This window comes from Snodgrassella sp. B3088 (assembly GCF_026535815.1).
Taxonomy (GTDB): Bacteria; Pseudomonadota; Gammaproteobacteria; order Burkholderiales; family Neisseriaceae; genus Snodgrassella; species Snodgrassella alvi_E.
This window is the reverse complement of record NZ_JAFNPG010000009.1, coordinates 161788-277130: the sequence shown is the minus strand read 5'-3', so window position 1 is coordinate 277130 and position 115343 is coordinate 161788. Positions and strand designations below refer to the sequence as shown.

The window sequence follows — 115343 nt, the reverse complement described above, 5'->3', positions numbered from 1 at the left end:
TGCCGGCCTGATGCAGACACGCCTGTGTAAGCGGTGTTAGGCGGCGAATATGGTCGCGGCTGGCCAGCTCGGGCACGACGCCGCCATATTCGGCGTGCATGGCAATTTGTGTATGCAGCTGATGAGCCAGTAGTCCGTGTTCGGTGTCGTATAGGGCAACGCCGGTTTCGTCACAGGATGATTCGATTCCCAGTACCAACATGTTTGAATATTTGAATTTAAAGCAGTAAAGCGGTTTATTTTACCTGTTTTGGTGGCTTTCGTGGACTGGCTGTCGGTAGGGGAAGAGCAAATGTTTTATAATAAGTACTTGCGTGGTTCGCAAACTTCCCACGTCAGACGGCGGTAAAAGCGGTTTTTACGGCTGTTTCTGAAATCAAAACTAAGGAAACGAAATAATGAAACAACATACTCGAGCGCTGGTAATTTTTTCCGGCGGTCAGGATTCGACGACTTGTCTATTACAGGCTATTGCGACTTATGGGCGTGAAAATGTGCAGACGATTACTTTTCAGTATGGTCAGCGCCATGCGATTGAGCTGGAAAAAGCACGCTGGATTGCGCAGGACTTAGGCGTAGCCCAGACGGTAATGGATTTGTCATTGCTGCAAAGCATTACGCATAATGCGCTGATGGATAAGCAGGAGTCTATTGAAACTCCGGCAAATGGGCTGCCGAATACGTTTGTAGATGGCCGTAATGCGTTGTTTCTGTTGTATGCCGCTATTTTTGCTAAAGGACAGGGTATTCATGATGTGATTGCTGGCGTATGTGAAACCGACTTTTCCGGCTATCCGGATTGCCGCAATGTGTTTGTACAGTCGATGAATGTGACGTTGAATCTGGCTATGGATTATGAGTTTCGTCTGATTACGCCGCTAATGTATCTGGACAAGGCACAGACATGGGCGCTGGCAGATGAGCTTGGCTATCTGGATTATGTGCGCGAGCATACGCACACTTGCTACAACGGCGTGGAAGGCGGCTGCGGTGAGTGTCCAAGCTGTGTATTGCGTGAACGGGGTCTGCAAACCTATCTGGCACAGAAAAGAGCTGTTTAATATGGGTTTAAGGCTGCTGTTTGCCTGTGATTAAATTTTTTTACGTGATTAAGCCTGTTTTGCATGTGATTTACATGGTAAAAACGTGACCAAACAGGAAAGGTATGAAGATGAGTGATGATCTGAAAACCAGTATTATTGAATTTCCGCTGGATTTCCCGATTAAGGTAATGGGTGAACAGCATCCGGAATTTGCGGCTCGGGTGCTGGACGTGGTGCAGCAGCATGCGCCAGAAACCGCAGCTTCAGATATTAATACCCGCCCGAGTAGTAAGGGTAATTATATTAGTGCTACAGTGGTGGTTCGTGCCGAAAGTCAGCAGCAGTTGGATGATATTTATCGTTCTTTAAGCAGCCATCCGATGGTGAAAGTTGTACTATGAAAGTGGTGCAGCTGGGTTTACGCGCTTATCAGCCGGTATTTGCTGCAATGCAAGATTTTACGGCTGCTCGCACAGCCCAAACCGAAGATGAGTTGTGGGTTGTTGAACATCCGCCCGTATTTACACAGGGCATGGCCGGTAAACCGGAACATATTCTGGTGCATGATGATATTGAGGTAGTACAGATAGACCGCGGTGGGCAGGTGACTTATCACGGCCCGGGTCAGTTGGTGGTGTATACGCTGATTGATTTTAAGCGTCGCCATATTACCGTGCGTGAGCTAGTAAGCCGGTTGGAAAACAGTATTATTGCTACGCTGTCCGATTATGGCATTGCAGCGGAGAATGACCCGAAACGGCCCGGTGTCTACGTTAGCGGCCGGAAAATCGCGTCGCTGGGGCTGCGCATTAAACAGGGTGCGGTGTATCACGGGCTGGCGCTGAATGTGAATATGGACCTGACTCCGTTTACACACATTAATCCTTGCGGCTATGCCGGCTTGCATATGACGCAGATTGCTGAGCTGATAAAGCCGTGTCCAACACTGGCTGAAGTGGCAGAACGCTTAACCGGCTACCTGAGTTTGCAATTGAATGCTCCGCCTCCTGAGCGGCCATCTACACAGAAAGTTGTACTATGAATCAAGATAACAGCCAAGGGGTAAAACACAAGGGTGCAGAAAAAACGGCACGTATTCCGATTAAAGTGGTTCCTCTGGAACAAAAGCTGAAAAAACCGGAATGGATTCGGGCACGTTTACCGAGCAGTCAGAAGTTTTTTGAAATTAAAAGTATCGTGCGCGAACAGAAGTTGCATACGGTATGTGAGGAAGCCAGTTGTCCAAATATCGGTGAATGTTTTAGCAAGGGTACGGCTACTTTCATGATTATGGGTGATATCTGTACTCGTCGTTGTCCGTTTTGCGATGTTGGCCATGGCCGTCCTAATCCGCTGGATGAGCAGGAACCAAGCCATCTGGCTGCTTCGGTAAAAGCGATGAATTTGCGCTATGTGGTGATTACGTCTGTTGACCGTGATGATCTGCGTGATGGTGGTGCGCAGCATTTTGCTGACTGCATTACTGCTATCCGTAAAGCCAGCCCGCATACTCAGATTGAGGTGCTGGTGCCGGATTTCCGTGGACGCCTAGATATTGCACTGGAAATTCTGGCGCAGACTCCGCCGGATGTGCTGAATCATAATCTGGAAACGGCACCGCGGCTGTATAAACAGGCGCGTCCTGGTGCAGATTATCTGCATTCACTGAAATTGCTGAAGCAATATAAGGTGCTACGTCCTGAAGTAGCCACCAAGTCTGGATTGATGGTTGGTCTGGGTGAAAGTGATGAAGAAATTCTGCAAGTGATGCAGGATTTACGCGACCATGATGTAGAAATGATTACCATAGGCCAGTATTTGCAACCCAGCAACAGCCATTTGCCAGTGTTGCGCTATGTGACACCGCAGCAGTTTAAGGCTTTTGAAAAACGTGCTTATGAGATGGGATTTAAGCATGGTGCTATTGGGGCGATGGTTCGCTCGAGTTATCATGCAGATGTGCAGGCTGAGCACGCAGGTGTGGTAAACGAATAAAACTTCAAGGGAGATGCGGGCATCTCCCTTATTTATTGATGGCAAAATACAGCATGCAAACTAGAAGATGCGTATTTTGGCTGTTATTTACGATACGCGTGAATTTTAGCCGCTAAAATTTCAATGCGTCTTTTCGTTTTTTCAGCGGCATTTACGTGGACTTAGACTTTTTATTTCTTCGTTTGTATGTAAATCGTATATGCGAATAATAGCTCCTGGAGAACCTGCACACAGGCTAATTTTAGTGCTGGTAATACCTGTGCCATTTTGTGCAACAAATTTAATATTCGGAGCTAAATCTCTTCCAAATTCATCTTCCGCGACAATATGATAATCGCCTTTCGGAGTCATACAACCACAGAGAAAGGCAATGATGATCAGGCAAAAAATATTTTTCATTTATTTAAATTTATTTTAATTTTGTAATGATATTTTATTTTATCGATAAATACTTTAAATGTCATTTGTTTGTTAATTTTCATTTTCTATCAGTTGTGTTTATTTAGGCAGATAGCTTTACCAGTGGGAGATTAAATGAATATTTTGGCAAAAAATTGATATTGGTTGGAATGGAAATGAATATATTGCCGGTGATCATCGGCATGGTGCTGCTCAGAGAATTTACTTTTCTGGTTCTGGATAGGGATTATTGAATACTATTTTTGGCGCAAGATCTGCGCTGTTGTCGCAAACATAAATTAGAAAATGTTTTAGGCTGGTGAGAGGATTTCAAATAAAGTCTGCACATTCATTCAAGTTAAAGATACGCAGGATAAGGACAATTTTTTTCTTTAGGGTCAGGTGTAGGCTGCCAGTTGTTATATATAATTGAATTACAATAATAATTGATTATTATTTTCATTTAGAATAATTTGCTGATGACATTATTCGTGTTTTCAGCAAATTTTTTTGCTTTCTGAAGACTGATTAACACGTTTATGTAAATTGGTGAAATATAGTGATTTTTTGATTAAATGCCGGTTTAATCTGCATATATATGTCTCTGGGTAGTGATTTATGCTGTAATTGATTCAAATTATAGCGTTTTTTTTATCGTTTCTATGAAAAAAGGTTTTGACGTTAAAGGGTAAATTTTTGTATGTTTGTTACCTTGTCTAACTAAATTGTGCTTTGCAATCAGTGCAGCAAACGAGGTTTCCTGATGTCCGGCTTATACGACCATACTCTGGTAAAAGAAAACTGCGGTTTTGGATTAATCGCCAATATTGAGGGTGAACCCAGCCATAAGGTGGTGCGTACCGCAATATTGGGGCTGTCGCGCATGCAGCATCGCGGCGCGATTTTGTCAGATGGTAAAACTGGTGATGGTTGTGGCCTGCTGCTGCAAATGCCGAAAAAATTCTTTCAGGCTGTGGCTGAGGAAAGCGGCATCACTCTGGCTAAAAATTTCGCCGTCGGCATGATTTTCTTTCCGCGCGATGAGGCGCTGGCACAGGAGTACAAAGCCATTATTGAAGAAGAGCTGACGCAGGAAACGCTGAATATTTCTCTGTGGCGCACGGTGCCCACCAACCCTAAAATGCTTGGCGCCATTGCGTTAGCCGATATGCCACATATTGAGCAGGTGTTTGTGAATGCACCTGCCGGCTGGCTGCCGCGCGATTTGGAGCGGCGGCTGTTTATGACGCGCCGGCGGATTGAGAAACGCATTAGTCACCGAGATTTTTATATTTGCAGCTTGTCTAATCAGGTGATGATATATAAAGGGCTATGCATGCCCAAGGATTTGCCGCGCTTTTATCCTGATCTGGCTGATTTGCGTATGCAAAGTGCAATTTGTCTGTTTCATCAGCGCTTTTCTACCAATACGCTGCCGCGGTGGCAATTGGCGCAGCCTTTTCGCTATTTGGCGCACAATGGGGAAATCAATACCATTTCCGGCAACCGTGCTTGGGCACGAGCACGCTCCTACAAATACCATACGCCTTTGATTCCGGATTTACAGACCGCTGCGCCGTTTGTGAATGAAACTGGCTCGGATTCCAGTTCTCTGGATAATATGCTGGAGCTGTTTGTGAATGGTGGTATGGATTTGTTTCGTGCTATGCGTTTGCTGGTACCACCGGCATGGCAGCACAATCCAGATATGGATGACGATTTACGCGCATTTTACGATTTCAATTCTATGCATATGGAGCCATGGGACGGGCCGGCAGGAATTGTGCTCAGTGATGGGCGCTATGCAGCCTGTACGCTCGACCGCAATGGTCTGCGGCCAGCGCGCTATGTGATTACGCAAGATAAGCTGATTACTATTGCCTCCGAAGTAGGTATCTGGGATTACGCTCCCGATGAGGTGGTTGAAAAAGGCCGTGTCGGCCCCGGTGAGCTGCTGGTGATTGATACGCGTGAAGGACGGTTGATGCAGTCGGCAGACATTAATATCGAGCTGAAAACGCGCCATCCGTATAAAGAATGGCTAGACAGAAATGTTTTATCGCTAATTCCATTTGAAAAACTGCCGGAAAATGAAACCGGAGAAGCCATTTTTTCAGCAGACCAGCTGTTGGTTTACCAAAAACTATTTGGCTATGACATGGAAGAGCTGGAAAGTGTGATTCGTGTGTTGGGCGAGAATGGACAGGAAGCAGTAGGTTCGATGGGAGACGATACGCCGTTTGCAGTACTTTCGCAGCGACCACGCCTGCTGTTTGATTATTTCCGCCAATACTTTGCTCAGGTAACCAATCCGCCAATAGACCCTTTACGCGAAAAGCATGTGATGAGCCTGAATACTTGTATCGGGCGTGAGATGAGCGTGTTCTTTGAGGCTGAAGGCATGTCGCATCGGGTGAATTTTAAATCACCAGTATTGCTTTACTCCGATATGCAGCAGTTGCTTCAGCTTTCTGCCGAACACTATCAGCATCATCACCTGCAGGCGGTGTACAACCCAAATGAAACCAGCTTGCAGGAAGCTTTGCTGCATTTGTGTGATGAGGCAGTTGCTGCGGTCAGAAATGGGGCAGTTCTGCTGGTGGTATCTGATCGCAATGTCAGCCGTAATGCTATGCCGATTCCGGCTGTGCTCAGTGTGGGCGCGATTCAGCAGCGGCTGGTAGAAACCAATTTGCGATGCGATGCCAATATTGTGGTTGAAACCGCATCTGCACGAAATCCGCACCATTTTGCCGTACTGATTGGTCTAGGTGCTACAGCGGTGTATCCGTATCTGGCGTATGAAAGTCTGGCCAGAATGGTAAGTATTGGTGCGATTACTAAACCTTTACGGCAGGTGATGCTCAATTTCCGTAATGGTATCAATAAGGGTCTGTATAAAATCATTTCCAAAATGGGTATCTCTACCATTTCGTCTTATCGCTGTGCCTGTCTTTTCGAAGCCATTGGTTTTCATCATGAAGTCATGCAGTTGTGTTTCAAAAATATGGTAAACCGTATTGAAGGGGCTACATTTGCACAGCTAGAAGATGATCTGCGCTGGTTCCACAAACGTGCATGGCAGAAAAGCCGTGGTCTGGAAATTGGCGGTTTTCTGAAATACAAGCCGCAGGGTGAATTCCATGCCTACAATCCAGAAGTGGTGAATACCTTACAGGCTGCCATCAACAGCGGTGACTATGCCCGTTACCGCCACTATGCGGATGCTGTGAATAAACGCCCTCCCTCCATGCTGAGGGATTTGCTACGGCTTAAAACGGAAGCAGCCACACCAGTGGCACTTGAACAGGTAGAAGCAGCAGAAAATTTATATAAACGATTCGATAGCGCGGCTATGTCGATTGGTGCATTAAGTCCAGAGGCACATGAGGCACTGGCCACGGCGATGAATCGTCTGGGCGGCTATTCCAACTCTGGCGAGGGTGGCGAAGACCCACGTCGCTACGGCACCGAACGTGTTTCACGGATTAAGCAAGTGGCTTCGGGGCGTTTTGGCGTCACACCGGCCTACCTGATGAGTGCCGATGTGATTCAGATAAAAGTAGCGCAAGGTGCCAAACCGGGTGAGGGCGGACAGCTTCCCGGAGATAAGGTCACCCCATACATCGCGCAATTGCGCTTCGCTGTGCCCGGTTCCACCTTGATTTCACCACCCCCGCACCATGATATTTATTCCATCGAAGATTTAGCACAGCTGATTTTCGATTTAAAACAGATTAATCCGCGTGCGCTGATTTCGGTAAAACTAGTGTCTTTACCGGGCGTGGGTACCATCGCTACCGGCGTAGCCAAAGCTTATGCAGATTTGATTACTATATCCGGCTATGACGGCGGCACTGGCGCCAGCCCGATAACCAGTGTGAAATACGCTGGTAGTCCGTGGGAGCTGGGACTGGCAGAAGCCCAGCAGGCACTGGTAGAAAACAATTTGCGCCACAAAGTGCGGTTACAGGTTGATGGTGGCTTGAAAACCGGTCTAGACATCGTTAAAGCGGCTATTCTGGGAGCGGAAAGCTTTGGCTTCGGCACTGGCCCGATGATTGCGCTGGGCTGCCGCTATCTGCGTATCTGTCACCTGAATAACTGTGCCACTGGCGTGGCTACGCAGGATGACACTCTGCGCCACGAACATTTCCACGGTCTGCCTGAAAAAGCGATGAATTATTTTAAATTCATTGCACAGGATGTGCGTGAAATCATGGCACAGCTCGGCATCACCCGCCTGACTGATTTAATCGGCCGCACGGAGCTATTGGAAATCGTTGCTGGCATCACTCCGAAACAGGGTACGCTGGATTTAAGCAAGTTACTGTATTCACCCAAGGTACCGGATGGCAGTGCTCGCTACTGTACGCAAACCAATCCGCCATTCGATACTGGTCGCCTCAATCACACTATCATGCAGGACGTTGGCGATGCCGTACAGAGCGGTGCCGATGTGGATCTGACCTATGATATCAATAATACCGACCGCTCCGTAGGCGCTGCCTTAGCCGGACAGATTGCTGCTACTCATGGAAATCGTGGCCGTACTTCACAACGCTTTGACATCTATCTAAATGGTACTGCCGGACAGAGTTTTGGTGTTTGGCTGGCTGGTAGCATGAATCTGTATCTAACTGGCGATGCCAACGATTATGTCGGTAAAGGTATGGCCGGCGGCAAAATCGTGATTAGGCCGCATGGCGGCACTGCTTTCCGGCCAGAAGACACCACCATTATTGGCAATACCTGCCTTTATGGTGCTACTGGTGGCAAATTGTTTGCTTCTGGCAAGGCAGGTGAGCGCTTTGCGGTGCGTAATTCTGGTGCCACAGTCGTGGTGGAAGGTATTGGCGACAACGGCTGTGAATACATGACCGGCGGAGTAGTGTGTGTATTAGGCAAAACCGGTATCAATTTCGGTGCCGGTATGACTGGTGGCTTTGCCTATGTGCTGGATGTGGATGGCGGCTTCAGACAGCGTATTAATTCTGAGCTGGTTGAAGGTTTAGACATCGCCGCACTCACCATGCATCAGGAAAATCTACGCGGCCTCATCGCCGAGCATGTGGAAAATACTCACAGCCCGCTGGGGGAACGCATTCTGGCTGAGTGGGACAACTATGTGAACCGCTTTGTGCTGGTGAAACCAAAAGCCAATGATGTCGATGCGCTGCTGGGGCACAAACCGCGTACCGTCACTGAATTGCGCGCTGTTACCCAGTAAGAGCAGACATTAAGACAGCAATAATCAAAAATCGTGCAAGGAACACCACATGAGTCAACGCGAAAATGTTTATCAGTTTATTGATGTACCGCGTGTCGATCCACCGAAAGAACCGCTAAGCGTACGCCAGCAGGAATTTGCGGAAATTTATCAGCCCTTTACCACAGCACAGGCAATTGCTCAGGCAGACCGCTGTCTGGCCTGTGGTAATCCGTACTGCCAGAATAAATGTCCGTTGCACAACAACATTCCCAATTGGCTGCGACTGGCGAATGAAGGGCGGATTATCGAAGCAGCTGAGTTAGCACACACCACCAACAGCCTTCCTGAAGTCTGCGGCCGCGTGTGCCCGCAGGATCGTCTGTGTGAAGGCGATTGTACCTTGAATGCGGAATTCGGCGCCGTTACCATCGGAGCCATCGAAAAATACATTACCGAACAGGCATTTGCGCAAGGTTGGCATCCAGATATTGCCACCGTGGAAAAAGTGGGTAAAAAAGTAGCGGTGGTTGGAGCCGGACCCGCCGGCCTCGGCTGTGCCGATGTTCTCATCCGCAATGGTGTGGACGTGACCGTATACGAACGGGCATCCGAAATCGGCGGCCTGCTCACCTTTGGTATACCGGCGTTCAAATTGGAAAAAGAAGTCATGATGCGGCGGCGGCACGTACTCACTGATATGGGCATACAATTCAAACTGGGTGTCAATGTCGGCACCGACATTAGCTTGCAAGAGCTTGAGCAGCAATATGATGCAGTGTTTTTAGGCGTGGGTACCTATCAGGGACTACGTGCCGGCATCGAAAATGAAGAGGCCAGCGGTGTTTATCTGGCTTTGCCCTATCTGATTGGCAATACGGAACATCTGCTAAACATCGATAGCAAAGATTATGTATGCATGGAAGGTAAGCGTGTCGTGGTGCTTGGTGGCGGCGATACTGCCATGGATTGTGTACGCACCGCGCTGCGGCAGCAGGCCAAAGAAGTAATCTGTGCTTATCGCCGCGATGCTGCCAATATGCCCGGCTCCAGAAAAGAATTCAACAATGCGCGGGAAGAAGGCGTGCAGTTTAAATTCAATGTGCAGCCTCAGGCTGTGGTGACAAACGAAGCAGGCACAGTAACCGGCATTCAGGTTGTCCGCACCAGCATGGGCGTACCAGACGAACGCGGCCGGCGCCGTGCCGAAATCATAGCCGGTAGTGAAGAAATCATTACCTGTGATGCCATAATTATAGCCTTTGGTTTTGCACCGCACAGCATGCCGTGGTTAGGTGAAGTTGGTGTCACCGTGGACGAGCGCGGCCGTATTCAGACTAGTGGTGAATACAAACAGCAGACCGCCAATCCAAAAATCTTTGCTGGCGGCGACATCACCCGTGGTTCGGATTTGGTGGTTACCGCCATAGCAGAAGGACGTGATGCCGCACAAAGTATTATGGATTACTTCGAAATCTAGTATATCAGTAGCAGATTAAGCAGCCTGTGGACAAGTTCGTACACAGGCTGTTGTTTTTCAAATCAGACCGGTAATCAATATTATTGTTGTGCCAGAATCTGCTCAGCGGCACGTTTACCCCAATAGCAGGCTTCCTCGAAAATCGAATAGCCGGATAAATCACTATGGGCAAACTGTAAACGACCCTGATACGAGCGCAACGCCATTAAGCCCGCATTGGTGAGATAACCGGGCTGTGGTACGGCCATGGCATGGCCGCGTAGACTGATACGCGCCTGTACCATACGCTTTCGCAACACAATGCCATAAATCTCTTCCAATTCTTTAGCCGCGCATTGGTATATTTCTTCAGGTGAGGCCGATAGCATCCAGTGACGTATGTTGGTCGGCGAATCATGATTCAATGCTGTATAGGCAGTGAAAGATGTAAAGGGTGGCGGCCCTTGCCGAATTTGCTGGTGCGTGGCCACCACATAGCCTAGCCCATCACCTTGATACAAAATGTTGTCCCATGCCAGCGCGCTGCCTCTTTTTTCTGGAGGCATGCCGCGCAGCAAAAAATTAGCCACAATCCAAGGGGCATACTGAGGCATATGGGTCTGCGGCTGAAAACCATATCGCTGAATATTCTGCACCACGTGAGCTGCGATATACAGTGGCATGGCACAGATTGCATGCCGTGCCTGTAGCCAGAAATATTGCTGTTGTGCAGTACAGATTAACAGACGTACTCCCTGAGCCTCTTCTTCAATCGAAACTGCATAAGCACGGAGACTGTGCGGCTGAGTAAATGGCTGATCGGTTTCAGGAATGTTTTCGATAGCTTGCAGACGGCAAAATGCGCGTATCCGCTGCGACAGCTCATGTAAACCGTGCGGCCAGGTCAGCACTGTACCGTGTTCATTCTGCTCTGTGCCACGGGCGCAGAAATAGTGCAGGCCGGCCCACGCACAGATTTGGCCGATGCCTTGCCCATAATCATCTCGACAGCAATAGTCCAGATACCACAGCAGAGTAGGCGAGTGATAACCTTGCTGTTCCAGCCAATTGGCAAAAGTTATCCGTTCCAGACGGCGCCATTCGTTGTCGTTACTGGCCAAATCCAGCGGAATGGTAAATACACGCTTGCCATCCACACCACGCTGGCTGCTGATCTGATGAATAAAACGGAAAAAACGCTGACTATCGGCATCACGCTGAGGCAGCAATTCATTCTGCCAGTGTTGCTGATAGAATAAACGCTCATTGGGCACCTGTAGCAGTGAGCGCTCATCATACACACCATGCTGATACAGTTGTAAATCGCCGAGTAATTCTCGGATGTGTTCCGATTCCGGTGAGGGTAGGGGCAGATAATGCGCACCGGTGGGGTAATCCACACCAAACTGGTGTTCACCGCGATTATTGCCATTGCGTTCAGCACCATCAAGTAAAATATAATCGTGCATGCCCTGTCTGGATAACTGCCAGGCAGCAGACAGCCCCGCCGCACCACTGCCGACAATCACCGTATTCACATGGCGTGTTGGAATATTAGCTGGAGGTTGTCGTTGCGCATCACGAATAGCATGCCCCACAGCTTTACCGGGGAAATCCACACTGATTGGTGGCTGCCCTGGTACAAAATAGCGCCACGCCTCATAGCTGCTCAAACCCACCATACTGGCGCCCAACACATTGCTGAGAAACCGGCGGCGACTGATTTTCATCTGTTTACCCCTATCAGCGCATCACCGCGCGCCAGTCAGCCTCAAAATATTCCACTAACTTCTGCGTGTTCAGATGATTGGGTTCTACTGCTCGCCGCTGCATATCTTTTGGAAACACAAACATTTCGCGCGTCGTTTCTGCATCTAGATAGCGTGTCGGCACCCGATAATGGTCTGGAATCAGAAACTCACCAGTCTGATTGGCCATCACATAGCCCCACTCACCAAAAGAAGGGACATACACATGAAAAGGTAGCGTTTTCAGTCCGGCAGCTTCCAGTGTATTGACAATGCACCAGAACGCATTGGGTGCAAAGTAAGGTGAAGTAGACTGCACCACCAGATTACCATGCGGATTTAAATGTCGCGCCACCATACGGTACATTGGTACCGAATACAGTTTGCCGAGGGAAAAATTGGAAGGGTCAGGAAAATCGATAATCACCACATCGAATTTTTCCTGATTGTGTTGCAGCCATTGTGCCGCATCCGCATTAATAATGCGCAGTTTCGGGTGATTAAGCGAATTCTGATTCAACTCACGCAAAGCTGCCGAAGTACGGAAAACACGCGTCATACTTGCATCCAGATCCACCAGCGTAATCTGGCTTACCTGTGGATATTTCAGCACCTCCCGTGCTGCCAGCCCATCTCCGCCACCTAGTATCAAAATGCGGGAGGCCTGCGGATTCTGCTCCATCACCGGCAGTACCAGTGCTTCGTGATAGCGTGCCTCATCCACTGAAGAAAACTGTAAATTACCATTAAGAAACAATCTTGTATCATTATGCCATTTCGTAATCACCAGCCGCTGATAAGGAGAAGCGGTGCTAAACACCACTGGGTCACCAAAATAATGTTGTTCTGCTTTATTCGTAATGTGATTGGCGTAACAGAAAAACAGCAATAAAACCAACAGCACTATATTGCCGCGCATACGTAGACGCTGGTAACGAGGTAGCTCGTGCTTAAACAGCCGCGCTGTCAGCAGTGCCACTGCCGTATTTAAAATCCCGAACAACAGCGCACTTCTTGCCATGCCCAGCTTTGGAGCCAGAATCAGAGGAAACAACAACGAAACAGCCAGCGCTCCTAGATAGTCAAAAGTCAGTACACGGCTGACCACTTCTTTAAACTCCACCTCACGCAGATTCAGCACCCGCATCACCAGCGGCAGCTCCATTCCCGTAATAATACCGATAATCAGCACCAGCCCGTATAGCACCGAACGAAAAGGTGCCGCAGAAAAACCAAATAAAACAAACAAAAGCAGCGCCGAAACACCGCCGACAATTCCCACCAGAATTTCAATATCAATAAAGCGGCTCAGCGCATCACGGTCGGATATATAACGAGTCAGATGCGCACCAATGCCCATCGCAAACATATACACACCGATAATCGACGAAAACTGGAGTATCGAGTCACCAAGCAAATAGCTGGCCAGTGCCGCCATAATCAATTCATAAGCCAGCCCACAACTGGCCACAACAAACACAGAAACAATCAAAGCAGGATTCACAAATTATCCTTTTAATATTTTTTCAGCATCACAGCAGCCACCTGCCGTCCGTTGAAACCAGCTCTGTAATAAAAATAAAGCATCCCGATTAAAAAATACTTAATAAATATTTCTGCTCTAGCAACAAACCTGATACCACATTTCAAGCTAAAGCTAACAAATTGCAAAAAAAAGTAAATAATAAACTATACAAAAACATTATTATACGGTATGTTAAAAAACTAAACAGTCAGGATAATAAACTATGGTAATTACTCTCTGGCAGTACATACAATATTTAAAATATTTTGGCGTTGCCCTGTTGCTACTTATCGTATTTATTATTTTTTATATACGAATAACTCCGGTAGCCGAACTAAAATTGATTAAGCAGGGCAACCTTGCCTGTGCCGTCTCAATGAGCGGCGCCATGATCGGATTCTGCATCACCCTCATTTCCAGCATGTTGCAATCTGTCAATCTCATCAGTTTCATCATCTGGGGCGCGGCAGCCATGATTGTGCAGATTCTGGTGTACTTTATTGCCACATTGCTTATCCCCAAGGCCAATTTCGAACTGGCGAACAACAATATCGCCGTCGGCGCCTTGTTTTTCGGGCTGTCAGTGTCGATCGGCATCCTTAATGCAGCTGCACTAAGTTAACAATCAAACATCTGAACGGGATACAAAAATGGTTCTGAACTCAATTTTTGGCATTAACAAACTCGGTGGCTTCATCAAGAAACAATTCATTGATGTAATCCAGTGGGAAAACCCCGACCCTGAAGTCCTGATGTGGCGTTTTCCGATTAAGGATCAGGAAATTCAAAACGGAGCCGCACTCATTGTCCGCGAATCACAAAATGCCTTGTTTGTAGACGAAGGCGCCATCGCCGACCTGTTTGGTACCGGTACATTCACACTCAATACCCAGAATCTGCCCTTACTAACCGATCTCAAACATTGGGGTAAATTATTTCAATCACCATTCAAATCCGACGTGTACTTCTTCAATATGCGTCAGCAGCTTTCCAGACGCTGGGGCACCGCACAGCCGGTTACTATCCGCGACAATGATTTCGGTGCTGTTTCTGTGCGTTCATTTGGTATGTATTCATTCCGTATTGCCCAGCCAGAATTGTTTTTTAGCCAAGTAAGCGGTGTATGCGAAGAATACCGCACCGAAACACTGGAAGAACAGCTGCGCAATCTGGCTGTTACTCAGCTTGCCTCCGCTTTTGGCAACGCAAATATTCCTTTTCTGGATATGGCCGCTAATCAGATGCTGCTGTCGGAACAAATGACTACTCTATTACAACCGGCATTCACCGCCATGGGACTTGCGCTGGAAAATTTCACCGTAGAAAGCATTACCCTACCAGAGAGCCTGCAAGAGCGGCTGGATGAACGCATGGGCATGGGTATCGTTGGCGACATGGGACGCTACACCCAATACCAGACGGCTCAGGCTATTCCACTGGCTGCACAGAATGAAGGCGGAGTAGCCGGCATCGGAGCTGGATTAGCTGCCGGTATGAATATTGCTAATGTCATGACTTCAGGTATCACCGGTGCTGCCACTTCCGCACCGGCCTCTAAACCAGAAACAGCAGATATAACCGCTCGATTGTCACAGCTGAAAACCCTGCTGGAGCAGAATCTTATCAGTCAGAGCGACTATGATTCAGCTAAGGCCGAGATTCTCAGAAAACTCACTGACTAAATGGCTGTATGAACAGTTTTTCCTATCTGCTGCACAGTACTTGTCCGAGCTGTGGTGCCGAAATCGGTATACGCTCAGCAACCGCCGTCACCGCAGTTTGTGGCTATTGTCATTCTGTTTTATTAATCCAACAGAATGCATTAGTACTATCCGGCCGCCATTCTGCAGTTTTAAATGATCTATCACCACTGCAAATCGGTACTACCGGGATGTGGCAGGGTAAACCGTTCACCCTCATCGGGCGTATGCAAGTCAGCTACGAAGCCGGTTCGTGGAGTGAATGGCATGCACTGATGCATGATGGCAGCAGTGCATGGCTATCTGAATCCAATGACCGCTTTGTTTTCACCCGCCTGCAGTCTACACCTCCTCAAGCGAAAGCTTTACCAGAATTCAGCAATCTCAAAGTAGGAAGCTCTTATTTCAAATACAGAGACCGGCACTATGCCGTAGCCGATATCCGTGATATCCGCCGCGGCCAGTATGCAGCCGAAGGCGAACTGCCGGTGCCTTTACCTGAATCGGAAAAGGCACAGGTAGCAGATTGCCGCAATGGTACATCCTTCATTACACTAGATTACGCCGACGGTCAGGCACAGCCACAAGTCTTTGCCGGTAAAGGCGTGGCACTCAGTGCCCTGAGACTGCAAAACACCCGTACACCCGACCAGATTCGTACCCGTTCCGGTTATGTCAAGGGCAGTACCAAAAGAGGTAAATGTCCCAATTGCGGCGGGGAAATACGCTGGGTAAGCGGTGTGGCAGACCACGTTGTCTGCCAGTATTGCCGCAGCCAGCTCAACATGAGTGAAGAAACGGCTCACCAGAATGCGACGCATGAAATGCGTGAGCATCAACAACGCGCTCTAACCATTAAAATCGGCAGCAAAGCACGCATTGATAATGAAAACTGGTGGGTGCTGGGCGCCATGGTGTTGTATTACGTACCGGTAGAAAAAGTTATGCCGGATGTACCGCTTTATATCCAGCTGGCTGAACGCAAAGAAAGTGAAGATGAGGATGACTCAGCTGGCTGGACAGAATATCTGCTCTATTCACCCAAAAAAGGGTTTCTGTGGCTGGTGGAGCAGGGAAAAAACCAATGGGCAATAGCTACCACATTGGATGACTGGCCGGTTCTGAAAAAACCGCTAGAACCAATTAATGCAAACAAAGACAGCGTCCCATTTTTATATGATTACGCAGCTCAAGTTGAGTATGCAGCTGGAGCCTTTTACTGGCAAGTCTCTCCTGGCGACAGCATGTATTACATCGATTATGGGTGCGAAGAGCGTAAATTATCTACCACCCTGACCCGAAACGAACAATCATGGTCTGTCGTCAGCAATATACCGGCGACACTGGTGTCTGCATGGTTTCAGGGAAATAAAAACATCAGCATTGATGCCAAACCCATGCCTGCTGATAAAGCAGCAGTTCTTGTTCGTGAACATCAAAACATTAAAGCAAACGATTTTACCAAAGCCAACATTAAAAGCTGGCGGGTGAAAAACGTATTGCATCTCAGTACCGATATCTACACGCCAACCTTCTGGATGCTGGTATTTATTGTTTTGAATTTGCCTATTTTTATTAAAATTTTTATTGCTGGTGTAGCAGATTTTGAATATCTGTTCACGCCTTTGTGTTGGCATCTTCTTGCCTATGGATTACTCCGTGATTTTCCTTATCGGGAACTCTTTATATTCGGTTCAGCAGAAGGTTATAAAAAATTCAATATCTTCATGGCCATCCTGATTGTGATCGGCTTCACTTGGATAAATTATGCTTCGTATTCTTCTGAGAAAGCAGAAGATTCTACTGTTGGTCACAGCTATTATGGAGGTAGCAGTGGACATTGGCACAAATAATGCAGAATAATCATATTATCGGGCAGCACTGTCTGCTGGATGTTTATCAGTTGGACAGCAAATGGTTACAAAACAGTAGTGCAATCGAGCAGCTCCTGCGTCAGCTAGCCCAAGCTGCACGGGCACATATCTTGGAAAGCTATTTTCATACTTTTGGTGGTAGTGGAGGCGTAACCGGCGTATTGCTACTGGCCGAGTCACATATCAGTATCCATACGTGGCCGGAGCATCAGTATGCCGCTATCGATATATTTATGTGTGGGAAGTTACTGGCAGAAGCAGCAGTTACTGAATTAAAACAATTGCTACCAGACGCACAGATGCACATTCGCTGGCTGGCACGGACAAATCAGCCACAAGCATAAATGCCACTTTCATTGCTTTTGAGCATAGAATTTCGCAGATTCAGCAATACTGCAAAAAATAAACAGCTGGCAAACAAATAGCCCAGTGCAACACAATTAGCAATCAGTAAAAAATTTTTAAAAACGGGATATTAACTTTTATATATGTTCATCACCATCGGCTACTATAGCCAATTAAACCTAGAATAAAAAATATCGATACAAAATCGCCCTCAACTCAAAAACATCAATATCCAAATTATTATCTTATCTGGATAAAATTTTTATAGCATACAGGATTAAAAAGAATTTCAGTCTCCAGTCCAAATAACAAAATAAAAAAATTAGACCGATACCTTGTATCGATCTAATAGCACTGTTCATCAGATTTTGAGATTTACCGTTAGGCTTTACTTCCAATAACGCCACCATGGAATGGCATTGTGATCCTGCCACGGAGATTGCAGATACGGGCTATTTGGAAAATTCTGTGCCAGAACGCGCTTAGTATCATCACTGAGCTTCTGCTCACCCAGTTTTTCATACGCAGAAACCATAATAGCCAGTGCTTCCTCCACATTAGGCGTATTCTGGTATTGAGAAATAACCGTCTGTGCACGGCCAACAGCCGCCAGCCATGCACCACGTTTCATATAATAACGTGCTACTGAAAGCTCATTCCCGCCAAGCGCATCCAGCAGTTTCTGCATCTTATCGCGAGCATCGGCAGCATATTTACTTTGAGGGAAATATTCTACTAGTTGAGCAAAAGTGGTATAAGCTTCCCGGTTAGCTTTCGGGTCGCGGTCAGACCAATCTTGTTTGGCCAGCTTATTAACAAAGGATTTGTCCTCATTCAGCTGAATCAGTGCTTTCAAATACAAAGCGTAATCCATATTGGGGTGCTGCGGGTACAAACGCTGAAACTGTTCAATTGCCGCCAATGCTTTATCATTCTCATCATCTTTATAATAAGCATATGCTGTGTCCAGCTGAGCCTGCTCCGCATACGAACCATACGGGAATCGAGACTGCAGAATTTCGTATAATTTCTCTGCATGAGTATAATTACGATGCATCAGCTCATCGTGTGCTTCATTATACAGACGCTGAACAGACCAGTCCTGAGTAATCTGGGAATCCTTATCGACCGTACTTGTGCTGGCACAGGCACTCAGTAAAAGGCCTAAGGCCACCGCCAAAAACAAATTTTTCATGAAAGACACTTCTTTGTTAGAGAATGATGACGATTATAACGATGATTTGCCCTTTGCGGCAGATGAAGCTGCACAAAGTTATAAAAATTGGACCGTACCTAATGAACTAGCCGGCCTGCGCCTGGACGCAGCATTGGCCAAACTGGCGCCTGAGTTCTCCCGCAGCCGTCTCACTGCCTGGATCAGGGAAAATCACGTTACCGTTAACGGCCACATCGTACCGCCGAAGTATAAACTGATCGGCGGTGAAACCATACAGGCAGCCATACAACAGGATGAAAGCCAGCTCGCATTCACCCCCGAAGCTATGACACTGGACATTATATATGAAGATGATAGCGTACTGGTATTGAATAAACCGGCTGGTCTTGTTGTACATCCCGCAGCAGGCAATTGGCAGGGCACACTACTGAACGGCCTGCTCGCCTATTGCCCGGCACTGGCACAAGTACCGAGAGCCGGTATCGTGCACCGTCTAGATAAAGATACCAGCGGCCTCATGGTTGTAGCCAAAACCGTGCCGGCACAAACACACTTAGTACGCCAGCTACAAGCACGGACTGTTAAACGAACCTATCGTGCAGTGGCTGACGGAATCGTACCTTATGATGGCAAAATCGAAACACTGATTGGCCGTGATCCGCATAACCGCACACGAATGGCCGTGGTACCGTTTGGAGGCAAAGAAGCCATCACCCACGTCAAAGTGCTCGAACGATATGCCGATTTCAGCTATATCGAATGTCAGCTCGAAACCGGCCGTACCCATCAGATACGCGTACACATGAAAGCCGCAGGCCATCCGCTTGCTGGAGATCCGCTCTATGGCAACCCGCGCCATCCAGCTACCACCGAAGCCAAAGCAGCAATAAAAGCAATGGCACGGCAGGCACTGCATGCTTACCGGCTCAGTTTTATTCATCCGCAGACACAAGAAAAAGTACAGTTTGAAGCTTCACTGCCCGAAGATATCTATCACTTACTTTCTGTACTGCGTCTACAGGCAGGCATGGATTCAGCCATCAAAAACGCTGATGAATGGCAGAAACGTCTGACCGATGATGAAGACGAAGACTGGGATGACGATGATTACGACGTGGATGTAATTTACATACGCGAATAATAAGGCCGCCGCATGAATACACAATGGGACATGAATCAGGCACTTGGTCTGTGTCAGGACAAAAATGCCTTTGCACAGGCAGACTGGCCAGCACCAAACAATGTACATACCCTGATCACTACACGACTGGGTGGCATCAGCAAAGCGCCATTTGCATCATTGAACGTTGGTGCACACGTAGGTGATCATCCTCAAGCCGTAGCACAAAACCGCGCCATCGTGCAGCAGCAGGCAGCACAGCCAATCGCCTATCTGAATCAGACTCACAGTGTAAATGTAATCGCAGCCACAAGGGCATTATCTGCATTGCAGTCTGGACAGCCAGCTGAAGCCGACGCCAGCTATAGCCGCCAAGGAGAAAAAGTCGCCTGCGCCATCATGACAGCCGATTGCCTACCAGTGCTGCTGTGTGACCGTGCCGGTACAACCGTAGCTGCCGCCCATGCCGGCTGGCGCGGACTGGCCGGCGGCATATTGCAAAATACCATAGAAGCCATGCGGGTCAGCCCATTGGAAATAATGGCTTATCTTGGTCCGGCAATCGGAACCGAAGCTTTCGAGGTCGGTCCCGACGTATGGGAAGCTTTCTGTCTGCATCAGCCCAAAGCACAGGCTGCTTTTACTGACATCGGTAACAACCATTATCTTGCCGATATATATGCGCTGGCACGGCTAGCTCTGGCAGATGCCGGTGTACATCAAGTCTATGGTGGCACAGAGTGTACGGTATTGCAGCGCGAACGCTATTTCTCGTACCGGCGTGATGGACAAACAGGCCGCATGGTTAGCGCCATCTGGCTTGATTAAAGCGTATCTCATCGGCTTAACTTTCCGTTTGGTTAATCACACATAAAATGTGTCACCGAACCCAACGGTAGGTTTCAAGAAGAATCAATTGTTAAGCGGCAGTAAATCAGCATTCTGCAACAAACCGTCAATTTCCTGCATTAATGCTGAGGCAGTACTTAGACCCAGACGGGTAGGGCAGGTAAACATATTTTCAGCCTGCCGATGAGAATACTGTGTACATTGATTAACCACTAAATGACTTTCCGGGGGGCCGTTTTAATTAACCACTGCCAGCCAGCCCACGAAACCCAGTTTTTCCATTCAGCAGAATGTCAGTTTTCTGCTGGCCGTATGTAAAAGCCACTGATATACATATATTTATGTTATATGGATATAAAAATATTGTGGTAAATCTGAGCCTGATGTATAAGATGACCGGCGATCCGGATATCGTGATTTCGATAGACTATCGATCCAGCATAACTAAAAAACGGCAGTGGACACTGTGAGCAACTACTATCCTGCTCAGATGCGAACCGTTTCATCCACCAAGGCTACGGCCAACAATCAAAACCTGAGTGTGCTGGCCAATATTTTGGTATAAACGGATAAAAGCCGGATTTAGCGTCAGCGGAGGCACCGAAGCATTATGGTAGCGTTTAGCCTCACGGTAAAAAATTTCTGTATAACTTAAATAATCACAACGATAATAATACCGAACAAATACAGACGGCAACTGCCAACGCGCTTGCAAATACCTAAACAAACGAAAATGAAAGCGCCGTACTAGATGATAGGTAATACGATGAGGCCACGGACTCTTCACAGGCAAATTGACATTACCCCTTAAAAAAGATTCCTTATCAGCTGTACCATCTATAAAGAGTACATAAATTAAAGGACTAGAAGAAGTATCATTTGTGAATATATGGTTTATAATTAAATGTACACAACAAATTAGTTTTGATATACACAATACTTCTCAAGATTTTGGGTTATTGCATAAAATTGAAGATAAGATGTCTAATCCATACTCTAAAAATATAATTTAATCCTAATTTAACTGATTTTTCTGTCTAGTTAATTTTATCCATCCCTCTGTATATTGCTACATGAAGCAGAAAATTTATATATTTATAGAAATAGTATGAAAACTACAAAAAACTTTAAGTTTAGCTGAGTAACGATTTTTTAATTTTATTAATACGAATACCATCACGAATATTTAAAATGATTAATATGCAGTTTATTAATCCGGCACATAGTTCTAAGGTTTGTACTGAATAAAAAGTACTATCTAACATCTTAAATGAGAGATACTCTAGATATATAGCACAAGGAATAAGGATAAAAACGCCATTCAACGCTATAAATGGCATTCTCTTTCTCTTCTTTAAAACATTAACATTTTTCGATTGCCTAGCCAGTTTGAAACCAATAGCCCCTGTGATAATTAAACATGGAATCAGAACAAACAGACCGCGCCAAACAATCAAAGATTTTACTTTTTGAATTAGAAGAATATTTCCACTTATTTCTGCATAAATGGTACTGACCATAAATAATAAAATTAATATTAAAGATATTAATCCTGTAACTTTATGCAAAATTTTCAATATTTTCATAACTTACCTTAAGAAACTAACCAATATTTAAATTTAGGTGAATATAAACTCGAATTTGAATATTTATTATCAATAATAGTTAATATATTTATTTTTATTTTAAGCAAAATCAAAGTTGATTACTCATTATAGAAATTAAGAGCTAAACAGAACCTTGAGTAAATGTTTAAATTAAGTCAATTAAACAAAATATCAGCTATGCTTCAAGAAATAGACCACTTAATTGCCTATTTTGTTAGCTTAAAATCTTTGACTAAAACTTTAGAACGGCATTATTCGCAATAGCGCATCCTCTGTCGCACTATCTATCACAGAACATTCATAATGATATGAAACTAATACCATCACTCTTACTTATAAAAGCTAAATAGAAATAAATAATGTCAGTTGTGTTAAGAGACAGCTATATCTATGGGTTATGACATTCTCTCTTTCATGATTATCAATGTCGGAAATATTTAATAATAAAATGTTAATGATGCTAATCAAATTATAGTAAATGTTTTCTGATTAACATTTTAGGAAACAGTTTAATTGTTCTTGGCAATAAATTTACATATAATGCGACATTTATAATATTTTTAAACATATTTATGAAGTTTGCGATATCTGCATGGCGCGCGGTCAGCCCTTTTCACCGTACGTTAGCAGACTGGCAACAGTGGGTTGCTGAGGGGGAGGTAATAAAGAATTTATCTGCTGGAGAGATAGATGTTTCTTTTTTACCAGTCATGAAAAGACGTCGCCTTAGTTCCGCTGCACGCTTGATGTTTGCAGCATCATGGCCTTTGTTACCTGAATATACAGCTTGTCCTGTGGTATTCGTTTCTCATGACGGTGAAATAAACCGTAGCTTTCAATTATGGCAAAGTCTGATAAAACAGGAAGAGTTATCACCAACTTCATTTGCTTTGTCAGTACACAATGCCATCGTCGGTCAGTGGTCGATGCTTCGCGCAGATATGAGTGAATGTACCGCATTGAGTGCGCAATACAATGGACTGGAGCTAGGTGTAACTGAAGCCGTCGGTTTACTGCAAGAAGGTGCACAGCAGGTACTGATTGTAGTGGTGGATGAACCAATGGCATCAGAATATGAAGTCAATGCGGTACGGGCACCATTTCCCATGGCTCTGGGATTGGTCGTTACCCATGGCGATGAAGTCAATCTGGAGTATTGTGCCGAGCATCCTGTCCTTACAGATGCAGGTAAGCTCAAATATTACAGCAGCACATTAGAATGGATTGTGCAGCGGATAAATGCTCAGTCGGAGCGCTGGCAGTCTGCACCGCAGGGCGTATGGTATTGGCGAATAAACTGATGAATTGGTGTAATTGGTTATGGCGCTGGTGTGCAACAGCAATAGGCTTTTTGTTGTTTGGTATCTTCGGAATAGTGTTTAAAATTCTCCTTTTGCCTTATACCTTACCAAATACTCGGAAAAAAAGTGCTAGTCATTTAAAGGCGCGAAGACTGGTAGGCGGTATCTGGGCCGGGTTTATCCATTACCTGAGATTTACTGGAGTCATATCTGTACGCTATCAAGGGTTTGAGCGTCTTGGCAGGCCGGGGCAGCTTATCATGGTAAACCATCCGTCTTTGCTAGATGTGGTGTTTATGCTAGCTAAGGTTCCCAAGCTAAACTGCATCGTTAAAAAGGATTTATTGTCTAATCCTATTATGAAAAGCCCAATTTTAGCCTGTGGATTTCTGCCAAATGATGAATCTTTACAGATTATTGAAGACGCTGATGCAGTATTGAAGAGCGGTCAAAGCCTGCTGATTTTTCCTGAAGGAACGCGTACCGGTTGGGATAATAAAATCTGCTTTAATCGTGGTGCTGTTTCTATCGGATTACGCAGCGCTACAGTAATCACTCCGGTAGTAATCGTGATGAATCCGCCGGCATTAAAAAAAAATCAACCATGGTATCAGATACCGAAACAAAAAATTCAATATGATTTTTATGTAGGCAACGATATTGACCCACAAGATTGGTTGCAAAGCAAACCCTTACCCATAGCGGCCAGACAGCTTAACCAGCAGTTACAGGAATATTTTCAGCAGGAATGTAAAAGAGAAAGTTTAAATGGAAGATTTAATTATACAAATTAAAGAATTGATTATTGATAGTTTGGGTCTGGAAGATATCACAATAGACGATATCAAAGATGATACTGCTTTATTTGGAGATACTGGACTAGGGCTGGATTCTGTAGATGCTTTGGAACTTGGTCTGGCTATTCAGAGAAAATTTGGCTTGCAAATGGAAAGCGACAGCAGCGAGCTGCGTGAACATTTTTACAGCGTTCATTCATTAGCCAACTATATTCAAAGTAAATGCTTATGATAAATGTTGTATTGAATAGGGGAACTAGCAAATGACTGAACATGAAATCTATGCCATTCTGGCCAAAGCTTTGGAAAATCTTTTTGAAATTGAACCCGAACGAATTAAGCCAGAGGCAGATTTATTCAATGATCTTGAAATTGACAGTATAGATGCAATCGATTTAATTGATTATATCAAGCGACAAACAGGGCATAAATTAATGGCAGAAGATTTTCGCAATGTGCGTACAGTGGCTGATGTCATTCAGGCAGTGATAAACAAGGCAAAACAGTCAGATAATGCCTAGGTTGCAATTTTTCATAAATCTGACACTGGTACTGGTGACATTTCTCTATCCGTTTATTTGGTATTTCGGACAGATATATTTCGGCGTTACAGCAGTTACCATCCTGATGGCATGTATATGGTTGTTACGGGCTTTACTGAGTAAACAAAAATTACAGAAAATTATGTCGTTTGTTCTGGCGTTTATTTTTATGCTTTTATGCTGGATACATTCAGCTAAATTCATGTACTGGTATCCGGTGATGGTCAGCATACTGCTGTTACTGATATTTGGTGCTAGTTTGTTCAGCAAACAATCAGTAATTGAACGCCTTGCTCGTTTACAGCATCCGGATCTGCCAGAAAGCGGAGTACGGTACACCAGATGTGTAACACAGATATGGTGCGGCTTTTTTATTGTGAATATTTTGATTATTTCCGCATTGATTCTGGGTGCATACTGGCGGGCATGGGCAATCTATACCGGCGTAATTTCTTATATGCTCATGGGAATGTTATTGAGCGGAGAATTCCTATACCGTCGTCTAATATTAAAAATATCCATATGATGATGGCAGAACATTTCTGGGCAGAACGTACCCAAAGTCAGCACTTATTTGCTACTGGTTCAAGCAATCTGAACTGGCAGCAAGCTATGGCACAGGTAGCTGGATTGAGCCGGTATTTATCTTGTCGATCCGTAAAATGTGCAAGTTTGTATTTCGATGACGCAGGCTATTTTGCCATTGCGTTATTGGCCTGTGTCAAGGCTGGTATTGATGTTTGCTTGCTTACTTATTTGTCCGATGAAAACTGTTGCTGGCTTAATAAGTCATCGGATATTTTATTAACCGATGTCATGCCCGATAAACTGACTATTCCCGCCTTTTTACAATCTGAGTGGTCAACCAATGCGCCTGCTGAGAGTAGCAGATTTATCGTTCATAATATTAATATCTTGCTGCAAACATCTGGCTCTTCTGGAATAGCCAAAATAATAAAAAAAACATGGGAGGAATTATGGCTTGAGGCACAAACAATAGCTTCCGTTTTACCGGCATCCGTTCTTCGACTAAAACCAGTTGTTTTAGGTAGTGTTAGTGTACAGCACATGTATGGTTTGAGTTTTCGGATAATGCTAAGCCTGTATCTGGGTCTGCCCATTTACCGGCAGCGTTTAGTCTTTCCAGAAGGACTTTTGGTCAGTAGTGCATCTTTTCAGCGCGTGATTTGGGTTAGCAGCCCTACCTTGCTGCATACCTTACGCTTATCGCATGATATTAAATTGGTTAAGGGACATGTTGCGACAATTATTTCAGCTGGCGGTGCCCTGGCCGAAAAAAGTAAATATTTTTTACAGCAACATATTTGTTCTGATGTCGTGGAAATTTATGGTAGTACAGAAACGGGCGTAATAGCTTATCGCAAGGAACAAGTGCACTGGCAATTTTTTCAGGATGTTATGCATAAAAGTACGGTAGAAGGTCTGATTATTCAGTCACCACGGTGTCTGCCGGAGCAGATTCTGGCGGATAAGATAGCTGAGTATGAGGATGGTTTTGAGCTTTTGGGTAGACTTGATCGTATCATCAAATTAGCAGATAAGCGCATATCCTTGCTGCAACTGGAAAACCAGCTGATGCAACATGAATGGATATCTGATGTTCATATTCTAAAACATCCACATGGCAGCCATCTGGCTGCATGGGTAGCTTTGAATCATTCTGGTATTCATGCATGGCGTCAGTATGGACGCAAGCATATCATCAACCAGCTTAGAGAATGTCTGGCTAAAAATCATGAAAGAATTTCAATTCCTCGTTACTGGCGTTTTAGTACGGTTTTACCGCGAAATAGTCAGAGTAAGCTGAATCCGGTTGATGCTGAGCGAGTATGGGCAGAACCGGTTATTAAACCTATAGTGTTGCATCAGCAGGAAATAACGGCTGATGAATACTTGTTTCACCTACAGATACCATTGGATTTGCTTTATTTTCGCGGTCACTTCGATAATTTTCATCTCGTACCTGGCGTTATTCAGCTTAAATGGTTCATAGAGTTGCTGCAACAATGCGGCTGGTTAAAACAGCATCCATTGCAGATAGAAAATCTGAAATTTCAAAACTTTTTACGGCCTGCTGATACGGTAGAACTGCATTTAAAACGTGATTGTGTACGCCAAAAAATCACCTTTCAGTGTATTATGAATGAAAAAAAAATTTCTTCTGGCCGTATGGTTATTCCTGCAGGTACAAGTGAAACGATATGAAATTGTTAGCATTGATTCCTCATTACAACCATTTACGCACAGTAGGAAAAGTGGCACTGGCTATGCAGGATTTCAACATAGACTGTCTGATTGTGGACGATGGTTCTGATAATGAAATCCGAAAAGAATTGCAACAATTGGTTCGTCCCAGTATCACCGTGATCTACCGTGAGAAAAATGGCGGCAAGGGTGCAGCTGTAAAAGAAGGTATCAATTATGCAGCTTTGCATGATTATACTCATGTATTACAGGTGGATGCAGATGCTCAGCATTGTTTGTCTGATACTTCAAAATTAATAAATGCAGCCATGAAGGAACCGAAATCGGTGATTTGTGGTCGACCGGTTTACGGACCCGGTACACCCAAATCTCGCCTTTATGGCCGTAAGATTACAAATTTCTGGCTAGCAGTCAATACGTTATCGACAGATATAAAAGATGGTATGTGTGGATTTCGTATTTATCCGGTTACACCAACGCTAGATGTTATTCATAGTGAATATGTAGGTAATTACATGGATTTTGATGCCGAGCTGCTTGTACATTTGCACCGGCGCGGGTGTTCCTTTGTCTGGATCGATACACCTGTGGCTTATGCTCAGGATGGCATTTCTCATTTTCGCTTCTGGCAGGACAATGTTCTTATTTCTAGAATGCATGCACGTTTGTTTTTCAATATGTTACGAAATGCATCAGTTTTGCTAAGGCGTAAATGGTCAAGGATTCTGCATGGCTAAGAACATCCGCCATTGGGCAAATCAGCAGGAAAGAGGCAGTAGCGGTGCTTTATGGCTGACCCGTTATTTGGTTAAGTACTTTCCGGCTTGGGGACTATCTCCGATAGTTTGTCTGGTGGTTACGTATTTCTATATTACGTCTTCATCTTCCAGACGTAATATTGCCCGCTATCAGCAATTGCTGGCACAAAAATGTTTTTATCTAACACCCGTATTAAGTAAGAAAAGCTCGGTTTTCCGACAGTTTTATGCATTCGCGCAAAATATTGTGGATCGCTTTGCAGTGTGGCAAGGAAAATTTTGTTATGAAAATCTAATCATTCATGACCCAGATAAGCTTGGCCAGGAGATTGACCGGCCAACGGCTGGAAAAAGAGGACAAATATTTGTTTGCTCACATTTAGGCAATACCGAAATCTGTCGTGCATTGGTGAAAAAGCATAAGCATCTGAAGCTAAATGTGCTGATTCATAGCGGCCATGCAGTGAAATTTCATCGAGCATTGCAAGAAGCCGGAGCTTATCGTATCCGCCTGATTCAGGTCACATCGCTGGATGCAAAAATGATGATGGAACTGAATGATCGGGTACAGCGTGGAGAATGGCTGGCTATTGCAGCTGACCGAGTACCGGTTCACGGTGAAAAAATTATCAATGTCCCTTTTCTAAATCAAATGGCCTGTTGGCCTCAGGGGCCGTGGTTATTGGCCGGATTGCTCAAAGTACCGGTAAATACCCTTTTCTGTTTTAAAGAAAATGGAAGCTACCATTTGTATTTACAGCGGTTTGCCGACAGTATTAATTGGCATCGGCATCAACGGGAACGCACTATAGAGCAGTATGTACAGCAGTATGCTGAGTTACTCACTGCATACTGTATCAAAGCGCCTAGGCAGTGGTTTAATTTTTTTGATTTTTGGAATCAAGATGACAAAGCAGTATAGTCAGTTGCGGTACAGTATGGTAATGGAAGTACCTTTTTTTGATGTTGATTCAATGGATATTGTCTGGCATGGACACTATGTTAAATATCTGGAAATAGCACGTTGTGCTTTTTTAAGTGCCATTGGTTATGATTATAATGTCATGAAGGCCAATGGTTATGGCTGGCCAATTGTGCAATTGCAGTTGAAATATGTGCGTCCAGCAGTTTTCGGGCAGAAAATTCTCATCGATGTCTTATTAAAGGAATATGAAAGCTGTCTAAAATTTGATTATGTTATTAGTGACTGTGCAACAGGTGAAAAACTGACCAAAGCATCTACTATGCAGGTTGCAGTGTGTATGAAAACTCGGGAAACACAGTATCAAACCCCAGAAAGCTGGGTTAAGGCGGTCAAGTTAGCAATGCAGAATGGTTTTGCACAGGAAAAAAAATCATGTTAAGAAATTTTTTATTAGTAAGCTGGTTGTGCTTATTAAGTGGACTGGTAAGTGCTTTTGGTTTAACAGATTTACAAGCGCAGCTGCAACAGCCACAAAATATCAAAGGTGATTTTGTTCAGCAGCGATTTTTACGTGGTACCAGTAAGCCGATTGTGACACAGGGCCAGTTTATACTGGTGCCAAAAGCGGGTTTGTTGTGGCAAATGAAAAAACCTTTTACAAATACCATGCGGGTGCGTCAGACGGGAATTGAGCAGCTTAATGCCAATAATCAGTGGATAGACAGTAGCCAGTCAGCCGCGGCGCAAAAAAATCAAGTGAAACTTTTTTTGGATTTACTTGGCGGTCAAACTAACGGAATTCAGAATCAGTTCAGTACGCGATTAACAGGAACAGCGCAAAACTGGCAATTGCATCTGCAACCTAAAAGCGTATTGATGAAACAGATTTTTACTAGCATTGATATTCAGGGTGACCAAGCAGTTAAGAAAATCATTCTGTCAGAAGTGCAGGGCGATCGCACTGAGATTGCATTTACAGCGCTAAAATTCAATTCAGCTCTAAACAGGTTTGAACAACATGCCATTTTACCGTAAACGTATTTGGACATGGCTGTACCTGCTACTAATATTGTGTGTGGCTATTTCTTTGCTGTGTAGCTGGCTGCAAAAAAATCGTCTGGATACGGACTTAATCAGCCTGCTTCCGTCTAACGGGCAAAACACACAGACTCAGCAGCTAGCTGCAAAGCGCATGAATCAGCGCATGAATCGCGATATCGTGATTTTACTGAGCAGTGATTCAGCGGATAAAACCATCTCTGCAGCACAGATGTTGCAAAAAAAATGGCAGGCCAGCGGTATTTTTCAAACCGTTACCGGTAAAATTGAACCGGATGTTGAAGCTTTGAAGGCCACTATGCAGCGTTTGCAATTGGCTGTTGTATCGGAAAATAGTTGGCGACATATTATCAATGATCCGAAAAGTGCTTTTGCTCAGCAGGCACAAGTGCTTGTTAATCCATTTGCCGAACGCAGTATTTTATCTCCAGATCAAGATTGGCTTGGATTGGGAAATATCATCATGCATCAGGCCAGTCCGGATGGTCCGATATTTTATAACGTTCAAACTGGCTGGTTAAATATTGAAGAAAATGGCAAGACATGGATTTTATTACGGGCGCGTTTGCCAGAAAAGTCTGGTTTGATTAGTGTACCAGATAAACTGCTGCCGTTAGTACAGGCTACACAAGCTTCGATGGCGCAGAAAAATGTACAAATTCTGATGGCTGGTGGTGCGCTCTTTGCAGCAGAAAATAAATCTTCTGGAGAACGAGAAAGCCAGTATATGAGCATACTGGGTATGGGGCTGACATTTCTGTTGTTGCTCATGATTTTTCGCAGTCTGCGTATTCTGTTTTTGGTACTTCCTATGGCTGTAGGTATTTTGTTTGGTGTGGCCGCTACAGTCTCTATATTCGGCAAAATACATATTCTGACCCTTGTTGTGGGAACCAGTTTATTAGGAATATTGCTGGATTTTCCTCTTCACTGGTTAGCTAGTGGCGTGATTCAGCAGCACTGGCAGCGCTGGCAAGCATTACATATTGCCGGCAAAGCTTTTTTATTAAGTCTAGTGATTACCTTACTAGGCTATGCGGCTTTGCTAATTACGCCGTTACCGATATTGCAACAGACAGCTATTTTTTCTGCTGCGGCATTGATTGGTGCATTTTTGTTCAGTTTGTTGTGCTTACCTTTGCTTTTCAGCCGTACTCAAGAAAAGATTCAACCCCGTTTTTTACAGGTAATGCTTTCTTTAGGAAATGCCATTACTAGCTATCGCCTGTTTGTAGTACAGAAAAAATGGCCGTTGTTATTAGGGTTTATTTTGCTGGGTGTGGGTCTGTTAAATTTGAACACTCAAGATGACATCCGTCAATGGATAAATTTGTCACCACAATGGCTGAGTCAGGCTCAGAAAGTTGGGGAGTTGACCCAGACTGCGCCTTCAGCTCAGTATTTTGTGATTCAAGCAAACAATGATGATGAGTTGTTGGCTAAAAATCAGGCTTTAGGGCAAGAATTGCAGAAATTAGTTTTACAAAAACAATTATCTGGGTTCCAGTCTCTGGATCAATGGGTTATGCCGACTGCTATTCAAAAGCAACGCAAAAGTGATGTTGAACGTTTGTTGAAAAATTCGGATAACTGGCAGGATTTAGTTTATTTAGGAATCGATGAAAACAATATAAGGAATTATCTGACTAATCTAAAACAATTGCCGGTTCAGTCTATATCTCAAAGCCTGAATAATGATCTGGCCACTGTGTGGCAGGATTTATATCTTGGCAAGATGGAGAATGGAGAGATAGCGTCTATTATTAGTTTGTCTGGAGTCAGACAGACAGCAGCCTTGCAAAAACTTGCAGATAAAAACAACAAGATTTATTTTGTTGATAATCTTCAGGCATTAAATCAATTATTTACTCATACACGCAATCAAGCTATTTTCCTGAAGTTAGCATCCTATGTCTTGGCAATTCTGTTATTAGTTTATGCGTTTGGCTGGCGCAAAGGATTATTGCTATTAGCCGTTCCCGTTTTGTCTTCGCTATCCTGTCTTGCGGTATTTGCTTTTGTGGGCTGGTCTTTGTCTTTGTTTGCGATCTTTGGTTTGTTTTTGGTTACAGCCATCGGTATGGATTATGCCATTTATGTTTCTACAGAGCAGATGGCTGTGGCTGAGCGTTTGGCGGGAGTATTGCTTGCCGCAATAACAACAATGATTTCATTTGCCATTCTGGGTTTCAGTGCGACTCCTGCTATAGCTAGCTTCGGTCGCAGTGTGGCTATAGGGGTGTTTTTTAGCATGATACTGGCTCTGAGTTTATTGCCTAGAGCCAAAAACAAGGGGTAGGTATGAGTCAGTTTGATGTGGTGATTATCGGTGCAGGGCCGGCAGGTGCCATTGCAAGTGCTCTATTAAATAAAAAAGGGTATCGGGTCTGTGTGCTGGAAAAGCAGGTTTTTCCGCGTTTTGTAATTGGAGAAAGCCTGTTGCCGCACTGTATGGAATTCATCGAAGAGGCAGGGATGCTTGAGGCTATAAAAGCAGGTATTTCTGATGGTTTTCAATTTAAAAACGGTGCTGCCTTTAGTTGGGGTAATCGCTATACGACTATCGATTTTACCGATAAGTTTTCACCGGGCCCAGGAACAACCTTTCAGGTAACCCGTGCCCGTTTTGACCATATTCTAATTAGTGAGGCGCAAAAGCAGGGAGTAGAAGTGCGTTTCGAGCATAGTGTTGAATCAATCGAATTTAACCGGCAGGCTGCTGTGCTTTCGGTGTCCGATCCACAAGATAAAGCTTACCAGATTGAGGCACAATTTGTACTGGATGCCAGTGGCTATGGTCGGGTCTTAGCGAAACTATTAAATCTCGAGTATCCCTCTTCGTTACCAGAGCGTATGGCTTATTTTACTCATATTGATGACAATGTGACTGACCCCACATTTGATCGCAATAAAATTCTGATATGTACTCATCCTGTTTTGCGTGATGTATGGATATGGTTTATTCCCTTTAGCAATAATCGCACATCGGTTGGTGTGGTAGGTCAACCGGAGTGCTTGAATAATTATGGTTGTGAGGGGGCAAAGGCAATTCTTAAGAAGTTTGTTAGTGAAGTACCAATGCTTAAACGTATTCTGAGTAATGCTCAATGGGATAATGAAGTCCCTTTTCGAACTCTGCGCAATTATTCTGCAAATGTTAAAAGTTTGTATGGTGAACACTTTGCCTTGCTGGGCAATGCCTCTGAGTTTCTCGATCCAGTCTTTTCATCTGGGGTAACCATTGCCATGCATTCAGCCAAGTTAGCGGCGGATGTATTGCACCGACAATTTTCGGGTGAGGCGGTGAATTGGCAGCAGGAATATGCCGATAAATTACAAGTAGGTATCAATGCATTTAAAACCTATGTTAATGGCTGGTATAGTACAAAATTTCAGGATGTCATCTATGCAGAGCACAATAATCCTGAAATCAGGCGCATGATTAGTTCTATTCTTGCAGGATATGCATGGGATGAAAATAATCCTTTTGTCACTAATTCAGAACGTCGGCTGGATGTACTGGCTGAAATATGCGGTCCTGCTAAATCATGCTGAAGAATATTTTTATTTGCGTGTTGCTTATGGTGGTTCTGAATGCCTGCCACAGTGTACCGGTAATTAATGTACTCCCCGAATTAAAACACACGCTAAGTATGCAAATTATTGATGTAAATGGAAATAACAGTCTGCTGTTAATTGAGCCGTTGGGAAGACAGCAATGGCGTTTTGTACAGGTGGATAGTCTGGGGGCGCCGATTTCAAGACAGATATTGCAAAATGGTAAATGGCGTAATGATGGTTTTATGCCACCAAACCCCGGCGCCCGACAATTATTTTCTGTGGTCTATGCCTATCTTGGACAGCAGCATCACTGGCCGGTACCCTCTGTATTGAATGATGTCAAGATTGTTACCGGTAAAGGGGATACTGTTGCAGATATCAGTTGGAAGAACCAGCATTGGCAAATCAGAGAGTTAGCTGATGAATAGGCCGGTTTTTCTAAGTCAGCCGGCAATGGTCAGTTCGCTGGGATGCGGGGTGCATGAACATATCATAGCTTTGCTGGGTAAAAAAGATAATTATTTGACACCAAGTGATAGTTGGGTAAATGGACAATCTTATCTATTTGGTGCCTTTAGTTCCCCGTTAAGACCTTTTCCGACTGATTTGAGTTCAGATTTTCGCAGTCGGAATAATCAGTTGTTGTGGCATGCACTGTTTCAAATTGAGGATAAGATACAGGCTGCAATAGCAGAATATGGAGCTGATCGAGTAGCGGTTGTTCTAGGTACATCCACCACAGGCGGAGATGAAAACCGTTCTGCGATGGAGTATGGATTTATCAGACAAGACTGGCTGAACAGTGGTTATAAACAGAGCTTGCAGTTGATGTCTTCTCCCGCAGATTTTGTTGCACATATCTATCAGTTACGCAATGTTCATTATGGTATTTCAACAGCTTGTACATCTGGAGCAAGAGCCTTAATTAGTGCCGCACGATTGTTGCGTATGGGATTATGTGATGCCGTAATTTGTGGCGGTGTAGATACTTTGTCGGCACTGACCATTAATGGTTTCCATGCTTTAAAGGTTTTATCCTCGGGTCAATGTCAGCCATTTACTGCTGAACGTGATGGCATCAATATTGGAGAAGGTGCTGCTGTTTTTATTATGACACTTGATGCAGACAAAGGTTTGCCATTACTCGGTTATGGTTCTTGTAGTGATGCCTATCATATGTCGAGCCCGAGACCGGATGCCGCAGGTGCCAGAAAAGTAATACAACAGGCTTTAGAAAAAGCACAATTAAAAGCCGGTTCTATTGGATGGGTTAATCTGCATGGTACTGGAACCATCCATAATGATGCTATGGAGGCACTGGCAATTCATCACGAACTGGGTGCTGAAGTATCCTGTGCATCAACTAAAGCTTTAACTGGCCATACGCTGGGTGCAGCTGGAGCGCTGGAAGCAGCATTCTTGTGGACGATAATCAGCCGTCAAACCAATAAGGCTGGTTTATTACCACCGCATCGGGCAAAGACAAAAATTGATCCTGCGCTGGCTCCTATTCATCTGACCCATTATTCAGAAACGTTCGATATTGAAAGTCCGCGCATTGCTATAAGCACTTCATTTGCGTTTGGTGGCAATAATACTGCTTTGATTATAGGGAGTAATAATGCAAACCCCGATTTATGAAGTGGCTTCTCTGCTGCCTCATAGTGGCAAAATGGTGTTATTGGATGAAATAGTATCCTATGATGCTCATAGTCTGACAGCATATGCTTGTGTAAAACCAGAACAGATACTGGTATCTGAGGGTTGCTTACCTTCGTGGGCGGCCATGGAGATCATGGCACAAGGAGTGGCTGCTTGGGCTGGAGTATTATCACGTGATGCTGGTGAACCGGTGCGGTTAGGTTTTTTGCTCGGAACCAGAAAGCTACAGCTTTATTTTTCTGCGTTGCCCGTTCCAGCAATATTGCAGATAAAAATACAGGCATCTTTGCAGGATGCAAATGGTTTTGGTGTTTTTGACAGCCAGCTTTGGTTGTGTGAGGAAAATCGAAAGCCAACAATGTTATTGGCTGAAGCGGCACTGAACGTTTACAGCCCTACTGAAAACATAATAACGCATGATGATGAATAACGATAAAACTATTTTGGTGACTGGTTCCGCACGCGGTATCGGCAAAGGCATTGCCCTCACATTAGCTCAGGCAGGTTGGGATATAGTACTTCACTGTCGCAAAAGGCGTGATTCTGCTGAATCCGTAGCAGCTGAAATAGCTGCACTTGGCGGTCGCAGCCGTATCCTCACTTTTGATATCAGTGAGCGAGAGGCATGCAAGGAAATATTGCAGGCTGACATAGAAGAGCATGGTGCATATTATGGCGTGGTTTTGAATGCAGGAATCACCCGTGATAATGCTTTTCCAGCTCTAAGTAATGAAGATTGGGATCAGGTGCTGAATACTAATTTGGATGGATTCTTTAATGTACTGCATCCAGTGATGATGCCGATGATACGCAGGCGTAAAGCTGGACGTATTGTTTGTGTGGCTTCAGTTTCGGGTATTACCGGTAACCGTGGGCAGGTAAATTATAGCGCATCTAAAGCGGGTCTCATCGGTGCAGCCAAAGCATTGGCCGTAGAACTGGCGAAACGAAAGATTACCGTTAATTGCGTGGCTCCCGGCTTGATTGAAACCGAAATGATTGATGAGCATGTACCTGTTGATGAGATTGTTAAAGCCATTCCGATGCAACGTATGGGACAGGTAGAAGAAGTTGCGCATGCGGTAGCTTTTCTAGTTTCCGAACAGGCCGGATACATCACACGGCAAGTATTGTCTGTAAACGGAGGATTATGTTGAGACGTGTTGTCATTACAGGTATGGGGGGAGTCAGCGCTCTAGGTAATAACTGGCCAGCAATAAAAGCTGGATTGCTTGCCTATAAAAATAAAGTAGTCCATATGGACAACTGGGAGCGTTATAAAGATTTGAATACCCGACTAGCAGCTCCGATTTTGAACTATCAACCGCCGGTACATTGGACGCGCAAGCAGCTACGTAGCATGGGTAAAGTCGCGCAGATGTGCACTCAGGCAGCAGAAGATGCACTTGCTGAAGCCGGACTGCTTGGTGATGAATCCATTAAAGATGGGCGCATGGGTGTAGCCTGTGGCTCTTCTACAGGTAGTCCACAGGACATAAGGGATATCAGTGAACTGGTTCTCAATGGCAGTTCGGCAAATTTTAACGCCAACACTTATGTGCGCATCATGCCGCATACCACTGCTGCTAATTTGTCTATTTTCTTTGGTCTAACCGGACGGGTGATTCCAACTTCCAGCGCGTGTGCTTCCGGTAATCAGGCAATTGGTTATGCCTATGAAGCCATTAAATATGGCAAGATTGACATGATGCTAGCCGGAGGAGGTGAAGAATTATGTGTTTCTGAAGCTTTTGTATTTGATTCACTTTTTGCCACCAGTTTGCGCAATGAGACTCCTGAATTGTCACCATGTCCTTATGATGCCAGCCGAGACGGACTGGTGATCGGTGAAGGAGCCGGTATTCTTGTTCTGGAAGAATATGAAATGGCTAAAGCACGCGGTGCTAAAATTTATGCTGAAATAGTCGGATTTGGCTGTACCAGTGATGGATCACACATTACCCGTCCTGAACGTATGACCATGCGTCGTTGTATGGAGATGGCACTAGAAGATGCGCAATTGGACGCAGCTGAAGTTGGTTATGTAAATGGACATGGTACAGCTACAGAGCAAGGCGATATTGCCGAAACACTTGCCACTCAAGATGTTTTCGGACAAGTGCCCGTTAGTTCTCAAAAAAGCTATCTGGGACATACGCTGGGTGCATGCGGAGCGTTGGAATCTTGGTTTTCGGTTCAGATGATGAATGAAGGTTGGTTTGCGCCCACACTGAATCTAAATCAAGTGGATAGTCGCTGTGGCGAGCTGGACTATATTGTAAACACTGCGCGTACGATCCATACCGAATTTGTAATGAATAATAACTTTGCTTTTGGCGGGGTGAATTCGTCTCTAGTATTCAGACGGCTGGATTAATTGGCCACTGATGCCAGTTAAATTGACAGTTTTGCCAGTGTCCGAAGACAGAAGTACAGCACTGTGGGGATATAGAAAAGGAGGAGGGGTAAATAACGCTGATATGCCAGTTTTTATCAATCACGCAGCTATAGGCTTTCACAGGAGGATTGTGTGCCGGTATATGTAAAGCATTATAACCTTGTGGTACCAAGCACCAGCGGTGCATGTCAGCCAATTGTCCGCGGCTGACTTTGATGAAAGCTTCTTTGAGTGTCCATAACTGATAAAAAGCCGTGCTTAAATCGGCCTGTTGTACCAGCCACGCTTGTTCATTTTCAGTACAGAAAAGTTGTGCCAGTTCAAGAAAATTGCGCTTTTGAGCGTATTCAATGTCAATTCCGATTGCATCTTGAGTAGTTGAAGTGGCAATCAAACCAGCATGGCCTTTTTTATGGGTCAGTGAATAAATGCTGTATGGATCGGCAAGCTGTTGTTTTAAAAAACGGCTCGATTGCCAGTCTGTACGCTGTTCTAATTCAGGATGTTGCTGCAAACGCTTTCTGTCTGTGTTGTCCAGTTTCTGATTGCTATAAAGCCCGCATACATCAGCAGAGGCAAGCAGAATCACGCAGTCTATGTTCATCATGTAGTATTTTTTAACAATTAAAGGAGTAATGAATGAAGAAGTTTTCCCGTACCATCATAATGATTGCATTTATGGCGTGTGTAACTGCAGCTCATGCGCGTGATGACAAACTACTGCTTCCGATTCAGGATGCACTCAATTCGCCTGAAGCAGTAAAAGTACTTAATCCAAATGTGCAACTATATTTTGCCAAAAGCTCAGGGCGGGTTGTGCAGGCTGGATTGGTGACTAATCGAAAAACCAGCAGCGTTGGTAAATCAGATGAAGCAGCATGTCAATGGGCATTTCTGGCTGCTGTAAAACAGTTGCAGGAACAGGCATCATCTAATCATGCCACTAAAGTAACGAATATTGTCAGCTATTATAAGAAAAACAGTATGGCCAGTACAAATGAATACGAATGCCATGCTGGTGGCGTAATTGCAGGTGTTGCGTTGAAAGGGGATTTGGCTAAATAAAAGCTCTAGCAGTTAGAAAACCGTCGTCATATCTAATTAATTTTGGCTAATACGACGGTTTATGGTGCTTTTTTTATAATAAATAAAACCATTATTCTAATATGTACAAAATGTCTAAAAAATAGTTTCAATAATATCTTTGAATAAAATAAACTTGTTTTTTTGTCCAATTTTACGTATATTAGCGTAATAGAATAATTGTAGCATGATGAAAAAAGTAAATTGGACAAAAGGTCAGTTATGCAATTGAATATAGACCGCTTAATTGCCTATTTTGGTGGCGTAAATGCTTTAGCTGAGGCCCTGAAACAGCATTATCCTGATAGCGCAGCCTCTGCTGCAGCCATCTATAAATGGCGTAAGCGTGGTTCCTTACCACTGAATCAACTGCAAAAAATTATTCTGATGGCTGAGAAACAAAACAAGCCGCTCGATATCAATGCATTTATGCAACACAATAACACTACCTTGGAGAGACCAAGAATGACCAGTACCAATAATCGAGTCATTATATTTGATACCACTTTGCGTGATGGAGAACAGTCGCCGGGAGCGGCTATGACGAAGGAAGAAAAAATTCGCATTGCACGTCAATTGGAGAAGCTGGGTGTGGACGTAATTGAAGCCGGATTTGCGGCAGCCAGCCCAGGGGATTTTGATGCTATTCACACCATTGCTGAAATTATCCAGAATGCCACAGTGTGCTCATTATCTCGTGCAAATGAACGCGATGTACGTAAGGCTGGCGAAGCAATCGCACCAGCCAGGAAGAAACGAATTCATACTTTTATCGCCACCAGCCCCCTGCATATGGAGCATAAACTGCGGATGAAACCGCAGCAGGTGAAAGAAACCGCAGTCAAAGCCGTTAAAATCGCGCGCGAATATACGGATGATGTGGAATTCTCTTGCGAAGATGCATTGCGTAGCGATATTAATTTTCTAGCAGAAATCTGTCAGGCAGTAATTGAAGCAGGTGCCACCACCATTAATATCCCTGATACCGTGGGCTATGCCATCCCATTTCAAACAGAAGCCTTTTTCCGTGAATTGATTCAGAAAACACCGGGTAGCGATAAAGTAATTTGGTCGGCACACTGCCATAATGATCTCGGACTCGCTGTAGGTAATTCACTAGCAGCGGTGATTGGCGGTGCTAGGCAGGTAGAATGTACCATTAATGGATTGGGTGAGCGTGCCGGTAATGCCAGCCTTGAAGAAGTGGTAATGGCATTGAAAACCCGCCATGATGTTTTCGGGCTGGAAACCAATATCGACACCACGCAGATAGTACCAACTTCGAAAATGGTGTCTACTGTAACCGGTTATCCGGTGCAGCCGAATAAAGCCATAGTAGGTGCCAATGCTTTTGCACATGAATCCGGTATCCATCAGGATGGCGTGCTGAAATGCCGTGAAACATATGAAATTATGTCTGCTGAATCAGTGGGTTGGAGTACCAACCGCCTGACACTAGGCAAACTCTCCGGCCGCAATGCTTTCCGTACCAAATTGCAAGAACTGGGGATTGAGCTGGATAGTGAAGAAGCTTTAAATGCGGCTTTTGCCCGCTTTAAAGAGCTGGCTGATAAAAAACGCGAAATTTTCGATGAGGACTTGCATGCACTGGTATCAGATGAGTTAGTTAGCCGCGCGCCTGATCGTTACAAATACGTTTCACTGAGTATTCATAGTGAAACCGGTGAAGAGCCGGTAGCTGAAATTGTCTTTAATGTGGACGGAAACGAGAAACGCGCCAGCAGCCATGGTTCTGGTCCGGTTGATGCTGTCTTCAAAGCTATTGAATCAGAAGCGGGTAGTACCGCTGATTTGCAGCTGTATTCGGTAAACGCCATTACAGCGGGTACCGAAAGTCAGGGCGAAGTGACAGTGCGGCTGTCGCGTGAAGGCCATCTGGTTAGCGGGCAGGGTGCTGATACCGATATTATTGTTGCCAGTGCCAAAGCCTATCTGTCAGCCCTCAATAAACTGGAAAGCCAGCCCAGAGTAAAAGCTCAGGGAGTGATTTAACTTGCATTGTTCTTTATATTGGGCTGTTTATATTAAATAAATCCAGTTTTCAGCAGTGATAAACCCGTATAAGCATATGTTTATACGGGTTTATCAATTTCACCGAAACATTCAGCTACCTATATACAGAAACACTACTTTAAGTTTATTATCAATTGTAAATAAAACTATCTTAGTTTATAGCGTAATGTAAATAACACTCAGATATTTACACAGGAAAACAAACCATGCATCTAACCAGTCGTGAACAGGAAAAACTAATGCTGTTTCTGGCCGGCGAACTGGCTGCCAAACGCCGTGCTCGCGGTGTACTGCTGAATTATCCCGAAGCCATAGCCTACATCAGCAGCCAGCTACAGGAGGCAGCACGTGACGGCATGAGCGTAGCAGAATTAATGCAATATGGTGCGACATTATTAACCAGTGCTGACGTGATGGAAGGTGTGGCTGAAATGGTAAATGAAGTACAGATTGAAGCAACTTTTCCGGATGGTACCAAACTGGTGACCGTGCACCAGCCCATTCGCTGATACAGAATTCAAACATTGCAGGTTACGCCCTGCTAAATAGCAACTACATGCAAAAAAATATTCGTACAACGTCTGATCAGGAGAAATGTATGATTCCCGGAGAATATGTGCTGGCCGCAGACGATATTATCGCCAATCAGAATCGCCGTACCCTTACCATTACTGTAGTGAACCGTGGCGACCGTCCCATACAAGTGGGCTCACATTATCATTTTTATGAAACCAATGCGGCACTGGAATTTGAACGAGAAAAAACGCGCGGCATGCGCCTGAATGTGCCTTCTGGTAATGCTGTACGTTTCGAGCCTGGTGAAGTAAAAACCATAGATTTAACCGAATATGGTGGTTTGAAAAAAATATTTGGATTTCATAATGCTATTAATGGCAGTCTAAATAATCAATAATTATTTGTATCCAGATACAGGACAGAACCAAACTAAGTCACCACTAAACATTTCTACCAGTAAATTGAATCGAGAATCTGCCATGAGCCTGAAAATTTCCCGTCAGCAATATGTTGCTACCTATGGGCCTACCGTAGGCGATAAAGTGCGTTTGGGTGATACTGAATTGTTTGCCGAAGTAGAACGCGATTTACTTACTTATGGAGAAGAGGGCAAATTTGGCGGTGGAAAGTCCATTCGGGATGGTATGGCGCAGTCTGCTACTGCCACACGCAGCAACCAGAATGTGTTGGATATGGTGATTACCAATGTACTGATAATGGATTACTGGGGCATCGTCAAAGCTGATATCGGTATTCGTGATGGTAAAATCGTGGGCGTTGGGCAGGCAGGTAATCCCGATACTATGGATGGTGTGACACCAAACATGATTATCGGTGCGGCCACCGAAGTCCATAATGGTGCCAATCTGATCGCCACTGCCGGGGGAATAGATACCCATATCCACTTTATCTCACCGCAGCAGATTACCCATGCCATTGAATCCGGCATCACCACCATGATTGGTGGAGGGACAGGGCCAGCTGACGGAACCAATGCCACCACAGTTACACCAGGGGCGTGGCATATACAAAAAATGTTACAGGCGGCAGAACAGGCACCAGTCAATCTGGGCTTTTTTGGTAAAGGCAATTGCGCCAGCCTCGAGCCTTTACGTGAACAGATAGCCGCCGGTGCGCTGGGGTTGAAAATTCACGAAGATTGGGGTGCCACTGCGGCTGTTATCGATGCTTCCTTAAAAATTGCGGATGAAATGGATGTGCAGGTTGCTATCCACACCGATACTCTGAATGAAGGCGGATTTCTGGAAGATACCATGCGCGCTATTGATGGCAGAGTAATCCATACCTTTCACACAGAGGGCGCAGGCGGCGGCCATGCTCCGGATATCATCAAAGCTGCTATGTATCCGAATGTTTTACCAGCGTCTACCAATCCCACACGCCCGTTTACCGTGAATACCATCGACGAGCATCTGGATATGCTGATGGTGTGTCACCATCTGGACAAAAGTGTGGCTGAAGATGTGGCCTTTGCCGATTCACGCATTAGACCGGAAACCATTGCTGCGGAAGATATTCTGCATGATATGGGTGTATTCTCGATTATGAGTTCGGATTCACAGGCGATGGGCAGAGTAGCTGAGGTTATCCTGCGCATATGGCAGACTGCCGACAAAATGAAACAGCAGCGTGGCTCGTTGTCAGAAGAAACCGGTAACAATGATAATTTCCGTATCAAGCGCTATTTAGCCAAATACACCATTAATCCTGCCATTGCTCAAGGCATCAACGATTATGTCGGTTCAATTGAAGCTGGCAAAATTGCCGATTTGGTTTTATGGAAACCAGCTTTTTTCGGCGTCAAACCTGAAATTATCATCAAAGGGGGCACCATCAGTTATGCCCGTATGGGTGACCCGAATGCCTCTATCCCGACTCCTCAGCCGGTAATCTATCGTTCTATGTTTGGTGCACTGGGGCGGGCTGTGCAAGATACTGCCGTATTATTTGTTTCACAGGCTGGAGTAGATAACGATATCCGTAGCCGGTATGGATTACATAAACAAACTCTTGCTGTGCGCAATTGCCGTAATATTGGTAAAAAAGACCTGATTCATAATCATGCCATGCCGGAAATTACCGTGAATCCGGAAACATATGAAGTACGCGTGAATGGTGAGCATATTACCTGTGAGCCAGCTAAAAAAGTAGCTTTGGCGCAGCGGTATTTTCTGTTTTGAGGATGATTAAGAATGGAATGAAATCAATTTTTTTATTTTTAATGGTGTTAAAATTTAGGACAAAAAATTCATACCATTTGTCTCAATGCATAAAATTTGTTTATTCAGATAGTAAAAGTAACTTTATGTTTTTGAAATAAATTTTCTTTGTATTAAAAATGTTGGATTGAATTTAATATGACGAAAAAAATCTTTGTGATTCGAGTCAAATGTTTTTATATTAATCTGTTTGAAATTAAATATTTTTCATAATTTTTATTATATTCTCTTATTGTTACTTAAAATCATCAAAAATCAAAATGAATCTCATCATCCAAACCATTATCGGCAATCTGCAAACGCTTAAACAACAGCAGCAGATAACAACCCAGAAAGTCGATACCGTCTGCCTGCAATGGTTTGAAGCAGACCGCCGCATTATCCGCACCACCACCAAAGACGGGCGAGAAATTGCTTTTCGCCTGCTGAAAGAAGGACAACGTCTGCATCATGATGATGTGGTGTATCTGGATAAGCAGCTGGCTATCGTAGTGCAGATTGAGCCTAGTGAAGTGATGGTGCTGGCACCACAGACCCTAGCGGAAATGGCACGTGCCTGCTATGAAATCGGGAACAAACATACCCCATTATTTTTAGATGGAAATGAATTACTGTTGCCATTTGATAAACCATTGTTTGAATGGTTGCAAGCAGCTGGTTTTGCGCCTACACGCCAGCAAAGGCGGTTGAGTGAACAATTGCGTGCCAATTCTGCACCAGGTGTGGGCGGTAGTCACACGCATAGCCACAGCCATGATTTTGCAGAACACCACCATCATTAATGTTTGCATCTATGAGCAACTTTGGAAGCCAGCTTGATATTCACGCTTTAACCCGTGCAGGTTTATTGCTGCAGCTGGCTGATCCTACGCTGCCAATTGGAGGCTTTAACCACTCTGGCGGGCTGGAAACCTTTGTCCAGCACGGCGCAGTACATAATACGGCTACCTTGAAAGAATTTGTTTGTACCCAATTGCAGCAAAACTGGATACACAATGATGGTGCCTATGTATCATTGGCCTACCATTCCAGCAAAGACAATAATCTGCCAGCACTGATGCAGCTAGATAAACAGATAGGTGCTGCCAAAGTAGCTCGTGAACTGCGTGAGAGCAGCTACAAACTCGGCATACGCCTGCTTAAAATTTTTGCACCGCATTACCAGACAGCCATAGTGAGATCCTTTCAGGATGCACTGTTGTCACAGCAGGTACGGGGATTTTATCCACTGGTATTTGGTCTGCTGGCAGCTGCAATGCATTTAGATAAAGCGGCTACCCTACAGGCATTTTATTACAACGCTGTAGTGAGCCTGATTACTAATGGGGTGAAATTGATTCCACTTAGCCAGATGGCGGGGCAGGAAATGTTAATTGAATTGCATGAAAAGATTGCTGAAACCGTTGCTGCTAGTATGCAGCCTTCTATAAAGCAATTAGGTGCGACAACACTGGCCACAGATATCAGAGCCATGCAGCATGAACGATTATATACTCGTTTATATATGAGTTAGATTCATCTTTAATGGAGAAAATCATGAAAAAAATATTTACCTTGTTATTGTTAAGTCCGGTACTGGCTTTTGCTCACCCCGGGCATATTACTGAAGGCTGGCAGGCGGGTGCATTGCACCCGCTCAGTGGCTGGGACCATTTGCTGGCAATGCTGGCCGTGGGTTTGTGGGCTGCTACTTTCCGCGGAAAAGCACGCTGGCTAATACCATCAACATTCGTTGGGGTGATGATAGTTGGTTTTATACTTGGTGCACATGGTATGCAGATACCGATGCTGGAGCAGGGAATAGCCGCTTCGGTACTGGTACTGGGCCTTGCTGCAGCGTGGCTTAAAAAAGTACCGGCTTCAGCAGCCATGGTTTTGGTCGGATTGTTTGCTCTGTTTCACGGTGTAGCACATGGTGCTGAAATGGGTGCTCATGGCGCATTCAGCTATGCATGTGGCTTTGTTATTGTTACCGCTGCGTTGCACGCCGCCGGTTTTGGATTGGGTACCGCCTTGAGCAAACAGCAATGGTTATTGCGCCTGACCGGCAGCTTGATTGGTCTGGTTGGCTTTGGGATGCTGTTCACAGCCTGATCGCTATTAACTCTCCGTTCAGACAGAAAAGGCTGATTTGCCTTTCTGTCTGCTCACATGGGTTTAACAGTCTAAAAACATTGTTCACAAAATAAATACAAATAAGCGCTTACCAAAGCGAAAGGTCTGCACATAAGATGCGTCAATACATAAAAATCGGCGTTGCTGGTCCGGTGGGTTCGGGCAAAACTGCATTGATTGAAAAACTGACTCGCCATATGGCACAGCAATACAGCATTGCAGTAATCACCAATGATATCTATACACAGGAAGATGCCGAGTTTCTGACCAAAAATAGCTTGCTGCCACCTGAGCGTATTATGGGTGTAGAAACTGGCGGTTGTCCGCATACCGCCATCCGTGAAGATGCCAGCATGAATCTGGAAGCAGTAGACGAAATGGTGGCGCGGTTTCCAGATATTCAGATTGTTTTTATTGAAAGTGGTGGTGATAATCTTTCCGCCACCTTTAGCCCAGATTTGGCCGATGTTACCCTGTTTGTGATCGATGTAGCACAGGGCGAAAAAATTCCGCGCAAAGGGGGCCCCGGTATTACCCGTTCTGATTTACTGGTCATTAACAAAACCGATTTGGCTCCTTACGTAGGTGCCAGTCTCGAAGTTATGCAGCATGATGCTCAGCGCATGCGTAAAGGGCAGCCGTTTGTATTTACCAATCTGATGGGAGAAGAGGGGATAAATACAATAATAGACTGGATTAAAAAATACGCCTTACTGGAAAATGTAGCAGAACCTGCAGGCTTGATACGTTTATGCACAGCCGATTAGCACTTGTCACTCAGCTCAACCAGCGCAGACAGACAATCTTAGGCAATTGCTTTTATTCACCGCCACTGAAAATTCTGACTTTACCCCATATGGCTACACCGGTATGGCCTCAGGCACTCTCGGTGATGCAGATGAGTTCTTCGCCGGGTTTGCTAGCGGGTGATCATATAGATATTGAGATAGAGCTGGCGCAACAAACACAACTGTACTTGTTCACACAAGCCTTTACTCGCATCCAATCCATGCCTCAGGCAGCAGAAGCGCAGCAGCATACACGTATTTTTCTGCATGAAAACAGCCGGCTTTGCTATCTACCGCATCCATTGGTGCTGCATCGCGATGCGGCCTTAACTCAAAGTATGCAAATCAGTCTGGCGGATAACTGCCAGCTAATTTTGGGCGAAATCATCGCCTGCGGCCGCGTACTTAATCATGAACGCTGGGATTTTCGTTATTTGTCATCACGTGTAACCATTAATTATCAGCAACAGCCATTACTAAGCGACAATATCTTCTGGCAACCCAATCGCCAACCTCTTAATGTATTGGGACAGATGGAGCAATATACTCACCAAGCCTGCCTCTATTATGTCAATACAGCCGCCAGCAAAACGGACATACAGCAGCTAATTAACCAAATATACACCGCTTTATTGCCAGATTGGCCACTTGAAAACGATGATTATCTGTGGGGTATCACACAAGCTGCAGATTGCGTTTTATGTGTGCGTGCTTTGGGAATAAATGCAGAATCGCTGCAAAAGTTTATATATCAAATAAACCAAAATATTTTGATTAATAAAAATGATTGAAATAATGAAATAAATAATTTAATTTTAAATTGCATTAAATTAAAATATTAAATTTGTATAAACTTTAAAATTTATTTTATTCGAATAAAAAGAATCTCTTTTTTATTCAAATTGTATCTGTTACATAGCTAGATTGAGTACCTTTCCAAAATAGAAAAATTTGCAGCAGATAGCAGATTTCAAAAATATGCTTAATCTTTAATCTTCAGCTAAAGATAAGTATTCACCTAAATTCTACTTTAGTATTTTAATGTTTTCCAATCTCTACACAGCTTCGGATATAAGTGGGTAAAAATAGCTTTCAATTAGAATATGTATGAATTTCAGATTTTTAGAATTGGCTAAAATGGAATTCATGCGATTCATTTCTCTTATTTTTAGCATGATTTTATTTACAAATAGTCATTTGCTTTTATTTTCAAAGGTAAAAGAAAATCGAATAATTTATAAAACCGGAGCAAAACCCAAGCGCTGTAAAAAGCAGATACAAAAAAAGACGCATGTTTGCGTCCATTTATCTATAAAATCATTATTTATATGGTGGAGGTAAGCGGGATCGAACCGCTGACCTCTTGCATGCCATGCAAGCGCTCTACCAACTGAGCTATACCCCCGATTGTTACAGCGTTTATTGCTGAACAGGCTGCGCATTTTACCTGAACTACTGAATTTTGCAAGCCCTAGCTTAAGCTTTCTTGTTAAAGTAAAAATACAGTTCTCAATCTGTAAACTATTCTACCCAATAAATATTGCATATCTGGACACACATTCGGATTAAAGGCAGGAGTGGTGGCTTCTGCCAATTAAATTTATACTTACAGGCTAGTCTAAAATAATCTTATTTAACAGGATAGCTTTTATGCGGCGTAAACAACGACGGGCGGTATTGCTGATTTTGACGGGTTTACTGATGTTTGCGCTAGTATGGGCATTGTTGTTGTTTATGCCTAAAAGCAACGCGGGCTATCGTTTGAAAGTGCCAGCAGGCTATGGTATTAGCGGGGTAAGCAGGATACTAACCACTAATGATGTGATTTACAATCGCTGGGTATTTGTTGGCACGGCCTATATGCTTGGCATGGGTGATAAAATTCATCGTGGTAATTATCGTTTACCCCGCTCGGTATCAAGCTGGCAGATTCTGCAAAGGCTGCGAAATGGTAAGCCAGACAGTATTAATGTGCAAATTATTGAAGGTAGTACGTTTGCACAGATGCGCAGGATTGTTGATAGTACACCTGATATAGAACATCTTACTCGTGGCTGGACTGATGCCCAGATACTTAAACAAGTGGCAGATGATACCCATTATGCCCACGCAGAAGGGCTGTTTTTTCCAGCAACGTATGATATTAGCTCTGATAGCAGTGATTTATCGCTATATCAGCAAGCATATAAGGCGATGCAGAAACATTTGCAGGCCGCATGGGAAGAACGGCGCAGTAATCTTCCTTACCAGTCTGACTACGAAATGCTGATTATGGCCAGTCTGATAGAAAAAGAAACTGGACATGCGGAAGACAGAAGCAATGTGGCCGCGGTATTCGTTAATCGGCTTAATCAGCATATGCGCTTACAAACAGACCCTAGCGTGATTTATGGCATGGGCAGCCGCTATAAAGGTAAAATTGGCAAAGCTGATTTACGTCGTGACACACCGTACAATACTTATACTCGCGCCGGACTACCGCCCAGCCCGATTGCATTGCCGGGCAAAGCTGCGCTAGAAGCGGCTGCTCATCCGGCAAGTAATGATTACCTGTATTTTGTGGCGCGTAATGATGGTAGCGGACGTAGCCAGTTCAGCCACAGTCTGAACGAGCATAACGCAGCGGTTCGCCAGTATATTCTGAAAAAACCCTGAGCAGATTAGTATAGATGAAAGCAAAATTTATTACGTTGGATGGGATTGATGGTGCCGGTAAATCAACCAACCTCGATACCATTCGTACATGGTTTGAAAAACACCAATTGCCGGTACTCTTTACCCGTGAGCCGGGAGGCACTGCTATTGGTGAAGCGTTACGCGAGCTCTTGCTTAATCCTGCTACCCGTGCCAATGCCCGCACTGAAACACTGATGATTTTTGCTGCCCGTCAGCAGCATCTGGATGAGGTGATTAAACCGGCTCTGGCACAAGGTATGCATGTTGTCAGTGATCGTTTTACAGATGCCACTTTTGCTTATCAGGGTGGTGGACGGGGTCTTCCTCTGGCTGATATCGCTGTTCTGGAAAACTGGGTACAGCAGGGATTGCAGCCCGATTTAACTCTACTACTGGATGTGCCCTTGGCTGTGGCTCAGCAGCGTCTAAGTCACAACACAAGTCCCGATCGCTTTGAGCAACTGGATACTAATTTTTTTGAACACACACGTCAGGTTTATTTAGACCGTGCCGCGGCGGCACCGCAACGCTACGCCATCATTAATAGCAGCCTGCAACTGGATGCTGTAGCAGCGCAAATCAATCAGAGTCTGGCACAACAGTTTGGATTGAACCCATGATTTACCCATGGCTCGAACCTGTTTGGCAACAGATTGCCCAGCATTGGCAGCAGCAACCGCAAGCATGGTTGCTTTATGGCCATCCGGGAATCGGTAAGCGGGAATTTGCCGAGTATCTGGCGCAAGCACTGCTGTGTGAGTCCCCGCTAGCTAATCATCAGCCGTGTGGTACATGTACTTCTTGTCATTTATTCAGCCAGCACAGCCATCCGGATTTCCTGATGGTGACGCCGGAAGAAGCAGACAGCGACGGCGGTGAACGAAAGCTGGCACAAATTAAAGTAGAAACCATCCGTAATGTGCTCGACTTTGCTCACCTAAGTGCCCATCGCGGCGGCAAACGTGTGGCTTTAATTTACCCCGCTGAAAGTATGAATACACAGGCCGCCAATGCATTGCTGAAAATTCTAGAAGAACCGCCGGCTGGGATGATTTTTATTCTGGTCAGCCATCAGAAAGATCGCCTGCTACCTACCATTAAAAGTCGTTGTCGTCAGGTGGTGTTAACCATGCCTACACCAGCAGAGGCATTGGCCTTTGCTCAACAATTACATGGTGAAAAAACGGCTGATTTACTTGCCTTTCACGGCGGGGCACCCTTGTTTTCTGATAACGACAGCCATACGCAGCTACGTAACGAACTTATCCCTTTGCTCGTCAAGCCACGTCTGATTGCCATGCTGGATTATGCTGCTGCCTTTGACAAACAGAAACTGGCTCTGGCAACCTTTCTCGACTGGCTGGCCAAATGGTTACTGGATATGTCTTTAGCGCAGCAGCATATGTGTGCCATGTATTATCCGGCTTGGCAAAATGCATTGAACGAGATTACTGCACAAATCGACCCGTTATCCCTGTTTGCTTTAATCGACAGAGTAAATGCGCTGGCCCCTTACGGTAAACATACCCTCAATGTTAAAATGCAACTGGAAGACCTGTTAATAGATTATCTTAATGTGTGGCAGCATAAACACACATAAGCACAAAGGAAGTTTATGGCTGAAGCGCCTACCAATCTGCCGGGCAAAATGCTCAATTTAACCATTCCCGATAAACCAGAGCTGTATCGCAGCTATATGGCATTTCTACAGCATGGTGGCCTGTTTGCACCCACAACAGATACGTTTCAAATGGGTGAAGAAGTATTACTGGCGGTAAACCTGCCCGAATTCAACGAAGCCAAATATCTGCGTACAAAAGTAGTATGGATAAACACCGCCGCTACATCTACCGGCCAGCCTCAGGGAATCGGACTGGCATTTGGCAAAGATGAAGACAGCATTGCCGTAAAGCAGAGTATTGAAGATATTCTGCCTGGTTTACTGCTGAGCGAACGCACAACATATACCCTGTAATCATGCTTATCGATTCACACTGCCATTTGAATATGCCTGAGTTGGCAGCCAGACTGCCACAAGTTTTGGAGAATATGGCACAGGCAGAAATAGGGCAGGCTATTGCCATTAGCGTAGACCGCCAAAGTGCCGACGAAGTGCTGGCACTGGCCGAGCAGCATACAAATCTGTTTGCCAGTGTCGGAGTGCATCCTGAAGACCAAAACTCGGCGGAAATGAGTGTGGATGAACTGATTGCGGCTGCACAACATCCTAAAGTAGTCGGTATCGGGGAAACTGGCCTCGATTATCATTGGTGCAGTGGAGATCTGGCCTGGCAGCATGCACGCTTCAGCACGCATATACAGGCCTCCAACCAAACCGGTCTGCCCCTGATTATCCATACCCGTGATGCTGCTGCGGATACACTGCGCCTTCTACATGAAAACCAAGCACAACAGGGCGTTATCCATTGCTTTACCGAAGATACTGCCTTTGCTAAAGCAGTATTGGATTTAGGCTTTTATATTTCTTTCTCTGGTATACTGACCTTCAGAAACGCGCAGCAGATACAAGAAGCTTGCAAATACGTACCTTTAGATCGCATATTGGTTGAAACTGATGCTCCTTATCTGGCTCCAGTGCCCAAGCGTGGCAAACCAAATGAACCGGCTTACGTACGTTACACCGCCGAATTTGTCGCACAGCTTCGCGGCGAGAGCATGGCAACCATCGAAGCAGCCACCACCGCCAATACCTATCGCTTGTTTAGCAAATTACCACCGCTGACTAGTCAGCCATGACACAGATTACCCTAACTGTACTTGGCTGTGGCAGCTCTTCCGGTACGCCAGTAATTGGTTGTGAATGTGCTACCTGCACCAGCAGCGACCCGAAAAACAGGCGCACCCGTTGCAGTGCTCATATTCAGATAGGCAAACAGCACTGGCAAATTGACACCGGTACCGATTTTTACCATCAGGCTTTACAACATCAACTGTCGCATATCGATGGCGTGCTTTACACCCATCCTCATGCCGACCATCTAAACGGTATCGATGATTTGCGCGCATTCTGCTACAAACAGCGCGCACCCATACCGATATACGGCCATCGTGATACATTGGCTAATATTTGCAGCCGCTTTGATTACGCTTTTCTGGAACAAAATAACCACTGGAACCGTCCTGTACTGCGCGCACATGAGTTACCGTTAAATCAGGGGCAGAGCAGGGTTCTCACTATTGAAGACGTACCTGTATGGCAGTTTGCTGTATCACATGGAAGCTGGACAAGCAGTGCTTATCGCATAGGCAACATTGCTTGGTTTACCGATCTAAACCATATTGACGAATCCATTTTCGCACATTTACAGGGACTAGATTACCTGTTTCTCGATTGCTTGATGGACACTTCATACCCCAGCCATCTTAGTACCAAACAGGCTTTTGCTTACGCCGAACGCATTCAGGCCAAACATACTTACTTTATCCACATGACCCATAAACAGGAATACCATAATTTAAAGCAGCGTTGCCCGAAAAACTGCGAACCTGCTTATGATGGATTGGTTGTGCACAGTAGTTATTAGTTTCGCTCTGAATTGAACTAACCTAATAAAAAAAACAATTATTTAATAAACTGCGTGTGCTATCTATAGCAAACACAAATTTGTTTGCAACAAAAAAACGATTACGCTTAAGTTGAAATGTATTTTAATTTCAAAATTGATTCGGTGATAGTTGTATTAATAAGCAAATTTTTTTTCATATCTATTACTTACTTGCAATGAATAACCTTATTGGTAAAAAAGCCTACCTGTAGGTTTGTATTTTTATTATTGAAATCTAAGCCTTACAATTCTTCTTTCTCCGTATAATCATCCACAACAGCATCTGTCATTCTATTTAAATGTTTTTGCTTACTCAATTCCTTTAAATTACTATAGGAAATATAACTACAGCTTTCAAACAGCGGTCCTTTATCCAAAAGAGAGAATACGGGCCGACGAATTTCTTGAAACACTTTCCCCTTTCTCGCGTCTGGAGCCACAATATGTAGATTAATATTCATGTTTGGCTGCAATGCAAGCAAATCTGCCATCCGTAACAAACCGGAATAAATCGAAGTAGTATGTTCTACTTCAAAAGCACGAACAATTGAACGTTCTTTTAACCAAATTACATCAATTTGTTCAATTGTACTTAATGTTGCTTCGTCATAATTAAGCGGCAAATGGTCTAATAAAAGTTCTGTTCCGTTTTTCCACTCTTTTAATACCCTGCACCTGTCTGCTTTGGGCAGCCAGATACGTAGCCCCATACGAGCGCCTATCTGCGCTAGTAATGCTTGCATTTTAATTGATTCACGCACATCTTGAGATTGCTGCTGTTTATCACTTGCCAAGAATTCATCATCATTGTCAGGTACAGAAACTTCTACAACCTTGTCAATGCGGTTCACGATATGGACTTTAAGATTTTTTTGTTCTTTTTCATCCAATGGGTGTAATTCTGGATTTACTGATTGCTCTAATAACGTACTAGCTAGAAATTTACCGTCTTTATCTGTAAATTTATTTAAACTACAACGTACAAAGCCTGTCCAGATGGTGCTTTTTTTATCACAAGATTGGGTAAATGAAAGTTGCTGCCATATTTCGTCTAGATGAATAGGTAATGTTTCATGCAAAGGTAGCCACACTTTAGCGCGAACATGAAAACGAACAATATAAGGATCGTCTTTTACCATAAATATGGGCGTATCATCCAGAAATGGTCCATCTACTATTTCTAGCAAACCGCACCAGCGCGATAAACGTGTCACATAGCAAATCAGCACATCCCCAGCCTTAATACGGTTTGCCATTCCTTGCTGTCGATTACGAAAACCAATAATCGTTTTATTCGAATGAGTAAATGCAGCATAAGTTTCTGGTGAAAAAAGATTAAGGTAATAAGCCATGATTTTTGTTCTTATCCAATACTTTTTTATCTAAAAATTAACAGCCTCGCTTTTGATAAAAATACCGACTGCCATGTATCTGTTACACAATTTAAAATTTACAATATTTTTAATATGGTATGTTGGCTTTGCCATATTGGTAAATTTAATTACATATTCTTAATGTTATCATTTTTTCCTACACATGAGAAAAGTATCGGCTTCTATTATCGATATGTCTAGGCATCATTGAAACGAAAAGAGCTGAATGATTCAATCGTATAGTGAGAGTAATCAGTTTGGCAGGTACTGGTTTTTTGTATCTGTTAAATGTGTATTAAACTTTGATACATAATTATATCTTTATTATTACTCCATCTATTTATAAATAAAGTAGGCTTAGTAGTGTTCTAAACTAATTCATGATGTTTAGTTTGTTTATATATTTATGCTTTTGGGATTTATTTGTACTAAATTTGGCTTGCAAATGATAATTGAAAAAGGGTATAGTTAAAAAAATTTTGTAAATAGGATTTTGCTGCACTGATTCATGTATAAAAACGGTGTAAAGATATTCGCTGTAATATTTATTATATTTGGCAGGGTAGTTTATAAAAAGGGTAATGATGGGAATTAGAGGTTTAACATTTTGTAATAATTTATAATGGGTCTGAATTTTATGATGATTAAATATTTAATCTATAGAAAGAATTTTGATATCTTTTGCCGATAAAAAATTCAGCTTCGTTTGTTTAATCTTAATATAGTTTAGGTTAAATATTGATTTTGCTTGTACAGCTATTATATTTCTTTTAAATACTATGTGTACTATTTATAGATTTTTCTTTGTGAACTTTGCTTCCAATTTAATGCAAATTTAAATTTTATTCATTGCATACTTATGCTTTACAATAAAAATCGTGCATTCCAGAACAAATATTAGGAAAGTATTTCACTTGAAGAAATATAAGCCGGATGCTTGGTTACTTTATTTTTGTGTCAGCATTAATTTTGAGTGCTGTACTTTTAATTCTTTCAACTAACGCGCCATATACAAAGCTTTAGTTGTAGTTTTTTGAAAAAATATAATTGATTTTTGTGCCGGCGGCTTTTTGCTTTGCTGGCTTTTATGGTCAGATAATATTCCACTTATATAGCTCAGAATAAAAGTATTGTCTTGATTATATTTATATTTATGGGTTTGAAATCTCTTCAGCCGATTTTGATAATTTATTTACGCTGTTTAAATTATAACTAGATGGGACATAATTTATCTGATAATTTAAAAAATATCATTATATTTTAATTACAATAATTTTATATGCATATTAAAATGGAGAATATAAGAATCTGAATAAAAATTAGAACTATCTATAAATAATATTTTTAAGGAGAGTAAACAGATAAATATGAGTAGATGAGTAAGTGTGACTTGATTTATCTGTAAATTCAATAAAATGAATAATAATATATAAAGGTTAAATGATGAAGGGTACCCTGTTGAAATATGGTAAGGGGTTTTGCCATATGCTGACTCTTCTGGCATTTTTGTTCTGTAGCATTTTGTCGGTCAGATCGGCATTTGCGCAGGATGTGGAGTGTGCGGAAGTTAAAATTGTGATTGAGCAAAAGCTGTCTTTTGAGCGGCAAGCTTTTGATGCTCGGATGTTAATTAAAAATGGTCTGGATGCAAATCTGAAAAATATTCGTGTGGAGCTGGTTTTTACGGATAAGGATAATCAGCCAGTAGAAGTTACGCAAAAAACTGAGGATAGCCAGGCCAAATTCTTTTATCGTACTGATTCTTTGTCCGGTGTTGATGATATTAATGGGACGGGGCAGATTGCGGCCAAATCCAATGCTGATATCCATTGGATGATTATTCCTGCATTTGGCGCAGCTCAGGATAAGGACACGCTTTACAATATAGGCGCAAAACTCACCTATGAGCTAAATGGTCAGGAAACGACAGTAGATGTGGTGCCAGATTATGTGGTAGTGAAACCTCAGCCATTGCTGACGCTCGATTATTTTTTACCGGGAGAAGTTTATGGTGACGATCCGTTTACGGCTGAGGAAGAAACACCTGAGCCTTTTACTCTTGGTGTTCGTATTCGCAATGATGGTAAGGGCATTTCTTATCACACGGTGATTGATTCAGCTCAGCCGAAGATTGTGGAAAATAAGAAAAATCTTTTGGTGGATTTTTCTATTCTGGGCAGCTATATCAATAATCAGTCTGCAGATAAAAGTCTATTGCTGAATTTTGGAGATATTGCTGGTGGTGCTTCTACAGTTGGCCGCTGGAATATGATTGCCAGTCTGTCGGGGACATTTACGGATTTTAAGGCCACGTTTACACATGCGGATACACTGGGTGGGGCTGTGACCAGTCTGTTGAAAGCCACGAATACCCACTCCTTAATTCATGATGTAAAAGCTGATTTACCGGATAGCGATGATGTCACAGATTTTCTGGCTCGTGATGGTGATGTAGTACGTTTGTATGAATCTAGTGGCCTGAACTCAGATGTGTCTGAGCAGAGCAGTCAAGCTTTATTGCAAGCAGGTGATAAAGGCTATCAGCTTTCTTTTCCTGCTACAAAAGGATTTGTTTATGCCAAGGTGGCGGATCCTTTTCAGGGCAGCAGACAGCCAGACGATGTGGTACGTTCGGATGGTAAACACTTGCTAAGTGATAATGTCTGGTTATCCAAATCGCGTAATAAGGATATGTCTTGGTCTTATTATGTGAATGTGTTCGATTCTGATTCTACCGGTCAGTATAGTTTATTTAAGCATAATGCTACGTATGCTCAGGGGCTGATAGCCGGTACAGTCTACAATGATGTGAATGCTGATGGCCTGCTAAATCATGATGAAAAGGGTTTAAGCCATATCAAGGTTGTTTTGTCAGGGCAGAATGTGGCCGGTAAGCGCATTGAACAAGTGTCCTACACTGACGAATCAGGCAGGTTTAGTTTTGATAAGTTAGCGGCCGGTGATTATTCTATCTGGGTTGACGATGTTGCAGATATGATTGACGGACCAGCTGTGGCAGGTAGTGCCGGTGGTCAGGCTCTGGCAGGTAAAATCGAGCATATTGTTCTGCAAGACAATATGCATGCTGAAAATTATCTGTTTGCTAAGCAAGCTGCGGTTCAGCCGCCTGTGGCTGGTGATGCAGATATTGCTGTGAATATTGAGACAGTAGAGTGGAATGATAAACTGCCTGCGGATACGGCACAATTTTTACTGACTGTGTCGAACCAAGGGCCGGAAACTGCACGAAATATTCATGTGCAGCCTGAATTGTCATCTGATTTGGAAATTACTGAGCAAAAAGTTTTGTCTGGCAATTTCAATTCTCTGAAGCAGCGTATCGATGCGCTTGGCGCCAATGAGGCGGTTACGATGCTATTTACTGTGCGAATGAAAAATGCTGATGGTAAGGGTGAATTTACTGCACATATCAACAGTGATTCAGCTGACCCTGATATGAGTAATAATGTTGCATCTGCTGCTGTGGCTCCAGGTAAGAAAGATGTTGCAATCAGTGCTGAAGCCGTTGAATGGAATAATTCTTTAGATCAAGATACCGCTCAGTTACTCGTCACAATTAGTAATAACGGACCACTGAGTGCACGTAATGTTTATCTCCAACCTGAGTTACCAGATAATCTGGAGATTACAGCTCAGCAAGTACTGGCTGGAAATTACAATACTCAGGAAGAGCGTATCGATAATCTAGCCGCCGGAGAAAGCACCACGTTGTTACTGACGGTTAAGGTGACCGGATCCGATAAGGTAAGCCAGTTTACGGCTCGGATTAAAAGTCAGACGGAGGATGCTAATTTAAATAATAATGAGGTCAGTATTCCTGTGATGCCTGGAGCAGCTGATATTGCTTTGGAGGTTGAAAAAGTAGAGCTTACTCCGGCATTACCGGCTGACTGTGTGCAATTGTTGTTGACTATCACCAACAATGGTCCTGCGGAAGCACGCAATATTTCTCTGCAATCGCTATCCGATGATGTACAAATCACGAAACAGAAAGTAGTGATGGGCAATTATAATGAGTCTGCAAACCGGATTGATAAACTGCCTATAGGCGAAGAGACGATTATTCTGCTGACAGTCAAAATTACCAGCGCAAGCGGTAAGGCTGATTTTAAAGCACGAGTTCAGGGGTTGTTAGCTGATCCGAATAAGACTAATAATTTAGTTACCTTTCCGGTTTCATTAGAAAAAAAGTAAGAGACAAGCGGTAAAATCATTTTAGTAGGTTTCTGGACAGCGCATCACAGTATGTGTCAGCTGGACAAAAAGTAACTAACAAACAAAAGCATTACCAATGGATTACAGGCTGTGGGTAATGCTTTTTTATTTCTTATTGCTAATAATTTTTATGTGTGAAATTATCAAGAAACAACAGATGTTTGTTCAGTAGTTTTTAAATAGCAAATTGAAGCTGAAGCAGCACAAAATATTAACTAATGCGTTTTAAAAAAATAAATTAGTTGCCGAATGTTAAGTTTTTCTGTTTGATTAAATACAAGTTAAGCATCAAGTTATTATGGATTGCCAAAATCAGCAAGAAAGTAAATAATTGATTAGTAAATTTAAATTCTGAATAGAATGCTAAATAAATTGATTTATTTTTACATACTATAGTAATATAAGTTGAATAAGATACTTTTAATCTTAAAGCGCTTACGAAATCATATAAATCAGTTGTTTAACAACCAGCCATCAGTTTAAACAGTCAGATTTCTGTTGAAAAAATCAAAGATAATATATGTCAAAATTAATCGGAAACCTGCTTTGCCTCTCCAGCCTGATATTTTTGGTTGCTGTAGGGTTTGTTTTATTGATTTCGGCTGTAGTGAGAAAACGCAAAAACAATTTTAAATTCAGGAATAATAGAATCTTTGGTTTTTTTGTGGGTGGCTGTGTAATTGCTTTTATTGCTGGGTTTGTGCTGGTGTTGAAGAATAATCCGCTATACATTGATTCTTTATCAGCAATTAATCAGGCATTGAATCGATACCATCATGCTCAAGCTTTGGAATATCCACTTCAAACGAATCCGGCCAATTATCCAGTACGCGGGGATAATATTTATTTGCGTCTTTTTAAGCAGGAAGGGATTCTGGAAATCTGGACTCAACATAAAAATCAGCCATACAAGCTATATAAAACATGGAAAATTTGTACTTTTTCTGGTGGACTGGGACCTAAAAAAGCAGAAGGTGATGGCAAAAGTCCGGAAGGCTTTTATGCAACCCAGAAAAATCTGCTCAATCCACATAGCCGTTATCATCTGTCCTTTAATATTGGTTTTCCAAATACTTACGATCAAGCAAATGGTTTTAACGGTAGTTATATTATGATACATGGTAAATGTGTTTCTGCAGGTTGTTATGCCATGACAGACTCAAGTATAGAAGAAATATATACTCTCGTCAGCTTGGCATTAGACGAGGGGCAGAAGCAGATTCCGATACATATTTTTCCATTTATGATGAGCCCATCTAATATGAAAAAAAATCAGGATTCAGAATATTTTCCTTTCTGGCAACAATTGAAACCCGCATATGATATTTTTGAAACTCAGCGACGAATACCATATATCAGCGTTGAAAGACGGCATTACGTTGTCCAATAATTTTATTCTGTTGTTACTTTAATTCGCCTGTTTAAGAAAACATTTTCATTAGTTAACTTAATCATTATCCAGATATATTTTGGAAATTAATAGCATAATTAAATCTTGCTAGTTGAAGAAGATAAAGATATAAACGTCTCTAAAGGTGCAAATAATCGCGCATGAAACAGAAATATTTAAAGATAACTTCCTAAATTGTTGTATGGAAAAATAAGTATCATCTAATTGCTGATAGTTAAAACAAGGCTTTTTAAGCATATTTAATCAACTGATACAAATTATTTGCCTAAAAATATTAGGGTATGCTAATATTAAAGGTGTGCAAAAGAAAGTTATTATCTAATTTTAAAAAATTATTAACTGTTTACAAAATTTATTGGCTACATACAGCCGTATGAAATCCGGGATTCAGACTTCAAAACAAGATAGAGCGCAATCACAAAGCTCTGAAACCTTTAAATCTGAAATCCGTATATATAGAGCATCTGTACCATTTCTTTATCTTGATTCGCTTGTGAGCCTCATTAATGCGAGCAGGAGAATTGATTGTTGCAAATAATGGAGCTATGCAATTAAGTTAATATTTCATTGATATTTAGCTAATATAGAGGAACTATTCACAATAGAAAAATTTTGAATTTAATAAATAGATTAAAAATATTTGTATTTTAATGGCAACCATAAAATAGAGGTTGAAAGTTTTTAATGACAATTAATCTTATCTGGATTGTGGTAATAAGTAATTTATGCTTTTAAAATAAATATTATTTGTTTATTTTATGAAATATAGCTAATTAATAATGCTATTCGAAGATATTTAAAATTTTTCTAGTGGTTGCTAACGTGCAATCGCTCTATTACTGGCCACCGGAGTAGAAATTTTACGCGATTCAGAAATAAAAGCGCTTGTATGTTGAATTCAAATGATAATTTTTAGTCGAATAATGATTACATATTAGCAATAAACCATTTTAACCATTGTCAAATCAAGCTAATTGGTAAGTATTAATATTTCAATTAGATGAGAAATACTATTTAGCTTGATTATTCAGCTGCAACACCACGATATATCGTTGTAGCTGTAAATTTTGAATGATAAACCAATAAAAATACAGATATGCGATGCTGAAGTTATCACAGATTATTTATATCACTGGAATTTTATTTTTTTTCAGTGTACGGATATTGGCACAGGAATTATCTGCCTGTCTCAATGATAAACCAGACTTGGCACAACAACCTGTAGCCGTAAACTGGCCGCAAAACCACGTTAAACAACCACTTGATCATAAATACTGGCTTAGCATAAAAGCGTTAAGTCAGCCGCAATGGCAGGATGCGGTGTGGGTGGATATCAGAACTGGTGCAGTGCAACAAGAGACAGGGTTGAAAATGCTGGCTGTACCGCTTAGTCGATTGTATAGTGCCGATTTTTTAGCTCATAAAACCGTGATTTTGGTTGGAACTGGTTTTGATGAATTACAGATAAATCAAACTATTAAAAATTTAAGAAAAAAAGGTTTTAACCACGTATATGCTTTAAGCGGAGGATTTTTTGTCTGGGAAAAAGTACAAAATCATAATAAGCCCAATCTGCAGAAAATCTCTGCACTGGAGTTTTTATCCGGTGGTCAATCCATACAATGGCAGGTGATTAGTATAGGTTTGAATTCATCACAACTGAATACTTTACCAGAACTACCTGCTAAACAATTTAGTCTTGTCCAGATATCTAGTCCAGAACTAAAGCAATACATCAGCCAAGGTGATAATCGCAATGATGCCTTTATACGCTATGTACTGGTTAGCCCAGATGAACAAACGCTTAGGCTATTGCAACGGCAAATGAGTTTTGCAGAAAACGACCATATTGTCTGGTTGCAAGGCGGATTAGCGGCTTATCAGCAATATATACAACAACAAAATAATTTAATGAATCATGCTGGACAAAGTTTATCCAGACCATGCCGCATAACTATTTAATTTATTTAAGGAGTATTCGAACTCATGAGGGGTACACAATGAATATTTATCAATACTGGAAAAAAAGGTTTTTCGGTTTAAACATAAAAAAAGAGCCAAAACATAAAAATAAGCAGAGAAAAGCATATGCAATGGTTGTCTGTGCATTATGCACCATTGCCAGTGCGGCAAGCTATGCCGGTACCGACACAAAACTGAAAGGTGATGATAAAGTCAGTGGCGCTTTACCGATTGGTTTTGAGTTTAATTATTATGGCAAAAAATATAATAAATTTTATGTGAGTACAAATGGATTGCTACAATTTTCGAATCCAAGCAGCAGTTACAATAACTCTTGCCTACCTGCAATCAATAATACACTGTTTGTTTTCTGGGATGATTTAAGAACTGATGTATATGGCCAGCCTGCGGGTACCATCAAGTACGAAACACAGGGGGAAGCGCCAAACAGAAAACTCATTGTGCAATGGACGAATCAGTATTTTTATAGTTCAAATCTGCCTATGGGTACCTTTGAAGCGATTCTTTATGAAGGCACAAATCAGATTAAATATCAGTATCGTACTTTAAATATTGATTTAAGCAAAGGCGAGAGTGCAACAATTGGTATTCAGGGCATCACGCCAAAGAACGTTCAAGTAGGCTGTAATAAAGCCAATATCATTAAACCAGAACAGGCTATTTTATTTACGCCAAATAATGATTTAAGTGAATATACCAAGAATGAGAATGCTGAGTACAATTTTATCGACATCTCTGATCTAACGCCGGCTGCACCACAACCTGCTGCCCGTTATACAAATCAGGCACCAAGCTGGACATGGCAGAATATCAATACACTTGATACATGGGAAATTGAAATTCAGGATGCTTCCGGAAATACCGTCTATAAAAAAATACTGAATAAAGTAAATCAATATACTTATGATGCAGGTTTACAAAATGGACAGTCTTATCGCGCCCGTGTACGCGGAAGTATTAATCGAGGTGCTACCTGGGAAATGTGGTCTTCACCCTCTGAGCTCATTACCGTAGATACGACCAAACCGGTTGTGGAACTGAACCAATTCAGTCGTGTTAATGACAAAGCGGTGCGAATTGGTTACAGCAGCAGTGATAATCTGAGTGGTATAGCCTCTATACATCTGCAAATTGCCAATAATCCAGATTTCAATAAACCCATTATCGATCAGGATATTAATCTGCAAAGCAATAATATGCAGATAGATAATGTGCCCGCCGGTGGTATCTTATATGCTCGTCTGAATGCTTTGGATAAAGCAGGCAACAGCTCAGGCTATACTCAGGCATCTGCTATTACGGTTACACCTCCAGTACTTATCAGCCCTGTTACCCAGACAAAAGTTAAGAACGCAGCATTAAAAGTTCAGGGTACAGCTGAGTCTGGTGCAAAAGTTCAGTTGTATCTGAATGATAAACCAGTGAGTGAAAAAGTTACCGCTGATGCACAAGGCTATTTCACTCAGGATATTCTGCTGCCGAAAGAAGGTAGTTACCGCTTACATGCTGTAGCGCAGAATGATGCTGGCAGCAGTGAGCCCAGTGCACCGGTGCAGTTTGATTTTGCTTTACCGACACCCACTGCAATCATTACTACTCCCAGTGATAATCAAACACTTGCTGCTCCGGTTGATATTCAGGTAGATGCTGCAGATGAACTTGGTATCGAAAAAGTAGATTTATTGATAGATAACAAACAGTTTGCTACTCTGTCAGAACGCCCCTATCAGGCACACTGGCCTCTGACCATGGAGGATAATGGCAGCCACAAAATCAGTGCAAAAGTGACCAATACCAGCGGCAAAACAGTGACCAGCACCCGTACGGTCAATGTCAAAATTGAACCACCGGCTCCGCCTCCCACACCTTATACCGGTAAAATTACCGCAATCAGCCCTGCGGTTAGTTATGGCCCGCAGCCAGTAACCATTAGCGGGCAGGCTGTTTATCGTGCTGAAAATACGATAGCTGCAAACGTACCGCTAAAACTGGTTTTGAATGTAAAAGGGTTTGAGCGCAGAATAGCTGTTGCCACTGATGAAAACGGCCATTTCACCTATACCTTTACCCCGCAGGAATCTGACTCGGGTACATATCAGGTTGGCATTATTCATCCGGATGAAAAAACTGTTACCAGTCAGGGCAGTTTTGATATCAACCGCATCGCATTTAATATACAAGGCTATCAGCTAAAAGCGCCGCGAACCATCACCACACCCATACAGGTTAATGCTACAGCCAGTACCGGTGCTAAAAACCTGCGCTGGGTATTGGCTGCTGAAAATCAGCCAGATGGCGTATTGCCTCAGGGCGTGAATATTGAATCTGAAGCTGTAAATATTGCCCCCGGACAGAGTCGCACGACAACAATTAAATTCACCGCAGACGATCATGCAGCCGAAAAGGGCAGCCTGTATCTGCTTGCCTATGCCGATGATTCAGGAGATCTGGTACGCGGTAAATTACAGATTAATTATGAGCTTGGTCTGCCAATGCCTGAATTGTATGCATCGCCTACCTATATACAGACCGGCTTGCAGCAAAATACCAGCTCCACAGCCAAAGTCAGCGTTGGCAATAAAGGATTGGCAGCGGCAAAAAATGTTCAGGTAGAGCTGGTAGATGAGCAGGGTAATCCCGCTCCGAGCTGGGTATTTATTGCCAGCGATAAAAATATTAATGAAATTGCGGTTGATGAAAAAGTACCGGTACAAATCATGGCTCAGCCGGACAACAGCATCCCTGACGGCATTTACAACTTTATTATCAGAGTATCCAGCAGCGGTAAAGTAGCAGGCACTATTCCGGTAAGAATTTCCGTTACCCAGAGCGGACAGGGCGTAGCTCACTTTGATGTGGCTGATATCTATACCGCCACCCTAGATGCAGACGGACAGCCCATCAAAGGCGTAAAAGGAGCAACCATCAAGTTGCAGAATGATAGTGTATTAACAGAACAATATACCTTCAATACAGACAAAGATGGTATCGCAACCTTAAACAAGCTGCCGGCAGGCATCTATCGCTATCGCGTCAGCGCACCTAATCATATGGATGCCAGCGGCCGTATAGTGGTTCAGCCTGATAGCACAACTAATCAGCATGTATTTCTGGAGTATCAGACAATCAATGTAGAGTTTGGCGTGACTGAAACCTCCATTAAAGATGTGTATGACATTAATGTTAATGCCACCTTTAATACGCAAGTACCGGCACCTGTCATTATGCTCGAACCATTGTCTATTAATCTTGGTGCAATGCAGGTTGGAGAAGAAAAAACGGGCCAGATTACAGTCAGCAATTATGGTCTGGTACAGGCTGACCATGTGGTACTGAATTTGCCGAAAACTGATGCTCACTTCAAGTATGAATTTTTTGGTGAAGTGCCCAGTGTGCTCAAACCAAAAGAAAAAGTAGTGATTTCCTATAAAGTGACTGCTCTTGATCCGAAACAACAGGCGCCGGCAGAAACCAGAATTGCTTCGCTATCAGACTTGCTACGTGCTGCACCAGATGAAGACGACTGCACATCCTACGAAGCTAGCTATGAGGAATCACATCAGAGTGAGTGTCCCAGTGGTGACATTTCCAAAGGCAGCAGCAGTGGACGTTTCTATCAGTACACCGGTAAAAAATGCTCAACCAAGGGCAGTGGTATTGGCTGGGGAGGCGGCGGTTCACTTGGAGGAGTGGGCAGTGGCACTTTCGGAAATGGGGCTGGAGCGGGTTCGCCGGAGGCGATGCCGATAACGCCTGGCTGTACCCCGGATGCGCCCTGTGCTTCAGGTGGTTCGAAAGATGGTTCGCGCTAATGCCAACAAATAAAACAAAATAAATAAATTAAACACAAGGGTCAAAAAATGAAAACAAACAACCGACCCCGGAACAGCCTGAAGGAATGGCTGTTCCGGGTAATCAGCTACATACTCATGCTGGTAATGGCATTGCCGCAGATGGCTTATGCCCGCATCAGCGGCAATGACGAAAAAATATCTGGCATCAGTCATGCCAGTGTCAGACTACCGAATACGGAATATACCGAAAACACCGTAGACATGCGGGTAAAAGTAGTAGGTGGAGAAGTCAAACTCAACCGTACCTGGGAAAATGGACGTTGGTATCTCAATCCAGCCTGGGCCGAATTGCGCTTCGTACTGGATCCGCTCGACAGCAGCGTCAAAACCATTGACCGAGCCGGTACCCTGTATCAGCGCAGCGGCGAAGCCGACTTATATACCTACAAACAAGTATCCATCAGCAAAACCGAAACCGGCTGGCGCTGGACGGATCCAGAGGGTAACTGGATAAACTATGACAGCAAAGGGCGGCCACTGGCCTATGGCAATGCCAACAACGTACAAGTTAGCTTTGAGCTAGATAAAGACGGGCAGCGCAAAGCCATAAAAGATAACAACGGCGAACTCGTATACAGCCTAGACTATGACAATCAGGATCACCTAATCAAAGCCACCGACCGCAGTGGCCGCAGCGTCAGCTACAACTGGTCCGGAGACCGCCTGACCCAAGTAACCGACGTCATGGGCAACGTCTGGAAATATGGTTACGACAACAACGGCCAGATAAACCGCCGCACCGATCCCGATGGTGGCGTCACCAAAATTGATTACATCGTGTCCGTACCCTCATCACAGTTTGCCATGGGCAGCGGCCGCAATGGTGGCGTAATATCGCAAAGTGCTGTAGTAAGCACCGGCGCAGCCGATCATGAAAACAAACTGGCACGCGTAGGCAAAATCACCAGCAAAACCGGTGCTGTGACTGTTTATAACACCGAGTACAACCGCGTCAACAAACAATACACCATCACCGTCAACGATCCGGCCGGCCAAAAAACCGTCACCGTATTTGACAGCAATGGACGCGTACTGACCGAAAGCATAAACGGCCATCTTACCGCCCGCTATGACAGAGACAGCGCCAATAACATCGTCAAATATACCGACGAACGCGGACAGATTACCACTACCCAGTATAACCAAGCGGACTATCCAGTTAAAATCACCTATCCGAATGGCGCAGTAGAAGAATATCAATACAATCAGGCCAACAAACCGGTCAAACAAATCAACGCCAAAGGCGACAGCATCACCTTTGAATACAATGCTGCCAACCAGCCGACCAAAATCACCTATGCTGCCGGCAAACCCGAGCAACGCATCGTCAACTTCGAGTATGACAACCTAGGTCAGCAAACCAAAGCCACCATAGGCAATAATCAAAATAGCATCAGCCTGCAGCAAAGCTTTGACCGCTACGGCAACATAGCCAGCTATACCGATGGCAAAGGGCAACAGTACCAGTACAGCTATAACATACAAGGTCAGCCAACCGAATTACAGAACCCATTACAGCAGAAATGGCTATTGGGTTACAACGCTGCCGGTTACACAACACAAGTAACCGACCCACTCAAGCACACCTTTACCATGAAAACCGATGCCCTCGGCCGAATAGTAGAGATGACCGATGCGCAAGGCAACAGCACTCATTACAGCTATCAAAATACAGCAACAGGGCGCGAAGTAAAAACCACCGACGCATTGAATCAAGTTACTACCCAGCAGTATGACCAGCTCAACCGCCTGATTAAAACCATCACCCCATCCGGACTGGTTAGTGAACAGAGCTACGACAGCAACAGCAGAATCAGCCAGTATAAAGACTACAACGGCAATCAGCTTAGCTACGAATATGGCGCACCCGGCACCAGTCAGTCTGGACTCCTGACCAAAATAAACTACCCGACCTACAGCGAAAGCTACGATTATGACAACATGGGTAACACCATCAGCGTCAACCAGCAGCTGGACAGCAATACCCAGATAAGCAGCCACAGCAGCTATGACCAGTTAGGCCAACAAATCAGCCGCACCGATGCTGCCAACCGCACCAGCCAAAGCCAATACAACGCACTGGGACAAATCACAGCCGACATAGATGCACTGTCAGGTAAAACCCAGTACCAGTATGACCTGTCTGACAACCTCAGCACACTGACTGATGTCAAAGGCAACCAGTACCACTTTGAATATGATCAAAATAACAACCTGCTCAAAGAAACCAAAACACTGGGCAACGACGTCGAATACAGCTACAACGCAGCCAATCAGCTGACCGAACAGAAGCAGGCCAACGGCAACCGCATACAGTATCAGTATGATGCAGCGGGAAACATCAGTCAGCAAAACTACATCGCAGCCGGTACCGACACCGCCGAACAGACAGTCAACTACCAGTACGATGCCAACAACCAGCTGACAGACGTACAGCAAAGCGGCAGCACCAACAGCCATTACACCTATCAGCGCGATGCCCTGGGACGAATCGTTGAAGAAAACATCAGCTATGACCGCATCAGCAAAACCTTAAAATACAGCTATGATACAGATGGCAACCTAGCCAGCATCACCTATCCCGATAACAGCACAGTAAACTATCGTTATGCCAACGGCCAGTTACAGCAAGCCATACTGCCAAACGGAGAAGAAATTAACTGGCGTGATTACCAATGGAATCAGCCTGAGCGCATCACCTATCCGCAAGCAGAACAAACCAACAGCTATGATGCCTTACAGCGACCAACACAAATCAAACTGGTTAGCAAAGGACAAACCCTACTCGAACGCCACTACAGCTACGATAAAGTTAGCAACATCAGCAGTATCCAGACAGAAAAAGGCAGCAGTAACTACCAGTATGACCAACTGGATCGCTTAACCCAAGTCAAACCGGAACAGGAAAGCCTAGCGCAACGAGCAGAATCCTACAGTTACGATGCCATCGGCAACCGCACCGGTAGCGCCCAACAACCAGGTGAGTGGCAGTACAACGACCTCAACCAACTCATCAAATGGGGTGAAGGCAAACAACAGACCAGCCTCAGCTACACCATCAACGGGCAGCTAGCGACAGAAGAAAACGCCAATAAAAAACTCAGCTATAGCTATAACGCTGCCGAGAGACTAAGTAAAGTCAGTAACGACAGCGGAGAAATAGCCAGCTACCAATACGACCCATTTGGCCGTCGCATCAGTAAAACCGTAAATGGCAAAACCACCTACTACATCTACAGCAGCGAAGGGCTGATAGCAGAACTGGATCAGACAGGACGGATGCAAGTAGCGTACGGCTGGGCACCAGACAGCGATTGGGGCACCAGGCCCTTATGGCAGGCGAATCTAAGCGAAGGCCAAACCCTAAAAAATGCCAGCTATCACTACCTGATAACAGACCATCTGGGCACCCCACAACTAGCAATAAACAGTGCAGGCGAACAGAGCTGGAAGATTACCAGTGATGCATTTGGCAACAGCGAACTGGATGCAAATAACCAAATCACCATGAACCTGAGGTTTCCGGGACAGTATTACGACGAAGAGACTGGACTATCGTATAACTACTTCAGGGATTACGACGCGAAGACGGGGAAATATATTCAGAGTGACCCGATAGGGTTAGCAGGAGGAGTAAACACGTATGGATATGTAGGTGAAAATCCGCTTCTATATTGATGTATTCGGATTATTTTATTGGGATTGCGTTCTGAATAAATTTAAAAAAATCATTCTACAAATAAATTAGGATGCGCAATAATGATGTCTAGAAAAGGAACTATAAGTTGCGGGTAAACTAAAATTAGAAAATGTATATTATTAAATTCAATAATAAGAGTAGTTCTTAATATATTTTAAATCAATCACCTATGAGTTTGAAAATTCGTTTAAAGCATTGGAAAATCTATTAAATTTTACTAATAATAAATATTTCATAGACGAATCAAACTCTGGTATAAATATGTGTTCTAAATTGGCTAGTCTCTCAAGAAGTGATAAATTGTATGAAAATATCAACATTTGCTTTACTCTCCTCCACGTGATTTACAAAGTTCAGAATATAAAAAGTGATATCGTGAATGCATTGGAACCTTATAATGAAAAAAAATCATGCCCAAAATATTAATAATATTTCTATAAATTCAATTTCTTCATTAACAAAGTTATTAACAGAAATGGAAGGCCAACTTTCTGATGAAGAATATAAGATTTTGAAAAGAGGTATTGGTATAGTGATTGGGGAACTTCAAATAAGAGTTTTAAATTTTATTTATCAGCAATATCCAGAACTAAGTGATATAGATTAATTTAAATCGATATAAGTATATGTAAATTCATCACTGTTTAAAAATGCAGTGATGAAGGGTTTATTTATATCTAAAAAGTTAATGATATTATTAGTAATAGTATAAATTAGGCATGAATTTTACAACTACTTCAGGAATTTCGATGCGGAGACGGGACGGTATATCCAGAGTGACCCAATAGGGTTGGTTGGGGAAATAAACACGTATGAATATGTAGGTGGAAATCCGCTGGTATATAGTGATCCGAATGGGGAGTTTGTTCCACTAGCTTTAGGTATTGGAATAAGAATTGGTATTGCAGTATTGAGATTAGTTTCGTCGGACAATCGAGCAAGAATGTGATTTTTGGGTTTATGCCTAAAAATTTACATAAAAGTAAGGAAAAAGAATTTAGTAAAAACCTTGGTCTTTGTCCAGAGCATGTATATGCAGCAGCAAAAGAAAATGTTGCAGATACTAAAATTATAGAAATAGTTGGTGAAGGGCAAAGTGCTGAAATTTTAGCTGGAAATAAAAAATCAGATCGATGCGATGTATTAGAATAATTAATTGATGAAGGTATAATAGCTAAAGCAGAAGCCAAATCTACAGAAAAAGCAAGGGGATGTAGACATTCAAAAGCAAGTAAAGATAAACTACGTAAAAAAATGGATAGATGATGACTAGATCTGCATATAGTAAAAAACAAGAAAATATTGAATTTCAATACTGGCAGAGATGTAGATTTTTACCTGAAGATAAATTAATTGCTTTACTTAGTCATAATAATTTTAAATTGAGTTTAGAGGCTACAAGAGTATTACTGTTAAAAGGTGGTAGTAGAGTTATCAAAGTTGCTCAAATAAACTGTTTTAGTAATAATTATAGGACTAGAGCATTAGCTGCTTTTATTTTAGGAGAGATCCACTTATCTACTAAAGAAGAAAAACAAGTTATAGATAAACTGTCTGATTTAGCTCTGACAGATAAATCAGCTACAGTAAGGTCGTATGCTGTGGTCTCTTTTGGGCGTCGTTGTAACGAGGCTAAAAAAAATTTTTCAGATTCTTTGATATCACTCGCTGAAAATACTATTTTAGATAAATCCGTAAATGTAAGACAAAGTACAGCCTTTATACTATCAATGTTTGATAATAAGGCCTCAATACCATTATTAATTAAGTTGTTAAAAGATAGTCACAGTGAAGTTAAGGATTGGGCTGCTTTTGCAGTAAATGTTAATGGATATGATACACCTGAAATTCGAAATTGCTTTGTATTATTATTGAATGAAAATAATTTTGATGTACGATATGAAGCCATAATCGGGCTGTCTAAAATGAAGGATAAACGAGTTACTGAGGTGTTAATGAAGGAATTAAGTAAAGACGTAGTTTATGATGAAATGGTGGAAGCAGCTGGGTACTTAGGCAATGTTGCCTTACTACCTATTCTCTATGAAATAAAAAAGAAATGGGGACTTTTTGATGAATTAAATACTTCTATAAAAATATTGGAGCATTTGAAAACAAAATTATAGTTTCAACATATTATATAAATTGATAATAATCGGTTATTATTAATCTTTTTTCTATATATCTCAAAAGCCTTTTTTATTATACTTTTTAAGTAAAATATTAAATTATCCATGTATAAAAAATATTTATTCAAAATTTTTCGTGAATCAATATTTTATAAAGTAATAAATAATTGCATTTAACTTGGATAAAAATTAGTAATTAGTATGTTGTTTTGATATTAATATAAAGTATTAATTCATTTATTTAAAAAACATAATCTGATTCATAAACAGAGTGATAAATTTTTAATTACTAGAATAATTTAAATTGTAAATTTATCCTAGTTTGGATAGAAGGCGTTTCACCTGCAGCCCTGCCTGTAACGTCTGGCTGTACCCATATGCTATGTGCAGTACAGGCGGTGCGGGTAACGGAGCACGATCACAAATTCCAAAACAGAAATATCTAGGTGTGATATTTGATGGTGAACATGCACCTATCCGCTCTGATTTTATATCACGTTATTATAAAATATTGCATAAAGCCAAAAAATTAGCTATTAAATCGCGTGATAAACATCATTGTGAAATTTTATTTAAACGTAAACTTTATAGGAAATATTCTCATCTGGGGCGTAAAACTTTTGTGGCTTATGCTAGACGTGCTGCTCAATGTTTTGATGATTGCAGAATCAAACGACAAGTTAGAAAGCATTTTAAAAAAATTTGATTTTTTTGTGCTAATAAAAAAAACAGAGCTATTTTTTTAAGTAACTCTGTTTTTGTAGACAATTGGCTATAAATTAGAAAATCTAATGCTGATAACCTTTATTGTATCTTTTTTCCAGCCATGAAAAAAACCAACTCAAGGCTATGGTCATAATCAAATAGATTATGGCGATGGTGTAGAGTGGGGTTTCGTAGTTTAGGTAACGTCCGGCTGCGGCGCGGGCGGCAAAGGCTAGTTCGGCCACAGCGATGGCTGAAAGCAGTGAGCTGTCTTTAAGAAGAGTAATGAATTCGTTCCCAATGGGTGGCAGCATGCGCCGGATGGCCTGTGGCAGGATAACGTAGCGCATGGCTTGTGTATAGCTGAGACCTAGTGAGCGGGAGGCTTCAAATTGGCCGCGGTCGATAGACTGAATGCCAGCGCGGAAGATTTCGGTGATGTAGGCGCCGGAGTTGACTGACAAAGCCAGTGTGCCGGCAATCAGTGCACCATAACTGCGTCGGAGTTCTACGGCAAGATCTCCGCTGATAATTAGGCCATCAGTTGGGTTGATGAGCAGTGGAAACCAGACGAAATACCAGATGAAAATTTGAACAAATAGCGGTGTACCGCGAAAGATGGTGACATACAGCAGCGAAATTTGCCGCAGTGTCCATACCAGTGCGCGTATGGGCAGGCCGCCCTTTTCGAGGCGGATGATACGCGTGAGGGCGAATATCAGGCCGAGTAAGGTGCCCATAAATGTGGAAATCAGGGTGACGCCTAATGTGGTGAGCGCACCGTAATAAAACATTTCACGGTATTCGTAGATGATGTCGAAACGAAAGGCCATTGTGTTACCTAATGGTGGTTTTTGGGGTATTGCTGCCGGCTGAGCTAAGCCTTGGCATTATGTGGGCGCTATTTTAGCAAGAAATGCTGTTGTAACTGTATCAAATTTTGTTTGCCGTTGAGTATAAAGCGGATTTGTTGGTTGCAGAGGTTGGAAAATGCTGTTTAATTACGCTGGCTAAGGTGAGCTGAAGTGTTTACAATGATGTGTTTTATTATTTGATTCGTTCAAGAATTGTATGCAAGTTTGGTTGGGGAGCGGGCTGCGGCCGGATTGGTCTGGTGGTACGGCAGTAACAATCGGTAATTTTGATGGTGTGCACTGTGGACATCGCCATATTTTGCTGCGCTTGCGTCAGGAAGCTGATAAACGAGGGCTTGCTTCGGTGGTGATGATATTTGAACCGCAACCTCAGGAGTTTTTTGCGCAGCAGGCAGGTAAGTCTTTGCCTTACCGGTTGGCGCCGCTGCGGGATAAGCTGAATTTGCTTGCTGAAAGTGGTTGTGTGGATGCGGTGTATGTGCTGCGGTTTAATCAGCAGTTTGCATTGATGCAGCCGATGGATTTTATCCGGCAGATGCTGATTGAAAAGTTATCAGCACGCTATTTGCTGGTGGGTGATGATTTTCGTTTTGGAGCCCATCGCAGCGGTGATTTTGCTTTATTGCAGGCTCAGGAGGCTTTTGTAACAGAGAGAACGCCATCTGTTGTGGTTGAGGATGTACGTGCCTCGAGTACGGCAGTTCGTATGGCGCTGGCTGCTGGTAACTTGGCTTATGCGCAGTTGCTGCTGGGACATGAGTATGTGCTCAGTGGTCGAGTGAAACATGGCGCCAAGCTGGGTCGCGAATTGGGCTGCCCAACGGCAAATGTGCATCTGCCGGCTTTGCATTATGCGCTGAATGGGGTTTTTGTGGTGGATGTAACAGGTGCTTTCGGACGTAAACGTGGTGTGGCCAGTTTTGGTAAAAATCCGACGGTTTCTAGGGGTAGCCAGCAGAAGCTTGAAGTACATATTTTTGATTGTGCTGCCAATTTGTATGGTCAGCGCTTAGGGATACATTTTCTGCATAAGTTGCGTGATGAGCTGAAGTTTGATTCTTTGGCAGCGTTGCAGGCTCAGATTTTTGCTGATATGGATGCGGCACGAATATGGCAGGCTGCCTGAATTGCTAAGTAGCTTTCGGGTGGCCGTAAAATAATACTGATTTTTAGATTATTGAATTAACGGATATATTTTAAAGAGAAAGTCATGACTGACTATAGTAAAACTGTAAATTTGTTGGACACGCCGTTTCCAATGCGCGGTAATTTAGCCAAGCGTGAAGGTGGCTGGCTGAAATCATGGTATGAACAGAAACGTTATCAGAAGCTGCGTAAGCTGGCTGCTGGACGACCGAAATTTATTCTGCATGATGGCCCACCGTATGCGAACGGTGATATTCATATCGGCCATGCAGTGAATAAGGTATTGAAGGATATTATTATCCGCAGTAAGACGCTGGCTGGTTTTGATGCGCCATATGTGCCGGGCTGGGATTGTCATGGTTTGCCGATTGAGCTGATGGTAGAAAAGAAGCACGGTAAGAATATTCCGGCTGCTAAATTCCGTGAGCTGTGCCGTGAATATGCGCGGGAACAGATTGCGCGCCAGAGACAGGATTTTATGCGTCTGGGGGTGCTGGGCGACTGGGAGCATCCGTATCTGACGATGGATTATCAGACTGAGGCGGATATTGTCCGTACACTGGGAAAGATTCAGCAAGGCGGCTATTTGTATCGGGGTGAGAAACCGGTGCAGTTCTGTTTGGATTGTGGTTCTTCGCTGGCAGAAGCTGAAGTTGAATATAAAGATAAGGTTTCTTTTGCGATTGATGTGGCGTATCAGTTTAAGGATAACGCGGCGCTGGCTGCTGTGTTTGGTCTGAATGAGATTTTAGGCGAAGCCTATGCGGTTATCTGGACAACTACGCCGTGGACTTTGCCGGCCAGTCAGGCAATTTGTGTGGGGCCGGACGTTGTTTATCAGTTGTTTGATACGCCAAAAGGTAAGCTGGTGTTGGCTAAAGAGCTAGCTGAAGCAGCTTTGGAACGTTTTGGTTTCGATGTGGATGATACTGCGGTACTGGCTGAAGTTGTAGGACGACAACTAGAGAATCTGCATTTGAATCATCCATTTCTGAATCGAGATATTCCGGTTTTACTGGGTGAGCATGTGACTACTGAGGCTGGTACAGGTCTGGTACATACGGCACCTGCACATGGTCTGGACGATTATTTTGCCTGCTTGCGGTATGGGATTCAGTTATATAACCCAGTGAATGCTGAGGGACGATATATCAGTGATGTGCCCAGATTGGCAGGGATGACGGTCTGGGAAGGTAATCCGGTGGTGATTGATTGGGTGGCCGAAGAGGGCAGATTACTGTCGAATGGAAAAATTACTCATAGTTATGCGCATTGCTGGCGCCATAAAACGCCTTTGATTTACCGTGCTACTGGCCAGTGGTTTATTGGTATGGATAAAGAAGGTACGGATGGGAAGACTTTGCGTGATAAGGCGATGGACGCGGTAGAGGTGACTGAGTTTTTTCCGGCATGGGGACGCGCGCGTCTGGAGGCAATGATTGAAGGTCGTCCAGACTGGGTGGTATCTCGCCAGCGTTACTGGGGCACGCCAATGGCCTTTTTTGCTCATAAGGAAACTGGTCAGCTCCATCCACGTTCGGCTGAATTGCTGGAAGAGGTGGCTAAGCGGATTGAGCAGCATGGTATTGAGGCGTGGTTTGCGCTGGATAAGCATGAGCTTTTGGGCGCAGATGCGGATGAGTATGATAAATTGCCAGATACGCTGGATGTTTGGTTTGATTCGGGCAGTACGCATTACGCAGTACTGCGTCAGCGCTCTGAGCTGGCATGGCCTGCAGATTTGTATCTGGAGGGCTCTGATCAGCATCGCGGCTGGTTTCAGTCTTCGCTGCTAACTGCCTGTGCTACAGTTGGCAGTGCGCCGTATAAACAGTTGCTGACACATGGTTTTGTGGTGGATGGCAACGGGCAGAAAATGTCTAAATCTGTGGGTAATGTGGTATCACCACAGAAGGTAAATGATAGTCTGGGTGCAGATATTCTGCGCTTGTGGGTGGCTTCTACTGATTATTCCGGTGAGCTGGCAATTTCAGATGAAATTTTAAAACGAGTGTCAGAAAGCTACCGGCGTCTGCGGAATACGCTACGTTTCCTGTTAGCGAATTTGAGTGATTTCAATCCGGCTACAGATGCGGTGCCAGTGGATGAGATGCTGGAGCTAGACCGTTATGCACTGGTTTTGGCACAGCAATTGCAGCAGCGTGTGGCTGATGATTATTTTGCCCGTTATGCGTTCCATTTTGCGGTACAGGATATTGTCCATTTCTGTTCAGAAGATATGGGTGCGTTTTATCTGGATATTCTGAAAGACCGTTTATATACAATGCAGGCTGGCAGCCATGGCCGACGTAGTGCGCAAACTGCTCTGTATCATATTACGCGTAATCTGGTGCTTCTATTGAACCCAATTCTTTGCTTTACTGCTGAGGAAGCTTGGGCAGTATTGAGTGGTGATGAAGAAGATAGTGTACTGTACCATACGGGGCATGAATTCCCGCCTTTAGCTGATGTAGATAGCTTAACACTGAAATGGCAGGCGATCCGAGCAGTGCGTGATACGGTGAATGTGGCTATTGAATCGTTGCGTGCAGATAAGAGTGTAGGGTCTTCTTTACAGGCTGATGTGGCGATTAAGGTGCCAACAGATATGCTGCCTTATGTGGCAGCGCTGGGTGATGAATTACGTTTTGTATTGATGGTAGCGAAAGTTACCGTAGAAGCTGGAGAAGAGTTATCTGCCACTGTATCGGTGGATCAGGGTACAAAATGTGAGCGTTGCTGGCATTATACTGATGATGTGGGCTCTGACCCTCAGCACCCGACTATTTGTGGTCGCTGTGTGCAAAATGTCGATGGTGCCGGTGAAAAGCGTTTGTATGCCTGAGACTAGGTAACGGCTGTAATGTTGTCGTTTTTTTAGGCTTGATTTGAATGATTCAGGTGTGGCAGATTTAGTCGGTCACGCCTGTTCTGGTTTTAAGGATGGTTATGCAACGTAAAAAACTGTTTTTATATGGTGCCATTATCGTACTGGGTCTTTTGGCAGACCAGCTAACGAAATATCTGATATTGCAGAATGTTCATTATCTGGAACGAATTGCGGTAATACCGGGATTTTTTGATTTGACGCTGGCTTATAATCCAGGCGCGGCATTTAGTTTCCTTGCAGATGCGGGTGGATGGCAGAAGTTTTTCTTTATGGGACTGGCGCTGGTAATTTGTATTTACCTCCTGCGTGGGATTATCCGTGATGAATTCGGAACAATAGGTAAAGTGGCTGCTGCGTTGATTATCGGTGGTGCGGCTGGTAATGTTGCTGATCGGTTGGTGCATGGTCATGTGGTTGATTTTCTGTTGTTTTACTACCATAATTGGTTTTATCCGGCGTTTAATGTTGCGGATAGCCTGATTTGTGTCGGTGCGTTTTTGCTGGTGCTGGAAAGTATTTTTCATCAGAAGAATAAGGCAGCTTGATTGGTTTAATTTTGGTGAAATCAGCCAGCTAACGGGAAGTTGAATGAGCGACAAAAAGATTTTACTGGCTAATCCGCGTGGATTCTGTGCTGGTGTTGACCGAGCCATCAGTATTGTAGAACGGGCTTTGGAAGAATATGGTGCACCGATTTATGTACGCCATGAAGTGGTACATAATAAGTTTGTTGTTGATAATCTGCGTAACAAGGGCGCAGTGTTTATTGAGAGTCTGGATGATGTGCCACCTGATGCCACGTTGATTTATTCGGCACATGGAGTATCGCAGGCGGTACAGCAAGAAGCGGTGGCGCGTGGTTTCCGTATTTTTGATGCTACTTGTCCTTTGGTAACGAAAGTCCACAGACAGGTATCTCGTCTTGATGAGCAGGGATATCAGATTTTGATGATCGGGCATAAGGGTCATCCGGAAGTAGAAGGTACGATGGGGCAACTGCCGCCGGGGGCAATGCTGCTGGTGGAAACAGTTGCTGATGTGGCAGGTTTACAGGTCCGCAATGAAGAAAAGCTGGCACATGTGAGCCAGACAACGTTATCGGTAGATGAAACCAGCGGTATTATTGCTGCGTTGAAACAGCGTTTTCCTCACATTAAAAGTCCGCATAAAGAGGATATTTGTTATGCAACCACCAATCGTCAGGAGGCGGTAAAGAAGTTAGCCGCTACTTGTGATGTGGTAATTGTGGTAGGGTCTCCTAACAGTTCGAATAGTAATCGTTTACGCGAAGTGGCAGCTTTGCTGGGTGTTGATGCTTATATGGTAGATAACGCCAGCTGTCTGCAGACTGAGTGGTTTTCCGGCAAGCGCCGTGTTGGCGTTACTGCCGGTGCGTCAGCACCGGAGGTACTGGTTAATGATGTTGTACAGACGATTGTTTCCTGGGGATATCCAACAGTTACCGAAGGTGAGGGTGTGGAGGAAAATATTATGTTTGTGCTGCCGAAAGAACTGCGTGGTTCGTCATGAATACGCCAATTTTATCTGGTGAGGGTGTGTGTCAGCGCGCCCATGATGATGGCAGAATGTTATTACAGGATATCGATTTTCAGCTCAGAGCTGGGGCACGTGTGGCAATCAGCGGTGCATCCGGAGCAGGAAAATCGGTTTTTTTACGTACAATTTCTTTGCTAGATTTACCTGCTGCTGGTACGTTGTATTGTCAGAATCAGCCTGTGAATTTGAATGCACATAGTATTGCACGGCACCGTAGCCAGATTGCTTATGTGCGTCAGCAGGCGGTATTGATTCCGGGTACGGTGCGTGATAATTTGCAGTTACCTTATACTTTGCATCATTATCAGCATTTGACGTTTCAGCCGGAACATGTGCTTCAGGTTTTGCAGAATCTGGGTAAGGATGAGCATTTTCTGGAGCGTGACGGTACCGATTTATCGGGTGGTGAAGCGCAATTGGTTTGTCTGCTGCGTATTTTACAGTTGAATCCTCCGGTATTGTTGCTGGATGAACCCACAGCTTCTCTGGATGAGGATTCTGCACGCACGGTACAGAAACTGGTTAATCAGTGGCAACAGGCAAATCCGCAGGCTGCCTATATGTGGGTTTCGCATAGTGAGCAACAAGTTAGCGAAGTGGGTGATGAAATCTGGTATTTTGATGCCGGACGAATAACGCACATCAAGCATTCGGTAAAGAATGGGAGGCAATAATGCAAGGAACTAATTATATTAGTGTTGCTGAGCTGGCTCTGGCTTCTTTGCTGATTTTGGTGAGTGCCGGTGTATCATTATGGCTAAAGCTAGGGTTAACGAAACGGATTTTGATATCTGCTGTGCGTGCTGTGGTGCAGTTATCCATTGTAGGCTTGTTGCTTAAATGGATTTTTGCGGCTAATCAATGGTATTGGGTACTGCTGATTATTGCTGTGATGACCTTAATAGCCGGATTTTCGGCGCGCTCTCGTGGTAGCTATGTTTATCGTGGTCTGACTCGTGATGCACTGTCTTCGGTGTGGTTGGCTTCTTGGTTAAGTGCGGCAGTAGGACTGTATGCGGTGCTTCATATCCATCCATGGTATTCGCCGCAGTATGTCATTCCGATTTTGGGTATGGTGCTTGGTAATTGTTTAACTGCTGTAGCTTTATGTCTTGACCGGTTAACACAGGACTTACGCCAGCAGCAGGCTAGGGTAGAAGTTTTATTGTCCATGGGCGCCAGTGGCTGGGAAGCTTATCGGGATACGGCACGATCTGCCGTTGTCGCTGGGATGTTGCCGACGATTAATCAGTTGAGTGTAGTAGGGCTGGTGAGTCTGCCGGGAATGATTACCGGACAGATTCTGGCCGGTGCTTCACCTGATCAGGCCATTCGTTTTCAGTTACTGACCATGTTTCTGATTTGTGCTGGTTCTGCCGGTGGCTGCCTGCTGTGTGCGATTTTTGTGTATCGCCATGTGTTCAACCGCTGCTGGCAGTTTTGTAGCTGGCGTTTGCAACGGCGTAATACAGAAAAAGCTTAGATATTTGGATAATTTATTTTTAGCCAGAACATTTGCCCTTAAGGGTGGCTATAGTGTTCTGGCTGTTATCAGTTGAGTTTGTTGTTTAAAATGTCATGATAGATATGGTTTGATTGCTGGTATGCTTTTCTGCTCAGTCAGTTTCATCTATCCATGCTTGCTGAATGGCTTCAAGTACGCGCTCACCGCAATGCTCTGGCTGGTCATCAAAGTCTGGTAAGGCCAATACTAGTTCACGCAATCGAGTAAAGCGGATGGTGGTAGGATCGATGTCTTCGTGACGGTCTGCCAGTTCTTCGGCAATCTGATGTATATCAGTCCATTTCATGATGTGATTCTGTATTAATTGTTAAGAATTAGTAAAAAAAATAGTGATGGCAAGCGGTAATTTTGAGCTGTGCTCTGATATCAGTGTTCTTCACGTGCATGGTTAATAGTGTATTTGGGGATTTCAATGGTTACATCGCTATCTGCCAAACGAGCCTGACAGCTCAGACGTGAATCGGCTTCGAGCCCCCATGCCTGATCGAGTAAATCTTCTTCCTGTTCGCTTGGCTCAGGTAGGCTGTCGTAGCCCTGTCGCACGAGCACGTGGCAGGTGGTACAGGCGCAGGATTGCTCGCAGGCGTGTTCAATTTCAATATCATGCTCAAGTAATGCATCACAAATTGAGGTGCCGGACGGAATATTGTCTAAAATTTTTCCTTCAGGACAAAGTTGTGGGTGAGGCAGTACAGTAATTTTGGGCATGGTAGTTCCGTCATTCTAAATGATGCAAGGCGTGGCTGGTGTCTATTCTTGCTACCAGCCACGCCGGAGTGAGTATTATATCAAGCCTTGTGCTTTCAGCACTGTGTTGACACCATTGTCAGCGCTTACCCGCTGAGCAAAAGAAGTCAAATGCTGATATTTGCTAAGATCAATTTTACATCTCTGAGCCCATTGCATTTCAATGAAAATGTAAACATCGGCAATACTGATGCTATTACCTGTTAAATAATCTTGCTGAGCCAGCATTTTATCTAACGATGCAAATGTGTTTTCAACATCACTACTAGCATAAGCAATAAGACTGTTCTGAGCAGCTTCACCATCAACCATTCTGGCTGCCCCGAATAGAGGCTTGAATTTTGTATGCAGGTCACTATTGGCAAAAGCCAGCCATTGCCGAGCTTTGGCACGTATTTTAGGGTCAGTAGCTGATGCAGCGCCATAGATACCTTTATCGGGTGCTAAATCATTAATATAATCAATAATAGCTATATTCTGACTTAGTGCCCAGTTTCCATCTACAAGTAAAGGTACCTGACCTTGCGGATTCAGAGCCCGATATTCTGCAGATTTTATTTTATCGCGACTTACTGCTTCTGCTACATAATCCAGTCCACTCCATTGTAGAGCTACGTGGGGGACAAATGAACATGCACCTGGTAGGTAATATAGTTTTAACATTGTTTTATCTCCTGTGTAAGTACAGATAGTTTTTAGCTGTCTGTGGTTGAATTCTATATATCGCTAACGTTTTTGCCTTGTAAGGCACGCTGTATATTACGGTTCATGCGTCTGGCAGCAAACTCATCTGTGGCATGGCTAAGCTTTTGTATGCCATCACGGATGTCCTGTGCATTGCCAATTTCCATCTGGTGTCTGATTTGTGCCAAGGCTGTGTCGATGATTTGCTGTTCGGCAGCACTGAGTAAATCAGCATCAAGATTTAGGGCGCTGCTGACTGCGCCAATAATGCTTTCAGCTTCTACTATTGCTTCCGCACGGGCGCGTTGCTGCGCATCAGTCTGTGCATGGGTAAAGCTGTCTTTTAGCATCTGAGTAATAACTGTGTCATCCAATCCGTATGAGGGCTTAACTTCAATATGAGCCTGTACGCCGGTAGTTTGTTCTCTTGCGGAAACAGATAACAGGCCATCGGCATCTACCTGAAAGGTCACCCGAATGCGTGCAGCACCGGCAGCCATTGGCGGGATACCGCGCAGAGTAAATTGGGCGAGACTGCGGCAATCCGAAACCAATTCACGTTCTCCCTGTACTACATGAATCATCATTGCGGTCTGGCCGTCTTTAAATGTAGTGAAATCTTGGGCGCGGGCGGTAGGCAAGGTGCTGTTGCGCGGAATGATTTTTTCAACCAAACCGCCATATGTTTCCAGCCCCAATGAGAGGGGAGTAACGTCCAGAAGCAGCCATTCATCATCATTTTTATTTCCGGCCAGTACATTGGCCTGCATGGCAGCACCGAGCGCAACTACTTCATCGGGATTGAGATTATTCAGTGGCGTTTGGCCAAAAAAGGTAGCTACAGCCTGCTGTACATGCAGCATTCGAGTGGCACCGCCAACCATAATAACGCCTTTTATATCGTTTTTGCTGATATTCGCATCACGCATAGCCTGTTTAACCGGCTCCAGTGTTTTGGCTACCAGTGGTTGTGTAAGCTGATGGAACGTATCTCGGCTAATATCAGTGACTATTTGTTGACCATTGGAAAGCGTAGCAGCTATGGTGGTGGATTGTTCAGTCGTTAAGGATTCTTTAGCTGCGCGCGAAAGTGATTGCAGTAGGGCGCTGTCCTGTGCATTAAGCTGAGACAATTTGTTTTGTTCCAATAACCAACAAAAAAGGCGCTGGTCAAAGTCATCCCCACCTAAGGCACTGTTGCCATTGGTGGCTTTTACTTCAAATAAGCCACGGCTTAATGTTAGAACGGAAACATCAAATGTACCTCCGCCAAGGTCGTAAACAATAAACGTTCCTTCGGCGGCATTATCCAAACCATAGGCAATGGCAGCGGCAGTAGGTTCATTAAGTAAACGAAGGACGTGCAAGCCGGCTAGGCGTGCTGCGTCCTTGGTGGCCTGCCGCTGGGCATCATCGAAATATGCTGGTACGGTAATTACAGCGCCAGCCAGTTCACCACCCAAACTATTTTCTGCCCGTGTTTTCAGCACGCGCAAAATGTCCGCAGAAACTTCTATAGGTGTTTTATTACCGGCGCGGGTCTGAATACTGATGATGCGTTCTTCATCGGTGAAACGATAGGGCAGGTAATGGGTTTCAGGCTGATTTCTAATGTCGTCCAGACTTCGGCCAATAAGGCGTTTGGCCGAACTAATGGTATTGGAAGGATCAATGCGCTGGGCTTTTAATGCATCTGTACCTACTTCTGGAGCACAATTCTGCTGATAACGGACTACTGAAGGCAGAGTAATTCGCCCTTGTTCGTCTGCTAAACATTCTGCATGACCGCTGCGTACAGTGGCCACTAGACTGTTGGTGGTGCCTAAATCGATTCCCACGGCACGTCGGTGCTCATGCGGGGCGGCAGAAAGGCCGGGTTCGGCAATTTGCAATAAAGCCATAATTTGAACTAAGTCCTGATTTTAGATGTTACTTATATGATTTAAACTTATTTTAAATCATATTTCTGACGCTGAAGTTAACGGTGTCAGAGCAATGCAGCCTGTATTTCGGCATTTAATTTGTATAAAAAACGCCCCTGACGCACCAATTCAGCTGCCTTATCCGCCTGATTCTGCGCAAAAGCGGTATCAAGTTTTTGATATAAATGGTTTTGTTCCTGCTGAATGGTTGTTGCCAATTCATGTAGAGTAGCTGTATCCGCCTCAGCTCGTGCATCTTCCAATGTTTCGCGCCACTGCATTTGCTGTATCAGAAATTCGGCTGGAAAATGAGTGTGTTCCGGTGCATCTGCATCTATGCCCTTCTGTTGTAACAGATAGGCCGCACGATCCAAGGGATTGCATAGAATACGATAAGCTTCATTTACCGTGGCTGCCATCATCATGGCCTGCTTCTGCTCAAAGCTGCTGCTGGCTGCAAATTTGTCAGGATGACATTGTGCAGCCAGTAAATGATAATTCTGTTCGAGCTGTTTAATATCAATGTTAAATTGTTCGGGTAGCTGAAACAAAGCAAAGTATTGGTTCATGTATTTCACCTTGTGGTGATAACAGGATAGAAGCAGAAGTCACATCAAAGTAATAAGGCAAATTTGGGATTGTTAATCTGCTTTTTCTGCAGTCAATGTCTCGTTGTGATGCGATACAAGGTAGTAGGTGATCGCTATTGGTAGCAATATTTCGTACTTATACGTGAAAACTTTCGCCACAACCACACTCATCTTTTGCATTGGGATTGGCAAACTTAAATCCTTCCTGCAAACCTTCTTTAACAAAATCAAGCTCGGTACCATCCAGATAGACATGGCTTTTGGGGTCAACAAAGACTTTGACACCATGTTGCTCAAAAATTAAATCTTCCGGCTGGATTTGGTCGACAAATTCCAGTGTATAGGCCATACCTGAACAACCGCTATTCTTGACTCCTAGGCGAATACCTTCGCCTTTACCACGTTTGGTCAAATAATTACTGATGTGCTGGGCGGCTTTTTCAGTCAGAGAAATCATATTCTCTCCTGTCAGAACTGAGACCTGAATGAGCATTAGTCATTCAGGTTTGATTACGGTTACGGTTAAAACGGCGTTTATAGGAAGAGAGAAAAGAGCGTTTAACGGCGATTTTTTCCTCACAATTACTACAAAAACGCGTGCCAGGATATTGAAACTGGCGTTCGGGTGAAATGGGTTCGTTACATTCAAGACAAAACTGATTGGAACACATTCTGATATTGTTTAGGCGTACTGCATTAACCTGCTGATTATCATTTTTTTCCGTAGTGGATTCATCATTGTTTGCGGTACTGCTTAACATTGTCATATCACTCGTTATGTTTTTTTCGATAATCTGCTACAGCAGCCTTGATGGCATCTTCGGCCAAAATTGAGCAGTGGATTTTCACCGGTGGCAATGCCAGTTCTTCTGCGATGGCACTGTTTTTAATGGCCAGCGCCTCATCCAAACTTTTGCCCTTTACCCATTCTGTAATTAGGCTGGAAGAGGCGATAGCCGAGCCACAACCATAAGTTTTGAATTTAGCGTCTTCGATGATACCGTTATCGCTTACCTTGATTTGCAACTTCATTACATCGCCACAGGCCGGTGCACCCACCATGCCAGTGCCCACGCTCTGGTCTCCCTTTTCAAACGAACCAACATTGCGTGGATTTTCATAATGATCAATGACTTTATCGCTGTAGGCCATGATATGTTCCTTTAACAATTATTATGCTGAGAGGCAAAATCCTATTCTGCACATCAAATAGCCCTCGGTTTAGAGGGAATGTTGCCTTGTACGGGATTACTAAAGCAGAAACCGAAGGTTACTATTGCACGCAGATTAATGAGCTGCCCACTCCACACTACTTAAATCAATACCTTCTTGATGCATTTCCCACAACGGTGACAACTCGCGTAATTTACCGATTTTGGATTTTATCAGTTCGGCAGCGTAATCCACTTCTTCTTCAGTAGTAAAGCGCCCAAAAGTAATACGCAGCGAACTATGCGCCAATTCATCATTACGGCCAAGAGCGCGCAGCACGTAGCTCGGTTCCAGACTTGCTGAAGTACAAGCAGAACCGCTGGATACCGCAATATCCTTCACCGCCATAATCAGGCTTTCACCTTCCACAAAATTAAAGCTGATATTCAGATTCTGGTAAACACGATGTTCAAGGTCGCCATTAATATACACTTCCTCAACATCTTTGATGGCATTAAGAAAACGGTCACGCAGAGCTTTAGCATGCGCATTATCTTTATCCATTTCCAAACGTGCCAGACGGAATGCTTCACCCATACCAACAATCTGATGAGTAGCCAGCGTGCCAGAGCGGAAACCACGCTCATGACCACCACCATGCATCTGTGCATTCAGACGTACACGCGGTTTGCGCCGTACATATAAAGCACCAATCCCTTTAGGACCATAGGTTTTGTGAGCCGACATACTGAGCAAGCCAATTTGATTGGCTTTTACATCAATATGTACTTTGCCGGTAGCCTGCGCGGCGTCAACATGAAAAATTACGCCTTTTTCGTTGCAGATTGCTCCGATAGCGGCAATATCCTGAATCACGCCGATTTCATTATTCACCCACATTACACTTACAACAGTTGTATCTGGGCGGATTGCTGCTTTCAGTTCATCCAAATCAATTAGACCGTTTTCTTTTACGCCGAGATAAGTGACCTCAAAACCTTCACGTTCCAGCTCACGCATCGTATCCAGTACAGCTTTGTGTTCAGTTCTGACCGTAATCAGATGTTTGCCTTTACTGGCGTTGAACTGAGCGGCTCCTTTCAGTGCCAGATTATCCGATTCAGTGGCACCGGACGTAAAAATAATTTCTTTAGAATCAGCACCAATTAATGCAGCAATTTCATTCCGGGCATTTTCTACTGCTTCTTCTGCCTGCCAGCCGAAACTGTGGCTGTTTGAAGCGGGGTTGCCGAAGAATTCAGTCAGATAGGGAATCATTTTCTCTGCTACACGCGGGTCTACTGGCGTGGTGGCTGAATAATCCAGATAAATAGGAAGTTTTACGGTCATTGTCGTGTTCTCTTTAAATATCTATCACAGCGCTGGTTTTAGTGCAGATTAATCAAGGTAATCGGCTGCTCAAGGCTGCTTTTTTGTTCATTACTGATATTTCGGTAAGATTGTTGATTGAGGATACATTGCAAAGTAATTCCGCGCAGATAATCGTCTATGGTTTTATTTAGGTTGACCCATAAATCGTGAGTCAGGCAAGGCGTACCATCCTGACAGTCTGCATGGCCGCCGCACAATGTTGCATCCATCGTGTCTTCTGCAGCCGCAATGATATCGGCAATATTGATATGGTCGGCAGCGTGGCTTAAAACATAGCCGCCACCCGGACCTCGGATACTTTCTACTAGCCCTGCACGGCGTAATTTGCCAAAAAGCTGTTCCAGATAAGATAAGGAAATACGCTGGCGCTCACTAATCGCAGTCAGGTTTACCGCACCAGATTGCGCATGCATGGCTAAATCCAGCATGGCAATAACAGCAAAACGCCCTTTGGTGGTTAAACGCATGGCAAAACCCGAAATAGATTGACAATGGCTGAATTATCTAATACCCGACAATTTTAGTCAACTTTATTCATGGCTAAATCAAGTAATTATGCTAGAGCCGAAACCAGCCAAAATAAAAGAATCAAATTGAAACCAACCCATTCAGATCGTATAAACCGGCCAGAAATCATAATTGAAAATTATTTATCTGCTCAAACCTAAAGCATTTTTTGATTTTCATCATTAATCAGTTCGGCCCAGTTACATAGAGACATTAAAATCGGGCTAAGTAAATGACCTTTGTTGGTAAGTGCATAGCTCACTTGTACGGGAGGTTTATCACCTTTCACCGTTCGAGTAATTAACTCATCCTTCTCTAGCTGTTTAAGCTGAAGGCTTAGCGTCATTTCAGTAATATCTGGCATATTTTTTCTGAGTTCACTGAATCTTTTTGGTTGACTACGCAAATAATAAAGAATCACACCTTTCCATTTACCGCCAATTAGATTCATAGCTAAACTAATATTGCAATGATAGCGTTTACCACGATGGGTAATTGCACAGGAATCATCTGTATGCATGATTTTTTTCCTAACTCTCATATTTGATAGTTATAGTATTTTTTTTAAATTCTACTAAAATTATTTGAGTACATAAAATTTTTATAGTTTATTGAGGAAAAATCATGACCCTAATGATACTGGCGCACCCGGATTTTAAAAACTCCATTGCAAACAAAACAATATCCGAATCCTTAGCTGTTAGACTACCGGATATAGAGATTAGAAATATTTACAATTTATATCCTGATTATCAGATTGATGTTGATGCCGAGCAACAAGCTTTGCTTCGTCATGAGCTTATTATTCTTCAATACCCAATGTATTGGTTTAATATGCCCGCTATATTAAAAATTTGGTTTGATCAAGTGTTCACTTATCAATTTGCCTATGGTTCACTAGGAAACAAATTGAAGGGTAAAACATTACTCGTCTCTATGACGGTTGGTCAACCAGAGATTTATTTTCAAAAAGTAAATCATTTTCTCATCGATGATTTTTTACAATCAGTAAAACAATCTGCGGAATATACGCAAATGAATTACCTTGGGTATACTGCCTTATATGGCATTTCTCCAGTATCGGGTATAGCAAAAAATGCCATAGCAGCAAAAGCTGAACAACACAGTGGCAGTTTATACAGTCTGATTCAGAAATTTTGCTAAGCAAGATAAAGTTAATTTTGATCAACATAAAAGGCCTGATTCGAATCAGGCCTGTTTAATTAAAGCTTAATCTTGTATAGGTTAACTATTGATTAGCAAAAGCGTCTGTAGCAGCCACCAATGCCGCTTGATTGGCTGGTTCAAATCCAGAATGTCCCGCTATGGTGACCACCAGCTTGGCATGAGGCAAAGCCTGTTTTAACTCCCAAGCACTTTCAAATGGTGTGCACATATCATAGCGCCCCTGAACAATCACCATCGGAATATCAGCCAACACTTGAATATTTTCTAGTAAAGCAAATTCACTCGCCAGCCAGCAGCGATGAACAAAATAATGATTTTCAATGCGAGCGATTGCTAATGCTTTATAAGAATCGTCATATTCATCCACCCCGGCTTGATCTGGTTCCAAATGAACAATATTGCTTTCCCACTGTGCCCATGCTCGAGCTGCATTAAGCTGGGAGGCTTCATCGGTATAAGGATGGCAAAGCAACTCATGGTAGGCATCAATCAGATTGTGTTGTTTATCCACAGCAATCGGAGCAAGATAATTTTTCCATGCTTCAGGAAAAAAACGATTGGCACCCTGCTGATTGATCCAATCCATTTCATGTGGACGGCATAAAAATATTCCTCGAAGTACTAGCTCGGTCACTCGATGCGGATAAGTTTTAGCATAGGCTAATGCCAACGAACTGCCCCAAGAACCGCCAAAGACTTGCCATCGCTCAATCTGAAGCATTCGGCGTACTTTTTCTATATCTTCTACCAGATCCCAAGTGGTATTGTCATCAATACAAGCATAAGGTAGGGAGCGGCCGCAGCCACGCTGGTCTATTATAATGATGCGGTATTTTTCTGGATTAAAAAAACCTCGGCAAGCTGGTGAAGCTCCTGCACCCGGTCCGCCATGCAAAAAAATTACCGGCTTACCGGCCGGATTACCGCTTTCTTCCCAGTAAATCTGATGAATTGCAGAAACTTGCAATAGGCCAGACTGATATGGCTCAGCTATCGGGTACATAAGTGTATTCCTAAAAATATTTATGTAACTAAGTGATTATTATTAATTCTAAATTGATTGCAAACAGTTTTTAGTATAAGCCTGTAAGATAAAACTAAATATCAGCGAAACCATTTGCGCACCGCATCCAAACCACCAAAGCGTACACTGATGGTAGTAGCAGCCTGAGTTTTTGGTTTTGCATGATAAGCTACACCAAAACCGGCAGCCTGTAACATCGGAATATCATTGGCACCGTCCCCCATAGCCACAATCTGAGATTTAGCCAATCCTAACTTTGCTGAATATTCTGCCAGTAAATCAGCTTTAGCCTGTGCATCGATAATACGGCCGGTTAGCTCGCCAGTTAACATATCGTTTTGCACTACTAATTGGTTGGCATATGTGTAATCAAGCCCGTATTGCTGTTTGAGACGATCAGTAAAGTAAGTAAAGCCACCTGAAACCAGCAAAAACTTTACCCCATATTCTCGACATTGCTGTAACAGCCATTCGGCTCCCGGTGATAATTTCAAAACTTCGTCATATACTCGGTTAAGTTCAGTAACCGGTAACCATTTTAACAATGCTACCCGAGCACGTAATGATTGCTCAAAGTCAATTTCTCCGCGCATTGAGCGTTCAGTAATGGCTGTTACTTCTGCCTGCAGACCCACGCCGGCCGCAATTTCATCTACACATTCAATCGTAATCAGGGTTGAATCCATATCGCTGACAATCAGTCCCAAGTCAGCAAAACACTTATCCGGTAGAATAGCAAAATCAATATGCTGTGCCAGTAGCTTAGCTTGTACTGCCTCTTCAAGCTTGAATTCTTTCTGTACTGGTAAGCGTAATACTGATTTATTGAAACTGTACTCAGGTGAAATAGGCATAATTGCATCTAATGCAGACAAATCACAGGAAAGCAAATCAGCGTGCTGTAAAACCAGAACGAAACTCATGACAAATACACAGCTTGATAAAAATGCCCAGTATAGACATCAGTATCAGGCTTGACAACAAACGGCTGGAAAAGAGACGTTTTCAATAAATAATGAAATATCACCAGCTGATTTAAACCTAATTAACCTAATAAAAAATAAAATAAATATTATTTACATTGGATTCTTAAAATCTAATGAAAAAACACAGACCAGTTTGTACAATGCAGCTTTTTGTCCAAAATAGCGGCGGTAAAAGAATAAATTAATATCCAGAAATTTCAGAATTATTGCTATTATTCCAGTCCGCATCTTTATGGAGTTATTACATGCAACACCCCTCAACCACCTCATCGGCGGTCGATCAATACCGGGAATTAACCATTCGCGGCATGATCTTAGGTGCACTCATCACTGTTATCTTTACAGCATCTAATGTATATCTGGGGCTAAAAGTCGGCCTGACATTTGCATCATCCATACCAGCAGCCGTGATATCCATGGCTGTACTCAAATGCTTTCAAGGCTCAAATATTCTTGAAAACAACATGGTACAAACACAGGCTTCAGCCGCCGGAACATTGTCTTCAATAATTTTTGTCTTACCCGGCCTGCTGATGATTGGCTACTGGCAAGGCTTTCCCTTCTGGCAGACCACTTTAATATGTGTGGCTGGTGGTATTTTGGGTGTTATTTTTACCGTACCCCTGCGTCATGTACTGGTTGTTAAAAGTGATTTACCTTATCCAGAAGGCTTGGCTGCTGCCGAAATACTCAAAGCCGGAGATCACAATCAGCCGCAGAACGATGCTGATGCTCAGGAACCACAAAGTGGAGTAAAACAAATTGTTACCGGCGGTATACTATCAGGTATATTCAGCTTTTTGGTCAGTGGATTACGCATAATTAGCGAAAGCGCTAGCGCTTGGTTTAAAGTAGGGGGCGCAGTTTTTCAGGTACCCATGGGATTCTCACTTGCTCTACTGGGTGCCGGCTGGCTGGTAGGAATTACCGGTGGTATAGCCGTCTTATTGGGTATGTTTTTCTCATGGGGCATAGCCGTACCGTATTTTACCAGCACCACACCCATGCCTGAGCATGCAAGCATGATTGATTTTGCCATCAATTTGTGGGTTACCAAAGTTCGTTATATTGGCGCTGGGGCAATCGCCGTGGCAGCAATCTGGACTTTAATCACCCTGTTCAAACCGATGCTAGAAGGCATGAAACTATCTTTTCAGGCTTTTAGTTCAAGCTCAGATAGCGCACAGACACAGGAACGGGTGAATCAGGATTTATCTCCCAAAACCATGCTACTTATTGTGCTTGCTACATTGATTATTCTGGCAGCCACCTTTTATAGTTTTATTTCCTCTGTGCATATATCCGTTGGACTTGCCTGTGCGCTGGTAGCTTGTGCCACAATTATGGCATTTATTATTGGTTTTCTTGTGGCTGCGGCCAGTGGCTACATGGCCGGCCTGATTGGTTCTTCTTCAAGCCCAATATCCAGTATCGGAATTGTTTCAATTGTTATTATATCTTTAGTATTCATGGTAATTGGCCAGTCAAGTGGCATCTTTGCTATGGCAGGTGGCAACCAGTTTATGACCGCACTGGCGTTGTTTACAGCATCTGTAGTCATGGCTATTTCTACTATTTCAAATGACAATTTGCAGGATTTAAAAACCGGCCATCTTGTGCACGCCACTCCATGGCGTCAACAGGTTGCCCTGATTATCGGCTGTATTGTTGGTGCCATTGTTATTTCGCCAGTACTGGAATTGCTATATAACGCTTATGGCTTTACTGGCGCGTTGCCAAGAGCAAATATGGATGCAGCACAGGCATTGTCTGCGCCGCAGGCTACGCTGATGACTACTATAGCCAAAGGTATTTTCTCCCATAATCTGGAATGGACCTATATTAAAATAGGTGTCTTCCTAGGTATATTTCTTATCCTTCTGGATTTAGTATTCAAAAAACTGCGCCCGGGCTGGAGTGTGCCTCCATTGGCAGTAGGTATGGGCATTTACCTGCCTGCTTCTGTAAATATGCCCATTTTTATTGGCACCGTACTTTCATACTTCTGTATGCGTCACATTAGAAATCGATACAGCGACCCTAAAACACAGCAGCGTGAGCTAAAAGCCACTGACCGCCGTGGAACTTTACTGGCAGCTGGCTTGATTGTTGGTGAAAGTATTGTTGGCGTGGTCATGGCCATGGTAATTGTGGTTTCCATTGCGTTAGGTGAAGGAGAAGCGCCGCTGGCTCTGAATTTGCATAACTGGGATAAAATGAGTGAGCTCTTGGGACTGGTATTCTTTGCTTGCGCTATCATTTTCTTGATAAGACGCATTATTAGAAAATAGAAATCAAAGAATTAACAAAAAAAAACAGCGTGTTAAAACGCTGTTTTTTTGTTACGGTAGCTTAATTAGACTGCCTCTGACCAAGATATAATCCTAGTCAACAACATAAAGAAAATAGTTAAGGAATGCAATAATTAAAAATAAATATAATTGGACTGATAAAATTTTGACCAATACTTAAAGAAAATTGAATAATCAGATTTATAATCTGAGCAATTAATTTAGCTTCGCAATTTGGCACGCCGACGTCTCGTTACTACGAACCAAAATAATGCGAATTAAATTGCCTATTAAATTCTGGAAAAAAGCCGCTTAAGCGGTTTTTTTTATTGCCTAAAATCCCTCTGGTTTGTCTTCATATTTGGCCGTTAAATACCAAATATGAGTAAACATGATTTATCACAGGCTCTTGATAAAGTAGTTTTTCGCTGCCGGCAATGTAAATGTAATTTTGAATGCGCGCCAGCAAAAGTTATTGATGACCCTGAGTGTGAATGGCATCCGTATAAATATTACGCTCCTTGTCCTACTTGTAATGAGGAGTGTGAGCAAGCTCATTATCAACGAAATCTGATGAAGGCTTGGGCCAAGGCAACTGGCCCAGTTACTGCTGCAGGTAAAGCTGCCGTCTGTAAAAATTTAGCTGGTCATCCCACTCCGGAGGAAACTAAACGGACAAGGTTTAATGCGCTTAAGCATGGTATGAATGCACGTGTTGCCCGATATTTCCCCAGCAAACCCGATGGATACCCTGCTTGTAGAAACTGTGATATTGACCGTAATTTTTGTCGCCAGCAGCCAGCATGCCAGCAACAGACTCAGTTATTCATGATGCATCATGCTGCTTTTGAACAGCGTGATCCGAAGCATTTAACGCCAATCTATTCTGAGATACAGGCGGCAATTACAGCTATTGTTCAGCAAGTCTTACAAACCATTATTACTGATGGAGTTGCACTCAGATCTCCTGCATGGAAACTGGATAAAGACGGTAATGTTGTAATTGGGGAATATATAGATCATTCAACAGGTGAAATGCGGGTTATTCATGAAGTCCATGCTCATCCGTTATTGCGAAGTTTACAGGACTTTTTAAGTAAAAACGGGCTGTCTTTGTCTGATATGGGTATGACACCTAAAGTTATTGAACAGGAAGAAGAGAAGCTGGGCAATCTGGCTGTTAATGAATCTACACAACAGAGTCTGTTGGAATATCAGCAGCGCAGTGCGAAAGCATTGGAAAATTTGGCTAGTTTGGCTGAAAAAGCTAATGCTCGTCGTGATCAGGATCCTGTACTTATTGAGTATCGAAAGCAAAATGGTGGGGAAAAATGACGGAAAGTCACTGTGGTGGATGTGGCAGAACCCTGACTGATGAAGAGCAGTTGTTGTATGGCTGGTCTTGTACAGAATGCGAGCGTATTTGGCAGGAAGAGATTAACAGGGTTGAATCGGAACTGGCTGAACGACTATGACTACCTTTGCAGAGAGAATTAAGATTCAGCATCGGGCTGAAAAGGAAATCATGCGCTATGCTCAGTCAGATCCCGAAACTGGTATTAAGCCACATGCGCTGTGGCATAAGCATGTCCATAATGTCGATCTGGACCCGATGCAGGTATTGAAAATGGTTCAGATGGATTCAAGGCGCAATACGGTTGATTTTTCATGCCGGCGAACAGGTAAAACTGCTGTAAAAGAAATGTATTGTCTGGAGTATTTAGCCACTACACCTTATCAAGAGGAAGGTATTGTTGCTCCAAGGTTGCAACAGAGTCAGACTAATTTGATGTATCACCTTGATGCTATCCGGCGTAGTCCGATTTTAAATGGCTGGATAGGCTATAAAAATGGCCGTCGGCAAATGGGTGATACTCAATATCAGTTTCATAACGGTAGTAAGGCCATATGTTACGGTATTATGAGTCAGATTGATGGTGATGGGCTGAGTATTGGTAGTTTGGAGGAGATTGATGATATGCCTTCCGACAGGCTGTTTTCCAGATTCTTGCCGATGCTGGGTTCAGCTCGACGGTTAGGCGTTGATAGCAATATCAGGTTTGACCCACAAATCCGGATTACGGGAGTGTATAAAGGTGCTGATGTACTGACTCAGCTGATTGATTCTGGTGGATACCATATTTTACCTACGGTGGATGTTTACCTTGGAAAAGAGTTGGGCATTTTGAATGATGCGTTTGTGGACGAGATGCAGAATCAGTTGCCTGAGGCAGAATATATACGGCAGTTTTTATGTATTAATGCAGCTGCTCAGAATCATATCTGGGAAAAATATATCAGGCGGGCGATGGCAGTAGGTTTGTCTGCTAATTTACAGGCAGCTAGCCCGTTACCTGGTGGGCGTTATAAAAAACGTGGTTTGCTCAGTTTTGGTTATGACCATTCTGGTCATGGTGAAAGTGCTCACGCTTCGAAGTCGGCAATAGTGGTTTGTGAGCAGATTGGTAACTTTGTAACCTTCCCATATGTTAGGACTTGGCCTGCTGGGACGGATGATGCTGTTGTTCAACGCGATTTGTTAGGTTTATGGCAATATTTTCGTCCTGATTATGCTATGGGCGATGCCTACGGTTTGGGAATGCTTACCAGTTTGAATGATATGTTGTTTAACCGTGGGCTGACTGATATTGACCGACGCAGTATTGGTGATGGGCAAAGTACAGCAAGTACGTGGACGCAATGGCCGTTTGCACCGATTCGTTTTGAGGGGATGACGAAACATAATATGGCCAGTCTGCTGAGGGCTGCATTTCACAATGGTCAAGCGGCAATTCCTTATGTAGATGATGGTTCTGATGCGTTAAAAACGAGAAATGAAGCCAATACACGCTGGGGACCGAGTTGTCTGAATGATATTAGGGAAGACAGTAGTGATTTTGCCCTGTTCATCCGGCAGCTAGGTAATGTGAAATCTGCTCCTGCAAAAAATGCGGCATATAACACTTATAAAATGGCCAATCCAAAATTAGGTGATGACCTTTTTGACGCTGCCTGTGCTGGTATTTTCGCTTTGGTGACAGCTGGAACAGATAATTATGTTCCAACAGCTGTGGCCACTCGTTATCTTAAACGTGATCAGTTATTAGGAAGTTATTGATGGGTATTCTTACAAGTCTAAAAAATATTTTGGCCAGAAAACCCAATGTGGTGGGACAGGCAGAGCATTTAAATTCTTCAGAATTAGGCCGCAGGACTACTCCGGAGAAACAGTCGCGTCTGGAATATGCGTTGACAATGATAGATTATGAGTTACGAGCTGTAGTGCATGATATCCGGATGATGGACAGGACAGATGGGCGGGTAAAGCGTATTCATAACCGTATTGCCCGGGATGTTACGCGGGGCGGATTGGTCATTATTCAGTCTGATCCCTCTGAAAGAGTTCAGCAGGAATGGAGGCAATTTGTTAATCGTTTGCAACTGAATAATGCGCAAAAGCTAAAGTCAGATGCCCGGGGGTTGGTTATTGAAGGTAATCTGCCTTTGCAGTGGGTTCTTGATGAAGACTGTAATGTGATAGCTGGTATCAGGATGCCTAGTGAAACAATTTACCCGAAAGTAGGAATGAATGGGCGATTTGAGGATGTGCAGGCAGCTTATGTTCAGCATGATTACCGTACTGGCGGAAATCAGGCGGTTTTCCCGTTATGGCAGCTCACGCTGGTGCGCAATGACCCGGACAATTTTGATGATTTAAGCTGTATGGGGCGGCCATTTTTGGACGGTAGTCGAGAAATATGGCGCAAATTGCGTATGACGGATACAGATCTTGTTATTCGACGCCGTGCAAGGAGCCCTATGCGTTTAGTCCATGTGCTGGAAAATGCTTCTCAAGAAGAGCTGGATCGCTACAGAAATGAAGTTGAAGTTAATAAAGACCAGATAGCAACAGATTTTTATATGAATAAAAAGGGCTCTGTCTCTGCTATTCAGGGTGATGTTAATCTGGGAGAAATTAATGATGTGGTTTATCTGTTGGATTCGTTTTTTTCCGGCAGTCCTGTGCCTAAAGGGCTGGCTGGTTACACTGATGGGCTTTCACGAGATATTCTTGAAGATTTGAAACGTGATTATTTTGATGAGGTTGATCAGCTGCAAGATGTGCTGGCATGGGGATATCAGCAGGGTTTCCGGCTGCAGTTACTGTTGAAAGGTATTAATGCGGATGCTGAAAATTTTAAAATTACTTTTGCTGAACGTCGGACTGAATCACTCAGTCAGACGACTGATCGTGTGCTGAAACTAAAGGCATTGGGTGTTCCTGATTCAATGCTGTGGGAAGAGTTGGGGTACAACCCTGAAGACGTGGAAGCACGGCGTAAAAATGATGAAAAGAACTATGACCCGTATCCAGAGAGTTTCCAACCTAAAATTAGTATTACACCCAATAATGGAAGAAAGGGTGACAGCGCGACGAGCATAAACAATGGATGATGAAACCAGCGATATTCCGGCAGCTCCTTCATCTCGACCTGATTTAAAAAAAACATGGCAGTTGATAGCCAGCTTAGAGAAAAACAGTGATGTTAATTATCAACGCGCCGGTGACCGCATAGCTAAATATGTTGGTTCTTTTAATGAAATTGGCTTGTCAGATCTAGCAGATATACATCAATTTATTAATGATGAGCTGAAGCAGCTTGAAACGACTCAGAATGATTTACTTTATAAGGGTATTTTCAAAGCTGTGGTGTTTGCAAGACTGGCCTTTCCCCATACTGCAGTAAATGAACAAGCTGAAAGCATGATGGTTCAGTATTTGGTTAATTCTCCATTACGTGATGGATTAAATTTATCTGCACGTTTATGGCGGATTCACGCTGGTGCTGCGCAAGATATGAAGGCTGTTGTTGATGTTGCTGTACAGCAGGGCTGGGATACATTTAAAGCAACAAGACATGCTATGACACAGTCAGATGAGTTGATAGCTGCGCTTAAAGAAGCCGGTGGCGGGGATATTGCAAAACGGTTAGGAGATTTACTGGTGAGGAGTGATAAGTCTTCGCCAGTAATGAAGTTTAAACGAGTGTTACGAACTGAAATTAACCGTGCGCATGGTATGCGTTATATTCAGATGGTGAGGGAAGATCCGGAAGCGAAGGGTTTACGCTTCAGACTATCTCCGAGGCATCCGCGTAAGGATATCTGCGATACACATGCTGCCGCTGATTTATATGATATGGGCCCTGGAGTCTATCCGATTGACGCTTGTCCATGGCCTGCGCATCCTAATACTTTCAGCTATGTTGAGGCTGTATACAATCTTAAGTCGTCTGGTTAGTGGAAATAAATGTAAATGCTCCCTTTATAGGGAGTATTTTTTATTGCTAATTTATCCCCTTTTTTGTCTTTACTAGTTTGGTTACTCTGAGATTATTGATAAAGGGTAAATCTATGTCTGCACATATTAGACTGTCTGAAAAAAGTACTGAAAACGTTCATCGGGTCGTTTGTTCTATGGCGACATTGCCAGGGACTGGTAAAAAAACTTCATGGGTGACGATTACTCGAGAAGGAAAGTTCTCTGACCCTCGTTATGGAACTTTTGAAATTACTCACGATATGCTTTTGTCTATGGTACGTAATTTTGACCAGAAAATTATCGGTCAGGATGTATTTCTGGATGTGAGCCATAAGTTTGAAGACGGTGCAGCTGCCAAAATTCTGCAATTAAGTGTTGAAGGAGCACGCCTGCGTGCTTTGGTCGAATGGACTGATTTTGGTCTGGATGCTGTGCAAAAACGCGGGTTTACTTATTTATCTGCGGAATATGCTGATAACTGGGTAGATAACGAAATTGGTGCGAGTCATGGCCCCACTTTGTTAGGTGCAGGCCTCACCGTTCGTCCGGTTATCAAAAGTTTAGACCCTGTTACGCTGTCGAGTGTGGCCGGCGGTGATGTGGTTATATTGGCCGAGCTGGCTGAATCTATTTTAAAGGATGCGAAAGCGAACATGGATGCTATTGAGAAGTTAAAGAAAAAGCTGTCTGAGTCAGGATATGGTGAACCTGTTATTGAACAGATTTTACAACTGGCCACCCTCTCTATTACGAAGGATACGCTACCGGAAGATAGAGACAAAATTTTGCAGGCTTTGACAGACGCTGCTAAAACGCTGGCACAGATTCCTCCATCTATTTCGACGTCAGAACAGCCTGTATTATCCAATCTGAATAATACTCAGTCGCGTGATCCGTTAACAAGTCAGGCTCATGCATTGTCTATCAATGATGTTCAGAATGTGGTTGATAAAATCCTTTCTGATAAACAGAAGGCTGAAACGGAACAGAAACAGGCGCGTAAGGATGCAGAAAAACTGCTGAGTGAGATAATTTGTAAGGCCGATGGTTTACCTGAGGATATAAAAAAGCAGCTGTCTGATGAGGCTGTAAAGTTATTGCCGAATGGGGCTTCGGAAGAACAGATTAAAACATTGGCTAATCATCAGATTTCTCATGGACATAATCTCATGGCGGCCAAAACTTTATCAAATATGGGGTATCAGGTTTCGGGTTTTCCGCATATTAGTGTTCCGGATAACAGCACTAGACAGTTAAGTCAGATTTACCATGATCACCTTAAGAAAACGAGTGTGGCTAATAGGCTTGGATTGGATGCAAAGCCCAATGTTTTTGTAGAAAAGGTTTTGTCTGAGTTTGACCGCTGTTTTGCACTTGAGCTGTCGAATGAAAGTAAAGCATTGGCCTCTAATGGCACGATGATGCAAAACACCAATTTGCCGTATGGGGTAATGCGTGAAGTTATTCGTGAGTCGTTGTCTGATTTGAACGTGCTGAATCTGGTAGAAACGCGAACTGATTTCAGTGCACAGCAAACCACGCAGATTCCGTACGAAACACGTCAGATGTCTGAGATTGTTAATTCCGGAATAGTATCTGAAGGCCGTGCGGTACCTTTTGCCGGTGTTGAACAGCACATGGATATGGCTTATGTGGTACAGATGAAGTTAGCACTCAGTGTTACTAATGAGGTTGTGCATTTTACGCGTTCTTCGGTGATCAACTGGGATGCATTGGGCCGCAATATTGAAACCAATGCTAGGATTATGCGGGAGTTGATTGCTTTACGTATTATCAATGAGATCCAGCGTGCATGTGATAGCTATCTGGCAAGTAATGTTATCAGCGAATCAGTAAGTGTAAATGCTAATACGGGACTTTTCCGTACTGCACAATGGCCTGTGGTACGACCTTTTCAAGCAATAAATCTTCAAGGCGACCCAATTAATGCTCCTGAAAATCCGATTACTATTACTGTGAATGGTAAGGTTGCGCCTGCTTTTGATGGCAGTGGTGACCAGCAAACTGGTATCTATTATCGTTTGATTAATCTGAATTATGGTGAAATACAGCTGGTAGACCAGACCGGCAACCCTGCTCAAGGTATTTCCTCAGCAACAATCGGCTATAGCTATGCAACCAATGTGATTAAGTTCGATTTAGATGCACCTGAAGGCGTCTCTATGGAGAAGCATTTAAATAAACTACTGCAAAAGGTGGGTTCTCAAAAGGCCACTCTATCTAGTACACGTTATGTGACTCCGAATTTTATGCTGATGAGTCCTACTTTGAACGACACGATTACTAATGCTGAACAATTTATTGTTTCATTGAAACGTAATGGTACTGATACGGCTGCAAATGGCGATCTAGCTCAAATTAAGGACATTCCTGCGTTCGGTACTAATGCGCCTAATACCGATATGGGTGATTGCCGGATTATTATGGGTGAACGCGGCACAACCTCTTATACAGTGGTTAAACCGTTCTCTACCGGTGAGCTTATAGAGGTACTTAATGGCAAGGGTCATCCTCTGGGTAAAAAGGTTGCTTATGGTGAAGAATACAACGCTATACATACTCCGAAACCTACACGCAATCGCTATGTTTCAATTGTTGTCTATAGCAGTCAGAATCTTGCCGGAAAGGTGTAATCATGGCTTTAGTAGCGTTTCATAATACTTCGGCGCATGTGATGTTTGTTGGAACGGTGATGGTGCCACCAAGTGAAATACGTTATGTAGATGAACGGCTATTGCCGCAGGCACATGCAGAAAATGTACAACAGGAAACGGTAACCGATCCTTTGGCCGAGTTACTGAAAAATAGTGTTGCGGTAGTGCTTCCAGCCCTTGAGACAATGAGTCTTGAAGAACTTGAAAAGCTGGGGGAGCTGGAGCAGTCTGGATTGGCCAGAAAAGGCATTCTTGGACCGATTGCTGAAAGAATACTTAAGATATCAAACGATATACAGGGTGGCGGTACAAATCTTAACCAGTTAGAAGGTATTGAAGGTACTACATCAGCATTAGGTAGTCATGATGCGTAAGGAGATTGTAGCCCAATACAGTGCTAGCCTGCTTGATTCAAAGCGGGCATTCAATGATACCGCTATTCAGCGGCATATTGATATTGCACTGAAGGCATTGTCAGAGATTCGCCCTCAGTTAAAAGTTACTGTGCTTAATATCGCGGCAGGACATAGTTTGTATCCGTGTCCTACGGATTTAATCCGCATTCACAAATGCAACTGGGGCAAGGATGCAAGATCTTTTCAGCGACCATGGGATGATCATTATATCGGTTCGCTGCCATACTGGCGGGTATGCAGAAATGATAAAGGTGAACGTTTACTGATTGCTGAACCAGCTCCGACAGTGATACAGGAAAGAGTAATAGGTTCACGAGGCGAGCTAGTTTATACGGCAGCACATGTGCTGACGGATGATGAATGTTCTCTTAACGATGAAGAAATAGGTTTGCTGATTTTGCGTGCTCAGGTTGAGGCTATGCGAGAAATATCCATGAAAAATTCTACTCAGGCATATCAGTTGCGTGAGGGTATAAGTAGTACGCCTATGAATGGTACCCCTGGGTATCTGTATATCAAGCTGTCGGACGAGTTTAATGCGCGGGTAGTTCGATGAGGTTTGAATTTGATATTGATCATAAAAAGGTAGTTGAGGCTTTTTTGCGTGCACCTGCAGTGATGGAAAACAGGCTTGGCCAAGGTTTGAACAGAGCATCTATGACGATGGTCGAGGAAGCGCGCGAAGGACTCAGGGCAAATGACAGTATTGTGCTTTCAACCTTGCTGAACAGTATTTATTACGAAAAGCCTAGTTTTTATGAGCGCGATATTTTTCCTCATGTGGCTTATGGCTATTATGTAGAAAATGGTACTGACCCTGGTTACTTTCCTCCTCTAGCTCCTTTGAAGGACTGGCTCAGAATACGCGGATCAGATGATATAGATGGTGATGCTCATAAGTTGCGACTCCACATCTATCGCCATGGTACAAAACCTCATCCGTTCTGGTGGTCAGCTTATGCTCGTGCTGAACCGAAAATTCAAGACATTATTGAAAATTATGTAGTGTATGGCCTGAAGGATGTATTTGGATAATGAACTGTTTTCAATATCATCTTGACGCCCTCAAGGCTGGTATTGAAAAAGCCATGCCTGATGTAATCGTCAATCGTAGTCTTATTGACCATACTGAATTGAGACGAGATGAGCTGCTGACAGGTGTGATTACCATTCTGATGGAACGAATTAATGTTCAGAATGACTGGACCAGCTCATTACGTGTACTGATAACCGGCCAGCTTGAGGTGGAGCCTGCAGCTGAGCAGGAACAGACAGGCGGGCTGGTCGAAGTGGCTGAACTGGCTTTGTTTTCAAGGCTTCGCGCCTTTCTACGTAATACTGGCGGTTTACCGCATATTGATTTGGAGTTTGTTGAATTCTCTGCACAGAGCAAAGTGCCCTATGGCTGGTTTGTATTGCGTATTAATTATGGTCCTCTCAATGAGGCCAGTTCAGATATGCTGGATGAAGATATCTATCCGTCAAATGTAATTGTTAGTGATATGAAGGGCGTAAACGCTCGGATAGACATCGAACCACATGAGATGCGGAAAGAGCATGAAAAATGGCTAGATGATGATTTTAGTAGCAGTGTGCCTGATGCTGAAGTGAATATTGAATATGGAGTGAATGATGGAAGTGGTAAACCTTAAGCCACGTGAGGGTCTGAAAGTCAGATTGGAAAATGGTATGGGCTTTGTAGAGGAAGGTGGGCAGCAGCTGCCACTGACAGCCTATTATCGCCGTAGACTTTTAGATGGTGATTTAATTGAGACTAAACCTGTAAAGGGTAAATGATGGCTGATAATATTACATTTGATACTATTTCAGGGGATACGCCACTGGGTGGTGTATTTCTTGAAATAGATCCTAGTGCAGCGATTTCCAGCCCTGCAGTAATGGAACATAAGGTGCTGCTAATCGGGCAAAAACTGAACAATACTTCTGAGCCTCTCCTGGTGCCGAAACGCCTGCTAAATCCTGATGATGCCAGTGCAAAATATGGTCAAGGTTCGATGCTTCACTGTATGGCCAAAGCCATGCAGAAAGTGTCTGACAGTCTGGGGATGATGGATGTTTACGCTATAGCAGTTGATGATGTTGGTGTAGCGGCCACTGCTACCATTGCAGTGAGTGGTTCTGCAGTGGAAAGCAGGGTTCTGAATATTTATATAGGCGGGGTTCAGCATCAAGTTACGGTGACCAGTGGTGATTCTGCTATAGCTATCGCTGAGCATATTCAGGCCGTTCTGGCTCAGAACTGTGATTTACCTGTGACTGCGACTTTGAAGGATGCAGTTGTAACGCTGACAGCAAAAAATAAAGGCGAGATCGGTAATGGTCTAGAGGTGGCTTGGCAGTATTACGATGGCGATTATTTGCCAAACGGAATTACAGTCAATATTTCTGGTGGCAGTGATGGTAAAGGCCAGCTGAGTGGCGGCAGTGGTGCTCCTGTAATTGCAGATGCGTTGGCTGCGGTGAGTGAGGAACAGTTCTACACGATTATCTGTCCGTATAACGATGATATGAACTGGCAACAAATTGATGCTGATATGGCGGCGCGCTGGGGTGGCATGAATATGAAAACGGGTCATGTTTTCTCAGCTATGTGTGGTACGCATGCTCAGCTGAGCACTTTTGGTGCCAAGCGCAACTCCGCCCATGGCAGCTGTCTGGGTTTGAAAAATTCACCAACATGGGTACCTGAGTTGGCTACGGCTTTCGGGCTGACATGTGAGTGGTACGGCAGTAGTGATCCAGCCTTGCCATTGAAGTCAGTAGCGGTGCCTGGTGTATTGGCTCCACGCAGTAAGGATCGCTTTATCTATGGTGAACGGGCGTTGCTGGTAAAAGACGGTATTTCAACAGTTACCATTGATACTCAGGGTACTGTGATGCTGGAACGGGTGGTTACTTATTATCAGAAAAACGCGCTGGGACTGGATGACCGTAGCCTGATGAGTCTGGAAACCAAATGGACGGTAGATTATTACCGCTATGTGGTTCGTGCACGTATTGCAGCGAAATGGCCCCGCCACAAACTGGTAGACAATGGCACTAATATTGCGCCCGGACAAAAGTTTGTCACGCCCAATGCTATTAACGATGAAATCACAGCTATTGAACGTGATTTGGAAGAGATGGGCATTGTGGAGGATGTAGATACGTCTAAGAAAAATCGCATTGTGGTGCGCAGTAAAACTGATATGGATCGTGTTAATGCTGTTTTGCCACCGAATATTGTAAATCAGTTTCGAACGTTTGCTGCGGCCGTTCAATATCGACTGTAAAGGATAAATTATGGCAAATAATGGTGCTGTTACCGGTCTATGTTATATCAGTATCAATGGGCAGCGTTTGCATTCGGAGCCGGATGCTACTTTGACCGTTGGCGGGCCGGTAGGCGAAGCGTCTATGAGTACATTGGGGTTTGTTGGCATACATAATAAGGAAATTCAACCAGGTAGTGTGAAGTTCAAGTTGATACATACTGGTGATCTTGATATTTCTATGCTGCAGCGTTTGCGAAATCAGACATTGACTTTTGAAACAGACTCTGGACAACGGTATCTCATTCGTAATGCGGGCACAATTGAAGCAGTAGAGTTGTCGAAGAATTCTATTGATATTAAAATGGCAGGAAATCCTGCAGAGCTATGTTAAATGCTTAGATTTGTAGAATTTTGGTAGTTTTTATTTCCCCTTATGATTTTTCCTATCCCTGCCTGCCCCTTGGCAGGGTTTTTTTTGTGAATTTCATCAGTCAGCTTTCAACGACGCATGTCAGGCGGTAAAATTGTCAAAGAATCAAATTTATTATAAAATGTTGAAAATTCCCGAAAATATTTGGTGATTGGTTTATGTCTTCTTGATATTTTTCTACCTCCCCCCTGTTATCTCCATGCAGGGGTTTTTTTTGTCTGTAAATCTGTAAAATAATATCTATGTGCCTTTTAATGGCGGACGATAATGGGATGGCTTCGGCGGCCGGTGTCTAGTTCCGGTCTATCAAACCTGCAGTCTGTCCGCCTCCTAAATCCTAAATTGACGGTATTGACATGCCTTCAGGGTTGTTGTTAAATATTGTTGTGGTTTCAATAGGCCACACGGGTTTAGCAGCTCGGATTACTCGGCAGATGGCCGCTATACGCACATGACGTGCGCTGCGGTGTTTTTATATCTGCAAAACACTATCAGTTTGCCTTTCAATGGTGGACGATGGTGGGGAGGCTTCGGCCTGCCGGTTTCGAGTACCGGTCTGCTAACCCTGCTTTACGTCCGCCTCTTTTCATGTTTAGCAGCATGACAGAGGTCTTTATGACTAACACGAAAGGCAATATCATGAGCATTCGCTCGGCGTACAAACGCCCACCTCTTCTCACTCAGACGCTCCGAACATTTGATTCACTTTCCCTAGCCAGTGATTTTATTGGACGAATATCTATATACAGTAAGGGTAACTACTGTTTTAATATTCAACAAACCGCAGCCAACCGCTGGGTGGTATCTCGGGTGATTTCGGGGGGTGTGCAATGAATAGTAATAAGCCGGATTTAAATGATGCATTGGATATGCTGTATGGCACGCGCAAGGCACTAGACGGTATTCTTTGTCTACTGTCGGTAACCAATTCGGAAAAAATGGATATTGAGCAGATGAGTCAGCTGCTGCAAACTTTTTCTCTCAGGTTGTCCATGTGTGAGAATGTGATGAAAAAAGCGATAGATGCTTATAACGCAAATATTGCTGTCTAGATAATTAAAGTTTGTGATCTAATTCTAGTAATGACACGCACCTTCGGGTGCGTTTTTGCTATTAATGACGGAGTTGACTTGCCGCCAGAGTTGTTGTTTAATATCGGTGTGGTTTTAATAGGCCACACGGGTTTAGCAGCTCGGATAACATGGCAGATTGCCGCTATGCACATGATGTGCGCTGCGGTATTTTTATATCTGCAAAACACTATCAGTCGCCTTTCAATGGTGGACGATGGTAGGGAGGCCTAGGCCTGCCAGTTCGTGTTACTGGTCTGCTAACCCTGCTGTCCGTCCGCCTCTTTTCATGTTTAGCAGCATGACAGAGGTCTTTATGACTAACACGAAAGGCAATATCATGAGTACTCGCTCTCTTTATCATTGTGGACCTCTTGTTACTCAGGTGCTTCGTGAATTTGATTCACTTCCCCGAGCCTGTGAATTTGTAAAGCGCATGACCCCATACAATAGAGATAAATTCTGTTTCAATATTCAGCAAACCTCAGACGATCACTGGGTGGTATCGCGAGTGGTTTGTGGAGGTGTGGAAGTTGGGTAAATTGCAGTAATGACACGCACCTTCGGGTGCGTTTTTGCTATTAATGAGTTCGCTTTTCCGGATATAATATTTTTATTTTAAGGGAAAATGCATGAGATTCAGGCTGATGGGGTTGAGTGTGTTACTGCTGTTGGCTGGGTGCTGGAAATCGGACACTAATATTGTGAAGAATGCGTCTCAAGATGCTCAATCATCGGCTGCCGTCTCTGAAACTTTACTTGTCCCAGTAGATGCTTCTTCCTCGCTACCGCATAATGATATTAAACCAGCCGAGGCAAGGGCTTTTGCCACTAAGCTCTTAAAAAAAATTATGGCTGATGAGCGGTTTGTTTTAGATGCGTATGAGTTGAAAGAGTACGATATTCTAAAGAAATATGCCCTACATGATATACCTGAGTATATGAATAAACCTTATAGTGAAGTTGAGAGTAAGGTTCCTTTTCTTTCGCCATATTTTCCTTATTCTGATGTAATGGATCCTTACACTGCTTGTGATACTGCTTTGACTAAATTGGCTCACTTAGCCAGTATTATGGGAGATTTGGTAAGAGAGGACACATCAAGCATGCGTCAGATAGTACGGGAAGAAAAGGAAAAATATATTGAGGCAAGGGACAAATGTAAAAAGCGGGTGCATATGAGTTATGAGGAGGCCTACCAAGCTTACAACGCAGAATAAGATGTCAAACAGTTTTGCATAAATCTCCCCTTTTTTGTCGATTATGGGCAGCCTAAGATTAGGCTGCCTTAATTTTTATCTGGTGGTGGATCGTATGAGAAGTGTATTGGTTGAGTTAAAACAAGGATTCAAAATCGGTGATCAGATGCTGAAAACGTTGACTTTACGTCAACCACGGGTGGCAGACTTGATTGCAGCGGAACAGACAATCCCAGCAAACGGTAAAGAAATTGCCTTTAGGGCTGCATTGATTGCTGTATGTATAGAAAATTTAGATGGCTATGATGGTGTGGTTACTCAGAAAATGGTTACTGAACTGAGTATCAATGATTATGCGATTTTGTTTGATGCCCTCAATACCTTAGAAAATGAGGAAACTGAAGAGACAAAAAAAGACTAAATCTGCTAAAGGCAATTTTGCTGTTAGCAGAACATACCGGCTGGTCTGAAACCGCTATTCTAGAACTTCCGGAAGCGCGGTTTTATGCTTATATCAACATACTGACGAAAACTGAGGACAACTGGTGAGCAAGATTCAAAATATTTTGGTCAAAATTACAGCGAATGCAGACAGTTTATCGAAGGTTTTCCGGCAGAGTGCTCAAGAAGTCAATTCGCTGGACAGTAAGGTACGCAAAGCTGGTCTGGGAGGCCATTTTCGCGGCCTGATAAACGACTTGCGTACCGTGCGACGGGAATCCCGTGACGCATATAAGCAGATGTCGGCACTTCAGAAAGAGGCTCACCGTGCGCGTCAGGCCGGCACGATAATGGCTGGTGGTATGGCTGCGGCATGGGTGCTGAAAGATCCGGCCAATAAAACAATGGATTTTGAATTACGTATGAGGCATTTGGCTAATACAGCATTTGCGGGAGAGTCATTTGCTCAACGTAAAGATGGAGCAAAACAGTTAGAGGCGGCTGTTAATGCATCTGTACGCAAATACGGTGGAGATCGGGAAAGCTCTGCTAATGCTTTAGATACGATTATTGCCTCTGGTGTTATGGATGCTAAAGATGCCATGGCTTCCCTGCCAGTAGTTCAGAAATATTCGACTGCATTCGATGCAGAATCTGAAAAAATGGCAGCTATTGCTCTTGCTGGTGTTCAGAACATGCGCGTCTCGCCTAAAAAAATCGACAGATTGTTTGAAATTGCGGGTAAAGGTGGTCAGCTTGGTGGTTATGAACTTAAAGATATGGCCAAGATGCTTCCTGAACAAACATCATCAGCTGCAAAAGTTGGTCTAAGTGGTGAAGCGGGATTTGCGCATCTGATTGCATTAAATCAAGTAGCACGCACATCCGCTGGTACAGCCGATATAGCTGGTAATAATGTAGTTAACCTATTAGAGAAATTAAAATCAAGAGACACAATCGGCGCATTTAGGAAAAATTTTGATATCAATTTAGTTAAAGAATACAAAAACGGCTTATTACAGGGAAAAGATACTCTTGATGTATTTATGGATACGATTGATAAAATCGTAGCCAAAGATAAACGTTTTCAAAAAGCAAAAGCTCAAGCCGAGAAAGCAGTCAAAAGAGGCGATAAATCAGCAGAAACGTGGGATAAAATTGGGGATATTGTACAAAGCTCTGTGATTGGTGATGTAGTTAATGATCGTCAGGCAGGGGCTGCATTGGCAGCTATGATAGCGCAGCGAAAACAGATGGCCGATATCCGACAACAGGTAATGGCCGCACAAGGTGTTGGCGATGATAATTTTGCTTTGGTTGCCGATAGTAACGCTTTCAAAGTGAATCAGCTTAAGAATGAAAAGGACATTAAGACTCAGGCAGCTTTTGAGCCTTTTAATAATGGATTGGGCATTGCTTCAGAAAAACTGATTGAGTTTTCAAACTCCTTCCCGAAATTGACTACGGCTATGACTGGAATGGGCTATGGTGCCGCTGCAGTTGGTGCTGCGGGTATAGGTGGCGGCTTGTTTTCAAAGCTGGCCGGTAAGCTGCCAAAAGGCGGAACCAGTGCTGTAGAAAAAGTGGCCAAAGCGGCGAAATTGGTTAAAGAGCCTCTGAAATTATTGCCGGGCCCAGTAAGAGAAGGTGGTTTGGCCAAAGGTAACTTTTTTACTAGGATGCTTAAAGCTACCGGTCGTTTTGCCGGTAGGACAGTGACAGAGGGCGGTCGTCTGGTTGGTAAGACGGTATTGAGTACAGGACGCTTTGCCGGTAATACAAGTTTGAGTGCTGGGCGTTTTGCGGGAAGAACACTATTGAGTGCCGGTAGGTTAGCTGGTAAGGCTGCGACTGGCGTAGGACGTGGAGTGCTCGGGTTGCTGGGTGCTCGCTCAAGTTTTGGATTGGGTGCATTGTTTCACTCTGAGGAGCTGAATAAAGGTGAAAGTGCACGAATGTTTCAACTGCAGCAGCAGTATGCGCGCAAACAACGTATGCCAAAGACTGCAGCTGGTGGTAACCCTGAAATAAATAAAAATCGAGCGGCTATGGGGCTGGGTGGAGATGTTCCACGGCAGACGGCTCAGGCAATCAGTAAATCTGGTGATGCAGTGGTGGCTAAAGCTCAGGCTATTGAACAGGCACTGGTTGCTCGTGTCGGTAATACTAAGATTGAAGGTAATATTAACGTTAAGATTACGGCTCCAGCCGGTTTTGGTGTTCAGACTAATGTTCAGAGTAATAAAAATACGCGGCTAAATCTTGGACTAGCCGGTATAGGCGGAGGCTAACAATGGCCATACGTCCTGCGTCATTTAAATCTGTACCATTCTATATTGAGGAATCAGAAGCAGAGTACGGGCGCCGTATGGTGCTGCATAAGTACCCTTTCCGCGATATACCTTATCTGGAAGATTTAGGCCGCGATACGCGCTGTTTTCGCTTTGCTGCTTTTGTAATGGATCAGGCAGCACATGATGCCCTCGTAGAGGCGTTAGAAAGCCCAGGTGGCGGAACGCTGATTCATCCGTTTTATGGTTCTCAGTTTGTTACTGTGGCTGAGCAACATGCGCGTGTCCATTATCCTCGCTGTGATGGTGGGCGCTTTGAGTTCGACCTTGCTTTTGTGGAGGCGGGTGAAAATCTGGAGCCGGATGCACAGGAGGATGCGACCGGCCAGCTGGAGAATATGATTGATGATGCCATTGAAGCTTTGGGACTAGATTTTTTAGCAAATTGGCTGGATGAAATCAAGGGCTGGCTGGACATGGCCGCCAGTAGAATTGATTCATTGCTGGCAGCGTTTGAATCATACCTGGAGCCAGCTGAGCGGGCGTTGTCGGAAATTAAGTCTATTATTGATAATGGCCGGCATATGCTGACAAAGCCCTTGGAGCTTTATTACCGTATAAGCGGGCTAATTGAGCAGATTACGCATATTCAGTTATTACCATTTGGAACCAAACTGGATCTTGGAAGAATGATGGCCACTGCTTCCAGTTTCCATGCCTCACCCCCTGTGGATCCAAGTCAGCGCACTTTGCAGGAATTATCCGGCCAGCCGTCTCAACAGCAAAGTCGTCCACAGTGGTCTTATCCCTATGCGCAGCAGGATGTACGGGATATTCCACCATTACCGCCCTGTCTTGCTGATGCTGTTAGACGCAATTTTATTCTGAGTCAGGCTCTGGATGTGGCAACGGAAGATTACGCAAGTAAGTCGGATATTTTGGCAGCTCGAGATGAGGTGATTTCGTTGCTGGATAATGAGCTGGTTTTGTGTGATGGTGAGGTTTTTCAAAGTTTGCAGGATGTGCGAGCGCAGGTTGTATTGACTGCTCAGGCAAGACTGCCATTACTACGTGATACTTGTTATCTAACGAGTAAAACGGTGCAGCCGGCCATTGTGCTGGCTTATCAGGTAAACGGCCGTATTGATGGCTATGATGATGTTGTTGCGCGCAATCATGTTAACCATCCGCTGTTTGTGCATACAGGCAATGTGGAGGTTATCAGGAATGCCCAATAATTGTACATTGCTGGTCAATAATCAGATTTATGGTGGGTGGAAGGAAATTACTGTCGAGCGTGGCATCGAGCAGATGAGCGGAGGGTTTTCACTCAAAGTGACTGAACACTGGCCAGATCAGGTTGAAGACCATCCGATTAAACCAGGTGATCAGTGTGTGGTTAAGATTGACGATGAGCCGGTAGTAACTGGTTATGTGGATCGTGTGCATGCTGGTTATGATGCAAATCAAACGTGGTTTAATATTGATGGCCGAGATAAAACAGCGGATTTGGTAGACAGTTCTGCCATCCATAATTCAGGCCAATGGAGAAGCGGGACAGTTAAGCAGATAGCTACCGATTTATGTATGCCTTTTGGTATTGCGGTAGTTATCGGTCAAAGAGGTGCCAGGAAAGCCACTGAACCAGTGCATAGTTTTTCGCTTGAGGATGGAGAAACAGTTCAGGATGCGCTTACACGATTATTGCGAATGAAAGCCCTGATGATGTGGACCGACGGTTCAGGACGGCTGATTATCGATTTACCCGGAAGAGTGATGGCACTGACTGCGCTGACTGAAGGTGAAAATATTCTGTCTGCAGAGCTGCAGCTGGATGAGACTCACCAATTTGCGGAATATATTATCAAGGGGCAAGGACGGCATGGAAAACATGATATCCGAGGGTCAGCCAAAGACAATACGGTTAAACGTTATCGTCCATTGATATTGCTGGCAGAAGACCAGACACAGGATCCGGCTGAACGAGCCAAATATGAGGTAACAGTACGACGTGGTAAAGCAGATCGCGCCAATATTCGGGTTCAAAGCTGGCGGCAAGGCGGCGATATGGGACCGTTATGGATACCAGGATTAAGGGTGGTTGTTAACTCCTCGCATATCCACAAAAACGCAGCAGAGATGATTATTGCCTCTCTTACCTATTCCAAGAATGAGAATGAAGGAACGGTCTGCAGCCTTAATGTAGCTAATCCAGATGCATTTGATACGATTGCACAAAATCCTAAACCTAAACATAAGGGTCGTAAAAGCAAAGGTAAGCGTAAGCGTAAAGGCAGACGCGGCCGTAAACGCCGTCAACCTATTGATGAGGACTTTTAATTTTAAATTATGAATCCATTGCAAAAGCTCAGACTTGTGGTGGCCAGAGGTGTGGTGAATTTGGTCAAATATGCGGGATTACAGGAAATGCAGGTTAATCTGCTTGAAGGTGAAACCCGTGATGAAGTCGAACGTGTTCAGAATTTCGGTCATTCTGGTAATCCTCCAGCCGGTTCAACTGTGGTGGCGGTGGCTGTAGGAGGCAGCCGTGACCATATGATTGTTGTGGGATGTGAGCATCCTGATTATTCGCCGTCATTGCAAAGTGGTGAATCAGCCATGTATGCACAGTTTGGCCAGCTGCTAAAAATGGATAAGGACGGTAATGTAATCCTCAAATGTAAAAGTTTACGGATAGAGTCTGATGGGGATGTATCACTAAGTGCTACCGGTGGGATTGAGCAGAAGGCCAAAGGTGCATTAAGCATTTCAGCCCAAGGTGGCTCAAATATCCGCGGAGGTCTGGGAGCAGATAAGATTGATGGGGAAGTGGTTTCCTCCAAAGGTGTGGTTCTGGAAACTCACACTCATACCGGCGTGGCTCCGGGTGGCAGTAACACTGGAGTACCGGTGAAATGACAAAAGTGGTGCTGGATCTGCAATATGGTATTCCGTTTAATCTATATGAAGATGAATTACTGGGTGCTGTGATATTGAGCCTGTATTGTGATGCTCGTGGCGTAGAAGCTGACGGGAGTGTCGGTCGTGGTTGGTGGGCAGATGGCCTTACCGAACGGGACCGATGGGGCAGCAGGCTGTGGGAGTTAATTCGCAGTAAAGACATACCGGAAACGTTACGTATCGCTGAGGATTATGCTAAAGCGGCATTATCATGGATCGTTGATGACGGTGTGGCCAGTAATGTATCAGTTATGGCTTACAGTCCGAAGAGAACGGTTCTTGGACTACTGGTAAAAATTGATAATCATTCGATAAATTTGGAAGTAGCAAATGCCTTACGACCGTGAAAGTTTAGCAGAATTAAACCGAAGACTTGAGCAGGAACTGCCACTAGCAACCAGTAGTCCTGCTTTGCGCAGAACTCTTTATCTGCCATTTTCCCGAGCTTTGGCAGCAGCCGTATATGGTATTCATGATCATCTTGACTGGCGTACTAGGCAATTGTTTCCTCAAACCTGCGATGACGATATTTTGGAAAACCTGCACGTTGATTTATGGTTGCAAGGGGACAGCCGCAATCCAGCAGTAGCAGCCCGAGGATCGGCAACCGTTAAGGGTACTGAAGGTTGCGTCATTGAGGCGGGTACTCTACTTAATCGCAATGACGGTAAACAATTTGCAGTGATTAATACGGAAATTATTGGTACTGATGGCACTGCAACTGTGCAATTAATTGCACTTGAACCGGGGAAAAACGGGAACACTTTGGCTGGTGATGCTTTGTACTTGGCCAATCCTGTTAAAGGAGTTGAATCAACGATTACGGTCATCAATATTGAAGGCGGTACAGATATTGAATCTATAGATGAATTGCGTCAGCGCGTGGTTGAAAGTCGTAAATTGGGTGGTGAGTGCGGAAAAACAGCAGATTGGGTACGATGGGCAAAAGAAATCAGCGGAGTCACAAGGGCATGGGCTGCACCTAAACTGTCTGGTGCTGGGACAGTGACAGTGTACTTTGTTAGGGATAACGATACTGTGATTTATCCGGATGCAAAAGAATGTGACAAAGTTCAGAAGCACCTGGAAAGAACAGCTCTGCCATTTGGTGAAATTTATGTTGTTTCCCCTCAGCCTTATACTATTAATTTTTCCATTAAAGTTGAGCCGGACACTACTGAAGTGCGAACCGCGGTGCAACAGGCTTTGTCGGTTTTAATTGAAAACAACGTCACGCCTGTGGCTTACGATGAATATGGCGAACTGGTTCTGCCGGCTCAGGGCGGTGTAATTCTGCTGTCACATATCCGTCAGGCAATCAGTAATGCTACAGGTGAATACAATCATGTATTACTCAGTCCGACTACGGATATCAGGCTGCCTGTAGGTGTATTACCGGTGATGGGAAAGATTGAATGGACTTCCTGACAGCACTGCAGCAGTTGTTGCCACCAGGCATTGCTCTTAATCCTGAATCACTAGAAGTACATGACTTGCTACATAAAACAGCTAAAGAATTTGAGAGCTATGCTGTACTAGAACAAGCGATATTCAGTGAAACCGACCCTCGGCATGCCAAAATTATTTTGCAGGAATATGAACGTAGTTTAGGGCTGCCAAGCCGCTGTACTAAGGGATTGCAAACGATAGCTGAAAGGCGTGCAGCTGTTTACAATCAAATCATTGACCGTGGAGGCATAAGGCGTACCCGATATTTAGGCATACTTTCACGATTGGGACAGAAAAATGCCTCTATTGAGCGGTTTAAGCTGTATACCTGTGATTCTTTGTGTACAGATCCTATTTTCAGTGAACGTGATTGGTTGTTTACATGGGCGGTTAATGTTCATGATACCGCAGAAGTTACATCATTCACGTGTCAGAGTCAGTGCAGTGAACCGTTAGGTATCTGGGGTAATACCATGATTGAATGTGAACTGGATAAAGAAAAACCAGCATATTCAATTATAATTTTTCGTTATTTGGATAATTAATTATGCAACGTGTGCCATTAGAAAACAGGGCTCAAAAAGATAAATTCGGTCAGGGCAAACATGGATTTCAATCTGGTAATCCAAGTACAGGCGTATTGGCTACTATTCCCGGGGCTTCTTTTTTTGACAGTATTCAAGAAGAGCTAGCAGCGGTTGTTGAACAATCGGGTGATTCGCTTGACACTAACAATAACCATCAGGTTATTGCTGCAATCAAGAAATTGATTGCAGCCAATGTTCCTGCAAGTGCCACAGATAAGGTTGCCGGCATAACTAAGATTATTGATCGTCTGGATTCAGATGATGCATTGGCAGCTTTGTCAGCACGGCAAGGTAAAGCATTGTTTGACGGCAAACTGGATAAAGAGGGGGTAGCCAAAACCGCACTTTATGCAGCGCAGATTGCGGCGCGCAAAATCGGTGGTGTGACATTCAATGCCAAAAGTGATATTGATTTACCCGGTGTTAACATACCAGGTAATCAGGACACATCTGGGAATGCAAATAGTGCTACAAAGCTTAAAGATTCCCGGCTAATTGGTGGGTTTCCTTTCGATGGTACCCAAGATATAAGCATTATTCCGGCTGGAGCTATTCAGTATTTTACTCAATCCTCAGCCCCTGCCGGCTGGTTAAAAGCTAATGGTGCAGCCGTGTCAAGAAAGGATTATGCAAATCTTTTTGCCGCAATAGGGACGAGTTACGGAGCCGGTGACGGTAATACTACATTTAATTTGCCGGATTTTAGAGGTGAATTTTTCCGCTGCTGGGACGATGGTCGCGGATTGGATAAAGGCCGGCTACTTGGATCTTGGCAGGATAGTGAAAATAAATCGCATCAACATACCGGCAATACCTCTTCTGGCGGAGCTCACTATCATATTGGTACTACCGATTGGGACGGGCAGCATACCCACCCTGTAGGCAAAACTGGTGGTGGCAACGGCTCGCAGGCGGCCAAATCTTTCGCCGATACAGGCGGGGAAATCGCTGCGGCTGGTAACCATGCGCATAACTTCACTACAAGCTGGAGCGGTGAGCATACTCACGCATTTTGGACTGAATGGGTTGGCGGTGCTGAATCACGACCGCGTAACGTTGCAT

At 43.7% G+C, this 115343-nt stretch carries 116 protein-coding genes and 1 tRNA gene (1 of these 117 running past the window's edge); 91 read left to right on the top strand and 26 right to left on the bottom strand.

The annotated features are described in order from the left end of the window. Nucleotides 1-202 carry the 5' end (the start) of a tRNA (adenosine(37)-N6)-threonylcarbamoyltransferase complex transferase subunit TsaD gene (tsaD, locus tag J3U75_RS08140; protein WP_267391444.1) on the bottom strand. Its footprint begins 821 nt before the window's first position, so the window shows 202 of its 1023 coding nt (coding positions 1-202); its start codon is at nt 200-202; its stop codon lies off the left edge, out of view. Nucleotides 203-398: 196 nt separating this feature from the next. Between tsaD and queC the strand changes: the two genes are divergently transcribed. From queC to lipA, 4 genes are all read left to right on the top strand, one after another. Beyond that, nucleotides 399-1061 (top strand): 7-cyano-7-deazaguanine synthase QueC, encoded by a 663-nt coding sequence (queC, locus tag J3U75_RS08135; protein WP_267391443.1) that lies wholly within the window; start codon nt 399-401, stop codon nt 1059-1061. A gap of 110 nt (nt 1062-1171) precedes the next feature. Further along, nucleotides 1172-1444 carry a YbeD family protein gene (locus J3U75_RS08130; protein WP_100156240.1) on the top strand — a complete coding sequence of 91 codons (273 nt, stop codon included), beginning with the start codon at nt 1172-1174 and terminating at the stop codon, nt 1442-1444. Further along, a complete protein-coding gene (gene lipB / locus J3U75_RS08125; RefSeq protein ID WP_267391442.1) occupies nt 1441-2085 on the top strand; it encodes a lipoyl(octanoyl) transferase LipB in 645 nt (214 codons plus the stop codon). Before J3U75_RS08130 ends, lipB begins: the two co-directional genes overlap by 4 nt. Continuing rightward, nucleotides 2082-3038, top strand: coding sequence for a lipoyl synthase (gene lipA, locus J3U75_RS08120; RefSeq protein WP_267391441.1), 957 nt, complete (start codon nt 2082-2084; stop codon nt 3036-3038). The genes lipB and lipA overlap by 4 nt, the downstream gene beginning before the upstream one ends. 141 nt (nt 3039-3179) lie before the next feature. On the opposite strand, the gene J3U75_RS08115 is transcribed toward lipA, so the two are convergent. Further along, nucleotides 3180-3437, bottom strand: coding sequence for a hypothetical protein (locus tag J3U75_RS08115; protein ID WP_267391440.1), 258 nt, complete (start codon nt 3435-3437; stop codon nt 3180-3182). 763 nt (nt 3438-4200) lie between these two features. On the opposite strand from J3U75_RS08115, the gene gltB reads away from it, so the two are divergent. After that, nucleotides 4201-8667: a glutamate synthase large subunit gene (gene gltB / locus J3U75_RS08110; RefSeq protein WP_267391439.1), complete on the top strand. Its 4467-nt coding sequence runs from the start codon at nt 4201-4203 to the stop codon at nt 8665-8667. A gap of 49 nt (nt 8668-8716) precedes the next feature. Continuing rightward, on the top strand, nt 8717-10126 hold the full coding sequence (locus tag J3U75_RS08105) for an FAD-dependent oxidoreductase (RefSeq protein WP_267391438.1): 1410 nt from the start codon (nt 8717-8719) through the stop codon (nt 10124-10126). Between the two features lie 80 nt (nt 10127-10206). Here J3U75_RS08105 and J3U75_RS08100 read toward each other — a convergent pair whose 3' ends face one another. Then, nucleotides 10207-11835 (bottom strand): FAD-dependent oxidoreductase, encoded by a 1629-nt coding sequence (locus J3U75_RS08100; RefSeq protein ID WP_267391437.1) that lies wholly within the window; start codon nt 11833-11835, stop codon nt 10207-10209. A 13-nt stretch (nt 11836-11848) separates the two neighbouring features. After that, nucleotides 11849-13357, bottom strand: coding sequence for a polyamine aminopropyltransferase (locus tag J3U75_RS08095; protein WP_267391434.1), 1509 nt, complete (start codon nt 13355-13357; stop codon nt 11849-11851). 244 nt (nt 13358-13601) lie between these two features. Between J3U75_RS08095 and J3U75_RS08090 the strand changes: the two genes are divergently transcribed. From J3U75_RS08090 to speD, 4 genes are read left to right on the top strand one after another with little or no spacing between them, the layout of a single operon-like run. After that, the gene (locus J3U75_RS08090) at nt 13602-14000 is read left to right on the top strand and encodes a DUF350 domain-containing protein (protein ID WP_100139677.1); all 399 of its coding nucleotides are present in this window, start codon (nt 13602-13604) and stop codon (nt 13998-14000) included. Between the two features lie 28 nt (nt 14001-14028). Continuing rightward, complete coding sequence (locus J3U75_RS08085) at nt 14029-15060, top strand: SPFH domain-containing protein (RefSeq protein ID WP_267391432.1); 1032 nt, start codon at nt 14029-14031, stop codon at nt 15058-15060. Nucleotides 15061-15068: 8 nt separating this feature from the next. Beyond that, a complete protein-coding gene (locus J3U75_RS08080) occupies nt 15069-16931 on the top strand; it encodes a DUF4178 domain-containing protein (protein ID WP_267391431.1) in 1863 nt (620 codons plus the stop codon). Beyond that, nucleotides 16931-17296: an adenosylmethionine decarboxylase gene (gene speD, locus J3U75_RS08075; RefSeq protein ID WP_267391430.1), complete on the top strand. Its 366-nt coding sequence runs from the start codon at nt 16931-16933 to the stop codon at nt 17294-17296. Before J3U75_RS08080 ends, speD begins: the two co-directional genes overlap by 1 nt. A gap of 389 nt (nt 17297-17685) precedes the next feature. On the opposite strand, the gene J3U75_RS08070 is transcribed toward speD, so the two are convergent. Continuing rightward, nucleotides 17686-18492: an outer membrane protein assembly factor BamD gene (locus J3U75_RS08070; protein ID WP_100152195.1), complete on the bottom strand. Its 807-nt coding sequence runs from the start codon at nt 18490-18492 to the stop codon at nt 17686-17688. Between J3U75_RS08070 and rluD the strand changes: the two genes are divergently transcribed. After that, on the top strand, nt 18491-19615 hold the full coding sequence (rluD, locus tag J3U75_RS08065) for a 23S rRNA pseudouridine(1911/1915/1917) synthase RluD (protein ID WP_267391428.1): 1125 nt from the start codon (nt 18491-18493) through the stop codon (nt 19613-19615). The two genes, J3U75_RS08070 and rluD, sit on opposite strands and share 2 nt — an antisense overlap. A 12-nt stretch (nt 19616-19627) precedes the next feature. After that, nucleotides 19628-20422 carry a peptidoglycan editing factor PgeF gene (pgeF, locus tag J3U75_RS08060; RefSeq protein ID WP_416384695.1) on the top strand — a complete coding sequence of 265 codons (795 nt, stop codon included), beginning with the start codon at nt 19628-19630 and terminating at the stop codon, nt 20420-20422. 84 nt (nt 20423-20506) lie between these two features. Here pgeF and J3U75_RS08055 read toward each other — a convergent pair whose 3' ends face one another. The 3 genes from J3U75_RS08055 to J3U75_RS08045 form a co-directional block, all read right to left on the bottom strand. Further along, nucleotides 20507-20656, bottom strand: coding sequence for a hypothetical protein (locus tag J3U75_RS08055; protein WP_267391427.1), 150 nt, complete (start codon nt 20654-20656; stop codon nt 20507-20509). 289 nt (nt 20657-20945) lie between these two features. Beyond that, on the bottom strand, nt 20946-21230 hold the full coding sequence (locus J3U75_RS08050) for a hypothetical protein (RefSeq protein WP_267391426.1): 285 nt from the start codon (nt 21228-21230) through the stop codon (nt 20946-20948). Between the two features lie 346 nt (nt 21231-21576). Further along, entirely contained in the window at nt 21577-22029 is a 453-nt protein-coding gene (locus J3U75_RS08045; RefSeq protein ID WP_267391425.1) for a hypothetical protein, read from the bottom strand. A gap of 593 nt (nt 22030-22622) precedes the next feature. Here J3U75_RS08045 and J3U75_RS08040 point away from each other — a divergent pair. The 17 genes from J3U75_RS08040 to J3U75_RS07960 are packed head-to-tail and all read left to right on the top strand — an operon-like array spanning nt 22623 to nt 37258. Then, nucleotides 22623-23351, top strand: coding sequence for a beta-ketoacyl synthase chain length factor (locus tag J3U75_RS08040; protein ID WP_267391424.1), 729 nt, complete (start codon nt 22623-22625; stop codon nt 23349-23351). After that, complete coding sequence (locus tag J3U75_RS08035) at nt 23351-24145, top strand: lysophospholipid acyltransferase family protein (RefSeq protein WP_267391423.1); 795 nt, start codon at nt 23351-23353, stop codon at nt 24143-24145. The genes J3U75_RS08040 and J3U75_RS08035 overlap by 1 nt, the downstream gene beginning before the upstream one ends. Continuing rightward, on the top strand, nt 24120-24380 hold the full coding sequence (locus J3U75_RS08030) for a phosphopantetheine-binding protein (protein WP_267391422.1): 261 nt from the start codon (nt 24120-24122) through the stop codon (nt 24378-24380). Before J3U75_RS08035 ends, J3U75_RS08030 begins: the two co-directional genes overlap by 26 nt. Nucleotides 24381-24411: 31 nt before the next feature. Then, nucleotides 24412-24669 (top strand): acyl carrier protein, encoded by a 258-nt coding sequence (locus tag J3U75_RS08025; protein WP_100139689.1) that lies wholly within the window; start codon nt 24412-24414, stop codon nt 24667-24669. Continuing rightward, nucleotides 24662-25216, top strand: coding sequence for a hypothetical protein (locus J3U75_RS08020; protein WP_267391420.1), 555 nt, complete (start codon nt 24662-24664; stop codon nt 25214-25216). The genes J3U75_RS08025 and J3U75_RS08020 overlap by 8 nt, the downstream gene beginning before the upstream one ends. Beyond that, nucleotides 25213-26916, top strand: a complete 1704-nt coding sequence (locus tag J3U75_RS08015; RefSeq protein WP_267391419.1) for an AMP-binding protein — start codon at nt 25213-25215, stop codon at nt 26914-26916. The genes J3U75_RS08020 and J3U75_RS08015 overlap by 4 nt, the downstream gene beginning before the upstream one ends. Continuing rightward, a complete protein-coding gene (locus tag J3U75_RS08010; protein WP_267391418.1) occupies nt 26913-27653 on the top strand; it encodes a glycosyltransferase family 2 protein in 741 nt (246 codons plus the stop codon). The genes J3U75_RS08015 and J3U75_RS08010 overlap by 4 nt, the downstream gene beginning before the upstream one ends. Continuing rightward, on the top strand, nt 27646-28596 hold the full coding sequence (locus J3U75_RS08005; protein WP_267391417.1) for a glycosyl transferase family 2: 951 nt from the start codon (nt 27646-27648) through the stop codon (nt 28594-28596). The genes J3U75_RS08010 and J3U75_RS08005 overlap by 8 nt, the downstream gene beginning before the upstream one ends. Further along, nucleotides 28580-29038, top strand: coding sequence for an acyl-CoA thioesterase (locus tag J3U75_RS08000; protein WP_267391416.1), 459 nt, complete (start codon nt 28580-28582; stop codon nt 29036-29038). Before J3U75_RS08005 ends, J3U75_RS08000 begins: the two co-directional genes overlap by 17 nt. Continuing rightward, entirely contained in the window at nt 29032-29634 is a 603-nt protein-coding gene (locus tag J3U75_RS07995) for a LolA family protein (RefSeq protein WP_267391415.1), read from the top strand. The genes J3U75_RS08000 and J3U75_RS07995 overlap by 7 nt, the downstream gene beginning before the upstream one ends. Then, entirely contained in the window at nt 29618-31957 is a 2340-nt protein-coding gene (locus J3U75_RS07990) for an MMPL family transporter (RefSeq protein WP_267391414.1), read from the top strand. Before J3U75_RS07995 ends, J3U75_RS07990 begins: the two co-directional genes overlap by 17 nt. Before the next feature lie 2 nt (nt 31958-31959). Continuing rightward, nucleotides 31960-33213, top strand: a complete 1254-nt coding sequence (locus J3U75_RS07985) for an NAD(P)/FAD-dependent oxidoreductase (protein WP_100139696.1) — start codon at nt 31960-31962, stop codon at nt 33211-33213. Then, the gene (locus J3U75_RS07980) at nt 33207-33647 is read left to right on the top strand and encodes a hypothetical protein (RefSeq protein WP_267391413.1); all 441 of its coding nucleotides are present in this window, start codon (nt 33207-33209) and stop codon (nt 33645-33647) included. The genes J3U75_RS07985 and J3U75_RS07980 overlap by 7 nt, the downstream gene beginning before the upstream one ends. Then, complete coding sequence (locus J3U75_RS07975; protein WP_267391411.1) at nt 33640-34860, top strand: beta-ketoacyl-ACP synthase; 1221 nt, start codon at nt 33640-33642, stop codon at nt 34858-34860. The genes J3U75_RS07980 and J3U75_RS07975 overlap by 8 nt, the downstream gene beginning before the upstream one ends. Beyond that, on the top strand, nt 34841-35311 hold the full coding sequence (locus J3U75_RS07970) for a thioester dehydrase (RefSeq protein ID WP_267391409.1): 471 nt from the start codon (nt 34841-34843) through the stop codon (nt 35309-35311). The genes J3U75_RS07975 and J3U75_RS07970 overlap by 20 nt, the downstream gene beginning before the upstream one ends. After that, complete coding sequence (fabG, locus tag J3U75_RS07965) at nt 35304-36038, top strand: 3-oxoacyl-ACP reductase FabG (RefSeq protein ID WP_267391408.1); 735 nt, start codon at nt 35304-35306, stop codon at nt 36036-36038. The genes J3U75_RS07970 and fabG overlap by 8 nt, the downstream gene beginning before the upstream one ends. Further along, complete coding sequence (locus J3U75_RS07960; RefSeq protein ID WP_267391407.1) at nt 36032-37258, top strand: beta-ketoacyl-ACP synthase; 1227 nt, start codon at nt 36032-36034, stop codon at nt 37256-37258. The genes fabG and J3U75_RS07960 overlap by 7 nt, the downstream gene beginning before the upstream one ends. Here J3U75_RS07960 and J3U75_RS07955 read toward each other — a convergent pair. After that, complete coding sequence (locus tag J3U75_RS07955; RefSeq protein WP_267391406.1) at nt 37242-37886, bottom strand: 4'-phosphopantetheinyl transferase family protein; 645 nt, start codon at nt 37884-37886, stop codon at nt 37242-37244. The two genes, J3U75_RS07960 and J3U75_RS07955, sit on opposite strands and share 17 nt — an antisense overlap. 32 nt (nt 37887-37918) lie before the next feature. Here J3U75_RS07955 and J3U75_RS07950 point away from each other — a divergent pair, with 32 nt between their 5' ends. From J3U75_RS07950 to J3U75_RS07905, 10 genes are all read left to right on the top strand, one after another. Continuing rightward, nucleotides 37919-38344 carry an excinuclease ABC subunit A gene (locus J3U75_RS07950; RefSeq protein WP_100139703.1) on the top strand — a complete coding sequence of 142 codons (426 nt, stop codon included), beginning with the start codon at nt 37919-37921 and terminating at the stop codon, nt 38342-38344. 240 nt (nt 38345-38584) lie between these two features. Then, complete coding sequence (locus J3U75_RS07945) at nt 38585-40375, top strand: 2-isopropylmalate synthase (RefSeq protein ID WP_267391403.1); 1791 nt, start codon at nt 38585-38587, stop codon at nt 40373-40375. A 227-nt stretch (nt 40376-40602) separates the two neighbouring features. After that, the gene (ureA, locus tag J3U75_RS07940; protein ID WP_100156253.1) at nt 40603-40905 is read left to right on the top strand and encodes an urease subunit gamma; all 303 of its coding nucleotides are present in this window, start codon (nt 40603-40605) and stop codon (nt 40903-40905) included. An 89-nt stretch (nt 40906-40994) separates the two neighbouring features. Further along, entirely contained in the window at nt 40995-41309 is a 315-nt protein-coding gene (ureB, locus tag J3U75_RS07935; RefSeq protein ID WP_416384696.1) for an urease subunit beta, read from the top strand. 82 nt (nt 41310-41391) lie between these two features. Further along, entirely contained in the window at nt 41392-43113 is a 1722-nt protein-coding gene (gene ureC / locus J3U75_RS07930; RefSeq protein ID WP_267391400.1) for an urease subunit alpha, read from the top strand. 299 nt (nt 43114-43412) lie between these two features. After that, on the top strand, nt 43413-43934 hold the full coding sequence (ureE, locus tag J3U75_RS07925; protein WP_267391399.1) for an urease accessory protein UreE: 522 nt from the start codon (nt 43413-43415) through the stop codon (nt 43932-43934). A gap of 11 nt (nt 43935-43945) precedes the next feature. Next, nucleotides 43946-44665, top strand: a complete 720-nt coding sequence (locus tag J3U75_RS07920; protein ID WP_267391398.1) for an urease accessory protein UreF — start codon at nt 43946-43948, stop codon at nt 44663-44665. 23 nt (nt 44666-44688) lie between these two features. Further along, the gene (locus J3U75_RS07915) at nt 44689-45246 is read left to right on the top strand and encodes a HupE/UreJ family protein (RefSeq protein ID WP_218966442.1); all 558 of its coding nucleotides are present in this window, start codon (nt 44689-44691) and stop codon (nt 45244-45246) included. 137 nt (nt 45247-45383) lie between these two features. Next, a complete protein-coding gene (ureG, locus tag J3U75_RS07910) occupies nt 45384-46034 on the top strand; it encodes an urease accessory protein UreG (protein WP_267391397.1) in 651 nt (216 codons plus the stop codon). Then, entirely contained in the window at nt 46019-46846 is an 828-nt protein-coding gene (locus J3U75_RS07905) for an urease accessory protein UreD (RefSeq protein ID WP_267391396.1), read from the top strand. The genes ureG and J3U75_RS07905 overlap by 16 nt, the downstream gene beginning before the upstream one ends. Nucleotides 46847-47384: 538 nt before the next feature. On the opposite strand, the gene J3U75_RS07900 is transcribed toward J3U75_RS07905, so the two are convergent. Further along, nucleotides 47385-47460 (bottom strand) — tRNA-Ala (locus J3U75_RS07900). Nucleotides 47461-47705: 245 nt separating this feature from the next. Here J3U75_RS07900 and mltG point away from each other — a divergent pair. From mltG to J3U75_RS07870, 6 genes are read left to right on the top strand one after another with little or no spacing between them, the layout of a single operon-like run. After that, complete coding sequence (gene mltG, locus J3U75_RS07895; protein WP_267391395.1) at nt 47706-48710, top strand: endolytic transglycosylase MltG; 1005 nt, start codon at nt 47706-47708, stop codon at nt 48708-48710. A 14-nt stretch (nt 48711-48724) separates the two neighbouring features. Further along, nucleotides 48725-49351: a dTMP kinase gene (gene tmk / locus J3U75_RS07890; protein WP_267391393.1), complete on the top strand. Its 627-nt coding sequence runs from the start codon at nt 48725-48727 to the stop codon at nt 49349-49351. Continuing rightward, nucleotides 49348-50331 (top strand): DNA polymerase III subunit delta', encoded by a 984-nt coding sequence (holB, locus tag J3U75_RS07885; protein ID WP_267391392.1) that lies wholly within the window; start codon nt 49348-49350, stop codon nt 50329-50331. The genes tmk and holB overlap by 4 nt, the downstream gene beginning before the upstream one ends. Before the next feature lie 15 nt (nt 50332-50346). Beyond that, nucleotides 50347-50706, top strand: a complete 360-nt coding sequence (locus tag J3U75_RS07880) for a PilZ domain-containing protein (protein ID WP_100139715.1) — start codon at nt 50347-50349, stop codon at nt 50704-50706. Next, nucleotides 50706-51488: a TatD family hydrolase gene (locus J3U75_RS07875; protein ID WP_267391503.1), complete on the top strand. Its 783-nt coding sequence runs from the start codon at nt 50706-50708 to the stop codon at nt 51486-51488. Before J3U75_RS07880 ends, J3U75_RS07875 begins: the two co-directional genes overlap by 1 nt. Beyond that, nucleotides 51485-52276 (top strand): MBL fold metallo-hydrolase, encoded by a 792-nt coding sequence (locus tag J3U75_RS07870; RefSeq protein ID WP_267391390.1) that lies wholly within the window; start codon nt 51485-51487, stop codon nt 52274-52276. The genes J3U75_RS07875 and J3U75_RS07870 overlap by 4 nt, the downstream gene beginning before the upstream one ends. A gap of 263 nt (nt 52277-52539) precedes the next feature. Here the strand turns inward: J3U75_RS07870 and J3U75_RS07865 are convergent, their stop codons facing one another. Further along, nucleotides 52540-53649, bottom strand: a complete 1110-nt coding sequence (locus J3U75_RS07865; protein WP_267391389.1) for a hypothetical protein — start codon at nt 53647-53649, stop codon at nt 52540-52542. 1464 nt (nt 53650-55113) lie between these two features. Here J3U75_RS07865 and J3U75_RS07860 point away from each other — a divergent pair. The 5 genes from J3U75_RS07860 (at nt 55114) to J3U75_RS07840 (ending at nt 68832) form a co-directional block, all read left to right on the top strand. Further along, complete coding sequence (locus tag J3U75_RS07860; protein ID WP_267391388.1) at nt 55114-57885, top strand: SdrD B-like domain-containing protein; 2772 nt, start codon at nt 55114-55116, stop codon at nt 57883-57885. 541 nt (nt 57886-58426) lie between these two features. After that, nucleotides 58427-59296 (top strand): L,D-transpeptidase family protein, encoded by an 870-nt coding sequence (locus J3U75_RS07855; RefSeq protein WP_267391387.1) that lies wholly within the window; start codon nt 58427-58429, stop codon nt 59294-59296. Nucleotides 59297-60418: 1122 nt separating this feature from the next. Next, nucleotides 60419-61279 (top strand): hypothetical protein, encoded by an 861-nt coding sequence (locus J3U75_RS07850; RefSeq protein ID WP_267391386.1) that lies wholly within the window; start codon nt 60419-60421, stop codon nt 61277-61279. Between the two features lie 38 nt (nt 61280-61317). Next, a complete protein-coding gene (locus tag J3U75_RS07845) occupies nt 61318-65112 on the top strand; it encodes an Ig-like domain-containing protein (RefSeq protein ID WP_267391385.1) in 3795 nt (1264 codons plus the stop codon). 48 nt (nt 65113-65160) lie between these two features. Continuing rightward, the gene (locus J3U75_RS07840) at nt 65161-68832 is read left to right on the top strand and encodes an RHS repeat-associated core domain-containing protein (protein ID WP_267391384.1); all 3672 of its coding nucleotides are present in this window, start codon (nt 65161-65163) and stop codon (nt 68830-68832) included. A gap of 347 nt (nt 68833-69179) precedes the next feature. On the opposite strand, the gene J3U75_RS11415 is transcribed toward J3U75_RS07840, so the two are convergent. Continuing rightward, nucleotides 69180-69266 (bottom strand): hypothetical protein, encoded by an 87-nt coding sequence (locus J3U75_RS11415; protein ID WP_367645572.1) that lies wholly within the window; start codon nt 69264-69266, stop codon nt 69180-69182. On the opposite strand from J3U75_RS11415, the gene J3U75_RS07835 reads away from it, so the two are divergent. The 5 genes from J3U75_RS07835 to J3U75_RS07820 all read left to right on the top strand — a co-directional run bounded on the left by J3U75_RS07835 (nt 69252) and on the right by J3U75_RS07820 (nt 71689). Continuing rightward, a complete protein-coding gene (locus J3U75_RS07835) occupies nt 69252-69461 on the top strand; it encodes a hypothetical protein (protein ID WP_267391383.1) in 210 nt (69 codons plus the stop codon). The genes J3U75_RS11415 and J3U75_RS07835 overlap by 15 nt on opposite strands. Nucleotides 69462-69566: 105 nt before the next feature. Next, nucleotides 69567-69803, top strand: a complete 237-nt coding sequence (locus J3U75_RS11410) for an RHS repeat-associated core domain-containing protein (RefSeq protein ID WP_367645573.1) — start codon at nt 69567-69569, stop codon at nt 69801-69803. 11 nt (nt 69804-69814) lie between these two features. Then, nucleotides 69815-70006 (top strand): hypothetical protein, encoded by a 192-nt coding sequence (locus tag J3U75_RS07830; protein ID WP_267391382.1) that lies wholly within the window; start codon nt 69815-69817, stop codon nt 70004-70006. Nucleotides 70007-70119: 113 nt separating this feature from the next. Continuing rightward, a complete protein-coding gene (locus J3U75_RS07825; protein ID WP_267391381.1) occupies nt 70120-70980 on the top strand; it encodes a lyase in 861 nt (286 codons plus the stop codon). A gap of 385 nt (nt 70981-71365) precedes the next feature. Further along, a complete protein-coding gene (locus J3U75_RS07820) occupies nt 71366-71689 on the top strand; it encodes a hypothetical protein (RefSeq protein WP_267391380.1) in 324 nt (107 codons plus the stop codon). An 82-nt stretch (nt 71690-71771) separates the two neighbouring features. Here the strand turns inward: J3U75_RS07820 and J3U75_RS07815 are convergent, their stop codons facing one another. Next, nucleotides 71772-72521, bottom strand: coding sequence for an amino acid ABC transporter permease (locus J3U75_RS07815; protein WP_100156280.1), 750 nt, complete (start codon nt 72519-72521; stop codon nt 71772-71774). Between the two features lie 238 nt (nt 72522-72759). Between J3U75_RS07815 and ribF the strand changes: the two genes are divergently transcribed. The 6 genes from ribF to J3U75_RS07785 all read left to right on the top strand — a co-directional run bounded on the left by ribF (nt 72760) and on the right by J3U75_RS07785 (nt 79639). Beyond that, entirely contained in the window at nt 72760-73689 is a 930-nt protein-coding gene (gene ribF / locus J3U75_RS07810) for a bifunctional riboflavin kinase/FAD synthetase (RefSeq protein WP_267391379.1), read from the top strand. Between the two features lie 84 nt (nt 73690-73773). Then, nucleotides 73774-76554 (top strand): isoleucine--tRNA ligase, encoded by a 2781-nt coding sequence (gene ileS / locus J3U75_RS07805; protein ID WP_267391378.1) that lies wholly within the window; start codon nt 73774-73776, stop codon nt 76552-76554. A gap of 104 nt (nt 76555-76658) precedes the next feature. Then, on the top strand, nt 76659-77144 hold the full coding sequence (lspA, locus tag J3U75_RS07800; RefSeq protein WP_267391377.1) for a signal peptidase II: 486 nt from the start codon (nt 76659-76661) through the stop codon (nt 77142-77144). Nucleotides 77145-77187: 43 nt separating this feature from the next. Further along, nucleotides 77188-78129: a 4-hydroxy-3-methylbut-2-enyl diphosphate reductase gene (gene ispH, locus J3U75_RS07795; protein ID WP_267391376.1), complete on the top strand. Its 942-nt coding sequence runs from the start codon at nt 77188-77190 to the stop codon at nt 78127-78129. Beyond that, nucleotides 78126-78830: an ABC transporter ATP-binding protein gene (locus J3U75_RS07790; RefSeq protein WP_267391375.1), complete on the top strand. Its 705-nt coding sequence runs from the start codon at nt 78126-78128 to the stop codon at nt 78828-78830. Before ispH ends, J3U75_RS07790 begins: the two co-directional genes overlap by 4 nt. After that, complete coding sequence (locus tag J3U75_RS07785) at nt 78830-79639, top strand: ABC transporter permease (protein WP_100139733.1); 810 nt, start codon at nt 78830-78832, stop codon at nt 79637-79639. The genes J3U75_RS07790 and J3U75_RS07785 overlap by 1 nt, the downstream gene beginning before the upstream one ends. A gap of 133 nt (nt 79640-79772) precedes the next feature. On the opposite strand, the gene iscX is transcribed toward J3U75_RS07785, so the two are convergent. The 11 genes from iscX to J3U75_RS07730 form a co-directional block, all read right to left on the bottom strand. After that, entirely contained in the window at nt 79773-79967 is a 195-nt protein-coding gene (gene iscX, locus J3U75_RS07780; RefSeq protein WP_100152239.1) for a Fe-S cluster assembly protein IscX, read from the bottom strand. An 80-nt stretch (nt 79968-80047) separates the two neighbouring features. Beyond that, nucleotides 80048-80389: an ISC system 2Fe-2S type ferredoxin gene (gene fdx / locus J3U75_RS07775; RefSeq protein ID WP_100139735.1), complete on the bottom strand. Its 342-nt coding sequence runs from the start codon at nt 80387-80389 to the stop codon at nt 80048-80050. A gap of 75 nt (nt 80390-80464) precedes the next feature. After that, nucleotides 80465-81091, bottom strand: coding sequence for a glutathione S-transferase family protein (locus J3U75_RS07770; protein ID WP_267391374.1), 627 nt, complete (start codon nt 81089-81091; stop codon nt 80465-80467). A gap of 53 nt (nt 81092-81144) precedes the next feature. Further along, nucleotides 81145-83013, bottom strand: coding sequence for a Fe-S protein assembly chaperone HscA (hscA, locus tag J3U75_RS07765; protein ID WP_267391373.1), 1869 nt, complete (start codon nt 83011-83013; stop codon nt 81145-81147). Between the two features lie 86 nt (nt 83014-83099). After that, on the bottom strand, nt 83100-83603 hold the full coding sequence (gene hscB, locus J3U75_RS07760) for a Fe-S protein assembly co-chaperone HscB (RefSeq protein ID WP_267391372.1): 504 nt from the start codon (nt 83601-83603) through the stop codon (nt 83100-83102). Nucleotides 83604-83760: 157 nt separating this feature from the next. Then, nucleotides 83761-84081, bottom strand: a complete 321-nt coding sequence (iscA, locus tag J3U75_RS07755; protein WP_100139739.1) for an iron-sulfur cluster assembly protein IscA — start codon at nt 84079-84081, stop codon at nt 83761-83763. Nucleotides 84082-84124: 43 nt separating this feature from the next. Next, the gene (locus tag J3U75_RS07750; RefSeq protein WP_267391371.1) at nt 84125-84385 is read right to left on the bottom strand and encodes a TraR/DksA C4-type zinc finger protein; all 261 of its coding nucleotides are present in this window, start codon (nt 84383-84385) and stop codon (nt 84125-84127) included. Between the two features lie 7 nt (nt 84386-84392). Continuing rightward, a complete protein-coding gene (gene iscU, locus J3U75_RS07745; protein ID WP_025330175.1) occupies nt 84393-84776 on the bottom strand; it encodes a Fe-S cluster assembly scaffold IscU in 384 nt (127 codons plus the stop codon). Between the two features lie 135 nt (nt 84777-84911). After that, nucleotides 84912-86126, bottom strand: a complete 1215-nt coding sequence (locus J3U75_RS07740) for an IscS subfamily cysteine desulfurase (RefSeq protein ID WP_100139741.1) — start codon at nt 86124-86126, stop codon at nt 84912-84914. A 38-nt stretch (nt 86127-86164) separates the two neighbouring features. Continuing rightward, nucleotides 86165-86635 (bottom strand): Rrf2 family transcriptional regulator, encoded by a 471-nt coding sequence (locus J3U75_RS07735; protein ID WP_100139742.1) that lies wholly within the window; start codon nt 86633-86635, stop codon nt 86165-86167. 197 nt (nt 86636-86832) lie between these two features. Continuing rightward, nucleotides 86833-87195 carry a winged helix-turn-helix transcriptional regulator gene (locus J3U75_RS07730; RefSeq protein ID WP_267391363.1) on the bottom strand — a complete coding sequence of 121 codons (363 nt, stop codon included), beginning with the start codon at nt 87193-87195 and terminating at the stop codon, nt 86833-86835. A gap of 104 nt (nt 87196-87299) precedes the next feature. On the opposite strand from J3U75_RS07730, the gene J3U75_RS07725 reads away from it, so the two are divergent. Continuing rightward, nucleotides 87300-87839 carry an NAD(P)H-dependent oxidoreductase gene (locus tag J3U75_RS07725; RefSeq protein ID WP_267391362.1) on the top strand — a complete coding sequence of 180 codons (540 nt, stop codon included), beginning with the start codon at nt 87300-87302 and terminating at the stop codon, nt 87837-87839. Between the two features lie 85 nt (nt 87840-87924). Here the strand turns inward: J3U75_RS07725 and pip are convergent, their stop codons facing one another. Together pip and serB are read right to left on the bottom strand one after the other, a co-directional pair. Beyond that, complete coding sequence (gene pip, locus J3U75_RS07720; protein WP_100152244.1) at nt 87925-88866, bottom strand: prolyl aminopeptidase; 942 nt, start codon at nt 88864-88866, stop codon at nt 87925-87927. A 101-nt stretch (nt 88867-88967) separates the two neighbouring features. Further along, nucleotides 88968-89810, bottom strand: coding sequence for a phosphoserine phosphatase SerB (gene serB / locus J3U75_RS07715; RefSeq protein WP_267391360.1), 843 nt, complete (start codon nt 89808-89810; stop codon nt 88968-88970). Nucleotides 89811-90118: 308 nt separating this feature from the next. Here serB and J3U75_RS07710 point away from each other — a divergent pair, with 308 nt between their 5' ends. The 29 genes from J3U75_RS07710 to J3U75_RS07570 all read left to right on the top strand — a co-directional run. Continuing rightward, nucleotides 90119-92164, top strand: coding sequence for an OPT family oligopeptide transporter (locus J3U75_RS07710; protein WP_267391358.1), 2046 nt, complete (start codon nt 90119-90121; stop codon nt 92162-92164). A gap of 381 nt (nt 92165-92545) precedes the next feature. Then, the gene (locus tag J3U75_RS07705) at nt 92546-93499 is read left to right on the top strand and encodes a hypothetical protein (RefSeq protein WP_267391357.1); all 954 of its coding nucleotides are present in this window, start codon (nt 92546-92548) and stop codon (nt 93497-93499) included. After that, a complete protein-coding gene (locus J3U75_RS07700) occupies nt 93496-93639 on the top strand; it encodes a hypothetical protein (RefSeq protein WP_267391356.1) in 144 nt (47 codons plus the stop codon). Before J3U75_RS07705 ends, J3U75_RS07700 begins: the two co-directional genes overlap by 4 nt. After that, nucleotides 93636-95282, top strand: coding sequence for a hypothetical protein (locus tag J3U75_RS07695; protein WP_267391355.1), 1647 nt, complete (start codon nt 93636-93638; stop codon nt 95280-95282). Before J3U75_RS07700 ends, J3U75_RS07695 begins: the two co-directional genes overlap by 4 nt. Further along, nucleotides 95282-96619, top strand: coding sequence for a portal protein (locus J3U75_RS07690; protein WP_267391354.1), 1338 nt, complete (start codon nt 95282-95284; stop codon nt 96617-96619). Before J3U75_RS07695 ends, J3U75_RS07690 begins: the two co-directional genes overlap by 1 nt. Next, on the top strand, nt 96612-97466 hold the full coding sequence (locus J3U75_RS07685) for a hypothetical protein (RefSeq protein ID WP_267391353.1): 855 nt from the start codon (nt 96612-96614) through the stop codon (nt 97464-97466). The genes J3U75_RS07690 and J3U75_RS07685 overlap by 8 nt, the downstream gene beginning before the upstream one ends. 113 nt (nt 97467-97579) lie before the next feature. Continuing rightward, entirely contained in the window at nt 97580-100141 is a 2562-nt protein-coding gene (locus J3U75_RS07680; RefSeq protein ID WP_267391352.1) for a phage protease, read from the top strand. Between the two features lie 2 nt (nt 100142-100143). After that, a complete protein-coding gene (locus tag J3U75_RS07675) occupies nt 100144-100536 on the top strand; it encodes a hypothetical protein (protein WP_267391351.1) in 393 nt (130 codons plus the stop codon). After that, nucleotides 100526-101134 (top strand): hypothetical protein, encoded by a 609-nt coding sequence (locus J3U75_RS07670; protein ID WP_267391350.1) that lies wholly within the window; start codon nt 100526-100528, stop codon nt 101132-101134. The genes J3U75_RS07675 and J3U75_RS07670 overlap by 11 nt, the downstream gene beginning before the upstream one ends. Before the next feature lie 44 nt (nt 101135-101178). Further along, a complete protein-coding gene (locus J3U75_RS07665; protein ID WP_267391349.1) occupies nt 101179-101613 on the top strand; it encodes a hypothetical protein in 435 nt (144 codons plus the stop codon). Beyond that, nucleotides 101613-102230, top strand: coding sequence for a hypothetical protein (locus tag J3U75_RS07660; RefSeq protein WP_267391348.1), 618 nt, complete (start codon nt 101613-101615; stop codon nt 102228-102230). The genes J3U75_RS07665 and J3U75_RS07660 overlap by 1 nt, the downstream gene beginning before the upstream one ends. After that, nucleotides 102211-102375 (top strand): DUF2635 domain-containing protein, encoded by a 165-nt coding sequence (locus J3U75_RS07655; protein ID WP_267391347.1) that lies wholly within the window; start codon nt 102211-102213, stop codon nt 102373-102375. The genes J3U75_RS07660 and J3U75_RS07655 overlap by 20 nt, the downstream gene beginning before the upstream one ends. Further along, nucleotides 102375-103871, top strand: coding sequence for a phage tail sheath C-terminal domain-containing protein (locus J3U75_RS07650; protein ID WP_267391346.1), 1497 nt, complete (start codon nt 102375-102377; stop codon nt 103869-103871). The genes J3U75_RS07655 and J3U75_RS07650 overlap by 1 nt, the downstream gene beginning before the upstream one ends. A gap of 10 nt (nt 103872-103881) precedes the next feature. Further along, nucleotides 103882-104244, top strand: coding sequence for a phage tail tube protein (locus tag J3U75_RS07645; protein ID WP_267391345.1), 363 nt, complete (start codon nt 103882-103884; stop codon nt 104242-104244). 490 nt (nt 104245-104734) lie between these two features. Continuing rightward, nucleotides 104735-104887, top strand: coding sequence for a hypothetical protein (locus J3U75_RS07640; protein WP_267391344.1), 153 nt, complete (start codon nt 104735-104737; stop codon nt 104885-104887). Nucleotides 104888-104898: 11 nt separating this feature from the next. Continuing rightward, a complete protein-coding gene (locus J3U75_RS07635; protein WP_267391343.1) occupies nt 104899-105117 on the top strand; it encodes a hypothetical protein in 219 nt (72 codons plus the stop codon). After that, complete coding sequence (locus tag J3U75_RS07630) at nt 105114-105335, top strand: hypothetical protein (protein ID WP_267391342.1); 222 nt, start codon at nt 105114-105116, stop codon at nt 105333-105335. Before J3U75_RS07635 ends, J3U75_RS07630 begins: the two co-directional genes overlap by 4 nt. Nucleotides 105336-105365: 30 nt before the next feature. After that, nucleotides 105366-105587 carry a hypothetical protein gene (locus J3U75_RS07625; RefSeq protein WP_267391341.1) on the top strand — a complete coding sequence of 74 codons (222 nt, stop codon included), beginning with the start codon at nt 105366-105368 and terminating at the stop codon, nt 105585-105587. Between the two features lie 106 nt (nt 105588-105693). Next, a complete protein-coding gene (locus J3U75_RS07620) occupies nt 105694-105894 on the top strand; it encodes a hypothetical protein (protein WP_267391340.1) in 201 nt (66 codons plus the stop codon). Between the two features lie 106 nt (nt 105895-106000). Beyond that, complete coding sequence (locus tag J3U75_RS07615) at nt 106001-106573, top strand: hypothetical protein (RefSeq protein ID WP_267391339.1); 573 nt, start codon at nt 106001-106003, stop codon at nt 106571-106573. 94 nt (nt 106574-106667) lie between these two features. Then, nucleotides 106668-106973, top strand: coding sequence for a phage tail assembly protein (locus J3U75_RS07610; protein ID WP_267391338.1), 306 nt, complete (start codon nt 106668-106670; stop codon nt 106971-106973). Nucleotides 106974-107097: 124 nt separating this feature from the next. Continuing rightward, on the top strand, nt 107098-109284 hold the full coding sequence (locus tag J3U75_RS07605; RefSeq protein ID WP_267391336.1) for a phage tail tape measure protein: 2187 nt from the start codon (nt 107098-107100) through the stop codon (nt 109282-109284). Nucleotides 109285-109286: 2 nt separating this feature from the next. Then, entirely contained in the window at nt 109287-110522 is a 1236-nt protein-coding gene (locus tag J3U75_RS07600; RefSeq protein WP_267391334.1) for a DNA circularization protein, read from the top strand. After that, nucleotides 110512-111624, top strand: a complete 1113-nt coding sequence (locus J3U75_RS07595) for a phage baseplate assembly protein (protein ID WP_267391333.1) — start codon at nt 110512-110514, stop codon at nt 111622-111624. Before J3U75_RS07600 ends, J3U75_RS07595 begins: the two co-directional genes overlap by 11 nt. A 9-nt stretch (nt 111625-111633) precedes the next feature. Then, on the top strand, nt 111634-112203 hold the full coding sequence (locus tag J3U75_RS07590) for a phage baseplate assembly protein V (RefSeq protein ID WP_267391331.1): 570 nt from the start codon (nt 111634-111636) through the stop codon (nt 112201-112203). After that, nucleotides 112200-112592, top strand: a complete 393-nt coding sequence (locus tag J3U75_RS07585) for a phage GP46 family protein (RefSeq protein WP_267391330.1) — start codon at nt 112200-112202, stop codon at nt 112590-112592. The genes J3U75_RS07590 and J3U75_RS07585 overlap by 4 nt, the downstream gene beginning before the upstream one ends. Beyond that, complete coding sequence (locus J3U75_RS07580; RefSeq protein WP_267391329.1) at nt 112576-113673, top strand: baseplate J/gp47 family protein; 1098 nt, start codon at nt 112576-112578, stop codon at nt 113671-113673. Before J3U75_RS07585 ends, J3U75_RS07580 begins: the two co-directional genes overlap by 17 nt. Further along, the gene (locus J3U75_RS07575) at nt 113661-114239 is read left to right on the top strand and encodes a putative phage tail protein (protein ID WP_267391328.1); all 579 of its coding nucleotides are present in this window, start codon (nt 113661-113663) and stop codon (nt 114237-114239) included. Before J3U75_RS07580 ends, J3U75_RS07575 begins: the two co-directional genes overlap by 13 nt. Before the next feature lie 2 nt (nt 114240-114241). Then, the coding region (locus tag J3U75_RS07570) for a phage tail protein (RefSeq protein ID WP_267391327.1) at nt 114242-115343 on the top strand (1102 nt) is incomplete at its 3' end.

Coding starts and splice junctions, on each gene's coding strand:
- queC (WP_267391443.1), top strand. CDS start 399: ATGAAACAACATACTCGAGCGCTGGTAATTTTTTCCGGCGGTCAGGAT.
- J3U75_RS08130 (WP_100156240.1), top strand. CDS start 1,172: ATGAGTGATGATCTGAAAACCAGTATTATTGAATTTCCGCTGGATTTC.
- lipB (WP_267391442.1), top strand. CDS start 1,441: ATGAAAGTGGTGCAGCTGGGTTTACGCGCTTATCAGCCGGTATTTGCT.
- lipA (WP_267391441.1), top strand. CDS start 2,082: ATGAATCAAGATAACAGCCAAGGGGTAAAACACAAGGGTGCAGAAAAA.
- J3U75_RS08115 (WP_267391440.1), bottom strand. CDS start 3,437: ATGAAAAATATTTTTTGCCTGATCATCATTGCCTTTCTCTGTGGTTGT.
- gltB (WP_267391439.1), top strand. CDS start 4,201: ATGTCCGGCTTATACGACCATACTCTGGTAAAAGAAAACTGCGGTTTT.
- J3U75_RS08105 (WP_267391438.1), top strand. CDS start 8,717: ATGAGTCAACGCGAAAATGTTTATCAGTTTATTGATGTACCGCGTGTC.
- J3U75_RS08100 (WP_267391437.1), bottom strand. CDS start 11,835: ATGAAAATCAGTCGCCGCCGGTTTCTCAGCAATGTGTTGGGCGCCAGT.
- J3U75_RS08090 (WP_100139677.1), top strand. CDS start 13,602: ATGGTAATTACTCTCTGGCAGTACATACAATATTTAAAATATTTTGGC.
- J3U75_RS08085 (WP_267391432.1), top strand. CDS start 14,029: ATGGTTCTGAACTCAATTTTTGGCATTAACAAACTCGGTGGCTTCATC.
- J3U75_RS08080 (WP_267391431.1), top strand. CDS start 15,069: ATGAACAGTTTTTCCTATCTGCTGCACAGTACTTGTCCGAGCTGTGGT.
- speD (WP_267391430.1), top strand. CDS start 16,931: ATGCAGAATAATCATATTATCGGGCAGCACTGTCTGCTGGATGTTTAT.
- rluD (WP_267391428.1), top strand. CDS start 18,491: ATGAAAGACACTTCTTTGTTAGAGAATGATGACGATTATAACGATGAT.
- J3U75_RS08070 (WP_100152195.1), bottom strand. CDS start 18,492: ATGAAAAATTTGTTTTTGGCGGTGGCCTTAGGCCTTTTACTGAGTGCC.
- pgeF (WP_416384695.1), top strand. CDS start 19,628: ATGAATACACAATGGGACATGAATCAGGCACTTGGTCTGTGTCAGGAC.
- J3U75_RS08045 (WP_267391425.1), bottom strand. CDS start 22,029: ATGAAAATATTGAAAATTTTGCATAAAGTTACAGGATTAATATCTTTA.
- J3U75_RS08040 (WP_267391424.1), top strand. CDS start 22,623: ATGAAGTTTGCGATATCTGCATGGCGCGCGGTCAGCCCTTTTCACCGT.
- J3U75_RS08035 (WP_267391423.1), top strand. CDS start 23,351: ATGAATTGGTGTAATTGGTTATGGCGCTGGTGTGCAACAGCAATAGGC.
- J3U75_RS08030 (WP_267391422.1), top strand. CDS start 24,120: ATGGAAGATTTAATTATACAAATTAAAGAATTGATTATTGATAGTTTG.
- J3U75_RS08025 (WP_100139689.1), top strand. CDS start 24,412: ATGACTGAACATGAAATCTATGCCATTCTGGCCAAAGCTTTGGAAAAT.
- J3U75_RS08020 (WP_267391420.1), top strand. CDS start 24,662: ATGCCTAGGTTGCAATTTTTCATAAATCTGACACTGGTACTGGTGACA.
- J3U75_RS08015 (WP_267391419.1), top strand. CDS start 25,213: ATGATGATGGCAGAACATTTCTGGGCAGAACGTACCCAAAGTCAGCAC.
- J3U75_RS08010 (WP_267391418.1), top strand. CDS start 26,913: ATGAAATTGTTAGCATTGATTCCTCATTACAACCATTTACGCACAGTA.
- J3U75_RS08005 (WP_267391417.1), top strand. CDS start 27,646: ATGGCTAAGAACATCCGCCATTGGGCAAATCAGCAGGAAAGAGGCAGT.
- J3U75_RS08000 (WP_267391416.1), top strand. CDS start 28,580: ATGACAAAGCAGTATAGTCAGTTGCGGTACAGTATGGTAATGGAAGTA.
- J3U75_RS07995 (WP_267391415.1), top strand. CDS start 29,032: ATGTTAAGAAATTTTTTATTAGTAAGCTGGTTGTGCTTATTAAGTGGA.
- J3U75_RS07990 (WP_267391414.1), top strand. CDS start 29,618: ATGCCATTTTACCGTAAACGTATTTGGACATGGCTGTACCTGCTACTA.
- J3U75_RS07985 (WP_100139696.1), top strand. CDS start 31,960: ATGAGTCAGTTTGATGTGGTGATTATCGGTGCAGGGCCGGCAGGTGCC.
- J3U75_RS07980 (WP_267391413.1), top strand. CDS start 33,207: ATGCTGAAGAATATTTTTATTTGCGTGTTGCTTATGGTGGTTCTGAAT.
- J3U75_RS07975 (WP_267391411.1), top strand. CDS start 33,640: ATGAATAGGCCGGTTTTTCTAAGTCAGCCGGCAATGGTCAGTTCGCTG.
- J3U75_RS07970 (WP_267391409.1), top strand. CDS start 34,841: ATGCAAACCCCGATTTATGAAGTGGCTTCTCTGCTGCCTCATAGTGGC.
- fabG (WP_267391408.1), top strand. CDS start 35,304: ATGAATAACGATAAAACTATTTTGGTGACTGGTTCCGCACGCGGTATC.
- J3U75_RS07960 (WP_267391407.1), top strand. CDS start 36,032: ATGTTGAGACGTGTTGTCATTACAGGTATGGGGGGAGTCAGCGCTCTA.
- J3U75_RS07955 (WP_267391406.1), bottom strand. CDS start 37,886: ATGATGAACATAGACTGCGTGATTCTGCTTGCCTCTGCTGATGTATGC.
- J3U75_RS07950 (WP_100139703.1), top strand. CDS start 37,919: ATGAAGAAGTTTTCCCGTACCATCATAATGATTGCATTTATGGCGTGT.
- J3U75_RS07945 (WP_267391403.1), top strand. CDS start 38,585: ATGCAATTGAATATAGACCGCTTAATTGCCTATTTTGGTGGCGTAAAT.
- ureA (WP_100156253.1), top strand. CDS start 40,603: ATGCATCTAACCAGTCGTGAACAGGAAAAACTAATGCTGTTTCTGGCC.
- ureB (WP_416384696.1), top strand. CDS start 40,995: ATGATTCCCGGAGAATATGTGCTGGCCGCAGACGATATTATCGCCAAT.
- ureC (WP_267391400.1), top strand. CDS start 41,392: ATGAGCCTGAAAATTTCCCGTCAGCAATATGTTGCTACCTATGGGCCT.
- ureE (WP_267391399.1), top strand. CDS start 43,413: ATGAATCTCATCATCCAAACCATTATCGGCAATCTGCAAACGCTTAAA.
- J3U75_RS07920 (WP_267391398.1), top strand. CDS start 43,946: ATGAGCAACTTTGGAAGCCAGCTTGATATTCACGCTTTAACCCGTGCA.
- J3U75_RS07915 (WP_218966442.1), top strand. CDS start 44,689: ATGAAAAAAATATTTACCTTGTTATTGTTAAGTCCGGTACTGGCTTTT.
- ureG (WP_267391397.1), top strand. CDS start 45,384: ATGCGTCAATACATAAAAATCGGCGTTGCTGGTCCGGTGGGTTCGGGC.
- J3U75_RS07905 (WP_267391396.1), top strand. CDS start 46,019: ATGCACAGCCGATTAGCACTTGTCACTCAGCTCAACCAGCGCAGACAG.
- mltG (WP_267391395.1), top strand. CDS start 47,706: ATGCGGCGTAAACAACGACGGGCGGTATTGCTGATTTTGACGGGTTTA.
- tmk (WP_267391393.1), top strand. CDS start 48,725: ATGAAAGCAAAATTTATTACGTTGGATGGGATTGATGGTGCCGGTAAA.
- holB (WP_267391392.1), top strand. CDS start 49,348: ATGATTTACCCATGGCTCGAACCTGTTTGGCAACAGATTGCCCAGCAT.
- J3U75_RS07880 (WP_100139715.1), top strand. CDS start 50,347: ATGGCTGAAGCGCCTACCAATCTGCCGGGCAAAATGCTCAATTTAACC.
- J3U75_RS07870 (WP_267391390.1), top strand. CDS start 51,485: ATGACACAGATTACCCTAACTGTACTTGGCTGTGGCAGCTCTTCCGGT.
- J3U75_RS07865 (WP_267391389.1), bottom strand. CDS start 53,649: ATGGCTTATTACCTTAATCTTTTTTCACCAGAAACTTATGCTGCATTT.
- J3U75_RS07860 (WP_267391388.1), top strand. CDS start 55,114: ATGAAGGGTACCCTGTTGAAATATGGTAAGGGGTTTTGCCATATGCTG.
- J3U75_RS07855 (WP_267391387.1), top strand. CDS start 58,427: ATGTCAAAATTAATCGGAAACCTGCTTTGCCTCTCCAGCCTGATATTT.
- J3U75_RS07850 (WP_267391386.1), top strand. CDS start 60,419: ATGCTGAAGTTATCACAGATTATTTATATCACTGGAATTTTATTTTTT.
- J3U75_RS07845 (WP_267391385.1), top strand. CDS start 61,318: ATGAATATTTATCAATACTGGAAAAAAAGGTTTTTCGGTTTAAACATA.
- J3U75_RS07840 (WP_267391384.1), top strand. CDS start 65,161: ATGAAAACAAACAACCGACCCCGGAACAGCCTGAAGGAATGGCTGTTC.
- J3U75_RS07835 (WP_267391383.1), top strand. CDS start 69,252: ATGAAAAAAAATCATGCCCAAAATATTAATAATATTTCTATAAATTCA.
- J3U75_RS11415 (WP_367645572.1), bottom strand. CDS start 69,266: ATGATTTTTTTTCATTATAAGGTTCCAATGCATTCACGATATCACTTT.
- J3U75_RS07830 (WP_267391382.1), top strand. CDS start 69,815: ATGCCTAAAAATTTACATAAAAGTAAGGAAAAAGAATTTAGTAAAAAC.
- J3U75_RS07825 (WP_267391381.1), top strand. CDS start 70,120: ATGACTAGATCTGCATATAGTAAAAAACAAGAAAATATTGAATTTCAA.
- J3U75_RS07820 (WP_267391380.1), top strand. CDS start 71,366: ATGTGCAGTACAGGCGGTGCGGGTAACGGAGCACGATCACAAATTCCA.
- J3U75_RS07815 (WP_100156280.1), bottom strand. CDS start 72,521: ATGGCCTTTCGTTTCGACATCATCTACGAATACCGTGAAATGTTTTAT.
- ribF (WP_267391379.1), top strand. CDS start 72,760: ATGCAAGTTTGGTTGGGGAGCGGGCTGCGGCCGGATTGGTCTGGTGGT.
- ileS (WP_267391378.1), top strand. CDS start 73,774: ATGACTGACTATAGTAAAACTGTAAATTTGTTGGACACGCCGTTTCCA.
- lspA (WP_267391377.1), top strand. CDS start 76,659: ATGCAACGTAAAAAACTGTTTTTATATGGTGCCATTATCGTACTGGGT.
- ispH (WP_267391376.1), top strand. CDS start 77,188: ATGAGCGACAAAAAGATTTTACTGGCTAATCCGCGTGGATTCTGTGCT.
- J3U75_RS07790 (WP_267391375.1), top strand. CDS start 78,126: ATGAATACGCCAATTTTATCTGGTGAGGGTGTGTGTCAGCGCGCCCAT.
- J3U75_RS07785 (WP_100139733.1), top strand. CDS start 78,830: ATGCAAGGAACTAATTATATTAGTGTTGCTGAGCTGGCTCTGGCTTCT.
- iscX (WP_100152239.1), bottom strand. CDS start 79,967: ATGAAATGGACTGATATACATCAGATTGCCGAAGAACTGGCAGACCGT.
- fdx (WP_100139735.1), bottom strand. CDS start 80,389: ATGCCCAAAATTACTGTACTGCCTCACCCACAACTTTGTCCTGAAGGA.
- J3U75_RS07770 (WP_267391374.1), bottom strand. CDS start 81,091: ATGTTAAAACTATATTACCTACCAGGTGCATGTTCATTTGTCCCCCAC.
- hscA (WP_267391373.1), bottom strand. CDS start 83,013: ATGGCTTTATTGCAAATTGCCGAACCCGGCCTTTCTGCCGCCCCGCAT.
- hscB (WP_267391372.1), bottom strand. CDS start 83,603: ATGAACCAATACTTTGCTTTGTTTCAGCTACCCGAACAATTTAACATT.
- iscA (WP_100139739.1), bottom strand. CDS start 84,081: ATGATTTCTCTGACTGAAAAAGCCGCCCAGCACATCAGTAATTATTTG.
- J3U75_RS07750 (WP_267391371.1), bottom strand. CDS start 84,385: ATGTTAAGCAGTACCGCAAACAATGATGAATCCACTACGGAAAAAAAT.
- iscU (WP_025330175.1), bottom strand. CDS start 84,776: ATGGCCTACAGCGATAAAGTCATTGATCATTATGAAAATCCACGCAAT.
- J3U75_RS07740 (WP_100139741.1), bottom strand. CDS start 86,126: ATGACCGTAAAACTTCCTATTTATCTGGATTATTCAGCCACCACGCCA.
- J3U75_RS07735 (WP_100139742.1), bottom strand. CDS start 86,635: ATGCGTTTAACCACCAAAGGGCGTTTTGCTGTTATTGCCATGCTGGAT.
- J3U75_RS07730 (WP_267391363.1), bottom strand. CDS start 87,195: ATGCATACAGATGATTCCTGTGCAATTACCCATCGTGGTAAACGCTAT.
- J3U75_RS07725 (WP_267391362.1), top strand. CDS start 87,300: ATGACCCTAATGATACTGGCGCACCCGGATTTTAAAAACTCCATTGCA.
- pip (WP_100152244.1), bottom strand. CDS start 88,866: ATGTACCCGATAGCTGAGCCATATCAGTCTGGCCTATTGCAAGTTTCT.
- serB (WP_267391360.1), bottom strand. CDS start 89,810: ATGAGTTTCGTTCTGGTTTTACAGCACGCTGATTTGCTTTCCTGTGAT.
- J3U75_RS07710 (WP_267391358.1), top strand. CDS start 90,119: ATGCAACACCCCTCAACCACCTCATCGGCGGTCGATCAATACCGGGAA.
- J3U75_RS07705 (WP_267391357.1), top strand. CDS start 92,546: ATGAGTAAACATGATTTATCACAGGCTCTTGATAAAGTAGTTTTTCGC.
- J3U75_RS07700 (WP_267391356.1), top strand. CDS start 93,496: ATGACGGAAAGTCACTGTGGTGGATGTGGCAGAACCCTGACTGATGAA.
- J3U75_RS07695 (WP_267391355.1), top strand. CDS start 93,636: ATGACTACCTTTGCAGAGAGAATTAAGATTCAGCATCGGGCTGAAAAG.
- J3U75_RS07690 (WP_267391354.1), top strand. CDS start 95,282: ATGGGTATTCTTACAAGTCTAAAAAATATTTTGGCCAGAAAACCCAAT.
- J3U75_RS07685 (WP_267391353.1), top strand. CDS start 96,612: ATGGATGATGAAACCAGCGATATTCCGGCAGCTCCTTCATCTCGACCT.
- J3U75_RS07680 (WP_267391352.1), top strand. CDS start 97,580: ATGTCTGCACATATTAGACTGTCTGAAAAAAGTACTGAAAACGTTCAT.
- J3U75_RS07675 (WP_267391351.1), top strand. CDS start 100,144: ATGGCTTTAGTAGCGTTTCATAATACTTCGGCGCATGTGATGTTTGTT.
- J3U75_RS07670 (WP_267391350.1), top strand. CDS start 100,526: ATGATGCGTAAGGAGATTGTAGCCCAATACAGTGCTAGCCTGCTTGAT.
- J3U75_RS07660 (WP_267391348.1), top strand. CDS start 101,613: ATGAACTGTTTTCAATATCATCTTGACGCCCTCAAGGCTGGTATTGAA.
- J3U75_RS07655 (WP_267391347.1), top strand. CDS start 102,211: ATGGAAGTGGTAAACCTTAAGCCACGTGAGGGTCTGAAAGTCAGATTG.
- J3U75_RS07650 (WP_267391346.1), top strand. CDS start 102,375: ATGGCTGATAATATTACATTTGATACTATTTCAGGGGATACGCCACTG.
- J3U75_RS07645 (WP_267391345.1), top strand. CDS start 103,882: ATGGCAAATAATGGTGCTGTTACCGGTCTATGTTATATCAGTATCAAT.
- J3U75_RS07640 (WP_267391344.1), top strand. CDS start 104,735: ATGACGTGCGCTGCGGTGTTTTTATATCTGCAAAACACTATCAGTTTG.
- J3U75_RS07635 (WP_267391343.1), top strand. CDS start 104,899: ATGACTAACACGAAAGGCAATATCATGAGCATTCGCTCGGCGTACAAA.
- J3U75_RS07630 (WP_267391342.1), top strand. CDS start 105,114: ATGAATAGTAATAAGCCGGATTTAAATGATGCATTGGATATGCTGTAT.
- J3U75_RS07625 (WP_267391341.1), top strand. CDS start 105,366: ATGACACGCACCTTCGGGTGCGTTTTTGCTATTAATGACGGAGTTGAC.
- J3U75_RS07620 (WP_267391340.1), top strand. CDS start 105,694: ATGAGTACTCGCTCTCTTTATCATTGTGGACCTCTTGTTACTCAGGTG.
- J3U75_RS07615 (WP_267391339.1), top strand. CDS start 106,001: ATGGGGTTGAGTGTGTTACTGCTGTTGGCTGGGTGCTGGAAATCGGAC.
- J3U75_RS07610 (WP_267391338.1), top strand. CDS start 106,668: ATGAGAAGTGTATTGGTTGAGTTAAAACAAGGATTCAAAATCGGTGAT.
- J3U75_RS07600 (WP_267391334.1), top strand. CDS start 109,287: ATGGCCATACGTCCTGCGTCATTTAAATCTGTACCATTCTATATTGAG.
- J3U75_RS07595 (WP_267391333.1), top strand. CDS start 110,512: ATGCCCAATAATTGTACATTGCTGGTCAATAATCAGATTTATGGTGGG.
- J3U75_RS07590 (WP_267391331.1), top strand. CDS start 111,634: ATGAATCCATTGCAAAAGCTCAGACTTGTGGTGGCCAGAGGTGTGGTG.
- J3U75_RS07585 (WP_267391330.1), top strand. CDS start 112,200: ATGACAAAAGTGGTGCTGGATCTGCAATATGGTATTCCGTTTAATCTA.
- J3U75_RS07580 (WP_267391329.1), top strand. CDS start 112,576: ATGCCTTACGACCGTGAAAGTTTAGCAGAATTAAACCGAAGACTTGAG.
- J3U75_RS07575 (WP_267391328.1), top strand. CDS start 113,661: ATGGACTTCCTGACAGCACTGCAGCAGTTGTTGCCACCAGGCATTGCT.